102 protein-coding genes and 2 tRNA genes (2 of these 104 only partly in view) are annotated in these 115,343 nt (G+C 40.7%); 65 read left to right on the top strand and 39 right to left on the bottom strand.

All coding sequences use genetic code 11. The features are described from left to right. A protein-coding gene (arsB, locus tag BLS32_RS09115) for an ACR3 family arsenite efflux transporter (protein ID WP_091394355.1) crosses the window boundary here: on the top strand, positions 1 to 56 show its end. 1,021 nt of this gene lie to the left of the window's left edge; the window shows 56 of its 1,077 coding nt (coding positions 1,022-1,077); its start codon lies beyond the left edge, outside the window; the stop codon is at positions 54 to 56. Between the two features lie 153 nt (positions 57 to 209). On the opposite strand, the gene BLS32_RS09110 is transcribed toward arsB, so the two are convergent. Then, positions 210 to 896: a Crp/Fnr family transcriptional regulator gene (locus tag BLS32_RS09110; RefSeq protein WP_139171722.1), complete on the bottom strand. Its 687-nt coding sequence runs from the start codon at positions 894 to 896 to the stop codon at positions 210 to 212. A gap of 119 nt (positions 897 to 1,015) precedes the next feature. On the opposite strand from BLS32_RS09110, the gene BLS32_RS09105 reads away from it, so the two are divergent. The 5 genes from BLS32_RS09105 (at position 1,016) to BLS32_RS09085 (ending at position 8,106) form a co-directional block, all read left to right on the top strand. Then, positions 1,016 to 1,936 (top strand): universal stress protein, encoded by a 921-nt coding sequence (locus tag BLS32_RS09105; RefSeq protein WP_091394349.1) that lies wholly within the window; start codon positions 1,016 to 1,018, stop codon positions 1,934 to 1,936. Positions 1,937 to 2,005: 69 nt separating this feature from the next. Beyond that, complete coding sequence (locus tag BLS32_RS09100; protein WP_091394343.1) at positions 2,006 to 3,748, top strand: APC family permease; 1,743 nt, start codon at positions 2,006 to 2,008, stop codon at positions 3,746 to 3,748. Between the two features lie 53 nt (positions 3,749 to 3,801). Next, positions 3,802 to 4,953, top strand: a complete 1,152-nt coding sequence (gene nhaA, locus BLS32_RS09095; protein WP_091394337.1) for a Na+/H+ antiporter NhaA — start codon at positions 3,802 to 3,804, stop codon at positions 4,951 to 4,953. Continuing rightward, positions 4,946 to 6,271: a TIGR00341 family protein gene (locus BLS32_RS09090; protein WP_091394333.1), complete on the top strand. Its 1,326-nt coding sequence runs from the start codon at positions 4,946 to 4,948 to the stop codon at positions 6,269 to 6,271. The genes nhaA and BLS32_RS09090 overlap by 8 nt, the downstream gene beginning before the upstream one ends. A gap of 50 nt (positions 6,272 to 6,321) precedes the next feature. Continuing rightward, positions 6,322 to 8,106 carry a chloride channel protein gene (locus BLS32_RS09085; protein WP_091394330.1) on the top strand — a complete coding sequence of 595 codons (1,785 nt, stop codon included), beginning with the start codon at positions 6,322 to 6,324 and terminating at the stop codon, positions 8,104 to 8,106. A 999-nt stretch (positions 8,107 to 9,105) separates the two neighbouring features. Here the strand turns inward: BLS32_RS09085 and BLS32_RS09075 are convergent. The 3 genes from BLS32_RS09075 to BLS32_RS09065 all read right to left on the bottom strand — a co-directional run bounded on the left by BLS32_RS09075 (position 9,106) and on the right by BLS32_RS09065 (position 11,995). Beyond that, positions 9,106 to 9,963, bottom strand: a complete 858-nt coding sequence (locus tag BLS32_RS09075) for a DUF808 domain-containing protein (RefSeq protein ID WP_091394324.1) — start codon at positions 9,961 to 9,963, stop codon at positions 9,106 to 9,108. A 75-nt stretch (positions 9,964 to 10,038) separates the two neighbouring features. After that, positions 10,039 to 11,235 (bottom strand): hypothetical protein, encoded by a 1,197-nt coding sequence (locus tag BLS32_RS09070; RefSeq protein ID WP_091394322.1) that lies wholly within the window; start codon positions 11,233 to 11,235, stop codon positions 10,039 to 10,041. Further along, positions 11,219 to 11,995, bottom strand: coding sequence for a hypothetical protein (locus BLS32_RS09065; protein WP_139171721.1), 777 nt, complete (start codon positions 11,993 to 11,995; stop codon positions 11,219 to 11,221). Before BLS32_RS09065 ends, BLS32_RS09070 begins: the two co-directional genes overlap by 17 nt. Before the next feature lie 166 nt (positions 11,996 to 12,161). On the opposite strand from BLS32_RS09065, the gene BLS32_RS09060 reads away from it, so the two are divergent. From BLS32_RS09060 to BLS32_RS09045, 4 genes are all read left to right on the top strand, one after another. Beyond that, positions 12,162 to 13,073 carry an SDR family oxidoreductase gene (locus BLS32_RS09060; protein WP_091394317.1) on the top strand — a complete coding sequence of 304 codons (912 nt, stop codon included), beginning with the start codon at positions 12,162 to 12,164 and terminating at the stop codon, positions 13,071 to 13,073. A gap of 138 nt (positions 13,074 to 13,211) precedes the next feature. Further along, positions 13,212 to 14,126: a helix-turn-helix domain-containing protein gene (locus BLS32_RS09055; RefSeq protein ID WP_091394314.1), complete on the top strand. Its 915-nt coding sequence runs from the start codon at positions 13,212 to 13,214 to the stop codon at positions 14,124 to 14,126. A gap of 87 nt (positions 14,127 to 14,213) precedes the next feature. Next, positions 14,214 to 15,788, top strand: coding sequence for a Na+/H+ antiporter (locus BLS32_RS09050; RefSeq protein ID WP_091394312.1), 1,575 nt, complete (start codon positions 14,214 to 14,216; stop codon positions 15,786 to 15,788). An 83-nt stretch (positions 15,789 to 15,871) separates the two neighbouring features. Further along, the gene (locus BLS32_RS09045) at positions 15,872 to 16,300 is read left to right on the top strand and encodes a PepSY-like domain-containing protein (RefSeq protein WP_091394749.1); all 429 of its coding nucleotides are present in this window, start codon (positions 15,872 to 15,874) and stop codon (positions 16,298 to 16,300) included. Between the two features lie 59 nt (positions 16,301 to 16,359). Here the strand turns inward: BLS32_RS09045 and BLS32_RS09040 are convergent, their stop codons facing one another. The 3 genes from BLS32_RS09040 to BLS32_RS09030 are packed head-to-tail and all read right to left on the bottom strand — an operon-like array spanning position 16,360 to position 18,492. After that, positions 16,360 to 17,256 (bottom strand): aldo/keto reductase, encoded by an 897-nt coding sequence (locus BLS32_RS09040; RefSeq protein WP_091394309.1) that lies wholly within the window; start codon positions 17,254 to 17,256, stop codon positions 16,360 to 16,362. A 6-nt stretch (positions 17,257 to 17,262) separates the two neighbouring features. Beyond that, entirely contained in the window at positions 17,263 to 17,748 is a 486-nt protein-coding gene (locus BLS32_RS09035) for a hypothetical protein (RefSeq protein ID WP_139171720.1), read from the bottom strand. Positions 17,749 to 17,802: 54 nt separating this feature from the next. Further along, positions 17,803 to 18,492 (bottom strand): hypothetical protein, encoded by a 690-nt coding sequence (locus BLS32_RS09030; RefSeq protein ID WP_091394305.1) that lies wholly within the window; start codon positions 18,490 to 18,492, stop codon positions 17,803 to 17,805. Between the two features lie 140 nt (positions 18,493 to 18,632). Between BLS32_RS09030 and BLS32_RS09025 the strand changes: the two genes are divergently transcribed. The 3 genes from BLS32_RS09025 to BLS32_RS09015 all read left to right on the top strand — a co-directional run bounded on the left by BLS32_RS09025 (position 18,633) and on the right by BLS32_RS09015 (position 22,603). Continuing rightward, complete coding sequence (locus BLS32_RS09025; RefSeq protein ID WP_091394302.1) at positions 18,633 to 19,805, top strand: MFS transporter; 1,173 nt, start codon at positions 18,633 to 18,635, stop codon at positions 19,803 to 19,805. 92 nt (positions 19,806 to 19,897) lie between these two features. Next, positions 19,898 to 20,296, top strand: a complete 399-nt coding sequence (locus BLS32_RS09020; protein ID WP_091394299.1) for a hypothetical protein — start codon at positions 19,898 to 19,900, stop codon at positions 20,294 to 20,296. A gap of 168 nt (positions 20,297 to 20,464) precedes the next feature. Continuing rightward, the gene (locus BLS32_RS09015) at positions 20,465 to 22,603 is read left to right on the top strand and encodes a prolyl oligopeptidase family serine peptidase (RefSeq protein WP_091394297.1); all 2,139 of its coding nucleotides are present in this window, start codon (positions 20,465 to 20,467) and stop codon (positions 22,601 to 22,603) included. A gap of 235 nt (positions 22,604 to 22,838) precedes the next feature. Here BLS32_RS09015 and BLS32_RS09010 read toward each other — a convergent pair whose 3' ends face one another. Next, on the bottom strand, positions 22,839 to 24,260 hold the full coding sequence (locus tag BLS32_RS09010) for a sugar MFS transporter (protein WP_091394294.1): 1,422 nt from the start codon (positions 24,258 to 24,260) through the stop codon (positions 22,839 to 22,841). Positions 24,261 to 24,464: 204 nt separating this feature from the next. Between BLS32_RS09010 and BLS32_RS18750 the strand changes: the two genes are divergently transcribed. Beyond that, on the top strand, positions 24,465 to 24,590 hold the full coding sequence (locus tag BLS32_RS18750; protein ID WP_255314664.1) for a hypothetical protein: 126 nt from the start codon (positions 24,465 to 24,467) through the stop codon (positions 24,588 to 24,590). A gap of 95 nt (positions 24,591 to 24,685) precedes the next feature. Beyond that, positions 24,686 to 25,543: an SDR family oxidoreductase gene (locus BLS32_RS09005; RefSeq protein WP_091394291.1), complete on the top strand. Its 858-nt coding sequence runs from the start codon at positions 24,686 to 24,688 to the stop codon at positions 25,541 to 25,543. A 68-nt stretch (positions 25,544 to 25,611) separates the two neighbouring features. Here BLS32_RS09005 and BLS32_RS09000 read toward each other — a convergent pair whose 3' ends face one another. Then, entirely contained in the window at positions 25,612 to 27,576 is a 1,965-nt protein-coding gene (locus BLS32_RS09000; RefSeq protein ID WP_091394288.1) for a T9SS type A sorting domain-containing protein, read from the bottom strand. 187 nt (positions 27,577 to 27,763) lie between these two features. Here BLS32_RS09000 and BLS32_RS08995 point away from each other — a divergent pair, with 187 nt between their 5' ends. Together BLS32_RS08995 and BLS32_RS08990 are read left to right on the top strand one after the other, a co-directional pair. Continuing rightward, positions 27,764 to 28,204: a KTSC domain-containing protein gene (locus BLS32_RS08995; protein WP_091394286.1), complete on the top strand. Its 441-nt coding sequence runs from the start codon at positions 27,764 to 27,766 to the stop codon at positions 28,202 to 28,204. Between the two features lie 153 nt (positions 28,205 to 28,357). Further along, a complete protein-coding gene (locus BLS32_RS08990; protein WP_091394283.1) occupies positions 28,358 to 28,609 on the top strand; it encodes a hypothetical protein in 252 nt (83 codons plus the stop codon). Between the two features lie 53 nt (positions 28,610 to 28,662). Here the strand turns inward: BLS32_RS08990 and BLS32_RS08985 are convergent, their stop codons facing one another. Further along, positions 28,663 to 30,126 carry a MoxR family ATPase gene (locus BLS32_RS08985; RefSeq protein ID WP_091394282.1) on the bottom strand — a complete coding sequence of 488 codons (1,464 nt, stop codon included), beginning with the start codon at positions 30,124 to 30,126 and terminating at the stop codon, positions 28,663 to 28,665. A gap of 49 nt (positions 30,127 to 30,175) precedes the next feature. Continuing rightward, complete coding sequence (locus BLS32_RS08980; protein WP_091394279.1) at positions 30,176 to 31,294, bottom strand: vWA domain-containing protein; 1,119 nt, start codon at positions 31,292 to 31,294, stop codon at positions 30,176 to 30,178. A gap of 166 nt (positions 31,295 to 31,460) precedes the next feature. Here BLS32_RS08980 and BLS32_RS08975 point away from each other — a divergent pair, with 166 nt between their 5' ends. The 3 genes from BLS32_RS08975 (at position 31,461) to BLS32_RS08965 (ending at position 34,407) form a co-directional block, all read left to right on the top strand. Next, positions 31,461 to 32,873 carry an MBL fold metallo-hydrolase gene (locus BLS32_RS08975; RefSeq protein WP_091394276.1) on the top strand — a complete coding sequence of 471 codons (1,413 nt, stop codon included), beginning with the start codon at positions 31,461 to 31,463 and terminating at the stop codon, positions 32,871 to 32,873. Between the two features lie 120 nt (positions 32,874 to 32,993). Beyond that, positions 32,994 to 34,154 carry a TlpA disulfide reductase family protein gene (locus BLS32_RS08970; protein WP_091394275.1) on the top strand — a complete coding sequence of 387 codons (1,161 nt, stop codon included), beginning with the start codon at positions 32,994 to 32,996 and terminating at the stop codon, positions 34,152 to 34,154. Between the two features lie 172 nt (positions 34,155 to 34,326). Further along, a tRNA-Tyr gene (locus BLS32_RS08965) sits at positions 34,327 to 34,407 on the top strand. Positions 34,408 to 34,472: 65 nt separating this feature from the next. Here the strand turns inward: BLS32_RS08965 and BLS32_RS08960 are convergent. The 3 genes from BLS32_RS08960 to BLS32_RS08950 form a co-directional block, all read right to left on the bottom strand. Further along, entirely contained in the window at positions 34,473 to 36,071 is a 1,599-nt protein-coding gene (locus tag BLS32_RS08960; protein ID WP_091394272.1) for a Na+/H+ antiporter, read from the bottom strand. 107 nt (positions 36,072 to 36,178) lie between these two features. Then, positions 36,179 to 36,628, bottom strand: a complete 450-nt coding sequence (locus BLS32_RS08955) for an NUDIX hydrolase (RefSeq protein ID WP_091394270.1) — start codon at positions 36,626 to 36,628, stop codon at positions 36,179 to 36,181. A 13-nt stretch (positions 36,629 to 36,641) separates the two neighbouring features. Beyond that, positions 36,642 to 37,049, bottom strand: coding sequence for a response regulator (locus BLS32_RS08950; protein WP_091394267.1), 408 nt, complete (start codon positions 37,047 to 37,049; stop codon positions 36,642 to 36,644). 193 nt (positions 37,050 to 37,242) lie between these two features. Between BLS32_RS08950 and xth the strand changes: the two genes are divergently transcribed. After that, positions 37,243 to 38,019 carry an exodeoxyribonuclease III gene (gene xth / locus BLS32_RS08945; protein ID WP_091394265.1) on the top strand — a complete coding sequence of 259 codons (777 nt, stop codon included), beginning with the start codon at positions 37,243 to 37,245 and terminating at the stop codon, positions 38,017 to 38,019. Positions 38,020 to 38,079: 60 nt separating this feature from the next. Here the strand turns inward: xth and BLS32_RS08940 are convergent, their stop codons facing one another. Both BLS32_RS08940 and BLS32_RS08935 read right to left on the bottom strand, forming a co-directional pair. After that, positions 38,080 to 38,769, bottom strand: a complete 690-nt coding sequence (locus tag BLS32_RS08940) for an SIMPL domain-containing protein (protein WP_091394263.1) — start codon at positions 38,767 to 38,769, stop codon at positions 38,080 to 38,082. 64 nt (positions 38,770 to 38,833) lie between these two features. Continuing rightward, complete coding sequence (locus tag BLS32_RS08935) at positions 38,834 to 39,475, bottom strand: rhomboid family intramembrane serine protease (protein ID WP_091394261.1); 642 nt, start codon at positions 39,473 to 39,475, stop codon at positions 38,834 to 38,836. A 104-nt stretch (positions 39,476 to 39,579) separates the two neighbouring features. On the opposite strand from BLS32_RS08935, the gene BLS32_RS08930 reads away from it, so the two are divergent. Continuing rightward, positions 39,580 to 40,449, top strand: coding sequence for a lysophospholipid acyltransferase family protein (locus BLS32_RS08930; protein ID WP_091394258.1), 870 nt, complete (start codon positions 39,580 to 39,582; stop codon positions 40,447 to 40,449). On the opposite strand, the gene BLS32_RS08925 is transcribed toward BLS32_RS08930, so the two are convergent. Next, complete coding sequence (locus BLS32_RS08925) at positions 40,450 to 41,943, bottom strand: aminotransferase class V-fold PLP-dependent enzyme (RefSeq protein ID WP_091394255.1); 1,494 nt, start codon at positions 41,941 to 41,943, stop codon at positions 40,450 to 40,452. Between the two features lie 344 nt (positions 41,944 to 42,287). Between BLS32_RS08925 and BLS32_RS08915 the strand changes: the two genes are divergently transcribed. Then, the gene (locus BLS32_RS08915) at positions 42,288 to 44,201 is read left to right on the top strand and encodes an SPFH domain-containing protein (protein WP_091394249.1); all 1,914 of its coding nucleotides are present in this window, start codon (positions 42,288 to 42,290) and stop codon (positions 44,199 to 44,201) included. Between the two features lie 72 nt (positions 44,202 to 44,273). On the opposite strand, the gene glmM is transcribed toward BLS32_RS08915, so the two are convergent. Continuing rightward, positions 44,274 to 45,662 (bottom strand): phosphoglucosamine mutase, encoded by a 1,389-nt coding sequence (gene glmM, locus BLS32_RS08910; protein ID WP_091394245.1) that lies wholly within the window; start codon positions 45,660 to 45,662, stop codon positions 44,274 to 44,276. A gap of 159 nt (positions 45,663 to 45,821) precedes the next feature. Between glmM and BLS32_RS08905 the strand changes: the two genes are divergently transcribed. From BLS32_RS08905 to BLS32_RS08835, 15 genes are all read left to right on the top strand, one after another. Continuing rightward, complete coding sequence (locus BLS32_RS08905; protein ID WP_091394242.1) at positions 45,822 to 46,406, top strand: acyl carrier protein phosphodiesterase; 585 nt, start codon at positions 45,822 to 45,824, stop codon at positions 46,404 to 46,406. After that, complete coding sequence (gene ggt / locus BLS32_RS08900; protein ID WP_091394239.1) at positions 46,403 to 48,070, top strand: gamma-glutamyltransferase; 1,668 nt, start codon at positions 46,403 to 46,405, stop codon at positions 48,068 to 48,070. The genes BLS32_RS08905 and ggt overlap by 4 nt, the downstream gene beginning before the upstream one ends. Before the next feature lie 66 nt (positions 48,071 to 48,136). After that, on the top strand, positions 48,137 to 49,921 hold the full coding sequence (locus tag BLS32_RS08895) for a chloride channel protein (protein WP_091394236.1): 1,785 nt from the start codon (positions 48,137 to 48,139) through the stop codon (positions 49,919 to 49,921). Between the two features lie 16 nt (positions 49,922 to 49,937). Further along, on the top strand, positions 49,938 to 50,522 hold the full coding sequence (locus BLS32_RS08890) for a hypothetical protein (protein WP_091394233.1): 585 nt from the start codon (positions 49,938 to 49,940) through the stop codon (positions 50,520 to 50,522). A gap of 83 nt (positions 50,523 to 50,605) precedes the next feature. After that, positions 50,606 to 53,437, top strand: coding sequence for an excinuclease ABC subunit UvrA (gene uvrA, locus BLS32_RS08885; protein WP_091394230.1), 2,832 nt, complete (start codon positions 50,606 to 50,608; stop codon positions 53,435 to 53,437). Between the two features lie 80 nt (positions 53,438 to 53,517). Next, positions 53,518 to 55,011 carry a T9SS type A sorting domain-containing protein gene (locus tag BLS32_RS08880; protein WP_139171719.1) on the top strand — a complete coding sequence of 498 codons (1,494 nt, stop codon included), beginning with the start codon at positions 53,518 to 53,520 and terminating at the stop codon, positions 55,009 to 55,011. Positions 55,012 to 55,276: 265 nt separating this feature from the next. Continuing rightward, on the top strand, positions 55,277 to 56,002 hold the full coding sequence (locus tag BLS32_RS08875; protein ID WP_091394225.1) for an LOG family protein: 726 nt from the start codon (positions 55,277 to 55,279) through the stop codon (positions 56,000 to 56,002). A gap of 122 nt (positions 56,003 to 56,124) precedes the next feature. After that, positions 56,125 to 58,953 (top strand): gluzincin family metallopeptidase, encoded by a 2,829-nt coding sequence (locus tag BLS32_RS08870; protein WP_307725615.1) that lies wholly within the window; start codon positions 56,125 to 56,127, stop codon positions 58,951 to 58,953. A gap of 351 nt (positions 58,954 to 59,304) precedes the next feature. Then, entirely contained in the window at positions 59,305 to 61,704 is a 2,400-nt protein-coding gene (locus BLS32_RS08865; protein WP_091394222.1) for an alpha-ketoacid dehydrogenase subunit alpha/beta, read from the top strand. A gap of 118 nt (positions 61,705 to 61,822) precedes the next feature. Further along, entirely contained in the window at positions 61,823 to 61,981 is a 159-nt protein-coding gene (locus BLS32_RS18445) for a hypothetical protein (protein WP_174799814.1), read from the top strand. 96 nt (positions 61,982 to 62,077) lie between these two features. Further along, a complete protein-coding gene (locus BLS32_RS08855) occupies positions 62,078 to 62,761 on the top strand; it encodes a peptidoglycan DD-metalloendopeptidase family protein (protein ID WP_307725614.1) in 684 nt (227 codons plus the stop codon). Next, positions 62,758 to 63,222: a hypothetical protein gene (locus BLS32_RS08850; RefSeq protein WP_091394215.1), complete on the top strand. Its 465-nt coding sequence runs from the start codon at positions 62,758 to 62,760 to the stop codon at positions 63,220 to 63,222. Before BLS32_RS08855 ends, BLS32_RS08850 begins: the two co-directional genes overlap by 4 nt. Before the next feature lie 20 nt (positions 63,223 to 63,242). Next, positions 63,243 to 63,776, top strand: coding sequence for a hypothetical protein (locus BLS32_RS08845; RefSeq protein WP_091394213.1), 534 nt, complete (start codon positions 63,243 to 63,245; stop codon positions 63,774 to 63,776). A 3-nt stretch (positions 63,777 to 63,779) separates the two neighbouring features. Beyond that, complete coding sequence (locus BLS32_RS08840; RefSeq protein WP_091394210.1) at positions 63,780 to 64,259, top strand: nuclear transport factor 2 family protein; 480 nt, start codon at positions 63,780 to 63,782, stop codon at positions 64,257 to 64,259. Positions 64,260 to 64,319: 60 nt separating this feature from the next. Next, positions 64,320 to 66,575: an acyl-CoA dehydrogenase family protein gene (locus BLS32_RS08835; RefSeq protein WP_091394207.1), complete on the top strand. Its 2,256-nt coding sequence runs from the start codon at positions 64,320 to 64,322 to the stop codon at positions 66,573 to 66,575. On the opposite strand, the gene BLS32_RS08830 is transcribed toward BLS32_RS08835, so the two are convergent. From BLS32_RS08830 to menD, 10 genes are all read right to left on the bottom strand, one after another. Beyond that, entirely contained in the window at positions 66,570 to 67,604 is a 1,035-nt protein-coding gene (locus BLS32_RS08830; protein ID WP_091394204.1) for an o-succinylbenzoate synthase, read from the bottom strand. The two genes, BLS32_RS08835 and BLS32_RS08830, sit on opposite strands and share 6 nt — an antisense overlap. A gap of 5 nt (positions 67,605 to 67,609) precedes the next feature. Further along, complete coding sequence (locus tag BLS32_RS08825; protein WP_091394200.1) at positions 67,610 to 68,815, bottom strand: tetratricopeptide repeat protein; 1,206 nt, start codon at positions 68,813 to 68,815, stop codon at positions 67,610 to 67,612. A 110-nt stretch (positions 68,816 to 68,925) separates the two neighbouring features. Further along, complete coding sequence (locus BLS32_RS08820; RefSeq protein WP_091394197.1) at positions 68,926 to 69,603, bottom strand: metal-dependent hydrolase; 678 nt, start codon at positions 69,601 to 69,603, stop codon at positions 68,926 to 68,928. Positions 69,604 to 69,608: 5 nt separating this feature from the next. Continuing rightward, on the bottom strand, positions 69,609 to 70,556 hold the full coding sequence (locus BLS32_RS08815) for a 1,4-dihydroxy-2-naphthoate polyprenyltransferase (protein WP_091394194.1): 948 nt from the start codon (positions 70,554 to 70,556) through the stop codon (positions 69,609 to 69,611). Between the two features lie 155 nt (positions 70,557 to 70,711). Beyond that, the gene (locus BLS32_RS08810; protein ID WP_091394191.1) at positions 70,712 to 72,220 is read right to left on the bottom strand and encodes a PH domain-containing protein; all 1,509 of its coding nucleotides are present in this window, start codon (positions 72,218 to 72,220) and stop codon (positions 70,712 to 70,714) included. Further along, on the bottom strand, positions 72,220 to 72,735 hold the full coding sequence (locus tag BLS32_RS08805; RefSeq protein WP_091394188.1) for a PH domain-containing protein: 516 nt from the start codon (positions 72,733 to 72,735) through the stop codon (positions 72,220 to 72,222). Before BLS32_RS08805 ends, BLS32_RS08810 begins: the two co-directional genes overlap by 1 nt. 32 nt (positions 72,736 to 72,767) lie before the next feature. Continuing rightward, complete coding sequence (locus tag BLS32_RS08800) at positions 72,768 to 73,610, bottom strand: 1,4-dihydroxy-2-naphthoyl-CoA synthase (protein WP_174799813.1); 843 nt, start codon at positions 73,608 to 73,610, stop codon at positions 72,768 to 72,770. Between the two features lie 152 nt (positions 73,611 to 73,762). Beyond that, a complete protein-coding gene (gene ygiD / locus BLS32_RS08795; protein WP_091394737.1) occupies positions 73,763 to 74,605 on the bottom strand; it encodes a 4,5-DOPA-extradiol-dioxygenase in 843 nt (280 codons plus the stop codon). A 126-nt stretch (positions 74,606 to 74,731) separates the two neighbouring features. Beyond that, the gene (locus BLS32_RS08790; RefSeq protein ID WP_091394185.1) at positions 74,732 to 75,568 is read right to left on the bottom strand and encodes a CvfB family protein; all 837 of its coding nucleotides are present in this window, start codon (positions 75,566 to 75,568) and stop codon (positions 74,732 to 74,734) included. A 261-nt stretch (positions 75,569 to 75,829) separates the two neighbouring features. Beyond that, a complete protein-coding gene (menD, locus tag BLS32_RS08780) occupies positions 75,830 to 77,491 on the bottom strand; it encodes a 2-succinyl-5-enolpyruvyl-6-hydroxy-3-cyclohexene-1-carboxylic-acid synthase (RefSeq protein ID WP_091394179.1) in 1,662 nt (553 codons plus the stop codon). Between the two features lie 137 nt (positions 77,492 to 77,628). Here menD and BLS32_RS08775 point away from each other — a divergent pair, with 137 nt between their 5' ends. The 3 genes from BLS32_RS08775 to BLS32_RS08765 all read left to right on the top strand — a co-directional run bounded on the left by BLS32_RS08775 (position 77,629) and on the right by BLS32_RS08765 (position 82,731). Continuing rightward, positions 77,629 to 78,798: a thioredoxin family protein gene (locus BLS32_RS08775; protein WP_091394177.1), complete on the top strand. Its 1,170-nt coding sequence runs from the start codon at positions 77,629 to 77,631 to the stop codon at positions 78,796 to 78,798. Position 78,799: 1 nt separating this feature from the next. Beyond that, on the top strand, positions 78,800 to 79,297 hold the full coding sequence (locus tag BLS32_RS08770; protein ID WP_091394174.1) for a GNAT family N-acetyltransferase: 498 nt from the start codon (positions 78,800 to 78,802) through the stop codon (positions 79,295 to 79,297). A gap of 194 nt (positions 79,298 to 79,491) precedes the next feature. Continuing rightward, complete coding sequence (locus BLS32_RS08765; protein WP_091394172.1) at positions 79,492 to 82,731, top strand: reprolysin-like metallopeptidase; 3,240 nt, start codon at positions 79,492 to 79,494, stop codon at positions 82,729 to 82,731. Positions 82,732 to 82,839: 108 nt separating this feature from the next. Here BLS32_RS08765 and BLS32_RS08760 read toward each other — a convergent pair whose 3' ends face one another. Continuing rightward, the gene (locus tag BLS32_RS08760) at positions 82,840 to 83,142 is read right to left on the bottom strand and encodes a hypothetical protein (RefSeq protein ID WP_091394169.1); all 303 of its coding nucleotides are present in this window, start codon (positions 83,140 to 83,142) and stop codon (positions 82,840 to 82,842) included. 1 nt (position 83,143) lies between these two features. Next, complete coding sequence (locus BLS32_RS08755) at positions 83,144 to 83,734, bottom strand: glutathione peroxidase (protein WP_091394166.1); 591 nt, start codon at positions 83,732 to 83,734, stop codon at positions 83,144 to 83,146. Positions 83,735 to 84,126: 392 nt separating this feature from the next. Here BLS32_RS08755 and BLS32_RS08750 point away from each other — a divergent pair, with 392 nt between their 5' ends. Continuing rightward, complete coding sequence (locus BLS32_RS08750; protein WP_091394162.1) at positions 84,127 to 84,657, top strand: RNA polymerase sigma factor; 531 nt, start codon at positions 84,127 to 84,129, stop codon at positions 84,655 to 84,657. After that, entirely contained in the window at positions 84,657 to 85,442 is a 786-nt protein-coding gene (locus BLS32_RS08745) for an anti-sigma factor (RefSeq protein ID WP_091394160.1), read from the top strand. Before BLS32_RS08750 ends, BLS32_RS08745 begins: the two co-directional genes overlap by 1 nt. A 118-nt stretch (positions 85,443 to 85,560) precedes the next feature. On the opposite strand, the gene ccsA is transcribed toward BLS32_RS08745, so the two are convergent. Then, positions 85,561 to 88,713 carry a cytochrome c biogenesis protein CcsA gene (gene ccsA / locus BLS32_RS08740; RefSeq protein ID WP_091394733.1) on the bottom strand — a complete coding sequence of 1,051 codons (3,153 nt, stop codon included), beginning with the start codon at positions 88,711 to 88,713 and terminating at the stop codon, positions 85,561 to 85,563. Between the two features lie 164 nt (positions 88,714 to 88,877). Between ccsA and BLS32_RS08735 the strand changes: the two genes are divergently transcribed. From BLS32_RS08735 to BLS32_RS08685, 11 genes are all read left to right on the top strand, one after another. Beyond that, positions 88,878 to 89,771 (top strand): pirin family protein, encoded by an 894-nt coding sequence (locus tag BLS32_RS08735; protein WP_091394157.1) that lies wholly within the window; start codon positions 88,878 to 88,880, stop codon positions 89,769 to 89,771. Beyond that, complete coding sequence (locus BLS32_RS08730) at positions 89,768 to 90,163, top strand: OsmC family protein (protein WP_091394153.1); 396 nt, start codon at positions 89,768 to 89,770, stop codon at positions 90,161 to 90,163. The genes BLS32_RS08735 and BLS32_RS08730 overlap by 4 nt, the downstream gene beginning before the upstream one ends. A 1-nt stretch (position 90,164) precedes the next feature. Then, a complete protein-coding gene (locus BLS32_RS08725) occupies positions 90,165 to 91,202 on the top strand; it encodes a carboxypeptidase-like regulatory domain-containing protein (protein WP_091394148.1) in 1,038 nt (345 codons plus the stop codon). A gap of 29 nt (positions 91,203 to 91,231) precedes the next feature. Continuing rightward, the gene (locus tag BLS32_RS08720) at positions 91,232 to 91,978 is read left to right on the top strand and encodes a Rossmann-like and DUF2520 domain-containing protein (RefSeq protein WP_091394145.1); all 747 of its coding nucleotides are present in this window, start codon (positions 91,232 to 91,234) and stop codon (positions 91,976 to 91,978) included. Further along, the gene (locus BLS32_RS08715; RefSeq protein ID WP_091394143.1) at positions 91,962 to 92,489 is read left to right on the top strand and encodes a KdsC family phosphatase; all 528 of its coding nucleotides are present in this window, start codon (positions 91,962 to 91,964) and stop codon (positions 92,487 to 92,489) included. The genes BLS32_RS08720 and BLS32_RS08715 overlap by 17 nt, the downstream gene beginning before the upstream one ends. A gap of 92 nt (positions 92,490 to 92,581) precedes the next feature. Further along, a complete protein-coding gene (locus BLS32_RS08710) occupies positions 92,582 to 93,511 on the top strand; it encodes a geranylgeranylglycerol-phosphate geranylgeranyltransferase (RefSeq protein ID WP_091394139.1) in 930 nt (309 codons plus the stop codon). Beyond that, positions 93,504 to 94,076 (top strand): Maf-like protein, encoded by a 573-nt coding sequence (locus BLS32_RS08705; RefSeq protein ID WP_091394136.1) that lies wholly within the window; start codon positions 93,504 to 93,506, stop codon positions 94,074 to 94,076. The genes BLS32_RS08710 and BLS32_RS08705 overlap by 8 nt, the downstream gene beginning before the upstream one ends. A 4-nt stretch (positions 94,077 to 94,080) precedes the next feature. After that, on the top strand, positions 94,081 to 94,605 hold the full coding sequence (locus tag BLS32_RS08700; protein ID WP_091394133.1) for a mechanosensitive ion channel domain-containing protein: 525 nt from the start codon (positions 94,081 to 94,083) through the stop codon (positions 94,603 to 94,605). Between the two features lie 189 nt (positions 94,606 to 94,794). After that, entirely contained in the window at positions 94,795 to 95,184 is a 390-nt protein-coding gene (locus BLS32_RS08695) for a hypothetical protein (protein ID WP_139171718.1), read from the top strand. A gap of 129 nt (positions 95,185 to 95,313) precedes the next feature. Continuing rightward, entirely contained in the window at positions 95,314 to 97,815 is a 2,502-nt protein-coding gene (locus tag BLS32_RS08690; protein ID WP_139171717.1) for a PIG-L family deacetylase, read from the top strand. 113 nt (positions 97,816 to 97,928) lie between these two features. Next, the gene (locus BLS32_RS08685; RefSeq protein ID WP_091394129.1) at positions 97,929 to 99,620 is read left to right on the top strand and encodes a sodium:solute symporter family protein; all 1,692 of its coding nucleotides are present in this window, start codon (positions 97,929 to 97,931) and stop codon (positions 99,618 to 99,620) included. Positions 99,621 to 99,671: 51 nt separating this feature from the next. On the opposite strand, the gene BLS32_RS08680 is transcribed toward BLS32_RS08685, so the two are convergent. Further along, complete coding sequence (locus tag BLS32_RS08680; RefSeq protein WP_091394125.1) at positions 99,672 to 100,517, bottom strand: DUF2911 domain-containing protein; 846 nt, start codon at positions 100,515 to 100,517, stop codon at positions 99,672 to 99,674. A gap of 179 nt (positions 100,518 to 100,696) precedes the next feature. Here BLS32_RS08680 and BLS32_RS08675 point away from each other — a divergent pair, with 179 nt between their 5' ends. The 3 genes from BLS32_RS08675 to BLS32_RS08665 are packed head-to-tail and all read left to right on the top strand — an operon-like array spanning position 100,697 to position 103,133. Beyond that, positions 100,697 to 101,173, top strand: coding sequence for an SRPBCC family protein (locus BLS32_RS08675; RefSeq protein ID WP_091394730.1), 477 nt, complete (start codon positions 100,697 to 100,699; stop codon positions 101,171 to 101,173). Next, a complete protein-coding gene (locus tag BLS32_RS08670) occupies positions 101,170 to 101,838 on the top strand; it encodes an SDR family NAD(P)-dependent oxidoreductase (protein ID WP_091394122.1) in 669 nt (222 codons plus the stop codon). The genes BLS32_RS08675 and BLS32_RS08670 overlap by 4 nt, the downstream gene beginning before the upstream one ends. Positions 101,839 to 101,852: 14 nt before the next feature. Further along, positions 101,853 to 103,133: a cryptochrome/photolyase family protein gene (locus BLS32_RS08665; RefSeq protein WP_091394119.1), complete on the top strand. Its 1,281-nt coding sequence runs from the start codon at positions 101,853 to 101,855 to the stop codon at positions 103,131 to 103,133. Between the two features lie 14 nt (positions 103,134 to 103,147). On the opposite strand, the gene BLS32_RS08660 is transcribed toward BLS32_RS08665, so the two are convergent. Genes BLS32_RS08660 through BLS32_RS08645 form a run of 4 tightly spaced genes read right to left on the bottom strand, consistent with a single transcriptional unit; the run spans position 103,148 to position 105,863 of the window. Further along, complete coding sequence (locus BLS32_RS08660; protein WP_091394117.1) at positions 103,148 to 103,804, bottom strand: HAD family hydrolase; 657 nt, start codon at positions 103,802 to 103,804, stop codon at positions 103,148 to 103,150. Positions 103,805 to 103,841: 37 nt separating this feature from the next. Beyond that, positions 103,842 to 104,576: a tRNA threonylcarbamoyladenosine dehydratase gene (locus BLS32_RS08655; protein ID WP_091394114.1), complete on the bottom strand. Its 735-nt coding sequence runs from the start codon at positions 104,574 to 104,576 to the stop codon at positions 103,842 to 103,844. A 34-nt stretch (positions 104,577 to 104,610) separates the two neighbouring features. Continuing rightward, the gene (locus BLS32_RS08650; protein ID WP_091394111.1) at positions 104,611 to 105,261 is read right to left on the bottom strand and encodes a TatD family hydrolase; all 651 of its coding nucleotides are present in this window, start codon (positions 105,259 to 105,261) and stop codon (positions 104,611 to 104,613) included. Then, positions 105,261 to 105,863, bottom strand: coding sequence for a DUF1684 domain-containing protein (locus BLS32_RS08645; protein ID WP_091394109.1), 603 nt, complete (start codon positions 105,861 to 105,863; stop codon positions 105,261 to 105,263). The genes BLS32_RS08650 and BLS32_RS08645 overlap by 1 nt, the downstream gene beginning before the upstream one ends. A 99-nt stretch (positions 105,864 to 105,962) precedes the next feature. On the opposite strand from BLS32_RS08645, the gene BLS32_RS08640 reads away from it, so the two are divergent. Further along, entirely contained in the window at positions 105,963 to 107,180 is a 1,218-nt protein-coding gene (locus BLS32_RS08640) for an MDR family MFS transporter (protein WP_091394727.1), read from the top strand. A gap of 80 nt (positions 107,181 to 107,260) precedes the next feature. Here the strand turns inward: BLS32_RS08640 and BLS32_RS08635 are convergent, their stop codons facing one another. Beyond that, positions 107,261 to 107,806, bottom strand: a complete 546-nt coding sequence (locus BLS32_RS08635; RefSeq protein ID WP_245699372.1) for a hypothetical protein — start codon at positions 107,804 to 107,806, stop codon at positions 107,261 to 107,263. 386 nt (positions 107,807 to 108,192) lie between these two features. Between BLS32_RS08635 and BLS32_RS08630 the strand changes: the two genes are divergently transcribed. The 7 genes from BLS32_RS08630 to BLS32_RS08600 all read left to right on the top strand — a co-directional run bounded on the left by BLS32_RS08630 (position 108,193) and on the right by BLS32_RS08600 (position 112,968). Further along, positions 108,193 to 108,549 (top strand): BlaI/MecI/CopY family transcriptional regulator, encoded by a 357-nt coding sequence (locus BLS32_RS08630; protein WP_091394106.1) that lies wholly within the window; start codon positions 108,193 to 108,195, stop codon positions 108,547 to 108,549. A 4-nt stretch (positions 108,550 to 108,553) separates the two neighbouring features. Continuing rightward, on the top strand, positions 108,554 to 110,254 hold the full coding sequence (locus BLS32_RS08625) for a M56 family metallopeptidase (protein WP_091394104.1): 1,701 nt from the start codon (positions 108,554 to 108,556) through the stop codon (positions 110,252 to 110,254). A gap of 61 nt (positions 110,255 to 110,315) precedes the next feature. After that, on the top strand, positions 110,316 to 110,459 hold the full coding sequence (locus BLS32_RS08620) for an SsrA-binding protein (RefSeq protein ID WP_091394102.1): 144 nt from the start codon (positions 110,316 to 110,318) through the stop codon (positions 110,457 to 110,459). A gap of 83 nt (positions 110,460 to 110,542) precedes the next feature. After that, positions 110,543 to 110,616 (top strand) — tRNA-Arg (locus BLS32_RS08615). Positions 110,617 to 111,827: 1,211 nt separating this feature from the next. Next, a complete protein-coding gene (locus BLS32_RS08610; RefSeq protein WP_307725617.1) occupies positions 111,828 to 112,160 on the top strand; it encodes a response regulator in 333 nt (110 codons plus the stop codon). Beyond that, positions 112,112 to 112,279, top strand: a complete 168-nt coding sequence (locus BLS32_RS18850; RefSeq protein WP_091394721.1) for a helix-turn-helix transcriptional regulator — start codon at positions 112,112 to 112,114, stop codon at positions 112,277 to 112,279. The genes BLS32_RS08610 and BLS32_RS18850 overlap by 49 nt, the downstream gene beginning before the upstream one ends. 311 nt (positions 112,280 to 112,590) lie before the next feature. Continuing rightward, positions 112,591 to 112,968, top strand: a complete 378-nt coding sequence (locus BLS32_RS08600; RefSeq protein ID WP_139171716.1) for a VOC family protein — start codon at positions 112,591 to 112,593, stop codon at positions 112,966 to 112,968. 3 nt (positions 112,969 to 112,971) lie between these two features. Here the strand turns inward: BLS32_RS08600 and BLS32_RS08595 are convergent, their stop codons facing one another. Together BLS32_RS08595 and BLS32_RS08590 are read right to left on the bottom strand one after the other, a co-directional pair. After that, positions 112,972 to 113,877 (bottom strand): hypothetical protein, encoded by a 906-nt coding sequence (locus BLS32_RS08595; RefSeq protein WP_091394094.1) that lies wholly within the window; start codon positions 113,875 to 113,877, stop codon positions 112,972 to 112,974. A 10-nt stretch (positions 113,878 to 113,887) separates the two neighbouring features. Next, positions 113,888 to 115,343, bottom strand: partial view of a phospholipase D-like domain-containing protein gene (locus tag BLS32_RS08590; RefSeq protein WP_091394091.1) — the 3' portion only. It continues 1,337 nt past the right edge of the window; the window shows 1,456 of its 2,793 coding nt (coding positions 1,338-2,793); the start codon falls outside the window, past its right edge; its stop codon occupies positions 113,888 to 113,890.

Below are 115,343 nucleotides of genomic sequence, written 5' to 3'. Positions count from 1 at the left end.
TCAACTTGGCATTTTGGTTCAGGAAAAGATATTATAACAATCAAAACGCAGCGTAGTAGAACAAAAAAGCTCCGATAATATAACATTACGTTAGAGTTCTTGATAAGAAAGTTAGTGAAGATATGCAGAACTTAAGAGCGAAATTTGTTACCAATACATCATTAATGCGAGTCAGCGGTTAATAAAATATAATTTAAACTCTTGAGTTATTAAAACCTCTCAGCGATAATTTCCAACATCTGGACATCAATAACCTCAAACACTCTTCCTTCATTTCTTATAATCCCCTGCTCTGCAAAAAAGCTAAGTACGCGAACAACAGTTTCTTCAGTTGTTTCTGTATATCTTGCAATATCTGATTTGGTCATTGTGATTTCCGATATACCTTCACTAGTTTTATACTTTTCATCTAAAATCAAAAGGATTAATGCGATTTTTTCTTTAGCTGATTTGTGCGACAGCGAAGACATTAAGTTTATCCAAACATTAAATTCGTAACTCAGGATTTCTATAAGGTTAAAAGACAACTGCGAAGATTTCCTGACAATACTTTTAAATCCTGTTCCTTCATAAATTTCCAACTCACTGTCTTCTAAAAAGCTTGCGCTGACAGGATTCATTTCATTACTTAGTAAAGGTCTAAATCCAAAATATTCTCCGTCTGTGTAGATATAGAAAATTCGCACTTTACCGTCAGGATTCAATTGCTCGATCTTTACTTTACCTTTTTTCAGGAAATAAACTGCCTTTGGATTTGTGTTTTCTTCATAAAGAATTTCACCTTTTGAAAATAGGGCAACTGTTTTAATTTTCTTTAGATCGACTTCTGTTTTCTGACTAATGCCATCAAAAATATGATCGCTTTTAAAATGGTATTTTGATATTGTAAAACTCATGATTTCGGTATTAAGGTTGACAGCGGTCAACTTCGAGCAGAAAATAGGAAAGTATCTTTGCACTACTTCAAGTGCATCGCAAAATTGTCAACCGTTTTGCATCTACAAAAATAGTGATTATGGATTTTAAAATACAAAAGATATGCGTTCCGATGAATTTTACGGAAACAGCAAGCAACGCGCTGCGCATGGCTGTCAGAATTGCAGTTGCTAATAAAGCGCAATTGAATATCATCCACGTAATTAAACCTATGAAGCTGGAACAATTCGCGAACGTTCACCAAAAAGTCGTTGCTATGTTAAAAAGTGTGGTAACACGAACCATAAGTGACATGACTAAAGAAAGTTCCGATAAAATCGAAATCGTTACAATGACGATTAACTTCGAAGTAGAAATGGGAGATGTTGGTGCAATTATAAACGAATTTGAAAAGTCATCTAAAATAGACCTTACCATCATTGGAACCCATGGGGTAAGGAGCTTACAAGAAATGTGGAGTGGCACTACAGCGATGGAAATTTTGAAACATACGTCCTGCCCTGCATTAACAATCCCGTGTGAATTCAAAAATACTACAATCGATTCGGTTCTTTACCCAATCCGGAATACTGATGGTTACGCCACAAAGCTCGATTACCTCATTCCGTTTTCTATCAGAAGCAAATTGAAGCTTCACCTGGTAGCTATTTACAAAGTCAGTGATGTCGATGAAGTTTACGGCCTGACAAACAAATTAAAAGAAGTCAGGGACAATATTAATTCGGAAGATGTGACCGTATCTTACGAAATCATTGCCAGCGAATCAATATCCCGATCGATACTTGAAGCGGCCAAAAAAATGAAGGTGGATCTTATCGTGATGAACGCAACAATGGATAGGAAATGGTACGACCTTTTTACCAGTCACAGCTTTACCAACAGGATGATCAACGATTCAACAATTCCGATACTGTGCATCAAACCTGAACTATTAAAGCCACTAATGGAACGCGCCGATAAAACAAACAGAAAAAATGAGGTCTACATTCCAATCATGTAATATATAGTTGGTTTATAGCACTACGCATCGGCAAACATTGATTAACTTTATAAAAAAGCAATTTAAATAGTGACACAAACAATACACAAAAAACTTAATGAACTTCAGGCTACAGCGATTTGCGGAAACGATATCAGCTCTTCATGCTTATATGTCTCCGCGCTAACAATCGGATATGCCGGTCAGTACGCATGGATTTCACTATTGGTCGTTGCATTTGTGTTGTTCTTATTCCGGAAAATTTATGGTGAAGTTGTAGGCGCTTTGCCCCTAAATGGGGGCGCATATAATGTGCTGCTAAATACATCGAGCAAAAAAGTCGCTTCGTTTGCCGCAGTTTTAACCGTTCTTTCCTATATGGCAACAGCCGTGATTTCTGCCACGGAAGCGATGCATTACCTTCATACTATTTTTTCAGGCATTAATGTGATGATTGTCACGGTTATAGTACTGATCCTTTTTACTGCATTGGCGATTATTGGTATCGGCGAATCTGCTGTAGTTGCTGTTGTTATTTTTCTAATCCACCTGCTTTCACTTTCGTTGCTTGTGATCGTTTCCGTTATTTTCCTGTTTTCAAACGGGTTGGAAACGTTTCACATCAATTGGGAAATCCCGATAACTGGACATAGTTTAGTTTACGTTTTGTTTCTGGGCTTTTCTGCGGCGATGCTTGGAATCTCAGGTTTTGAAAGTTCAGCAAACTTTGTCGAGGAACAAAAGCAAGGCGTATTTCCAAAAACGCTTCGGAATATGTGGGCGATTGTCAGTTTTTTTAATCCTGCAATTGCAATATTATTGATTGCAATCATTCCTATTGCTGAATTGAATGGACACAGGGAATCGTTGTTATCATTTCTTGGGCACACTACAGGCGGTGAATGGCTCGCATTTCTTATTTCGATTGATGCAGTATTAGTGCTTTGCGGCGCAGTGCTGACTTCATTCGTTGGTGTTTCAGGACTTTTAAAACGGATGACATTAGACAGGATTTTACCCAATTATTTCCTCAAAGAAAATAAGCGCGGTTCAAATTACCGTATCATCATTACTTTCCTGATATTATGCATTTCCGTATTATTGGTTACACAAGGACATCTTGAATCCCTCGCGGGCGTGTATACATTCTCTTTTCTTGCCGTAATGGCGCTTTTTGGAATTGGAAATCTATTATTAAAATTCAAGCGGCGCAAATTACCAAGGCCTGAAAAAGCACGTGGCTTGGCTGTTGTTTTGGCAATAGGTTTTATAGTAGCTGCTTTTGCCGGCAATATCATACTCAATGAAGCGGCTTTTGAAACATTCATTAAATATCTTATTCCTGCAATAATGTTTGTCGTCATTATGCTCAGTCGGTCAGTTATTATTCAGTTAGGACTTGATGGGCTGGAATATTTTTATAAACCGATCAGGAAATTCGCGATTATTGGAAACAGATATCTGAAGAAAATGCACGATAAAATCCATGCCCAGGAATTTGTGTTCTACACCAAAGGCGATGACGTAGCAATTCTAAACAAAGTCATGCAGTATGTGCAAAATAATGAAACCACGAAAAAACTCAAAATCGTAAACGTCAAAAAAGAAACCGAATCGAATGAGGCTTTAAAGATCGATCTTGAAGTGCTCGACAGGGCTTATCCTGAAATCCATATCGAATTCATAGAAATCGATGGTGTCTTCGGGCCAGATTTAATAGACGAACTTTCCAATAAATGGAACATCCCTAAAAATTTTATGTTTATCGGTTCTCCGGGAGACCGGTTTTCGTACAAGGTGTCTGAATTGGGTGGTGTCCGACTCATCATGTGACAAATGATAAAATTACCTAATATAAACCAACACGATTAACCCTTAATATACGAATGAAGCTAACAAAACTCTTTAAAGATTTCTTCCAAAATGAAAAGACCGCTGGTATCATTTTGATTCTCTGCACATTGGTATCATTGACGCTTACCAATTGCGGAATGGAAAGTTATGCCCATTTCTGGCACAGTCCGTTGTCAGGGCAAACAATCGAATATTGGATCAATGACGGCTTAATGACAATTTTCTTTTTACTGATTGGCCTGGAACTGGAACGTGAAATCTACCTCGGTGAGCTTTCAAATATAAAAGATGCCATGCTACCCATTTTTGGCGCAATTGGCGGAATGCTAGTTCCCGCCGCCTTATTCCTAGTTTTTAATTTCGGATTGGAAACGCAGTCCGGAGCCGGGATACCAATGGCTACCGATATCGCTTTCGCATTAGCAATATTGGCATTGCTCGGCAATCGGGTTCCAACCGCTTTGAAAATATTCTTGACTGCCTTAGCCGTAATCGACGATTTGGGCGCGATTTTGGTCATTGCCTTTTTCTACACTAAAACAATCGCATTCACCAATCTTTTCATTTCACTAGGGATATTTGGCATACTTTTGATTTTTAACCGACTCAAAATCAGGAACCTGTTTCCGTATTTAATTGGTGGAATTGCTATGTGGTACTTCATGCTGCACTCTGGAGTACATGCAACAATCACCGGGGTTTTATTGGCCTTCGCCATTCCGTTCGGAAATGGTGACGAAAAATCAACCTCCTATATTTTACAACATTTCCTTCACAAACCAGTTTCGTTCATTATCCTGCCTTTATTTGCACTTGCCAACACAGCGATCCTATTGAGTTCCGATATTGGCGCAGTACTTACAGAACATTACAGTATTGGCATTGCGTTAGGGCTGATTGTTGGAAAGCCATTGGGAATTTTCCTGCTTACCTACTTGGCTGCAGCTTGCGGATTCTGCAAATTACCGGAAGATTTAACATGGAAATCGATTTTCGGTGTTGGCCTTTTGGGTGGAATCGGATTCACCATGTCCATATTTATAACATTGCTCGCGTTTGACGACCAAACGATCATCAGCAATGCCAAATTCATTATCCTGCTGTCTTCGCTCGTTGCAGCATTGGCAGGATTCATTTTCCTCAAATTCATACTCACCAAAGAAATCGTAGAAACAGATGAATAAGATACTCAACTTTATAAATCTCCATAAAGGCGAAGATGATCGTGCGAAAGTTCTGGAAAACGTCGTATCGAATATTTCCTTCCGCGGCTCTAATCTTTGGATTTTAGCTTGCGCTATTGTAGTTGCTTCGGTTGGCCTCAATGTAAATTCAACAGCGGTAATTATTGGCGCGATGCTTATTTCACCATTGATGGGTCCGATTGTCGGAGCTGGTTTTGGGTTGGGGATTTTTGATTTTGCACTGTTGCGGAAATCATTAAAAAACCTACTTATAGCGACGGTTGTAAGTTTGGTTGTGTCCACAATCTATTTCTATTTAAGTCCGTTTAAAGAAACCCAAACAGAATTACTGGCGAGAACTGCTCCAAACATATACGACATACTTATTGCTTTTTTCGGTGGATTGGTCGGAGTTATCGCTATCACTCGCGTCGAAAAAGGCAATCCGATTCCAGGAGTGGCGATTGCAACGGCTTTAATGCCGCCGCTATGTACGGCTGGTTACGGGTTGGCCATTGGAAATTTCAAATTTTTCCTTGGCGCACTATTTCTTTACACAATCAACTGTGTCTTTATCTGCATCGCAACGTTCATTATCGTTAAATATCTCAAATACACTCCCGTAAAACAAGTCGACTTAAAACGGCAAAAACAGGTAAAATATGCGATGACGTTCTTGATTATAGCATTAATGATTCCGAGCATCTATTTTGCTTTTAAACTTTACGAAGAAAAGAAGTACAATGAAAAAGTGAATAATTTCATCGAAAATGAATTCACCAATAAAGGCTTAACAATCCTTTATAAGAAAACCAGATATGTTACGCTACCGCACAAAATTGAATTGGCATTTCTCTCAAAAAAGTTTTCACCAAAAGAAGTAGCCGAACTCAATCAAAAGCTAAAATTCTATAAAATTGAAAATACCAAACTTCAGATCAGGCAGGATACTACTGATTTGAAAAGAGATATTCTTAACGAAATCGGTTCAGAAAAAGCGACACTAAATGAAAAGGACATTCTTATCGCAAAACTTAAAAAGGAAATTGCCAATGCCCGGATCGAAAATGCAAAGATTCTTCCAGAGATAAAAATACTTTTTCCCGAGATCAGCAATATCTCTATAGCGAAACATACATTTAACGAATCTACAGACAGTGCCAGGACAGTCCCAGTGATGGTATACCAGGTTCACAAGAAACTTCCAGTTTCCTCAAAACGCAAATTAGCCGCGTGGCTGAAAGAAAAACTTCAATCAAAGGAGCTTGAAATTTATGAAGAACAAATGCTCTTTGAAAATTCAAAAAAGAAAAAGTAGAAAAAATCTACCACAAGATCTTCAGGCCCAAATTTTCACAAACTTAAATAATGTTTAAAAAACAATTGCTCAGGCTAAAATCACTTTTGATTTGGGGCCAGGAAAAACTCACCAAAAAACAGTTCATATTTCTTGCCAGCGTACTAGTCGGAATTCTTTCAGCGACGGCGGTAATTCTGTTAAAGGCTTTTGCACATGCTGTATTTACCTTTGCGACTTACATCAATGCTACATTAAAGCTTAGCTTCATTAACAGCATTTTACCGGTGATCGGGATTGTGTTGACCGTATTCGTGATTAGAAGGCTTCTAGGCGGTTCTATCGAAAAGGGAACGTCACAAATTCTATACACAGTAGCAAAAAAGGCGAGCATCATTCCAAAAAAACAAATGTATGCACAAATCCTGACAAGCTCGCTGACTGTAGGGCTCGGTGGTTCCGCGGGTTTGGAGAGTCCGATAGTTGTGACGGGCGCGGCTTTCGGTTCAAACTTCGCGCAACAGTTTAAACTAAGCTATCAGGATCGAACATTACTCATTGGTTGTGGCGTAGCTGCAGGTATTGCCGCAGCATTTAATGCCCCGATTGCCGGTGTATTGTTCGCCATTGAAGTGCTGTTGGTCGACGTCAGTATTGCAGCTTTTACACCTATAATGATTGCCGCGGCTACCGGCGCGTTGGTATCTGCGGTAGTATTGAATGAAAATATATTACTGACGTTCAAGGGAAAACAAACTTTCGACTACCACAACATTCCGTTTTATATTTTATTAGGATTGTTTACAGGTTTTGTTGCAGTGTTTTATTACCGGAATTTTCAAAAAACAGAACATTATTTTGCCAAATTGAAATTCGGCCCTTATCAAAACGCAATTATAGGTGCGTCAATTTTAGGATTGATGATTTTTATTTTCCCTACACTTTTTGGAGAAGGATATGAAAGTATCAAAACTTTGGCAGATGTTGATCCGGGAAAATTACTCGATAACACACTTTTCAGCGATTTCAGAAACAATCATTGGATGTTGCTAATTTTTGTAGGTGCCACGCTGTTACTCAAAGCTTTTGCTACAGGCATTACGCTGGGCAGCGGCGGGAACGGTGGTAATTTCGCACCTTCTCTTTTTCTTGGCTCGTACACTGGCTTCTTCTTTTCAAAATTTCTGAACCTTACAGGATTGACCCATTTGCCCGTAAGTAATTTTACAATGGTGGGTATGGCGGGAATCCTGAGCGGACTTTTCCATGCGCCGCTAACAGCTATCTTTTTGATTGCGGAAATTACCGGAGGTTACGACCTGATGATTCCCCTAATGATTGTTGCTTCAATAAGCTTTGCAATTTCCAAAAGGTTTGAAAAACATTCTCTGGATGTAAAAGGCCTTGCACAAAAGGGGCATGTGTTTACGACGAACAAAGACACCAATATCCTCTGGACGATGGATACGGAGAAAATCATACAAACTGATTTCCTTACAGTTTCACCCAACGAGAACCTTGAAAGGCTTGTCGACTTGATTTCACATTCTAACCAAGTCATATTTGCAGCGGTCAATTCAAATAACGAAGTAGCAGGAATTGTTTATTTTAATGATGTAAGGGAAATAATATTTAACAGCCATAAAGTAAAATATACGGCAATAAGGGAAGTCATGGCTGAACCTGTTGTAATTGTGAACAATTTCGACAGTATGGAAATTGTGATGGCCAAATTCGAGAAAAGCAAGACAGCTTTCCTGCCAGTGGTGAAAGATGGAAAATATTTTGGCTTTATCTCAAAATCCGACGCGCTGGAAGCATACCGCAATAAATTGAAATCGATGGTGTTTGAATAGTATAGTATGTTGTTATTAAGAAAAAAATAGTACTTGGTAACGTCGATATCGAAAACCAATTCTCCCATTCTCATGTCTGGTTTCCTGCATATCACAAGGATTTTTATTCTTTAGTGCTTTCACAGACTTGTACGAAGCTTTGTTGTTGTACTTTTTAAGATAATTGAGATCGATACGCAGCCGCCGCTTGGGTTCAATACTGATCAAAAATTACTTCTTAAGCCTTACTCCTTTTATGTAAAATGTTTTATCATCGAAGATCTTTCCGCAGGTAAAATGCACGCATTGCTGTTCCGAAAATGAAAAAATAATGTAAAGGGACGCGAATGGTATGATATTGAATGGTATATCAAAAAAGGAGTAAAACTCGATTTTGTACACTTTTCTAATGCGAGCCAAGGATAGTGGCGACTGGAATAAGGAAACGCTTTCTGAAGCAGAATTCAGGCAACTTCTCTCAGAAAAAATCAATATGGTTACTTGGACTACATTAAAACAGACGCCGTCAGGTTTATCGAAAATCCCACAATACTTCATATTTGGTCCCCAAAGTATTTCCATGATTTAACCAAGCATTTAAAGATAAACGGCTGGTTTGATGGATTGTATTTTTATTATTATTATTTATTTTTAACAAACAAATCATATTTGCTAGCTAAGCAAGCGTAAAGAAACTAAAGGGTCGGTTAGTAAAGTTTGTACTACAACTAAATTCAATGAATAAACTTCACAGTAATTTAAGTAAGAGGCCTGTGAATATTGATTTTATTTCTCATATGTAATACAACCAAATAAATCATTCTAAATTTATTAGCAATTTATCTTTAAACTCAACCAAGAATGTTAAATTTTACCCCTCCGGAAAGATTATACGCAAAATAACAAATGATGTTTTTTCCTACGAAAATCTGGCGATTTTTGTACCCCATCTGTACCTCGATGGTTTTAAAGCACTATTAATAAAGGAAAGTTACTTTCTGCATTGGAAAGTAATATAAATTACCCTTTCCGCTTAAAAACTTTCCTAAAACCCAAAACAAACCCAACAACTAGCAATCCGGCAACCAATCCAAGCACAAATTCTTTAATTATGGATGGTAATGCCGGTAAAAAAGGATGCAAATATTTAATGTTGTGAACAAATATGCCACCTGCAACCAATATCAAAGCGATCGTACCTACAACAGACAAAAATTTAATCACTATCGGAAGCAGCTTTACAAGCAGATTGCCAAACTGCGCTAAAAAACCTTTGTTATTCGAACGCCTGATCAGGCTAAATCCCGCATCATCCATTCTAACGATTAGCGCCACAATGCCATAAACGCCAACAGTAGCCAAAAGCGCGACAATGCACACCGTAATGATTTGTATCGGCAGGGTTTTATCCAATACCGATCCCAATGCAATGATTACAATTTCTACAGACAATATAAAATCAGTCGTTACAGCCGATTTAATTTTGCTTTTCTCAGCATCGGCTTGATCATCTTCAGCTTCTTCAGCATGAACTGTCTCCGGTTTGTGGAAGAAATATTCCACAATTTTTTCGACACCTTCGTAGGCGAGGTAAAATCCGCCAAGAATCAGGATGAATTTTATGGCTATCGGAAAGAAAACATTCAGCAGCAAGGCAATCGGAATGATGATCAGTTTATTGAGTAAAGAGCCTTTCGTAATCGCCCAAAGCACAGGCAATTCTCTTGAAGATACAAATCCCGTCGCTTTCTCGGCATTGACAGCTAAATCATCACCTAATATTCCTGCCGTTTTTTGTGTTGCTATTTTACTTGTAGCCGCAACATCATCCATCAAAGAAGCGATGTCGTCTAAAATTGCAAAAAATCCTGATGCCATGTTTATTTTTTTTGATGCCTAGCAAAAATATACATAAAATCTGACAACATCCTTTCCAGCTTCTTATTTAAGATTTTACTTTTTCAACAATCGGATGACTTCCTGGCGGTTTTCAAAGTAAACGATGGCCAGGTATTGACCGGCAGCATAAGCATCCATGGCAATTCGACCGCTTTTATTTCCAACAGATTGAATGGCGATCGTCCGCCCCAGCACATCCGTAATTTTAATGGCCTTTACGACAGCATCCGCTTCAAAATTAAGATCGTGAACTACCGGATTCGGACCATAGCTGAAAATCGGTTTTACAAATTCGGCTGCAGCCAATGGATCAGAAACACAGGTCACCGTTGCATAAAAGCGCTCCTCTTCCCGATCGCTTTCCTCCGTAAAATATTGCAGGCACAAGGCACCTGTAGCATGTGTAGATGTCAATGCTGGCGGATTTTGTATGCTGCCCATAAAAGTACCAATAACAGGACTGTCAATATCCGGGCCGTCATAAACAACCACGCCTTCCGCAGCAGATGGCGTAGTCACATGTAAAAACTGGAGTGAAACCTTGTCTGTGGTATTTGCCGGATACAATGAAGTCTGGAAACTGTAGTTATCAAAGGCATTGAAACTGTTGTGATCGGTAATGGCTTCGCCGCAATACACGCCCGAAGTAAAGATATTCCCGCCATAAAGATAATCGCCGGCAATAGGATCATTACAAATCTGGCGCACTTCAAACACAATATTGCTTTTTGGTGGCAATCCTGTAATGATATACGGATTGGACGTGATTGTAATAAAGTTATTCGGTGGAATGCGGAATTGCCACGAAATAACATTAGGATTGTCGTCTACAATGGTCAGTTTTGCAGATGTCTGGCCGACTTTTGTAACCAAAAGCTTCGCGATTGAAGGCGAACAGTTTTCGCTGCAATTCGTACCCAGGCAAGTGCCGCTTTCTATTTTATTGATGATCAAAGCCGATGGCTGTGGTCCAAAACCAGCCGACAAAGCATCGGTACAATAGCTCATGATCGAGCCCATGCCTACTTCGGGAATAATGCGGTGCTCCGGATCATAACAGCCTGCGCCCTCACCTGTCGCGGCCCCGCAATCGTCTATTTGTGTCCAGTTGCCATTCCAAACACATTTGTGCGTATGCTGTGAACCCAGCAAATGGCCGCATTCGTGTGCGACGCTTTTGACTGTTGGCGAATAAATTGGAAAATCATTGATCTGGCTCAAATCTCCTGTTTCCTCATATGGCCCTTTCATTGGCAAATGCTGCGCTTACATTGTTGTGGATGGCCATCGCCCAGTCAATCGATTGGGTCATGTCTGAATTGTGGTTTACATAACTGTGGTATGGAAGTTCATAATACATCCGGACGCATTTGTCGGTGCTTTGCGGCGAATGGGCAGCAGGCTGTCTGTAAGAATTTGCAGGATGCATTCCAGTATCTGCCGTATGGCATTTCAACAATACATCAACAAGCAGTTTTTGTGTGCTGTAGATAATGTACTGGTCTATGTTGCTTGTAAGGACCAGCTTTCCGATGTTGATATCGCCATGAGCAGCACTCGAAACCACACCAATGACCTGATTTTTGAAAAAACTGAAAGCCACCAGCGACGCATTGTCACCGGCAATGATCCCGCGGTAAAATACGCCTTTTTGATAATCTGAATAATACCCTTTATCTGTTTGAATCTTATAATCGGCTGTCGTGATATTTGTTTGATACAAATCGACCGCAATCCATTCGTTATTAAAAGGAAAACGGATCCTGATGGTTTGCGGCTTTTGTGTTGCTATTGCAGCAAGGCCTGGCAAGGATAGTTTTGCAGAAGTATATTCGGGCAAAATGCCGTCATATTTTTTCAGGTCTGACGAAGTTTTCTCGAATAAACCATACTCCGGAAAAACATCCTTCATCTCGTGAAACCGTTGAACCATTGCTGCAATCGGTTTCAGAGGTGCGCCAAAACAAATACTGCTGATGCAAAACAAACAAAGGAGTAGTAATTTTCTCATATCCAAATATTTGCCTCCAATATATATAAAAAAATCGCGCAAAATATTTTTCGCACTTTTTATACTTTAATTTCCGGAATTCGTTATTTCGGCTAAAACAAAATGCAATCCGGCTAAATGCCTTTTCAATTTATTGCCCAACTTTGTACCAATAAAAAACACCATTATGAAAGTATTTGTTACAGGCGCAACGGGCTTTATAGGCTCGGCCATTGTTACCGAATTAATTGCCAACGGGCATCAGGTTTTAGGATTGACCCGTTCAGAATCTGGGGCCGCAGCGCTCCTCGCAGCAGGTGCCGAAGTGCATTTCGGTGATCTGGAAGACATTGACAGCCTACGCGAAGGCGCCGCAAAATCCGATGGAATCATCCACACAGCATTCAACCATGATTTTTCAAAATTCAAGGACAGTACGGAAAACGACCGCAAAATCATCGAAGCCCTCGGCAATGAATTGCTTGGTTCTAATCGTCCACTGATTGTTACTTCAGGTATTGGTATTATCCGTACCGAAGGCAAACTGATTACCGAAGATGACAGGGCCAAAAATTCAGCAAATCCTCGGGTTGCTACCGAAGAAGCCGTAGATGCAGTAGCTGCTAAAGGTGTTCGCGTCGCTGTAGTACGCCTTCCGCCATCGGTGCATGACAATGGCGACCATGGTTTTATTCCGATGCTGATTAATATTGCCAAGGAAAAAGGGATTTCTGCCTATAAAAATGAAGGAAACAACCGTTGGCCTGCGGTACACCGCCTTGATGCTGCGCGTCTTTTCAGACTTGCACTTGAAAAAAATGCCGAACCGGGAACGAGATTCCATGCCGTCGGCGACGAAGGTGTTTTGTTTCGCGATATTGCTGCTGTCGTTGGAAAGCGCCTCAATATTCCCGTGGAATCGAAAACTGCTGAAGATGCCGATGCTTATTTTGGCTGGTTTGCACACTTCGCCGCTATGGATTGTCCTGCTTCTTATGAGCAAACCCGGAAAATGCTAGGATGGACGGCACAACATCCTGATTTGCTTGCAGACATTGACCGGGAAGGTTATTTCGATACCATCTTCAAAAAGCAATAATGAAGAAAACATTCGGGAAGTATGAAATTGAGCGTAAAAACTTAATTTGCATGCTTCCGATTGGTTTAAAATTAACGTTTCCCAAAAACCCAACCTGTATATTATTTGCTATATTTAACAAGCAAGACTATTAAAGACATGCCGAACAAAATCCAAAAGGTCAAGACCATATCGCAATACCATCAGTTAAGGGGTTTGCCCAAGCCTGAGCATCCGCTAATCAGTCTCATTGATTATAGTACGATTACTGCAGCTCCTGAAAACAATGACATCAGTTATATATTCGATTTTTATTCTATATCGCTGAAGCGGAATTTCGACGCAAAAATAAAATACGGCCAGCAGGAATACGATTTTGATGAAGGCATTATGTTTTTCATGGCGCCCGGACAGGTGTTCAGCATCGAAGTGCAAAGACCATCATCCGGAAAACGTACCGGCTGGATGCTGCTCGTGCATCCCGATTTTTTATGGAATATGCCGTTGTCCAAAACTATAAAAGACTATCATTATTTTGATTACGCTGCAAATGAAGCCCTTTTTCTATCTGAAAAAGAAGAAATTACTATTGTAAATGTGATGCAGAACATCCACCAGGAATATTGTTCGAATATCGATGTTTACAGCCAGGATATTATCATTGCGCAGCTCGAACTCCTGCTTTCGTATGCACAGCGTTTTTACAACAGGCAATTCATCACGCGGAAAATCGCCACAAACAATACCCTGATCCGGCTTCAGGAATTGCTTAATGCATATTTTGACAACGTCATTCTTGAAAAAGGCTTGCCAACCGTACAATACATTGCTGATGCGCTGCACCTGTCGCCCGGTTATCTTGGAAGCCTGCTCAAAAATTTAACAGGCCAAACCACGCAGCAGCACATTCATGACAAGCTGATTGAAAAAGCAAAGGAAAAACTATCGGCAAGCGAGCTTTCGATCAGTGAGATCGCTTATGAGCTGGGTTTTGAGCACCATCAGTCCTTTAGCAAGTTCTTTAAGGCGAAAACACAGCATTCCCCGCTCGCATTCAGGCAATCGTTTAATTGATTGATTTTATTGAACTGGATTTACTGAACATAGAGGATTTTATTTTTAAAAAATACCAATACCTTTGTTGTCACAAACCGATAAACCATGTTAGAGAATTTTCCGTTTTTCCTGGCGCTTGTCGTTATTATCGTATTGCTGATTATGCTTGCAGACAAAGCCAAAATCGCCTATCCGGTATTATTGATCCTTGCCGGCCTGGGTATCGGTTTTATCCCTGGCGTTCCTATACTGCACATCGAACCCGAACTTATTTTCCTGATTTTCCTGCCGCCTCTATTATATGAAGCAGCCTGGACGATTTCGTGGAAAGAACTCTGGAAATGGCGCCGCGTCATCTGCAGTTTTGCTTTCGTCATCGTATTCCTGACCGCTTTATCTGTCGCATTTGTTGCCAATTATTTCATCCCTGGCTTTAGTCTGGCTTTGGGTTTTTTGCTCGGTGGCATCGTATCGCCGCCGGATGCCGTAAGCGCGGGCGCGATCATGAAATTTGTCAGGCTTCCACGCACGATTGCATCGATTCTCGAAGGCGAAAGCCTGCTGAATGATGCCGCTTCGTTAATTATTTTACGCTTTGCACTGATTGCTGTTGCGACCGGCCAGTTTGTATGGTATGCTGCTGCCGGAAGTTTTGCATGGATGGTCATTGGCGGCATTGCCATCGGATTGATCGTTGGCTGGCTTTTTATGAAACTGCACAAATACCTGCCTACAGATGCCAATATGGACATTATTCTTTCTATCGTCGCGCCATACATCATGTACATTGCTGCTGAGAAAGCACATAGTTCTGGTGTTTTGGCCGTTGTCAGCGGTGGCTTGTACCTTTCCAACAACAGGCATCTTTTCCTGAGCAGCACCTCGCGCGTTCGCGGATTTAACGTTTGGCAAAGCCTGTGTTTTATTTTAAACGGATTGGTGTTTATCATGATCGGGCTGGCGTTGCCGGAAATTACGTCGGGGCTCGGCGAAGTAAGTATCAGTGCGGCCATCGGGTACAGCATACTGGTTACCGCCGTTTTGATCATCGGACGCATATTGTCGTCCTATGGCGTGGTGGCTTTTACATTGATCGCCAAACATTTCATCACGGTTGCAGATGGCAGAAACCCCGGAATTAAGGGACCATTAATCATCGGATGGACTGGAATGCGTGGCGTCGTATCATTGGCTGCAGCCTTATCGATTCCGTTGCAGCTCGAAGACGGTTCCCCGTTTCCGCAGCGAAACCTCATCCTGTTTATTACATTTGTAGTCATATTGCTGACTTTACTATTGCAGGGATTGACACTTCCTTATCTCATTCGGATGCTGAATTTGTCTGATCGCGACCAGACCCGTTCCGAAGATGAAATCGACAATGAAATCAAACAGCAACTGGCGCAGCATGCCTTGACGCATTTAAAGACCAATTATCCCGAGGAACTGAAAAGGCAGCCAATTTTGCAGCAGATTGCAGACAAATGGGAAAATAGCAGCGCATTGCCCGAAAATGCAATCATTTCTGAAGAAACAAAAACCGTTTACAGGGCCATTTTAAACCGGCAAAGGCTGTGGCTGATCCAAAAGAATAAAGAAGAACAGGCTTTAGACGAAGAAATCATCCGCAGGCATTTGCACCGCATTGATATGGAGGAAGAAAAATGGCGTTTGATTTAGGCTTAAACTCTAAAGCTTTCCTAAAAAATTGCACCGCTATTTTAGTTGTATTAAATTTAATACACAAAACTAAAAGAATAGCTATGAAAACAAAAATCACATTTGTCGCTATATTGCTTGGATTTGCAGTATCGACAAACGCACAAAAGAAAATTGAATCTTCAGAATTGCCAAAGCCTGCCACGGCATTCCTTGAGAAATACTTTAAAAAAGAAGCGATCGACCTTGTAAAAAAAGATGCCGAACATGGCGAAAAGGGCTATGAGATCAATCTGAAAAACGGCACTGAAATCGAATTTTTCAAAGACGGCAAAATACGTGAAGTCGATGGTGGCGACAAACCCATTCCAACTGGGTACATCGCGGCATCAATTACAGATTACGTAACGAAGCATTATCCGAATGAAAAAATCACCCACATTGATTATGGCCACAAAGATATTGATGTGGATTTGACCAACAAGATTGACCTTGAATTCAACAAAGACGGATCTTTCTTTAAAGTAGATTAAAAAACAAAAAGCTGCCTTTACAATTGGGCGGTTTTTTCATTTTAAATGTGCATGCGATTTTACCGGTTTTCCCGATATGGCTTTGCAGGAAACAGTTGCTTTAAAACCTGAAGGTCATTTGGTGATAATGGCTGTGTTTGAGCAGCTTTCAATCCCAGATCCAATTGCGATTCAGTACGGATTCCTGCAACAGCACTCGTTACTGCCGGATTAGCCAATGCGTAACCGATTGCAGCTCTTTGCCTTTCGCATTCGTCTTTGAAAATCCCCGAAAATTTTTCAAGCATTTGGCTGATTTCATCCTGAGAATGTTCAAGGTAATCCTTTGCAGGTTTGTTTACCAATAAGCCGCCTGCAATCGTTCCGCGCGCCAAAACACCGATATTATTCTGGTTCAGCAATTCCAGGGTTGCTTCTTCAGGGCGGCGGTCAAGCAAACTGTATTGCGTCATTACTGCTGAAATTTCTGACCGGTTTACATATTCACGGATCACATTCGGGCGGATGGACGAAATTCCGTAAGCCCTGATTTTCCCCTGTTCTTTCAAGCGTTCAAAAGCTTCAATACATTCGTCAACCGGATCTTCAATCGTTCCGCCGTGCAACAAATACAGATCAATGCAATCGGTTTGCAATCTTTTGAGACTTTCATCCGCAGCTTTTAAAATATAGGATTTACGCGGGCACCATTCCCAGCCGCTGCCATCATCTTTCCAGCGGTTGCCTACTTTCGTCGAAATCAAAACGCCATTCCGGATGCCTTTCAATGCTTTTCCAAGCAGGATTTCATTTTCACCTTTGCCGTATAAATCGGCCGTATCAAAAAGATTGATACCTGAATCAGCGGCTTTTCTGATAATATTTTCAGCATTGACATCGGCGTTTTTAAGCGACATACATCCTAAACTGACCGAACTGACTTCTAAGCCTGAATTTCCTAGTGAATTGTATTGCATCGTATATTATTTTTTTGGTATGAAACCGCCGCTTTTCCACAACAGCGCTTCGTTTTTGAACGCATCTGAAAAATGAAGTTGTTTTGTTTCGGTATTCAATAAGGCAAAAGCCAGTACCTGAATGCCGCCTTTGTTGTACTTCTTCCCTATTTCATCGTCGGCAGTCACGCCATTGAGATAACCCAGGACGCGGAGTTTTTTTCCAACAGTTACATCTGAATTGCTGACCATTGAAGAAATCCATAACGTTTCGCCATTGTCCATTTTTCCCTGAAAATACGGTTTGTCATTATAACCGAACGCTATTTTTAACACTTCAACATCAAACGCCACCGTATCGCCGTCGTGCTTTTTGATTTCTTTTTTGATTTTGGTGAAAGCTTTTCCATCGAAATTCCTCGGACAGCTTTGCATCGGTTTTTGGCTGTAACCGATGGCAATGCCTGTAAAAAATAACAATCCAATAAAAAGGGCCAATTTCAATTTGTTCATTTTGCGGATTTTCATCTGATAAATTATTCCAAAGATAGCGTTTCGACTGTAATTTTAATGGTTTGATACGGCTTCCGCCAGCTGTTTCTCATTGACCAGAAATACATAGTTTAGCATACAGAAAGCTGCAATCGCCCCGAAAGTATGCCACAAAAAATGGGTACCCGATGAAAGCCAGTTCCAGCCGTCGGCAATCCTGAAAGTCAGTGCAGCAACGAATGCCAACAATCCAAAACCAACCCATTTGCCATTTGTGAAATTGGTCTTAACCAAAAATGCAATGACCGGAAGCAATACAATCGAAGCCATGACCGCATAATTGATGTTGATGAACAATTGCATGTTGTCGCTGTTTCTAAACATCGTCCTGGTAAAATACACAAATCCAAAATACAAGGCTACAATCCCGACGGCAAAATACCAGCGCGTCAGTTTTGCGATAAACCACACGCCTGCTGAAAGGCAAAGCAGCATGATCGGAAGCCAGTCCATCATGAGAAATATCCGCCATTGCCTGAATCCGTGATAAATGCTGCCGCCGATTCCGCCAATATATAAAAGCAGCAAAGCAAAAACGAGGAACTGATGCTGCCTTATTTTTCCATAAATTTTAAACGTCCAATACATTGCAATTGCAAGGAAAAAAAGTGCCGTAACGGCGTTCAGCGGTTCCGGGAAATATTGCTGCAGATTGGTTTCTGCGTATAACATGCCGCCATCCGGCGGATTCTGAATAAAATTCATAAACTGTTCTTAAGGTTCCTAAATTTAGTCCAAACAAAACAATTTCCGTAAAAAACAATGCTAAAAATCGAAAGGGAAACGATTTTAAGGACAAACGACTTTAAAGCTTTACCTTTGCGGCGCAACACAACATTTGATACATGCCACAACCTACACATTCGGTTTACAACCTCCAATTTGGGTTGGTTTGCCTGAGTTCGCTGCTTTTTTCGGCGAGTTTCAACATGCTGATCCCTGAGCTTCCGGCGTATCTCAGCAGCATGGGCGGCGCCGAATACAAAGGATTGATCATCGCTTTATTTACGCTAACCGCAGGGTTTTCACGTCCTTTTAGCGGAAGATTAACCGATACTTTAGGGCGCGTTCCGGTCATGGCTGCGGGTTCGATCGTATGCTTTGTGTGTGGATTTTTATATCCGGTTTTAGGCACCGTTGCCGGATTTTTATTCCTGCGCCTCATCCACGGATTTTCTACCGGATTCAAACCCACAGCAACGGCTGCTTATGTCGCAGATATCGTTCCGCAAGCGCGCTGGGGCGAAGCGCTGGGCTTTCACGGATTGTGTTTCAGCACCGGAATGGCCATCGGCCCGGCCATCGGCAGTACAATCACGCTTTATTATTCAATTGATATTTTGTTTTATGTATCATCGCTTTTCGCTTTGCTTTCGATCGTGATTTTGATGAACATGAAAGAAACAATTCCGGTAAAGCAAAAATTTAGCTGGGCGATTTTAAAGCTTTCGCGGAAAGACATTATCGCGGTAGAAGTGCTTCCTGCTGCAATTGTAACCTTTCTTTCTTATGTCGCTTATGGTGCAATATTAACCTTAATTCCCGATTGGAGCCAGCATCTAGGCATTGCCAATAAAGGCCTCTTCTTTATGGTCTTTACAATCGCCTCACTTCTTATCCGATTCATTGCAGGAAAAGCATCCGACCGTTACGGGCGCATCCGTGTGATCAAAACAGGATTGGTTTTGCTTGCGGTTTCCTTATTTATTATTGCTTTTGGCGAAAGTTTCAGCGGTTTGATCCTTGGCGCAATCACATACGGAATCGCCGTGGGCGTACTTTCTCCGGCACTCAACGCCTGGACGGTCGATATGAGTTTGCCAGACCACCGCGGAAAAGCCATGGCAACAATGTACATTGCACTTGAAGCCGGAATCGGGCTGGGCGCTTTATTTGCGGGCTGGTATTATCAGGATGTGATTTCCAAAATCCCGCTTGTGATGTATGCCTCGGCGGTGATTACCTTTGCTGCCTTAGGCTACATGCTGCTGCGGAGCAACATCCGCGAAAGCGTTTAAAAGCCAAAAGGTGCAAACAATTCTGAAATTGTTGTAAGTGTAAATCAGTTTGTTAGCGGTAATTTTATGATTCAACTTAAAATAAAATCACCATGAAAAATATAAGCTTTTTGCTGGTATGTTTGTTTGCGTATGCGACAAGCCAGGCACAGATCAATCCGACGGTAAATCCGGTTACGCCGAATCAAAGTACAATCAATCAGCCACTTCCTTCAACTACCGGAAATAAAAATACGTATGACGCGAACAGCAACAGCAATTACAACTCACAGCGCGACATCCGGAATGTAAAAGTGCAGCCTACAAATGCAGGAAATAATGCTGATATTCCTACGAATACCAATACTGAGGCAGCAGGTTCTGCAGCTACTCCGGGAACGGGAAGCAACCGCTCGGCAGGAAATATATCCTCTCCGAACACGCCGGTAAGTGATCCTACGAAAACCAACAGCACGGTTCCTGAAAACCGCAACAACAGTCCGAGACCGTAAAAATTTCTGTTTTCAAAGTACAAAGCCCGCAATTGATTTGTGGGCTTTGTCGTTTTAAAAATATACGAACGACATTTTAAACAGACAGACAACGCACTCATTTTTAGACACATTCACTTTTTTGGTTTATTTTTACAAGATTGTAATTCAAATCAAAAAGGCTTTTTTATGAAAAATATTTATCTCGTTTTTTTAAGCTTCGCTCCTTTTTTAGCTGCCGCGCAGAATGCACTTCCAAAAGCGGCTGTTGCAAATGTTACTGATACGTATTTCGGAACTACAGTAACCGATCCGTACCGATGGATGGAAAACGTAAAGGACGACGAAACTGCAAAATGGATCAAATCGCAATCGGATTATGCACACAAATACTTACAAAAACTTCCGTATAGAGCTGATTTCATCAATCGGTTTCAGGAGCTTGGCGATGCCGGAGATATGATTTACGGATTGAAGAAACGCGGCAATTCCTATTTTTACCTCAAGATTGGCCGTGGCGACGACAATGCAAAGGTGTATATGCGTGAAGGAAAATCCGGTACCGAAAAGTTGCTGATCGATCCTGAAAAGTTTGTAGAAAACGGGAAACAGGCTTCTATAAACAATTTTTCTGTTTCTCCTGACGGAAAATACATTTCGTTTTTAGTAGCGATTGGCGGTGGCGAATATGGAAATATCCGGGTTATCGAAACCGCAACCGGAAAGATAACGGATGATTTAATTACCGATACGCGCTGGGAATCCGGAACGTGGCTGCCCGACAGCAAGTCCTTTTCATACAACAAATTGCAGCAGCTTGCCGCAGATGCGCCTCCAACGGAAAGAATCAAAAAAATCACTGCTTATCTGCACGTTTTAGGAACGGCCCATTCAACAGATAAACCTTTATTTGGTTACAATACCAATCCCGACATTACCGTTGATCCCAGAATGATCGCATTTGCGAATTTCCCTGAAGGCCAAAAATATGCATTGGGAACGCTCAACGACGGCGTTTCCCAAAGTTCTGAGTTTTACGTCGTGCCGATGGCCGATTTATCAAAAGCTAAAATTCCGTGGAAGAAAATGATCAATTTTGACGACAACGTAAAAGATGTCGCCATCATGGGTGATTATTTATACCTGCTGACTTACAAAGATGCACCGCGTTTTAAGGTCGTAAGAGTCAAAATTTCAGATGGAAATCTCAAAAATCAGGAAATGGTTTTCGCGGCTTCGGATGCGGTAGTTGAAAATATCAATACCGCAAAGGACGGTCTGTATGTTGGTGTGCTCGATGACATTGGCAGGCGGATCTATAAAATCGATTATCAGAATTTAAAAAAGACGGAAGTGAAATCATCGTTTCCAGGTTCGATATTCATACGCGAAGCGATGCCTTTGAGAGACGGTGTTATCATGGGGCTGAATTCCTGGACCATGTCGAATGCCGTGCTCGAATATGACCCGAAAACAAATGCAGTCACCGATACCAAAATCTTAAAACAAATTCCGGTTGACATGTTGGGCATTGAAGTGACAAATGCCTTTGCCAAATCGTATGATGGAACCATGGTTCCGCTGGTTATTTTACGAAAAAAAGGCGTTTTGCTTGATGGAAAAAACCCATTGCTGATGAACGGCTATGGCGCTTATGGTGTTGAAAATACTTCTCCGTTTTTTGATACTTACGATCTGCCATGGCTTGAAAAAGGCGGGATTTCGGTCTTTGCTGGCATTCGTGGCGGAGGCGAATATGGTGAAGAATGGCACATGGGCGGATTTCAAAAAACCAAACCCAATACCTGGAAAGATTTTATCGCCTGCGCGGAATATCTGATCGCAAATAAATATACTTCGGCCGAGCATCTGGGCATTCAGGGCGGTAGTGCCGGCGGGATCCTGATCTCGAACAGCATCGCAGAGCGCCCGGATCTTTTTGCGGCGGCCATTGACAATGTTGGGATCAACAATGCACTGCGTTATGAGACCACTCCAAACGGGCCGAGCAACATTGGGGAATTTGGCAGTTTTACAACAGAAGAAGGTTTTCGGAATTTGCTTGCGATGGACGGATATTTAAAAATAAAGAACGGAACGAAATATCCGGCAGTGCTGTTGACGCACGGCATCAATGATCCGCGTGTGGAACCTTGGCTTTCGGCGAAAATGGCAGCGCGGCTTCAGGCGGCTTCGACCAGCGGGAAACCGGTTTTGCTTCGGATTGATTATGATGCGGGACACGGATTGGGATCTTCGCGCAAGCAGTTCATTGAAGAACGCTCGGAAACTTTAGCATTTTTGTGGCAACAGCTTGGCGGAAAATAATCTTGCATTAACGATTGGGTTTGTTCGGATGCGGATTTACCCCGGATGGAAGCGGAAATCCTTTTGAGAAAAAAACCTGTTGTTGCCGGCGGAAGAAAGCGACCAACGGAAGCTTACTAACGGCGATGCAACGACGGTTTTTTTGAAAAAGATTGCAGCGGACAGCCGGATCAGGTTCTAAAAAAACAATAAAAAAGCGGCACTAAATAAGGCCGCTCTTGATTTTTATAGCTGGTTAATGTCCGGAAACATTGGGTGCGTGTTCGACAAATTTGAGTTTTCGCGAGCAGTAAATTCCGAAATACAAAATATACAAATAGCAGAAAACCGGAACGATGAATGAGTGCTGCAATCCTATTGATGAATCGGCTACCGCACCCTGAATGAGCGGCATGACTGCGCCTCCTAAAATTGCCATAACCAATAAAGACGAGCCCTGGCTGGTGTATTTGCCAAGTCCGGCGATGCCGAGCGTGTAGATGTTTGAGAACATGATCGAGTTGAAAATCCCGATTCCGAGGATGCTGTACATTGCCATTTCACCTGTGTTGAACATTGCAGAAAGCAGCAACAGTACGTTTACGCATGCAAAGATCGCAAGCGTTCTTGCCGGTGCAGATTTTCCAATGAAGAACGCGACAAAATTCAATCCGATGAAGACTAGGAAGAAAGATGCTTGGTCGAAAGTCAGGTCGACGATGCTGAAAATCACTCCGAAAACAGCGATGGCTGTAAGCAGCATGTAGATTGCTTTTTTGCCTTGCCCGATGCTGTGGTTTAATGAAATGGCTCCGAGAAAGCGCCCGATCATTGCGCCGCCCCAATAAAGTGACAGGTAATTTTTGCTAATCGATTCGGGCAATCCGGCGATGCTGTCGAGGTGTAAAAAACTGATAATAAAACTTCCTACCGCCACTTCGCCTCCAACATAGCAGAAAATCCCGAGCACGCCGAGTTTCAATTGTGGAAATTTTAGTGCGCCAAGTCCTTTGCTTTCGACTTCTCCGGTTTCAAATGACGGCAGTTTGACGTTGTAAATTAAAACTGCGACCAATAATAAGATGGCTGCGAAAATCAAGTATGGAATGCGCGTGGCTTCAGCGGTGAATTTGCCATCCGCACCAGCAAAGAATTCGAAGATCAAATGGCCTCCGAGTACAGGCGCAATTGTGGTTCCGAACGCGTTGAAGGCTTGCGTCATGTTGAGTCGGCTTGACGCGGAATCTTCAGAACCCAGCAGCGAAACATAGGCATTGGCGGTAATCTGTAAAATCGTAAATCCCAATCCGAGAACGAATAATGCCCCCAGGAACAATCCGTAAACTGAAAAAGTTGCAGCGGGATAAAACAATACGCAGCCGGTTGCTGACAATATAATTCCGGCAAGAATCCCATTTTTATATCCAACTTTATTGATCGGATCACCTTTGTAATACGACACTGTGAAATAAGCCAGCGATCCCAGGAAATAAGCCCCGAAAAAGCAAAACTGCACGAGCATCGACTCAAAGAAAGTGAGTTGGAACAGTTGTTTTAGATATGGAATCAGGATATCGTTCATGCAAGTGATAAATCCCCACATGAAAAATAAAAGCGTGATGGTAATTAAGGGGATTGTGTAGTTTTTGCGTGTGCCGGTTTCCGGAGTATTGTTCATGTTGAATTTGTTTTAGCCTGCAAAATAAGCATTCTGTTGCGGAAAGATGGAGTGAAGTTTCTTAAATTTTGTAGATTCCCATAATTAAAGTTGTGACTTATTTGGTTTTTTTGAAATGTCGAGTGGATTTGGAATTAAAATGCCGATGTAACAAAAATCGGAATTTCATACCAATTTGATTATTAACCATTAATAATTAACAAGATGGAAAACTCACAAACACAGAAAATCGGGATGATTTCAAACGCTTTTGCGATTATAACCGGCATCATCGTCATCGGCTGTGCTGGATATACATTTGGCAAATGGGTTCAAAGCATCTTGCATTAACGATTTCCAAATCCTGCAAAAATTCAAAAAAAAATTATAATGCTTTTCGTGGCTGAAAAATCCAACTTTGTATAATCTGAAACTGTAAAATCAGCATTATGAAAACTAAGGAATTTCCACGCCAGAAACAGGATGAGCAACCTGGGAAAGAAACCGAAATGTTTCCGCAACCCGAGTTTATCCGCAACAATTATAAAGGAAGCGACAAACTCAAAGGCAAAATCGCATTAATCACAGGTGGCGACAGCGGCATTGGGCGAAGCGTTGCGATTCATTTTGCACGCGAAGGCGCTAATATTGCAATTGTTTATTATGACGAAAAAGAAGACGCGAAGGAAACCAAGCATTTCATTGAAAAAGAAGGCCGTGAATGTTTGCTGTTACACGGCGATCTGAAGAAGGAATCTTTTTGTAAAAAAGTAGTTGCAGATACAATTGCGAAATTCGGCGGGCTCAATATTTTAGTAAATAATGCAGCGATGCAATTCCCGAAAGACGATCTCAAAAATATTACAAGTGACCAACTGAAACTCACATTTGAAACTAATATTTACCCGTTTTTCTATACAACTCAGGAAGCTTTGAAAACTTTGAAAAAAGGCGATTGCATTATTAACACAGCTTCAATCACCGCTTATCAGGGCAGCCCGCACCTAGTGGATTATTCGAGTACGAAAGGTGCGATCGTTGCGTTTACGCGTTCCATCGCCACACAATTGGTCGAGAAAGGGATTCGTGTAAATGGCGTCGCGCCGGGACCAATCTGGACACCGCTCATACCGGCTAGCTTTGATGAAGAAGAAACTGCGAAATTTGGAACCGATACGCCGATGAAACGTGCAGGGCAGCCATCTGAAGTCGGCCCGGCTTATGTGTTTTTAGCTTCGGAAGACAGTTCGTACATGACCGGACAGATGATTCACGTGAATGGCGGTGATTATGTAAGCGCCTGAATTCAGTCCACCACAAATAAAAAAGCCTAAGAATAAGTTCCTGCGGCTTTTTATTTGTTTTCAGAATATTATCTGATGATGATCTTTCGGGTAACCGATTTATTGTCTGAAGTGATTTTGGCAAGATAAATTCCCGGTGCCAGATTCAGGTTAAAAGTTGTTTCACCAAAAAATTGCGATTCGAAAAGCGCTGCTCCGGCGATACTGTAAATTTCGATTTTGCTGTTTTGCTCCAATCCGGTAATTGTAATTTTATCAGACGCCGGATTTGGATAAATTCCTACCTGCAATCCTGTAAATGAATCTGTTGCCAAAGGTGCGTGCCATGGTGTTGTTGTCCTGTTGCCATACACATAATCGGCAAGATCCGGATAATCCACAAACGGATTCCTGTTTAATTGCCATCTGTAAATTACATTGTTGTGGTTCATTTCGAAATCATCGCTCGGGTCGCTGTGGTTCCATTCGAGCAATGTGGTGAGATCGCCCATTTGGTACAATGTCGTATCTGCCGGATTTCCCGCAACAACATTCAATAAATTGTAACGGCACGCCATGTAAAACAAAGCACGTGACACATCACCATGCCAACTGCCCTGCGTTCCTGCTGCCGGGCCATTGTAATCGAGCGGACCGTAATCTTTATTGCTGCGACGGGTGTTTTCCGGACCGTCTTCTGAACGGATGTGGTGGCCGTCGGCGTGGCCGGCAGTAATATCATCGGCAGATGTTGGCAGCCACACATTGATTCCGTCAGGAGTCGAACTGGTCGCATCTGCAAAACCGCCGCGCGATTGCGGATAAATGTGCTCGCGGTTCCACGAACCTACATTACTTGCTGTTGTTTGATATTTGTATTTGGCCCTGCCCTGTTCTACATACATCAGCCAGACTTCATTGCTGTTTAGCGGATTTTGGTCGGCTTCCTTGAGCATGTATTCTACATCTCCATAATTTTGTGCGTGTACGACTGCGGGATTGGCGATGATGTCGCGAATGGCAATCCTTAAATTTTCCCCGGTTTGCCCTTCCAAAGCATCATAATATCCTGGCGGAATTTGTTTTTCAACCAAACCGTAAGTCGGATTTAAAGGTGTTCCATATGGCCTTACGACAAAATCATTATCGATGACCCGGATTTCGATGTTGTCGTTCATTCTTCTGAAACCTGTCGGCAGTGTTCCAAAACGTACTTTTACGAGTTCGTCGCCTTCATCCGATGCATCGTCAACGCTGGCAATTGTAGTAGTGTAAGACGTTGATCCTGTTGGAATTGATACGTTTAGGTTTCCGGTGTAATCTGCGGCGTTGAATCCGCTTAGCGAAAATGTAAAATTAAGTGTGGATGTGACCGCGGTTTGCGTGGTGAAAGTAACATTGAAACTAGTGCCTTCATTAATCGTTGTGGCAGAAACGGCGATCGTGATTCCATTAAATATAAATCCGCTGCCGTCATTGTTTGCACCGGGCGTTGGTGTTTTTACTTCATAAGTTCCGTCGTTTTTGCGCTGGATGGATTGTGTTGTTCCCAATCCGTTTATGGCTTCATTGATTTGTGCCGAAACGCCTAAAACTGACATTAAAGTTGTCGCATCGGGATTGTTGTTTCCGTAAACGATGGCATCGACGAGATTTGTTGCAGTAACTGGAGTCTGATCGGGAAAATCGGTGGCGTTTCCAACATAGAGCGCAATTCCGTCCTGTCCGTTTTGCATGGTACTAACTTGTAAATATTTATCCGGAACCGGGGAAACCAGGTCATTTCCAATGACAATCAATCCGTTGACATCTGTCACATATCCGTCAAGGTCGAGTGCGAAATAGCTTTTGTTTCCAGTACTTGATGTTGGCGAACCGTTGTAAAGTACGATCACATAACCGTCGAGCGCAAAATTTGGCGTAGCCGATTTCAATTCGATAAATTCCTTGTCATCCGTTCCGGGCGTATCGGTGTCAATTTCATTGATTACAACCTGTCCGTAATTTGCCAGGCCGCACAAAAGCAGCAGCCATATAAATGTATTTTTAATCATATTTGATTTTTTGAGAAATACAAATGTAACTATTTAAGTGTAACGGCAATGTGACGAAAAGTTAAAGCCTTTTGCCAATATTTGATTCGGGATTTGAAAAGATAAAAATAAGTGTACCTTTGCAAAAAATTTCAGAAACGGATTTTGATGATGAAATTCGCTGATAACACCCATTTTATTACATTTTATGAAAAAGATTGTTGAATACCGCTCGCTGCTGAATGTTGAAAGAAGCGTTACGCTAAAAGAATTGAAGACCATTTACCGCAACTCGATGAAAGAATCACACCCTGATAAATTTCACGATGATGCAAACGGATTGGCCGATGCAGAAGAAAAAAGCAAGCAGATCATCGAAGCCTACCACTTTTTGGTGAGCATCAATGCAGAGACGATCGAACAAGGAAAACCTGAATTCCAGGCGACGATCGCCGAGGCGACAATTACGGATTATAAGTATGAAAACATCAGGCTGCTGGTCACTTTTTCGAACGGCAGCAGTTATGAATTCATTAGTGTTCCAAAAGCAACTTACGTTAAAATGGTCAATGCTGATTCTCCTGGAAGGTTTGCAAAAAGACATATTTTTAATGCTTTTCCTTACCGTAAAGTGAGCAACCAGGAATAAAAAATTTCAAAAAATTTCAAAAGTGCCTTTTTCGGGCACTTTTTTGTTTTATATTGCAGTAAGAAAAAACGTGCGGCAAATGCTGTTGATGCGAAAAACATCTTTGTCGTATTTGTTATTTATACCAAACCAATATTCATCTAACTAAATGCCATGGAAAATTCTTGTGACAGATACGTGCTTCAGGTAAAAAAAGCCAAAGAAACTGTTGGAGTTTTAGAAGCCGAACTGCATCAAATCAGACTTAAATTAAGAAATGCCCCTACAGACGCTGCGTTTTTAAGGGAATTGAAAAGGATTACTTTAGACATGACCATAACGCTCAACGAACTCGAACATTCCCAATCGATGCTCGACGATTGCAAAATGCAATTCATGAAAGAAGAAGAAAGATACAATGATTAACACTTGTATCAATCAAAAAAAAGGGTTTAGACATTATCTAAACCCTTTTTTTTTTACAATTTGCTGATGTAGCTGCCATATAAATCTTTAAACTGGTAGCCGTTTTCAAAACGGTCTTTGTTTAATTTATCATATTCTGACAATCCCCAAAGCAGGAATTCTTTCATGAAATAGCGGTCTTCGGCGGCGAGGTTTGGCTGGTATTTGTCGATCAAAATATCCAGAGCCGGAACTTCGTCGAGTTGTTCTTTATACTCTTCGTCAGAAAAATCATCATATAGCGCGAAGCCGTTCTCGGTAAAAAACCAATCTAAAACTTCACGGTACGGATTTACATCTTCTTGTTTTTCAAGCTTTTCTATTTTTGGGAAAAGTCCCGGAAAAAAAGTATGCACTGCACTTCCGATTAACGTTTGCGCAACAAAATCGGCACCTTCCTGTTCGCCCTCATAAACAAGCTCGACTTTTCCGGTGATTGCGGGAATGATTCCCATGAAATCGGACAATCGAACCGTTGTTTGGTCTGCTCCTGAAATTAAGGCACGTCTTTCCGCAGTACTCAACAAATTTTCATACGCAGTAATGCTCATTCTAGCACTGACGCCGCTTTTCGGGTCGATATATTCTGAATCTCGTGCTTCGACAGAAATCTGTTCCAATAAATCTTTGGCCAAAGCCGGAACATACACACTGTCGCTTTGCGATTTATCAAACTTCGATTCCTGCTCCGTAATTTTTCTTGCAGTTTCAATATCTGCCGGATAATGCGTCAAGATCTGCGATCCAATCCTGTCTTTTAATGGTGTTACGATGCTTCCGCGATTCGTGTAATCTTCAGGATTTGCGGTAAATACAAATTGCATGTCGAGTGGCAAACGCAGTTTAAATCCGCGGATCTGAATGTCGCCTTCCTGCAAAATATTAAACAATGCCACCTGGATTCTTGCCTGTAAATCGGGCAATTCGTTGATTACGAAAATGCAACGGTTTGCTCTTGGGATCATTCCGAAATGGATCACGCGGTCATCTGCATACGACAATTTTAGATTTGCTGCCTTGATTGGATCGACATCGCCAATCAAATCGGCCACCGTCACATCGGGCGTAGCGAGTTTTTCTGAAAAACGTTCGCTTCGGTGCAGCCATGTAATCGGAGTTTCGTCACCTTTTTCTGCGATTAAATCGGATGCAAAACGCGAAATCGGTTTTAACGGATCGTCGTTGATCTCAGATCCGGCAACCACAGGAATCCATTCGTCCAGTAAGTTGACCATCAATCTCGCGAGGCGTGTTTTTGCTTGTCCGCGCAAGCCTAATAAATTGATGTTGTGACGTGAAAGAATGGCGCGCTCCAACTCGGGAATCACGCTATTTTCATAACCGTGAACGCCTTCGAAAGTCTTGGTTCCCGACTTGATTTTCTCCTTTAAATTATCACGCAATTCGTCTTTAATACTTTTGCTGATGTAACCGGCTTTTTTGAGTTCGCCTAATGTATTTATATTTTGTGTTTTCATATTTTTATTTTGATTCTAATGTACTTTCTTTCGACTTTTGACTTTCGACTTATTTCACTCTTTTCTTCCGATTTGTTTCATAATCCTCAAAGATCATTTCGCCTAAGCCTTTCAGTCCGGTATAAAACGCTTTCCCCTGATTGGCTTCGGTAAAATGATTCACGAATTGCTGCAAATATGGATCCTGCGCGATCATAAACGTCGTAATCGGAATGTGTAGTTTTCTCGCCTGTTGCGCCTGGCTGTAACATTTGTCAACGATGTATTCGTCAAGGCCGTTGCTGTTCATATAATAGGAACCGTCAGGTTCGCGCACACAGCTCGGCTTTCCGTCGGTGATCATGAAAATCTGCTTGTTGGTGTTGCGTTTTCTTCTCAGAATATCCATCGCAAGCTGCAATCCGGCAACGGTATTGGTATGGTAAGGACCAACTTTTAAATACGGTAAATCTTTAATTGCAATTGGCCACGCATCATTTCCAAAAACCAGAATATCAAGCGTATCTTTTGGATAGCGTGTCGTGATCAATTCGGCCAAAGCCATTGCGACTTTTTTCGCTGGCGTAATGCGGTCTTCGCCGTATAAGATCATGCTGTGGCTGATATCGATCATCAAAACAGTGCTCATTTGTGCTTTGAATTGCGTTTCCTCGACGACCAGATCGTTTTCAGTCAGGCTGAATTCGCCAATGCCGTTGTTGATTTGTGCATTTCGGATGCTTTCGGTCAATGAAATCCGCTCGAGCGCATCGCCAAAACGAAATTCGCGGAGTTCGCCCGTATGTTCATCGCCTGTTCCCGTGTATTTGCTTTTGTGGTTTCCGGCACCGCTGCGTTTTAGATTCCCAAAAATCTGGTCGAGTGCCTGCTGGCGGATCGCGCGTTCGGTTTTTGAAGTGATCGTTGCGCCTGAAGTTCCGTCGTCTTTAAGCTCTTCGCGGATGTAGCCTTTCTTTTTTAAATCTTCGATAAAATCGTCAATCGTGTAATCTTTATCGGTAAGCTTGTATTCTTTGTCGAGTTCCCGCATCCAATCGATCGCTTCATCGAAATCGCCCGAAGTATGCGTGATCAATTCCTTAAAAATCCCGAAAAGTTTGTCAAAAGGCGATTGATACGGCGCTTTGTATTCGCCAAAATAAAACCCTTTTTTATTGTCGTTTTCCATAGGTTTTAAAATTAATACTAAATCACGCGTGACGCTTTGAAACGAGTACTAATTTTTAGTTAAATGTCGGTTTTTAGTTTACTGTCACAATAAAATCTCCAGATTGTGATTTTATTAACGGCACAATGGCAGATTCTTCTTATTTTTACAGTCAAATTTTTTGAATATGAAAATCGAGCAAATATATACCGGATGCATCGCCCAGGCGGCATATTATCTGGAAAGCAATGGTGAGGCAGCCATCTTTGACCCGCTAAGGGAAGTGCAACCTTATATTGACAAAGCCGAAAAAGACGGTGCAACAATCAAATACATTTTTGAAACGCATTTTCATGCAGATTTTGTTTCGGGACATTTGGATTTGGCGAAGAAAACCGGTGGGAAAATTGTTTACGGCCCAACGGCTAACCCTGAATTTGAAGCCGTTATTGCCGAAGACAATCAGGAATTTAAAGTTGGCAATTATACCATAAAAGCATTGCATACGCCTGGACATACATTAGAAAGCACTTGTTATTTGCTGATTGACGAAAATGGAAAACAGCGCGCAATCATTACCGGCGATACTTTATTTATTGGAGATGTTGGCCGTCCGGATTTGGCACAGGAACTCGTTGGAGAATTGACACAGGAAAAACTCGCTTCTTATTTATTTGAATCTTTGCGCAATAAGATTATGCCTTTGGCCGATGATCTGATTGTATATCCAAGCCACGGTGCCGGAAGCGCCTGCGGAAAAAACATGAGCAAGGAAACGACCGACACTTTGGGCAACCAGAAAAAAGCGAATTATGCATTGCGTTCTGATATGACACGCGAAGAATTTATTGAAGAATTGCTCGACGGATTGGGCGCGCCTCCAGCATATTTTCCACAAAATGTGATGATGAATATTCAGGGTTATGAAAGTCTGGATGATGTCATCGTAAAATCATTCAAACCATTAAATCCAGCTGAATTTGAGGCTTTGGCCAATGCTTCGGAAGCCATAGTTCTCGATGTCAGACATGAAAACGATTATGTAAAAAGCCACATTCCGAATTCGATTTTCATCGGAATACAGGGCAATTTCGCCCCTTGGGTGGGCGCTTTAATTATGGATGTGAAACAACCGTTGCTAATAGTTGCGCCTGAAGGCCGGGAAAAAGAAACGATCACGCGTTTGTCAAGAGTAGGTTTTGACAATTCACTTGGTTACTTAAATGGCGGAATGGCGGCGTGGGAAGCGGCAGGTTTTGAAACCGATTCAATGGATTCTGTTTCGCCTGAGCAATTTGCTTCAGATTATTCTGAAAATACGATTGTTGTCGATGCGAGAAAACCAGGCGAATTTGAAGCAGAACATGTGGAAGCGGCTATCAATCTGCCATTGGATACGATCAACAACCACATAAGCGAAATTCCTGACGCACCGTTTTATTTGCATTGTGCGGGCGGTTACCGTTCGGTGATCATGGGATCGATCCTAAAATCGCGTGGCATCCACAATTTTATCAATGTCGAAAAAGGCATCAGTGGAATTCGGAATACAACTGTTGGGATGACCCATTTTATATGTCCGTCAACACCCGAGGCATAGGCGAACTGAGCGCAGCTAATTATATAAATCCATCAACAATAACAAAAAATTAAGTTAGAAAAAAGACAATAGAGTATAATTTTAAATACTTTTGCACCACTTAAATTAAAAATTTAAAAAATGAAGAAAATTCTTGTGTTCGTTTCTGCAGTTGCTATTTTGGTTTCATGCAACAAAGCCGGAAAAAATGAATATATCGTTACCGGAAATGTAAAAGGTATCGATGGTAAAAATGTGTTCCTTGAAAAACAGGATGAAGCCGGCCAGCTTAAACAAGTTGACACCGTAAAAATCGAAAATGGTAAATTTACATTCAAAGGATCTGCTAAAGAACCAGAAATGTACCTGATTCAAGTTGCAGATACGCAGGGAAAAGTTCCTTTTATCCTTGAAAATGGCGACATTGACATGACCATCAACAAAGACAGCATCAACATTACGAAAGTGACCGGAACATACAATAACGATGAATTGTCGGCATATAAAGAAGAAGGAATGAAGATTCAGAAAAAGATGATGAAATTCCAGGAAACCAATATGGTGAAAATGCAGGCAGCCCAACAAAAACAGGATACTGTGACGATGAACGGCCTTCGAAAAGAATACATGAAAATCCAGGAAGATTTCATGAAGCAATCAGATGCTTATGTTGGAACGCACCCCAAAGCGTATATTTCTGCCTTGATCGTTGACGGCATGTTCAACCAGATGAATCCTGATGTGGAGAAAATCAAAAAACATTACGCAGGTTTGGACAAAACTGTAAAAGATACGAAAGTTGGAAAAGGAATCCAGACAAAATTGGACAAAATCGGAAAACCGGTTGCAGAAGTAGCAGCTCCGGCTGAAGGCGGTGTTCAAGTTGGAAGCGTGGCTCCTGACTTTTCAGCGAATACGCCCGACGGAAAAACAGTTTCATTAAAACAATCTTTAGGAAAAGTAACGATCGTTGATTTCTGGGCTTCCTGGTGCAAACCTTGCCGTGAGGAAAATCCAAACGTCGTGGCGTTATACAACGAATTGCATGCAAAAGGACTAAACATTGTAGGTGTTTCTTTAGATAAAGAAGCGGCTCCATGGAAAGAAGCGATTGCAAAAGACAAATTGGCCTGGAACCAGGTTTCAAACCTAAAATGGTGGAAAGAACCGATTGCTGCAACTTACGGCGTACAGACAATCCCTGCTACTTTTATCCTTGATGCAAGCGGAAAAATCGTTGCGAAAGATTTGAGAGGTGCTGAATTAAAAGCCAAAGTAAACGAGCTTTTGGCAGCGAAATAATCTCAATCACATACCAAATAAAGAAATCTCCGCTATGGGGATTTTTTTATTTTATTCAATTCCAAAGGTTTAAAATTAAAGCAAAAATTAAGTTGGTTTTTAGTTTGCAAACACCAAAACAGTTTTTATATTTGCAACCGCTGAACGAAACAGTGTTGCTGTTTCAATCTCTGGGGAGATACTCAAGCGGCCAACGAGGGCAGACTGTAAATCTGCTGTGTGAACTTCGCAGGTTCGAATCCTGCTCTCCCCACGAAAATTAAAAAGCCTGTTAATCTTGAGATTGACAGGCTTTAATTTTTTAAGATAATTGAAAGATTATCCATCATACATTTCCATGGCAAGCCGCGTTTCTTCAAGGTCAAGCTCTTTTTCGATCTTGCGGAAAATCTCTTCATTAACGTTTCCCGATTTGTGCATTTGTTCTAATTTGGCGCGTTCTACATTCAGCAGATCAATCTGGATTTTCGTGAAATCATTGAAAATTTCGATTCCCATGACGTTTCCGTTTCCAAAGAAATTGGCAGGAAGTTCTGTCTTCTGAAGCCGGTTGAACTTGACTTCGTATTTGCTTTTGATGTTGTGCAGCAAGTTGTCATTCAGCAGTGAAAAGTGGTCTTCGATATGCGTAATCGTTTGTGAGACGATCTGGTTTCGCACCATGTATTCTTCTGCAACGATCGAATACGGATCGATTTTTAATTTTCGGATGAGCCACGGAAGCGTCGAACCCTGAATGACCAGGGTCGATAGGATTACACAAAAAACCAGGTATATGATCAGGCTGCGGAACGGAAATTCCTCTCCGTTGTTGATTGTCAGCGGAAGCGCCAAAGCAGCAGCCATAGAAACCACGCCACGCATGCCCGACCAGCCGAAAATGATCATGTTGCGGTAATCAAATTCTTCCTGCCGGATTCTTTTGCTGATAAATCTCGGAAGCATGGATGCCGGTATGACCCATAAAAACCGGACGACAATCACGACTCCGCTAATCGCTATCGCCCAAATCGCAAGCGAAATTCCGGAATAATTGTCAATTCCCAAGACAATCTGCCGAAGCTGCAAACCAATCAGGATAAAAATCAATCCGTTTAAAATGTTGGTCAGTACACTCCAGATTGTTCCCGTCATGATGCGGCTTTCATGTGTGAAAATTTCGCCCGAGCGCGCCGAGAGAAAAAGCCCTGTCGACACCACTGCCAATACGCCTGAACATTCAAAATGTTCCGCAATCAGATACGATGCAAACGGAGTCAGTAAAGTGAGCGTTACTTCTATAATGTCGTCACAGACAAATTTTTTATGGATGAAACTCATGATATAACCCACGCCCAATCCGATAAGCACGCCTATAACCGACATCACGACAAAATTCAGCCCAGCCTGCCACAATACAAAATTCCCGGCGATAATTGCTGTTAATGCATATTTATAAGCAACCAATCCGCTGGCGTCGTTCACAAGGCTTTCCCCTTCCAAAATCGCAATTAGTCTCGGATGCAAGCCCAATCCTTTCGTAATCGAAGTGGCAGAAACGGCATCAGGCGGAGAAACGATTGCACCCAGCAAAAATGCCAAAGGCCACGATATCCCGCCAATTAAATAATGCGCGGCAACTGCCACAGCTACTGTTGTAAAGAAAACCAATCCGATCGCTGCGAGGCTGATCGGGCGAACCGTTTGCTTAAAATCGCTCCAGCTGGTATACCAGGCCGCATGGTATAGAAGCGGTGGCAGGAAAATAATGAAAACCACATCGGGATTTAAAGCAATCACAGGCAATCCCGGAATGATGCTGACTGCAACACCGCAAAGCACCAAAACAATCGGGATCGGAAAATTGTATCTTTTGCTTAAAAGGCTTAGGAATGCGACGCCAAACAACAGCATGACAATGACAGTAATGTTTTCCATGGGAGAATTTATAAATAACGGATACACTCTTTAACCCGATTTCGATAACCGGACAAGAATGCTAATATAATATTTATAAAGATAAGATGTGTTTGGAAATGCGCTTGTCAGATCAACCGCAACAGCTGCAAAATGAAACTTCCTTGCGCCACGTTGATTTTTGCTAAGGCGATTTCTTCAGCAAACCAGCCGGCTTTATCGACTTCGGGGAATTTTTTAAGCAAACCGGATTTCGGAGGCCATTCGGTTTCAAATTCGTTGCTAATAATATTTTCGGGATTCATATTACCTTCCAATGCCCATGCGTAAATCACTTTCCCTGATTTGAGTTTCACAGGTTCCAATGAAATGAAATTCCCGATTAACAATGTGCCTGTTTCTTCCTCAAATTCCCTGACTGCAGCAGCCAGCGGATTTTCATCTGTAAATTCACCCTTCGGAATAGACCACGTTCCCAAATCTTTATTTTTCCAGAATGGGCCTCCGGGATGAACCAGCAAAAATTCAGGGAAACCGGCAATTTTCCGATACAGCAATATGCCAGCACTTTTTTTCATTTGCAGATGTTGATCAGGCGAAAGCCTGGAAATTTTCCCAATCGATATCAAGGACCCGTTCCACCGACGATTTGTAATCGGCCATCGAAGACGGTTTTTTCATCAGATAATTGGCACCAGCATCAAGATATTGGCGCACCAGCGATTTCGAATTGTAGCCCGAAATCATCACAACCGGAATGTCTTTGAACTGATCATCTTTTTTAATGATCTGCAAAATTTCCTCACCGTTAAAAACCGGCATCCGGATGTCCAGGAAAATAATATCGGGGCGGACTGATTTGCTGTTCAAAGACCGCAGCAATTCCTTGCCATTGATGTAAATGGAAACTTCATGGCCCAAACTTTCTACGACTTCCTTAAAGAAATATAGGTCATCTAAGTCGTCGTCGAGGTAGAATATTTTTTTGGGCAGTTCCATAAGCGCATTTTTTTACACAATATACCAATAACCTGTTGGGCAGATTTTATATTATAAACGCCTGACGTTACAATATTCCAATAATGAATTCTAAATTTAAGCGATAATCTGTTAATAATCAAATGATTTTTCTGAAAATCTACATCAGACGCAAAAAATCGTACCTTTAAGCAACAACCTTAAACCATCAGAAATGAAAATTGCAACTTATAATGTCAATGGTGTAAATGGCCGGCTTCCCATATTGCTGCGCTGGCTTGAAATGGCAAAACCCGACATTGTTTGCCTGCAGGAATTAAAGGCACCGCAGGAAAAATTTCCGATTGGAGCCATCAATAATGCAGGTTATAAGGCCGTCTGGCACGGACAAAAAAAATGGAACGGCGTGGCAATTCTTTCGCGAAATGCTGAAATTGAAGAAATCGGGCGCGCACTTCCAGGCGAAGAGGAAGATGTGCAAAGCCGTTATCTCGAAGCAATGGTGGGTGGGATTTTGATTTGCTGTTTGTATCTTCCGAATGGAAATCCGGCACCAGGGCCAAAATTTGATTATAAACTGCGTTGGTTTGACCGGTTGACCAAACGTGCTTCTACGCTTTTAGAATTCAACATTCCTGTAATTTTAATGGGCGATTTCAATGTGATGCCCACCGAACTCGACGTCTATAAACCTGAAAAGTGGGTCAATGACGCTTTATTTCGCCCGGAAGTGCGCACCGCTTTTCACACACTCGTTGCACAAGGCTGGACCGATGCGATCCGGACACTTTATAAAGACGAACGCATTTACACCTTTTTTGATTATTTTCGGAATGCTTACGAGCGAAATGCCGGATTGCGGATCGATCACTTTCTGCTAAGTCCGCAACTTGAAAAAAGATTGGTTTCGGGCGGCGTCGATCGTGAAGTGCGCGGTTGGGAAAAGACGAGCGATCATGCACCGGTTTGGATTGAAATATCTGAAAAGTAAAAATCTGAAAATAAAAAAAGCCCGAAGTCACATTCAGGCTTTTTAAAAATATATTTTTTGTTATTCTAGGATAAAACTCACCGAAACATTTGCAGTAATATTGATTTCTCCAATAGCAAGTGTTTCTCTTGGTGCGCCGCCAGCTGCCGCTTTGTCAGCCATTGCATACATCATAGGGCGTGGATAATCAACTTGTGTGTTGTCGTTGATCGTGAATGCTTTTCCAGCTTTTTGTCCAAGAACTGAAACATAATCTTCGGCTTTTGCCTTGGCATCTTTCATTGCAAGTTTCCTGGCTTCTGACTGAAGCGTTTCTAGTTTGGATGACCTGAATTCAACGGTATTAATCTGATTGATCCCGGAATCTACCAAACCTTCCATGACGCCGTCGTATAAATTCAAATCTTTCATCAGGATTTCAATGGTTTGTGTCGCCACATAATTGTATTTTTTTTTATCGTAATCGTATTGCGGATTCAGCGACACGCGTTTGGTTTGCACATCTTCTTTCGGCAATTTTGATTTTTTGATGAACTGGATGACTTTTTCCACGGCAATGTCGTTTTGTTTTTTGACATCGGTTGCGTTGTTTCCTTTGGTTTCCACCGATACTGAAATGAAAGCCTGATCAGGCGTTACTTTTACTTTTCCTTCGCCATTGACCGAAATCAGCGGCATTGGTTTTACAAATTCCTGCGCTTGTGACATCGTTGCCAGCGCGGTAAACAGGATGATGAATGTTTTTTTCATGAGATCGTTTTTTATTGATTATTGGTATAAATGATTTGCGCGCTGCCTTTCAAATGTTGTGCCATTATAGCTTGCCGAGGCGCTCCATGGCGAAAAGAATTACGATCGGGATGGCCAGAAGAATGACCATCAGCGTGTTATCTGTCAGCAAAGCGGGATCTTTTAATAATGTAATCACATAACCGCCAATCGCGCCACCAAAATGTGCCGTGTGCCCGATGTTGTCGTTCTTGGCCTTCATTCCGTAAATTGAATACAACAAATATCCGATGCCAAAAACATAGGCCGGAATTGGGATCGGGATAAAAAACAAATACAAACTCATATCCGGCTGCAGTAAAATCGCAGAGTATAAAATTCCGGTAACAGCTCCCGAAGCGCCAATTGCACGGTAACTGTAATCGTTTTTGTGCATGACCAACGTGAGCAAACTTCCAAAAGTCAAGCTGGCGATGTAAATCAGCAGGAAGGAAATATCACCTAAATATCCAATCACAACAGGCGCAAAAAAATACAATGTCAGCATGTTAAAAAATAAATGCCCAAGGTCTGCATGCAAAAATGCCGAAGAAAACATCCTGATTTGTTCGCCTGCGCGGATGCTTCCGATATGAAATTCATATTTTCTAAAAAAAGCAACGTCATTGAACCCTTTAAAACTGATGATGATATTTATTGCAATGATGACAATCAGTATAATATTCATGGATAAATTTTATAAGTCGTAAAAATAACCATTGTTTCTTTAGCTTTTGTTAAATTGGATATTCAAAAGTCAATTAAACGTATATTTGCCAAAAATAATCCCGAATGCAATTTTTACTTTTCCTTATTGTATATCCGCTGCTTTGGTGCATTTCAATTCTTCCATTCCGACTGTTGTATTTGCTTTCTGATGCTGTTTATGTACTTGTATATTATGTAGTTGGATACAGAAAATCGACTGTAAGGCAAAATCTAAAAATGGCTTTCCCTGAAAAAACCACAGTAGAACGATTGCGTATCGAAAAAGATTCTTACCATCATTTGTGCGATATGTTCCTTGAAATGATCAAAACACTCACCATTTCTGATAAAGAAATCAGCAAAAGATTTACGTTCAGCAATCTTGAAGTTTATACCGATCTGGAGAAAAAAGGAAAAAGCATTGCATTGATGCTCGCGCATTATGCAAGTTACGAATGGGTCATTTCGATGAACCATCATATCAAATTCAAAGGATTTGCCATTTACAAGCGCATTGCAAACCCACATTTCGACAAGCTTGTACGCGATATCCGCTCTAAATTCAAAGCGACACTGATCACGACGAAAGAAACGATTCCGGTCATTCAGGAAAACCAGCACAATCACGTGCTCGGCGTTTATGGATTTGCAAGCGACCAATCCCCGAAAGCCGCGAAAGCGCACCATTGGACGACTTTCATGGGCATTAAAACACCCGTGCATACAGGTGCCGAAATGCTAGCGAAAAGGTTCGACATGAATGTGATTTTCCTGCGGGTCAAAAAAGTAAAACGAGGCTATTATGAGGCTGGTTTTGAATTGCTTGCAGAAAATTCGACAGCAGTTCCGGATTATGAAATTACCGATCATTTCCTACGATTGGTAGAAGCGCAGATCCATGAATTCCCTGCCTATTATTTGTGGACGCACAAGCGTTGGAAACATACGGCTTAACTACAGGTCAAACCATTTCTTGACCAAAACCTTCTCAGATTCCAGGGCATTTTTATGCAGAAATTCATTTGTGCTTTTGTTGTAATTGTAGTCTTTTGCCCAAACGGTATGGTTTTCTGCCAATGATTTAATGCTTTCGCAGACGAATTTTATCTCCTCATTTGTCGTCGTAGGATGGATTGACATCCTGATCCAGCCCGGTTTCTGCATCAAATCGCCCAGCGTAATTTTCTCGGTAAGCGAATGCGACAATTCCTGGTCGACATGCAATAGATAATGACCGTAAGTCCCGGCACAACTGCATCCGCCGCGCGTTTGGATGCCAAATTTGTCATTCAGCAATTTCACACCAAGGTTAAAATGCAGCTCATTGATGTAAAACGAAATAACACCAAGCCTGTTTTTATGCTGGCCTGCGAGAATATTGATATTTCGAACCGATTCCAATTCGCCAAACACATAATCTACGATTTCTCGTTCCCGCTCCAGAATATTTTCAATGCCCATTTTTTCCTTCAGCTGAACAGCCAATGCAGTTTTGATTACCTGCAGAAATCCCGGAGTTCCGCCGTCTTCGCGGTCTTCAATATTGTCGACATATTTATGTTCGCCCCACGGATTTGTCCAGCTCACAGTTCCGCCACCAGGATGATCGGGAACCATATTTTTATATAATTTCTTATTGAAGATCAAAACGCCCGAAGTTCCTGGGCCGCCAAGGAATTTATGCGGGGACAGAAAAATTGCATCGAGGTAACTTTCAGGATCTTCCGGATGCATGTCGATCTTAACATACGGCCCGGAACACGCAAAATCTACAAAGCAAACGCCATTATGCTCGTGCATCAGTTTAGCGACTTCGTGATATGGCGTTTTGATTCCGGTGACATTGGAACAAGACGTGATAGAAGCGATCTTGAGCGTGCGGTCTTTGTATTTATCCAGCAATTGTTTGAAATTATCGAGACAGAATAATCCTTTTTCACAAGCTGGAACGACCTCCACATCGGCAATGGTTTCAAGCCAGGAAGTCTGGTTTGAATGGTGTTCCATGTGTGAAATGAAAACAATCGGCTTTTTTTCAGCAGGAATATTGGTGAATGGCTTTAAGTTTTCGGGAACTTTCAAACCTAAAATCCTTTGGAATTTATTGATTACACCCGTCATCCCGGTGCCATCGGTAATTAAAATATCATCAGAATTTGCATGCACATGATGTTTGATTATATGCCGCGCTTCATGATATGCCATCGTCATTGCCGTTCCTGAAACCGTGGTTTCGGTATGCGTATTGGCGACGAACGGCCCAAATTCATTCATTAGTTTTTCTTCAATCGGACGGTACAAGCGGCCACTCGCCGTCCAATCGGTATAGACGATTTTTTTTCTGCCGAAAGGCGAATCAAACTCCTGCCCGATTCCGATGATATGGTTTCGGAATTGCTGGAAATACTGCTCTAGTTCGGTTTTCAAAAACGGTGCTGTTGTAATCATCTGAATAAAATTGGAAATGCCAAAGATACCATTTTTTGGAAAATGCTGTATTTATTATCATCCAAATCAACTCTGTGATTATTACTAATTTGCATTGCGAACCCAAAAACCTCAAAGTTCACAATTCTTATGATCAGAACTATATCGTTTTCAAAAATGTTAATGCCAAAAATGCAAATCATACTTTGTTTTCTCTAATATCATTTTACCTAAAGCCGCTTTGACACCTTAAAATGCATCAATTTTATGACATTGCAACACTAAAATGATTTTTCGTTAAATGTTAAAAAAACGAAATAACTGTTAAAATTTCGATGTAATTTTGTAGTCTAAATTTTATTAAAATGACAACAATATTATCGTTTTGGTGGGTATTTCTTTTAGTGCTTTGTATTTTGATGTACAAATTTGTATTGCGTGTTTTCTTTGGAATGGTCATGGTCCCGGAAGACAAAATCGGAATGGTAACCAAGAAATTCGTCCTTTTCGGAGAAGGAAAATCCCTGCCCGATAGCAGGATTATCGCTACTAAAGGAGAAGCCGGCTTTCAGGCAAAAACTTTAGCGCCGGGATTGTATTGGGCGATGTGGATCTGGCAATACAGCGTAGATATGACGGCTTTTACCATTATTCCCGAAGGAAAAATCGGGTTGGTGCTCAGTAAAGACGGAAAAGAAACGCCAACAGGCCGCATTCTCGCCCGAAGAGTAGAAAGCGACAATTATCAGGACGCAACTGCATTCTTGGACAATGGCGGACAGAAAGGACGTCAAAGCGCATTCATCACAACAGGTTCTTACCGTATCAATACGTTTCTGTTTGAAATCGTAGTCGTAGAACAAATCAAGATCTACGAAAACATGCTCGGAATTGTAACAGCTTTGGATGGTGAGCCAATTCCGAACGGGCAAATCGCCGGAAAATCACTCGAAGGCCACAACAATTTCCAGGATTTCGACCAGTTTTTAGAACGCGGAGGCAATCGCGGACTCCAGCCACAAGTGATGCTCGCCGGAACATATTACATCAATACCTGGGGAATCCAGATCGAGCAAAATCCGATGACCGATGTGCCGATTGGTTATGTTGGTGTTGTGATTTCATACATTGGTGAAGACGGCCAGGACGTTACCGGAGAAACTTTCAAACACGGAAACATTGTTTCAAAAGGCCAGCGAGGTGTTTGGTCGGAGCCATTCGGACCCGGAAAATATGCGCTCAATAAATATACGACCAAACTCGAATCTGTACCAACGACGAATTTAGTTTTAAACTGGGCGAACGCAAGAAGCGAATCACACGACCTCGACAAAAATCTTTCTACGATTACCGTACGCTCCAAAGATGGCTTCCCGTTTAATCTGGACGTTGCTCAGATCATCCATGTTCCCGCCAATGAAGCCCCAAAAGTAATTGCGCGTTTTGGAAGCATGACCAATCTTGTATCGCAGGTTTTAGAACCAACAATTGGGAATTATTTCAGGAATTCAGCACAGGACAGTGATGTCATTTCGTTTTTAAGTACACGGAAAGAAAGACAGGAATCGGCCAAAAACCATATTAAAGCCGTTCTGGATGAATACAATGTAAATGCTGTCGATACTTTGATAGGAGACATTGTTCCGCCAGAATCGCTGATGAAAACATTAACCGACAGGAAAATTGCCGAAGAAGAGCAAAAAACCTATCAAACCCAACGTATGGCGCAGGAACAAAGGCAAGGTGTCGAAAAAGAAACCGCTATTGCAGATATGCAGAAAGAAATCGTCCGCGCCTCACAAAGTGTCGAAATCGCCCAACGCACTGCCGATGCCACGGTAAAAAAAGCCGAAGGTGATGCGAGCAGTTTAAAGCTCAATGTAAACGCTGAAGCGGAAGCGACAAAAATGCGTGCCAATGCTGAGGCCGAAGCCACTAAAGCGCGTGCCGGAGCACAAGCCGAAGCGACAAAACTCACCGCAAGCGCAGAAGCAGAAAGGATTTCAAAAACCGGTCTTGCCGAAGCCGAGAAAATTATGGCCGTTGGTAAATCGACTGCAGAAGCGTATCAATTGCAGGTTTCAGCGATGGGCGGCGATAATTTTACTAAATACAAAATCACCGAAGAAATCGGCAGGGGAAATATCAAAGTGATCCCGGATGTCCTGATTACCGGAAGCAACGGTACCGACGGCTCCATGAGCGGGCTGCTCGGACTGAAGCTTATGGAAATGATGGATGCCAATGGCGCTAAAGAAAATCCCAAAAGAGGAAAATAATTTCTCTCAATCAAACAAAAAACCGGCCAATAAGCCGGTTTTTTTATTTCAACAAACTGCAAATTATCAATATTAAATATTCGCAATCACTTTAATCTCGTCAATAATTCTCAAAGCCAATTCATCTGCAGCCTTTTGTGTCGAGGCTTCCGTATAAATCCTGATGATCGGTTCCGTATTTGATTTTCTTAAATGCACCCAATTTTCAGCGAAGTCGATTTTTACGCCATCAATGGTTTGAATGTCTTCATTTTTATATTTTTCGGTCATCGCTTCTAAAATCGCATCGACATCGATTTGCGGCGTGAGTTCAATTTTATTTTTGCTCATGAAATATTCCGAATACGTTTTGCGCAATTCTGAAACCTTCATTTTTTTGTTGGCCAGATGCGTTAAGAATAAGGCAACGCCAACTAAACTGTCGCGTCCGTAATGCAATTCCGGATAAATAATTCCGCCATTTCCTTCGCCTCCAATAACGGCATTGTTCTTTTTCATCAGTTCGACCACATTCACCTCACCTACTGCGCTGGCTTCGTAAGTACCGTTGTGCAGGTTGGTCACATCGCGCAACGCCCGTGAAGACGACATATTGGAAACGGTATTTCCCGGTGTTTTGCTCAACACATAATCGGCAACAGCTACTAAAGTATATTCTTCGCCAAACATTTCGCCGTCTTCGCTGATGAATGCCAAACGGTCTACATCGGGATCGACCACGATTCCAAGATCAGCTTTCTCCTTTACTACAAGTTCCGAAATATCAGTCAAATGTTCTTTCAAAGGTTCGGGATTGTGCGGAAAATGTCCGTTTGGCTCGCAGTACAATTTCACGACTTCAACGCCCAAACAATCCAGTAAATCCGGGATAATGATGCCGCCAGAAGAATTTACGCCGTCAACAACGACTTTAAATTTCGCTGCTTTGATTGCTTCCACATCAACTAAAGGCAAGCTTAAAACCTCCTGTATGTGAATGTCCATATAAGTGTCGTTTTTAACGATTTTACCCAGCGAATCCACATCTGAGAAATCAAAAGCTTCATTTTCGGCAATGTCAAGGATCTTTGCACCTTCGTCACCACTTAAAAACTCGCCTTTTTCATTCAGCAATTTAAGTGCGTTCCATTGCTTCGGATTGTGCGAAGCGGTTAAAATGATTCCGCCATCAGCTTTTTCCAATGGAACGGCAACTTCAACTGTTGGCGTTGTCGACAAACCCAAATCGATCACATCAATGCCCAATCCGATCAAAGTATTCACTACAAGATTGTGGATCATTGGCCCCGAAATCCTCGCATCACGCCCGATTATAACGGTTAGTTTTTCTTTATTAGAATAATTTTTCAGCCATGTTCCATAAGCCGAAGCAAATTTTACGGCATCAACCGGAGTTAAATTGTCGCCGGTTTTCCCGCCAATAGTTCCGCGGATTCCTGAAATGGATTTTATTAAAGTCATCTGTATGTACGATTTAATTATTGGTTAGGCAGCAAAGATAAAAAAGTTGTTGAGTAGCAAAGTGGCAAAGTAGCAAAGTTTTTTGTGCAGACGGAAAAAAGTAACTGTGAATCCACTTTGAAACTTTGTATCTTTGAAACTATGCAACTCTAAAAACGTATGAATTTCCTAGCGCATATTTACCTTTCAAACGACAATGATTTCATCAAAATCGGGAATTTCATGGCCGATGGAATCCGTGGAAAACACTACGAGCATTTGCCTGCCGACATACAGAAAGGCATTATTTTGCACCGCGCGATCGATACTTTTACCGATTCTCATCCCATTTTTCGCCAAAGCACCAAAAGATTGCATGACCGTTACCATCATTATGCGGGCGTGATCGTAGATGTGATTTACGACCATTTCCTTGCGAAGAACTGGAGTAAATATTCAGATGAAAACCTGGCGGATTTCGTAGAACATTTTTATCAGATTTTACGCGACAATACGCAACATCTCAATGAAAAAACCATCGGAATGATGCCGTATATGATCAAATACAATTGGCTTTTGAGCTACCAATATGTCGATGGCATTGCGCGGATTTTGTACCAAATGGACCAGCGCACCAAAAACAATTCAAAAATGCAGTTTTCGATTGAAGAACTCAAGGAATTTTACACCTATTTTGAAAACGAATTCACTATTTTCTTCGAAGATTTAAGGGCTTTCGCCAAAGAAAAACTGGAGACTTTATGACAAAAACAATCCTTTCACTCCTATTTATTACTACAATTTCGATGGCACAAACCGGACTCGTCACTCAAAAAGCCATGGTTGTTTCGGCGCGTGAAGAAGCATCAAAAATCGGTTCAGATATCATGTTGCACGGCGGAAATGCTTTCGATGCGATGGTGGCCACCGAACTCGCATTGGCTGTAGCCTATCCGTATGCCGGAAATCTCGGCGGCGGCGGATTTATGGTGTATCGAAAAGCAAATGGCAAAACCGGATCGCTCGATTACCGCGAAAAAGCGCCATTGGCCGCGACCAAAAATATGTACCTCGATGAAAACGGAAACGTGATTCCGGGAAAAAGTACCGAAAGCGCTTTTGCTGTCGGAATTCCGGGAACGATCGCAGGAATGTTTGAAGTTCACAAAAAATTCGGTTCCTTACCGATCGCAATCCTTTTAAAACCGGTTATTGCATTGGCTGAAAAAGGCGTTGTTGTAACTGAAAATCAATGGAAACAAATCAATGATCACAAAGCGGCAATTGTCCGCTTGAGTGGCGATCAGACTTTATTTGCAAAAGATTACAAAGTTGGCGACATCATTAAATATCCAGCGCTGGCCGAAACCCTAAAACGCATTTCCAAAAATGGCCGCGATGAATTTTACAAAGGCGAAACGGCGAAAAAACTGGTTGCTTATCTGCAGCAAAAAGGCGGAATTATTACTTTAAAAGATTTGTCAAAATATCAGGCCATCTGGCGCAAGCCCATTACTTTTAAATATCGCAATTTACAGATCGTTTCAATGGCGCCTCCCAGCAGCGGCGGGATTTGCCTGGCGCAGATTTTAAAAATGATCGAACCTTTTGAGGTTGCAAAACTCGGACACAATTCGCCAAAATACATTCAATTATTAACCGAAGCCGAACGCCGTTCGTATGCCGATCGGAATTTTTATCTCGGCGATCCCGATTTTGTCAAAATTCCGCAAACGCAATTGCTCGATCCGGAATACCTGAAACAGCGCATGTCGGATTTTACATTCGAAAAAGCAACTAAATCAGCCGACATTGCTAAAGGAAAAATCACTTTTTCTGAAAGCAATGAAACCACGCATTATTCGATTGTAGATTCAAAAGGAAATGCAGTAGCTGCAACGACCACTTTAAACGGCGCTTTCGGGTCGAAATTGTATTGCGACGAACTTGGATTTTTTCTAAACAACGAAATGGACGATTTCAGTTCAAAACCCGGAACCACAAATTCTTATGGTTTGGTTGGTGCTGAAGCGAATGCCATCGCGCCGCAAAAACGGATGCTGAGCTCAATGACGCCGACAATTGTTGAGAAAAATGGTAAATTATTAATGGTTTTAGGAACTCCGGGCGGTTCAACAATCATTACTTCGGTTTTGCAAACGATTTTAAATGTAACCGAATTCAACATGACAATGCAGAACGCCGTCGATGCCCCGCGTTTTCACCACCAATGGCTGCCTGACGACATTTCATTCGAACCCAAACGTTTTCCTGAAGAAACGACCGAAACTTTAATCCAGAAAGGCTACAAGATTAATGAAAAGAACTGGCCGATCATTGGAAAAGTTGATGCGATCCTGGTTTTGCCCGAAGGAAGACGCGAAGCCGGAGCTGACCATCGCGGCGATGACAAAGCTTGCGGATTTTAATGTTTTTAGTTGACAAAGCCGTTTCAAAACCCTAATTTTGCGGCACTTCACAATGAACTAAGATAGATGCTCAGGAAAACACTTCGCAATTTTGAAAAATGGCTGCTTTGGGGCCAGAATAAACTCACGAACAAACAGTTTATTTTCCTCTCAGCGGTATTGGTAGGAATTTCTTCCGCTTTTGCAGTAATTGTGCTAAAGACTTTTGCGCATTCGGTTTTTCGGTTTGCGACTTATATTAATGGCATTTTGAAACTCAGTTTCATCAATTCGGTGTTGCCAATCGTTGGGATTGTCCTGACCGTTTTTGTTGTAAAAAGAATCCTTGGCGGAACGATTGAAAAAGGAACTTCCCAGATTTTATACGCCGTAGCAAAAAAAGCCAGCATCATTCCGAAAAAGCAAATGTATGCCCAGATCATAACGAGTTCGTTAACCGTAGGGCTTGGAGGTTCTGCCGGATTAGAAAGCCCGATCGTTATTACCGGAGCGGCTTTCGGATCCAATTATGCACAGCAATACAGATTAAGCTATAAAGACCGTACTTTATTAATTGGCTGTGGTGTCGCAGCCGGAATTGCGGCAGCGTTCAACGCGCCGATTGCCGGGGTTTTGTTTGCGATTGAAGTTTTACTGGTCGATGTCAGCATTGCTGCTTTTACACCGATTATGATTGCAGCGGCAACTGGTGCTTTGGTTTCGGCAATTGTATTGGATGAAACTGTTTTGTTGTCGTTTAAGCAGCAAACGACTTTTGATTTCCACAATATCCCATTTTATATTTTACTGGGCGTTTTTACAGGATTGATCTCGATTTTTTATTCGCGTAATTTCCAAAAAACCGAGCATTTTTTCGCCCGGTTGAAACTTTCCCCTTATAAAAAAGCGATTTTCGGTGCTTCCTTTTTAGCGTTGATCATTTTTATTTTTCCGACGCTTTTTGGCGAAGGTTATGAAAGCATTAAGACATTGTCTGAAAGCGATCCGGGAAAATTACTTGAAAATACGTTGTTTAAAGATTTTCGTGACAACAACTGGATTTTGCTGATTTTTGTCGGTGCAACGATGATGCTCAAAGCATTTGCAACCGGAATTACGCTTGGCAGCGGAGGAAATGGCGGGAACTTTGCGCCTTCCCTGTTTTTAGGTTCGTATGCCGGATTTTTCTTTTCAAAACTGCTGAATTTAACCGGCTTGACGAAACTTCCGGTAAGCAATTTCACGATGGTCGGCATGGCTGGGATTTTGAGCGGATTGTTTCATGCGCCTTTGACGGCAATCTTTCTTATCGCTGAAATTACCGGCGGTTACGGACTGATGATCCCGCTGATGATGGTCGCCTCCATCAGTTTTGCCATATCGAAACGGTTTGAGAAACATTCGCTTGACGTAAAAGGATTGATCAAAAAAGGACATGTTTTTACCAGTAATAAAGACACGAATATCCTAAACGTGCTTGAAACCGAAAAGATCATCCAAACCGATTATTTAACGATCACGCCTGATGAAAATCTAGAAAAACTCGTCGATCTCATCTCACATTCAAACCAGGTGATTTTTGCAGTGGTAAATAAAGAAAAAGAATTGCTCGGAATTGTTTATTTCAATGACATCCGCGAAATCATTTTCAGTAATTTCAAGGTAAAATACACCCCGGTTCACGAAGTGATGACGCAGCCGGTTGAGATTGTTTCCTCGACTGACAGCATGGAAACGGTCATGAACAAATTTGAACGCGCCAAAATCGCTTTTCTTCCGGTAGTTAAACAAGGAAAATATTACGGGTTTATTTCAAAAGCAAGTGCGCTTGAGGCGTATCGTGACAAATTGAAATCGATGACTTTCGAATAAGACCTAAACTTTAAATATGTACAAAAAATTACTTGCCATCATTTTATTGGCTGCTACATTTACAATGAAAGCCCAGGAAACTGTTTCTGAATACACACAAGCCAGTGTTGAAAAATCGGTATTTAGCGTTCAAACCGGACTTGTTGGTGTTTGGGCGAATAATGAACTTAAGCTTTCAAACCAATTTGCCTTGCAGACAGAAATTGGCTTAGAACTATTGTCCTTTGAATATGCATATACCGATGAAACCAAATACGGCGCGGCACCCAGCGTTTCAGTAGAACCAAAATGGTATTACAATTTGGAAAAAAGAGTTCGAAAGGGCAGAAATATTAAAGGAAACAGTGGAAATGCATTTTCTGTGAGGATTAATTATATTTCGCCAAATGCCTTTCTGATTTCAGATATTGACAATTATAAAGGTGTCGATCAGATCAATATTATTCCGAAATGGAGCATCCGCCGGGTTTACGGAAAACATTTTATATTCGAAACCGGCTTTGGTTTGGGTCCGGTTATTCCTGTTGGAAAATATTCAAAATACGCTAATTCTGATGATGTTTATGTCGATCTTCACGCCAGAATTGGATACTGTTTTTAACAAAATCTTACTTAACTGCCTGATGGAAAGAACCACTGAATATGCTAACTTTGCATCCGACTTATTCGGAATTGCTAAAAAATATGCCTGAAACAGAAAACAATATAGAAGTATTGGGCGCTCGCGTCCACAATCTCAAAAACATAGATATTTCGATTCCGAGGGAAAAACTGGTGGTCATTACCGGGCTTTCTGGCTCTGGGAAATCGTCATTGGCATTTGATACGATTTATGCCGAAGGCCAGCGCCGTTATGTAGAAACTTTTTCTGCGTATGCGCGGCAATTCCTTGGCGGATTGGAACGACCTGACGTTGACAAAATCGACGGATTGTCTCCGGTCATCGCGATCGAACAGAAAACAACGAGTAAAAGTCCGCGCTCGACCGTTGGGACTATTACCGAAATTTACGATTTCCTGCGTTTGCTTTACGCCCGCGCCGCCGATGCTTACAGTTACAACACCGGCGAAAAAATGGTCAGTTACAGCGACGACCAGATCAAGCAACTCATAATCGAGAATTTCATTGGCAAACGCATCAACATTCTTGCACCGGTCATTCGTGCCCGAAAAGGACATTATGGCGAATTGTTCCAGCACATTGCCAAACAGGGATTTTTGCGCGTTCGCGTCAATGGTGAACTTAAGGAAATTACGGCCGGAATGAAGCTTGATCGTTACAAAACGCACGATATCGAAATTGTGATCGACCGAATGTTGGTCGAAGACACGCCCGAAAATGACACGCGTTTGTCCGACAGCATCAAAACCGCAATGTACCATGGCGAAGATATTCTAATGGTTTTGGATCAGGATACGAATGAAGTACGGTTTTTTAGCCGGAATTTAATGTGCCCGTCAACCGGGATTTCTTATCAGAATCCGGAGCCGAATTTGTTTTCGTTCAATTCGCCGAAAGGTGCGTGCGAACATTGCAACGGACTCGGAACGGTCAACGAGATCAATCTTAAAAAGATCATTCCAAATCCGAAATTATCGATCAAACACGGCGGTTTTGCGCCTTTGGGCGAATATAAAAATTCGTGGATTTTCAAGCAACTCGAAATTATCGGGGAAAAATTCGGATTTAAGATTACCGATCCGGTTGAGAAAATTTCTGAAGAAGCCATGGATGTAATTTTGAACGGCGGCAAGGAAAAATTTGCAGTCGAATCGAAAACGCTTGGCGTCACTAAGGAATACAAAATTGAGTTTGAAGGCATTTCTGCATTCATCAAAAACCAGTTCAACGACAGCGAATCGACTACGATCAAACGCTGGGCGAAGGAATTTATGGATGAGATCGAATGTCCGGTTTGCGAAGGCTCGCGGCTCAAAAAAGAATCCTTGTATTTCCGGATCGACAATATGAATATCGCCGATTTATCGGGAATGGATATTTCAGATCTGACGGTTTGGTTTGACAAATTAGACAAACATTTATCGGACAAACAAAAGTTAATTGCGACAGAAATCATCAAGGAAATCCGCGACCGATTGCACTTTTTAGTCAATGTTGGGCTCGAATATTTATCGATCAGCAGAAGTTCAAAATCGCTCTCGGGTGGTGAAGCGCAACGCATCAGGCTGGCGACGCAAATTGGTTCGCAGCTTGTTGGCGTACTGTATATTTTGGACGAACCAAGTATCGGTTTGCACCAGCGCGACAATGAAAAACTGATCAAATCGCTCGAGCAATTGCGCGACATCGGGAATTCGATCATTGTCGTCGAACACGACAAAGACATGATTGAACGTGCCGATTATGTGATTGACATTGGCCCGCGAGCCGGGAAATTCGGAGGCGAGATCATCAGCATCGGAACACCGGCCGAAACCTTGAAACACCATACTTTGACCGCGCAGTACATGAACGGCGAACTCAAGATCGAAGTACCAAAGAAACGACGCGAAGGCAACGGAAAAGTCATGAAACTAACCGGCGCAACCGGAAATAATTTAAAAAATGTCTCGATCGAATTGCCGCTAGGAAAACTGATTTGCGTGACCGGCGTTTCAGGAAGCGGAAAATCGACGTTGATTAATGAAACGTTGTATCCGATCCTGAACGAATTTTATTTCAACGGCGTCAAGAAACCGAAACCATATAAGAAAATTGAAGGTTTGGAACATATTGATAAAGTCATCGATATCGACCAAAGCCCGATTGGGAGAACGCCAAGATCAAATCCGGCAACGTATACCGAAGTTTTTTCGGAGATCCGGAATTTGTTTACAATGACTTCTGAAAGCATGATTCGCGGGTATAAAGCCGGAAGATTCAGTTTTAATGTCAAAGGCGGACGCTGTGAAACCTGTGAAGGTTCTGGGGTTCGCACGATTGAAATGAATTTCCTTCCGGATGTTTATGTCGAATGTGAAACCTGCCAGGGCAAACGTTTCAATCGCGAAACTTTGGAAATCCGTTTTAAAGGCAAATCGATTTCAGATGTTTTGGATATGACGGTTGATGAAGCGGTTCCGTTTTTCGAGAACATTCCGAAAATCCACAGAAAGATCAAGACGATCCAGGATGTTGGTCTTGGATATATTACGCTCGGGCAGCAAAGCACAACGCTTTCAGGAGGCGAAGCGCAACGGATTAAACTTGCGACCGAATTGTCGAAAAAAGACACCGGAAATACGTTTTACATTATGGACGAACCGACAACAGGTTTGCATTTTGAAGACATCCGCGTGTTGATGGAAGTCATCAACAAACTCGTCGATAAAGGCAATACGATCCTGATCATTGAACATAATATGGACGTGATTAAACTTGCTGATTACATTATCGACATTGGCCCAGAAGGCGGAAAAGGCGGCGGAAGCGTTGTTGCGAAAGGAACTCCGGAAGAAGTGGCGAAAAATAAAAAAAGTTATACTGCTGCATTTTTGAAAAAAGAACTGTTATAAGCGGTAAATAATCATGCATATAGGAAACTACATCGTTTTTGATTAATTTGGCGCAGAAAAATTCACTCAATAACAAAAAAATGAAAAAATTTTACACGTTTGCGTTACTACTAGTATTGGTTTTTGCAACACCTGTCCGTGCACAGGTCATTGAATTGACCTTTGGTTTGGACATCGACAATTATGACGAAGCGCGAAAGATCTATTTCCAACCAGACGGGAATGTCATCATTGGTGGTACAACGGAATTATCCTCAGGAGCAATCGGTTTCAAAAAAATGGCCGTAGCAAGGTTTAGCGCCGACGGATTGCTCGATACGTCGTTTGGCACAAATGGGGTTACTCAAATGTATCCCAATTCTACAAATTATGCGGTTACTGATATTGCAAATGATCCCTCAGGAAATTTGCTGGTACTTGGAAACTATTTTAACCATTGCATCGTGCGCATGACTGCCAATGGAATTGTCGATACCGGTTTTGGCAGCAACGGAATTTTATATTATGATGACTTCGGTTCCTCGGCAACAGCACAGAAACTGATCCCGCAAGCCGATGGAAAACTTCTTGTTTTTGGTTCCGGACAACCCGCCGGATCTTTAAAAACGGTCGTATTCGTTAAAAGACTTAACCCCAACGGCTCTATAGACGCAGGTTTTGGTACCAATGGCATGACAACCATCGATGCTGGATTTCTAAACAATAATGGAATGGGCTGTTTTCTTCAAAATGACGGAAAAATAATCGTAGCTGGAAATTATCAATATACTGAGGACGGTATTGCGAAAAAGAAACTGTTTTTAAGCAGGTTGACTTCATCCGGATCACTTGACCCTTTGTATGGCGTTGGTGGATTCCGTTTTCCAACCGACTTGGTGCATTCACTTCAATTTATCGACATGAGTTCAGACAATATTATTAGGGTGATTGGAAAACATTCAGAATTTTCGGGATCTGCTAATGATATGGTTTTTACAAAATTTGACAGCGCCGGAAATATTATTTCTGATGAGACCGTCATTTTCGGTTCTCCCGGTAGTGGTGCAGCTACGGCAATACAAGCCGATGGGAAAATGGTTTTTGCCGGAAGTTACATTAATGCGGTCGAAGGAAATGGGGTAAATTGCTATTTTAGAAGGCTTAATGCTGATGGCAGTAATGATTTGAGCTTTGGAAACAACGGCTATTTTACCGTTTCTTTTTCTAGTGGAAATGAAAACATCAACACCATGAAACTGGGACCGAACAATAAAATTTACTTTGCGGGATATGCGCGTGGTGCCAGTTTCAACTGGCTGATGGGACGATTGAATCCAGCGGCTACTACTCTGGAAACGGAAGCATTTGAATTTGATAAAATGACGATTCATCCAAATCCTGTAGGTGATCAATTGCAAATTGACACAAACAAACTTTTGCGTGAAAGCAAAATTTATGATTTTCAAGGCAGGCTTATTCAGACTTCAAATGGCTTGAAGACTATTGATGTATCGGGATTGCCTTGGGGAATATATCTCTTGTCAATAAAAGCAATGGACAATGCAACCATGAATGTAAAGTTTGTAAAAAGATAAACGGCTAGAGATAGGAGTAATCATTATAATGTGTTGAAACTTTAAAAAAAAGTTTGTCTTCGCGCGCTTTGTTTTGAAAAATGGAACGCAGATCACGCGGATAAACGCGGATTTCTTTATGGAATCGAAATCCCTAGCCCTGATTGCAATGGAAATCCTTTTTTGTAGCAAGGCGGAAAAAAAGATTGCAATGGAAAGCAGGAAATTGCTCCTAAAAAAATACACAAAACTGAATAATTATTAATTATTCATTATTAATTAAGATATGAGATTACAGGATTTTGACAATGACGAAGACAAAGTCATTCAGGACAAATTGAAGCAGAAACCGTGGAATGAGATTCGTACCAATGACAGTTGGGCAATTTTCAAGATCATGTCGGAATTTGTGAATGGTTATGAGAATATGGGAAGAATCGGGCCTTGTGTTTCGATTTTCGGATCGGCGCGCACGAAACCAGACGATCATTTTTATTTATTGGCCGAAAAAATCGCTTTTAAGATCAGTAAAGCCGGCTATGGCGTGATTACCGGCGGTGGTCCCGGAATTATGGAAGCCGGGAATAAAGGCGCGCATTTTGGCGGTGGAACATCTGTTGGACTAAACATTGAACTGCCGTTTGAACAGCATTTTAATCCGTATATCGATCATGATAAGAATTTAAATTTTGATTATTTCTTTGTCAGAAAGGTCATGTTTGTCAAATATTCGCAGGGATTTGTAGTCATGCCTGGCGGATTTGGGACTTTAGACGAAATGTTTGAAGCGATTACGCTGATCCAGACAAAGAAAATTGCGAAGTTTCCGATCATTTTAGTTGGCACCCAATTCTGGTCGGGATTGCTGGACTGGGTTAAAACAACGCTGATCGAAAATAAATACATCAATCCGGACGACTTAAACCTCATAAAAATCGTAGATACAGAAGAGGAAGTTGTTGATGTTCTGGATAAATTCTACAAGAAGTATGATTTGAGCCCGAATTTTTAATCAAAAAGCTGTTTCACGACAGCTTTTTTTTGTGGTTTATAAAGATTGTCTTAATTTGGAAGCTTCAGAATACTATCAAACATACATTATCGTTATGTTTACTAAAAATTGAAAAAGAATCATTGAAGTCATTTAAAAAAATTGCTGCTTTCGGCCTGGTGTTTTTGTGCGGATTGGTGGTGCAGGCGCAGCATGATTCAAAGCTCGATGTGACGCTGAACGCGGATGACAATACGCTGAAAGTATACCAGGAATTGACGTTTTTCAACCAATCGAACGATACGATCTCGACGGTTGTACTGAACGATTGGAACCATGCGTATTCAGAGAAAAATTCATTGCTCGGCAAGCGTTTTTCAGATGAATTCGTGCGGAGTTTTCATTTGGCCAGTGAAAAACAGCGCGGGAATACGAATGCAATTTCCATTTCCGACGGGCAAAATCCATTAATATGGAACCGCATAGAAAACCAAAATGACCTGATTGAAGTGTCGCTTCCAAACAAATTGCTTCCCAAACAAAAAATCCTTTTAAAATTTGATTATATCGTAAAAGTCCCTAGTGATTATTTCACCAAATACGGCTACGATTCAAAAGGCAACCTGAACCTTAAAAACTGGTTCCTCGCTCCTGCCCGATATGAAAACCACCAATTCATTAAATACAGCAATGCCAATTTAGATGACATTGTGAATGGCATTTCAGATTATAAACTGACGGTAAATCTGCCTGCGGGGATGTTTGTCAATTCTGATCTTGACCTGGTTTCTAAAGACACGAATATGGGCGCGTCGACTTATGTCTTTTCTGGAAAAAACCGCAATGATTTTAGTTTATTCGTCACACATAAAGACGAATTTTACAGCTTTAAAAACAGTTCTGTTGATGTGATGACCGATTTGAAAGGCAATAAATTAGACGACATCCAACGCGCGATTGTCATCGACCGGATCGTAAATTTTGTGCATCGGAACATTGGAGATTATCCATACGAAAAGATCACGATTTCCCAAACTGACTATGACCGGAACCCGTTTTATGGACTCAATCAGCTGCCGGCATTTATCAGTCCGTTTACAAACGAATTCATGTTTGAACTGAAATTCCTCAAGACCTACACGAACAATTTCATCAAAAACAGCCTACACATCGACGGACGCAAAGACAACTGGATTTATGACGCAATCCAGATGTATGTGATGATGAAATACATGGACGAGCAGCATCCCGACAGCAAGATGATGGGAAGTCTGGCGAAGTGGAAAATCCTCAAAAGCTACAACATCATCAACCTGCAGTTCAACGAGCAGTACAGTTATTATTACATGCTGATGGCGCGAAAAAACCTCGACCAGCCGCTGGGCGATTCGAAGGAAACACTAATCCGGTTTAATGAAAAGATTGCCTCAAAATACCGCGCCGGCTTGAGTTTAAAATATCTCGACAATTATTTGGAAAAAGATATTGTTCCAAAAACGGTTAAGGAATTTTATGCTTCAAATGCCAATAAAGAAACGTCGCGCGCCGATTTTGAAAACTTATTAAAGACAAATTCCGGCAAAAACATCGACTGGTTTTTTAATACGGTGATTGATTCGCGTGACATCGTGGATTATAAATTTGGAGATGTTACAAAAACGCCTGAAAGTATTACATTTCAGATTAAAAACAAAACAGGTACAACCGTTCCGATTCCGGTTTATGGACTCAAAGACAAGCAAATCGTTTTTAAAGACTGGTTTGAAAACGTTAAAACCGACAGCACTTTTACCGTGGAGAGAAAAGACGCTGATAAAATTGTACTAAATTACAAAAATGAAGTTCCGGAATACAATTTGCGCAACAACTGGCGCTCGTTAAAAGTATTTTTCGGCAACGACCGTCCGTATAAATTTGCGTTTATGAAAGATCTTGAAGATCCGAATTACAACCAGATTTTATATGTGCCTACGGTAAATTACAACTTATATGACGGACTTTCGCCCGGAATCCGCCTGCACAACAAAACGCTTTTGGACAAGCCATTTAATTTTGACGTGAATCCGATTTATTCCCCGAAAACACAATCGCTGACCGGAAATTTTTCATTCGGCATCAATCAATACAACCGCGACAGCGAACTCTACAACATTCGTTATGGCATGAGCGGTTCGTATTTTCATTATGCGCCCGATGCAACTTATTTGAAATTTAATCCGTCGGTGTCGTTTTTATTCCGTGAAAAGGATTTTCGGGACAATACAAAAAGCGGCATTACATTGAGATACAACATTGTAAACAAAGAAAATTCCCATTTTGTGATCGATACAACGACGCGAAACTATTCAGTTTTCAGCGCGCGCTATTTCCATTCTAAAACAGAAATCACAAACCATTTGAATTACAATACCGATTTGCAGTTTTCGGGGGAATTCGGGAAAGTTTCGGGTGAAATTCAGTACCGAAAATTGTTCGACAACAACCGCCAGGTCAACCTGCGCCTTTTTGCCGGAAGCTTTATTTTCAACAAAACCACCGATTCTGATTATTTTAATTTTGGCGTTTCAAACCCGAATGACTATTTGTTTGAATATAATTTCTTTGGAAGATCAGAAACGACAGGCTTATTCAGCCAACAGATCATTTTGGCAGAAGGCGCATTCAAATCGAAGCTCATCCCGAAAAACGTGAATCAATATATCGTAACCGCAAACGCAAGTTTTAACATCTGGAACTGGATTGAAGTGTATGGCGATCTAGGTTTGGTCAAAAATCATGGATCAGATGAAAAATTCATTTATGACAGCGGCATCAGGTTAAATCTCGTAACCGATTATTTCGAATTGTATTTTCCAGTGTATTCCAATAACGGCTGGGAGATAGCGCAGAATCGCTACAATGAAAAAATCCGGTTTATCGTGACTTTCAGTCCGAAAACTTTATTGAACCTTTTTACAAGGAAATGGTTTTAGTGCGTTAAAATTTTAATTTTGTGAGCTTTTTGCGAACAGTTGTCACGCGGATTTACGCAGATGACGCGGATTTTTTTTGAGACTTGTGTTAGAGGATGTACTGTAAAAAAAATCCGCGTCATCTGCGTAAATCCGCGTTTAATCATATAATATTTAATTTTATTTTTCAGAATTTACTCCTTCAATAGTTGATTATTTCCCACATAAAACACAAATTAGCTGCGTATCGTTCAAATTAAATCGGCTAAAGCCAAAATTATTTATCAAATCCTAATTATATATTTTTTTGCGGAATGATAGAAATCACATCTTTTTACTTAAATTTGTTTTTTCCAAAGCCAGACCTTATTTATGACACAAGCAGAAACTACTACGGCGCTCACTTTCGAGGATTTCAAAAAAGAAGTACTGAACGATTATAAAATTGCGATCACCAGCCGCGAATGCAGCCTGCTCGGGCGTCGCGAAGTATTGACCGGAAAAGCCAAATTCGGGATTTTCGGCGACGGTAAAGAAGTGCCACAACTGGCGATGGCAAAAGCATTCCGCAACGGCGATTTCCGTTCAGGCTATTACCGCGACCAGACTTTTATGATGGCCATCGGTGAAATGACCGTCCAGCAGTTTTTTGCAGGTTTGTATGGCCATACCGATATTGAACACGATCCGATGTCGGCCGGAAGGCAAATGGGCGGACACTTCGCCACGCACAGCTTAAATGAAGACGGTTCTTGGAAAGATTTGACGAAACAAAAAAATTCAAGTGCTGATATTTCCCCGACTGCCGGTCAAATGCCGCGTTTATTGGGATTGGCGCAAGCCTCAAAAATATACAGGAATGTTCCCGGAATTGATACCGATAAATTTTCGGTAAACGGAAATGAAGTCGCTTGGGGAACCATTGGAAATGCAAGTACATCTGAAGGCTTGTTCTTTGAAACCATCAATGCTGCAGGCGTTTTACAGGTGCCGATGGTGATGAGCGTCTGGGATGACGAATACGGAATTTCAGTCCACGCCAAGCACCAGACCACAAAAGAAAGCATTTCGGAGATCTTAAAAGGGTTCCAACGCGACGATAAAAAAGGCTTTGAAATTTTAAAAGTCAAAGGCTGGGATTATGCCGAATTGGTCAGCACTTACGAAAAAGCGTCGGAGATCGCACGTGAAGAACACGTTCCAGTTTTGATCCACGTGATCGAATTGACGCAGCCGCAAGGGCATTCAACTTCCGGTTCACACGAGCGTTACAAAAATGCCGAAAGACTGGAATGGGAAGGTGATTTTGATTGCGTGAAGCAAATGAAATCTTGGATGATCACTTACAATATTGCTACAGCTGAAGATATTGAATCTATTGACAATGAAGCAAGAAAAGAAGTGCTTGAAGGTAAAAAAGCAGCTTGGAATGCATTTGTTGAACCGATTAAAAACGAACAGAAAGAATTGACCGATTTGCTTGAAAACATTGCAGATTCAAGCATCAATAAGATTTTTATCCAAAAATACAGCAACGATCTGGCTTCAATAAAAGAACCGATCCGCAAAGATTTATTGGTTACAGCCAGAAAAATATTGCGCATGATCGTGAAAGAAAGCGGCCGTGAAAAACTAGCCAAATGGATTTCGGATTATACGAACAAAATCCAGCCTAAATTTAGCGGAAATTTATTTTCTGAATCGGATGAAAACGTATTTTCTGTAAAAGAAGTGCTGCCAACTTACGACGAATCTGCCGAAGATGTGGATGCAAGATTGGTTATTCGCGACAATTTCGATGCGATTTTCAATAAATATCCTGAAGCCCTGATTTTTGGCGAAGATGCCGGAAACATTGGCGACGTAAACCAGGGACTTGAAGGCATGCAGGAAAAATATGGTGAATTGCGTGTGGCCGATGTAGGCATCCGTGAAGCAACCATTCTCGGACAGGGAATCGGAATGGCATTGCGCGGCCTTCGCCCGATTGCTGAAATCCAGTATTTGGATTATTTGCTTTATGCGATCCAGATCATGAGCGACGATCTGGCAACTTTACAATACAGAACCAGAGGAAAACAAAAAGCGCCGCTAATCATCAGAACCCGCGGCCACAGGCTTGAAGGCATCTGGCATTCGGGATCGCCAATGGGAATGGTGATCAATGCCGTCCGCGGAATCCACGTTTTGGTTCCGAGAAATATGACAAAAGCCGCTGGTTTTTACAATACTTTATTGACTACTGACGAACCCGCCCTAGTTGTTGAATGCTTAAACGGTTACCGCTTAAAAGAAAAAATGCCGACAAACCTGGGCGAATTCAAAACACCAATCGGGATTGTAGAAACGATAAAAAAAGGAAGCGACATCACGATCGTTTCTTATGGATCAACGCTGCGCCTGGCAGAACAAGCGGCAAAAGAGCTTTTAGAAATCGGGATTGACTCTGAAATCATTGACATTCAGTCGCTATTGCCTTTCGACATCAGTCATGATATTTTAAAAAGTGTCATGAGAACAAACCGTTTGCTGGTGGTTGATGAAGATGTTCCGGGCGGCGCATCGGCATTTATTTTACAGCAAATCATTGACGAGCAAAATGCGTATGATTATTTGGATAGCAAACCGCAAACATTGACTGCGAAAGCGCACCGCCCGGCTTATGGAACTGATGGTGATTACTTTTCAAAACCTTCGACAGAAGACATTTACGAAAAAGTATATCAGATGATGAGCGAAGCCAATCCGGCGAAATTCCCGGCTTTGTACTAGAAAAATCAATTTTAATACGATAACCCTTGCAACCTGTAAGGGTTATTTTTTTGCTATCTGACAATAGTCTATTTTTAAATGAGTAACTTTAGGAATATTGATCTTCAAAATTAAAATCATGAAAAAAATAATCTTATTTGGTACAGTTCTATTGCTCTTTGGATTATCAGCCTGTAAAAATGACGTCCCGGTTGCTCCGGTTGCACCTGCTTCTCCTGCCCCGCCGCCGCCAAAACCTGATGTCCCAGCTCCCAAACCAGTTCCTGAAAAAATATGAAGACTCTATAAATTGTCATTTTATAAATTGAGGTTAAAGTATTTCCGAATCTGGATTGATTGGGTAATTTTTAATTAATTTAGGCAGCAAACAAAAATGATGGATGCGCTAAACAATTTATTCCGGTCATTTCCAGCGGTCAAAGTCATTGACAGCGGTATTGCCGACCAAAAATACGTGCATTTGGATTTGGCGAAAAATACGGGATTTCAGAATTTTAAAAATGCTTCCGAATTTGAATCTGCGATTGAAAAATACCTTTCCGAAAATGATGCTGATGTCGCTTTTGGCGGATACAATGAAGTCCGCAATTTATACAGCCGAAGCGCACTTTTCAAAAATCAGAATGATGAAGAACGCAACATTCACATCGCAATGGACTTATGGATTAAAGCCGAAACGCCAGTTTTAGCTGCTCTTGACGGAAAAATCCACAGCTTCAAAAACAACATCGGACTTGGAAATTACGGTCCGACAGTTATTTTAGAACATCATTTTGAAGGCTTCACTTTTTATACGCTTTACGGACATTTATCAATTGAAAGCCTGGAAAATCTTGAAATTGATGCTGTTTTTCATCAAGGCGATGCCATCGGATATTTAGGCGATGCTACTGAAAACGGTGACTATGCGCCTCATTTGCATTTTCAGATGATTAAAAATCTAGATGGAAATTTTGGCGATTATCCTGGTGTTTGCGGCAAAAGCAAACTGGAATATTACCTTGAAAACTGCCCTGATCCGAATCTTCTTTTAAAAATTAACAACACAACACCATGAAAAAAATAATCTTTATTTGCTGCCTTGTCGTCATGATTGGCTGTAAGTCCAAAAAACCAAAAGCAAATGTGCCCGAAGAAATTAAAACCACTAAAGTAGAAACTTCAGAAATCAACACGGTGCAAAAATTCAAAGCTTACGATTTGGGCAAACGCGTATTGATGACTTGCAACACATCCAAATTCAAACCATTTAATTCGAGTGAAGCAACACAAACCGTAATCCAAAATACAACGCAGGACAAACTCACAAAAACCTGCCTGAAATTCCGCCTCAAATATGGCGATTTTAAGGATTTACAATTTGTTGAAGTACAACAAAACAAAGCAGATAAAACAAACATTTACCGCTTTAAAGCGCTTTATGAAAAGAAAATTGCCAATAAAGAATTGCGCGTAACCATGACCGAAGACAATTTGGTTTCCTCCATAAAATCGTTGGATTGGATCGATAAATTTTAAACTTAAAATTCTAAAAATAAATGAACTTAACCCAATTCATTTGCATAATCACATTAATTTCTTCATTTGATATTTCGGCACAGGAAAACATGGTTTTAAAAGATGGAAAGCAAATTATGGCAACGAAATCATGGACATTTCTTTGTGAAAATTATGCTTTAACCGGAAAGTCGGACATCCAATTTGCGAAAACTCAAAGCGGCGGGATTTTAAAAATTTCCGTTGATACCGTTGATCCCGATTTTTTCATCGGCGGAACCACTTATATTTATTTATCAGATTTTACTGCCATTGCCTGTACAGATAAAAATCTGCGCGCAAATTCGGAAAATGGAACTGCCGCCTATTATTATCTGACAATCCCGGAAATGAACCGTTTAAAGAAGCTCGAAATTCAATCCATCAGATTCAACATACGCGGAAAAAGCAATACTTTTAGCAGCCAGACCGGAAATTTTACTGCCTTGAATAAGAAATCTTTTTTCGGTACTTTTGGAAAAGAAGAAAAAAATAGTTTTGAAACTGCCAAAGAAATTGCTTTACTTTATAAATAAAAAATGAATCCGAACCAACAGCTTATCGAAGAGTTTTATGCCGGTTTTGCCAGCGGTCACGCAGGTACGATGGCGAGTTGCTACCATGAAAACATCCGGTTTCAGGATCCGGCGTTTGGCGTTTTGCAAGGAAAAGACGTTTCGGATATGTGGCACATGCTGATCGAAAAAAGCAAGGGCAACCTTAAAATCGAATTTTCCGATGTGAAAGCTGAAGGAAATTCAGGTGCTGCAAAATGGATCGCGACTTACCATTTCAGCAAAACGAATCGCGAAGTGGTCAATAAAATCCAATCTACTTTTGAATTTAAAGACGGATTGATCATCAGGCACACCGATCATTTTGACATTTGGAAATGGAGCAGCCAGGCGCTTGGCCTTCCCGGAATGCTATTTGGCTGGACCGGATTTCTCCAGAAAAAAATCAGGCAGCAAGCTATACAATCGCTACGCATTTACCAGCAAAAGCTGGCAAAGAATTAAATTAACAAACATTTTAAAGGCTTTTAGACGCAATTGCTTAATTTTAAGAAAAAGCAATTTATGGACAATCCGAAAATCAATTTTTTCCTTCCCTTACTCTATCTCGCCTGGTCTGATGACTTACTGACCCAAAAAGAATTTACCGTTTTGCAGGCTTTTATCCATACGCAAAACTGGCTTTCGGAGGCTGAAAAAATCGATTTGCTTTCCAAAATAGATATTGCTTCACCGCCTTCGCGGATGGAACTTTCACAATGGAAATCGGCAATCGATCAAAAAGTTTTACGGGAACACAAATCAATTTTCGATATTTCTTCCGCTTTTTATAAAAATGATTCTGGAGATTTCGAACTGCAATTCCTAAAACTTGAAAACGATCTAGGAATTCTCGGCGCTGAAGCTTTCGGTATTTTCAGACCCAAAACAGACACTTTTACTTCAAAATACCAGACAGAAGTGCGCTTTGACGTTCAAAAATTAACCGCAATCCTCGACGGACAACAAGCTCCAATCATCAACAAAGTCAAAGCAATCATCAGCCGACAGGAATTTCAATACGAAACTTCAACCGACATTGACGTTTACAGGGGAAAAGTTTACGATTGGTGCAAAATCCTTGCCGATGAAAATCTCGGAAATATGGCTTATCCAAAAAAATATGGCGGCGGAGAAAACATTGCCGATTATTTTGCGGTCATGGAAACGCTGAGTTACCACGATTTGAGTTTGGTCATAAAATTCGGCGTGCAATTCGGGCTTTGGGGCATGAGTATTTTCTCGCTCGGAACAGAGAAACATTATGCAAAATACCTTAAAGACGTTGGCTCACTACAGCTTCCCGGCTGTTTTGCGATGACTGAAACGCATCACGGCTCCAATGTAAAAGGACTTGAAACAACGGCGACTTACAACCATTCCAACCAAACCTTTACGATTCACACACCAAATCCGGATGCGCAAAAAGAATATATTGGAAATGCCGCAATGCATGGCCAAATGGCAACCGTTTTCGCAAAACTCATCATTGATGGTACAGATTATGGTGTAAACGCATTTATCGTTCCGCTGCGCGATGAAAACATGAAAACTTTGAGAGGCATCACCATTGGCGATTGCGGACAAAAAACAGGCTTAAACGGCGTTGACAATGGTACAATCCGATTTGACAACGTTTCGATTCCGAAAGAAAATATGCTCGACCGTTTTGCTTCAGTAAATGACAACGGCGAATTTGAAAGCCTGATTCCGAGTGACAACCGAAGATTTTTTACGATGCTCGGCACCTTGGTTGGCGGCCGGATTGGAATTCCGAGATCGGCATTGGCTGCAGCCAAATCAGGATTGACAATTGCGATTAGATATGCAGATCAGAGAAGGCAATTTGGTCCTGAAGGCGGATCTGAAGTGCCTATTTTAAATTACAGAATGCACCAGCGCAGGCTGCTTCCATTATTGGCAAAATCGTTTGCCGTTCACTTTGGTCTACAATATCTTACGCAACGTTATATCAACAAAAAAGACAATGAAGCGCAGGAAATTGAAGCGCTTGCTGCAGGAATGAAATCGTATGCGACCTGGCACGTGCGCGACACTTTACAGGAATGCCGTGAAGCTTGTGGTGGAAAAGGATATTTATCAGAAAACCGCATTGGATCACTAAAAAATGACACTGAAATTTATACAACTTTTGAAGGCGACAATACCGTTTTAATGCAATTGGTTGCTAAGAACAGGCTGTCGGAATTCAGGAAGCAATTTGGAGAGATGAATGCACTTGGAATCATCAATTATGTATTTGAAAGCGCAAAGACTTCAATTTCAGAAAAAAACCCGATTGCCACGCGAAGAACCGATGAGATTCATTTGCTGAGCAGCGAATTTCACCACGAAGCTTTTGTTTACAGGGAAAAAACAATTTTGGCTTCGGCAGCTAAAAGGCTGAAATCGCTAATTGACAGCGGACTTGATTCTTATGATTCCTTTAATGTCGCGCAACATCAGATGCTTGATGTCGCCCAGGCTTATCTGGAACGCGTGGTTTTGGAGCAATTCCAACTCGAAGTTAAAAATACTGACGATTTGCAATGTAAAGCCGTTTTAGAAAAACTACACAACCTTTATGCGCTGACACAAATAGAAAAAAACAAAGGCTGGTTTTTGGAAGACGGTTACATGGAAGCTCCGAAAACTAAGGCAATCCGAAAACTCGTGAGCCAATTATGTTGGGATTTGCGGCCTGACGCTGTCGCTTTGACCGATGCATTTGCAATTCCTGAAAGTTGCCTTGCAGCCCCGATTGCAGTACGCCAATTATAAATCAAAAATCCAATTTTCATTTGGATCATACCATAATTCGCCATTTTTAACGTGCAGCGGACAAGTGAAATTGTTCGTATATAAAGATCCGGTTCCCAATCCTTGCGGCATCTTAATTTGTTGTAGAAATGTCCATTGTGCGATAGCATTTAATCCGACATTGCTTTCGAGCGCCGAAGTAATCCACCAGCCAATATTGTATTTTTCTGCTAATGAAATCCATTCTTTGGTTCCACGAAATCCGCCAATGAAACTTGGTTTAAAAATGAGGTATTTGGGGTTGATTTTTTGAAGCAATTGTTCTTTTTTTTCAGACGAAAACACGCCAATCAACTCTTCGTCCAAAGCAATTGGAATTGGACTGGTTTTACACAGTTCTGACATCCTGTCATGCTGATTTTTCTGAATAGGCTGCTCAATGCTATGAAGTTCAAATCCAGATAATTGTTTTAATTTATTTAAAGCATTTTCTGAATTAAAAGCTCCATTTGCATCGACACGTATTTCAATTTGTTCCGCGGTAAAATGTTGTCTGATAAAGTGTAGTAAACTAAGTTCTTTATCAAAATCTATCGCTCCGATCTTGAGTTTGATACAGTGAAAACCCTGAGCGATTTTATCTTCAATTTGCTCCTTCATAAAAACTTCATTCCCCATCCAGACGAGCCCGTTTATCGGGATAGATTTTTGTCCTTTTGTAAATTCTGACGGAAACAATTCAAACGGATTATCACTTTTCAGCGAACGGAAAGCCATTTCAATTCCGAATTGGATTGAAGGAAATTCTATTAAAGATTCCCACAATTTATCTTCGCCCAAATGAATATTTTCACAAGCCCATTTTAATTTTTCTTCATAATCCGGTCGGTCATCTGCGCTTAGTCCCCGAAGTATGCCGCATTCGCCTATTCCTTTTTTGCCATTTTGGTCGAGAATGATGAACCAGGTTTCTTTTTCGGTCATCACGCCGCGTGATGTTTCCGAAGGCCGTTTAAACTGCAGTGAATATTTATAATAAGTGGCTTTCATTGCAATCAATCTAGGATTCTGAGAATTTTTTTGAAGTCTTTATCTGGAAAGCCACGTTTTTTAAATTCGGCGAAGTCTTTTTCGGTTTGCTGTTTCCAGCTTAAGTTGCTCAAAACATTTTGAAATTTGTATTTTTTGTGGATTTCTTTCGCCTCATCAACACGGTCTGTAAACAGGTAAATATGCGCCAGGTTCAATTGAAAACTAAGTTCGGAATTGTCGAGTGTAAAACCTTTATTAAAGGTGTTTTCGGCTTTTGCAAATTGTTTTGACAGCAAGTAATAATTTCCCAATGTATCGTAATCTAAGGAAACCGCATAGCCTTTATCAAAAATTTCGTGCTGTAGCAGCTGAATGGCCTGTTCTGTTTTTCCAGCAATAAAATATTTGTTTGCCTCATCACGGATTGGATCTAGGAAAATGTATGTTTCGCCAGATTTTTTGAGGCATTGCACGGTGAAACTTTCGATCTCTGATGATTTTTCCACTGCGAGCAATTGCGAAAATTCCCGATAAGTGTACTTATCTACTATTGCATTGAGAAAGCAGTTGCAGAACTGGTCTTTTTTTCTGACCTTTTTAATCACTTTCAGGCTGTTGCAGATTTTAAGAATATCATTTTTACTGTCGGGATTCCAGCCGCGACCGAGTTTGTTGTTGACCCAAGGCACAATTTCGAGTACGATTTTCTGTTTCATGACCCAGTTCTGGCTTTCAAACCCGAACCAGATGCTTTCTGAATTGGATTGAAGACATGAAGATTTCCCTACAGTCAGTCGTTTTGCATCTTTGTTCAGTGGAGTTTCCTGGAAAAAGCAAGCCTTATCGGTTTTGCCAGATGTGAAATAGGCTGTAGCCAATGAAGCGGCGTTGAAAATTGCATACTTGCATTTGTCGTCGCCCGAAGCTTTTGACAACAGGAAAACGGCACCAGCCGAGCCTTGGCTGATTCCGGTTGGATCCGGGATTGCTTTGAGCAGCGAAACCAGGCTGTTTGCCATTTGCTGGTTTTCATCCAATAAGGTAATTCTGTAAACGACTTCTGTGGTTCCTACCGGCAGATCTTCCGATTTGACGGCAACGCGATTTCCGGCGCCGAGAATGATTTCTTTGGAAGTAGCGCGCTCTTTGTCCCAATAGCCATCGGGCTGGGCAATTGCCGATTGGAAAAGCACTGTTGAAAGTAAGGCGAAATAGATTTTTACTGTCATTTTAATTTTGGATGAAACTGCCCTAGCCCGGATGGAAGCGGCATCCTTTTGCGGCGAGCGCAGCAGAGCCTTAAAAGATATAGCGGACAGCCGGATTGGCTCCTGAAAAATTACAAATCGATGGAAGTTCCGATTTCAAGCAGCATTAAATCTTTTCCTGCATCGAAAAACTTCTTTTTGGCGTCGCTGTGGTCGATTTTGATGTATCCAAAAGTATCGAAATGATAGCCCAGCACTTTGTCGCACTGTACAAAATCAGAAGCGATGATCGCATCTTCAACGTCCATCGTGAAATTATTTCCGATTGGCAAAATCGCTAAATCCAGTTTGGTGCGCAGCGGAATGAGTTTCATATCGTAAGTCAGTGCCGTATCGCCAGCGATGTAAATATTTTTGTGTTCGCCTTCGATGACAAATCCACCCGGATTTCCGCCGTAAGTGCCGTCGGGAAAGACGCTTGAATGAATGGCGTTGACATATTTCACAGTTCCGAAATCGAATTTCCAGCTTCCACCGTGGTTCATAGGGTGCGAATTGAAACCTTTTCTAGCATAATAGCTCGCTACTTCTGCGTTTGAAACAATTGTTGCTCCGGTACGGCTCGCAATCGCTTCTGCATCGAGAATGTGGTCGCCGTGCGCATGCGTCAATAAAACATAATCGGCTTTGAGTTCGTCGATTTTGATGTGTGAAGCGAGTTCATTTGCGGTAATGTACGGATCGATAAGTATGTGCTTGCCGCTGACTTCAATTCCGAGTGAAGCATGTCCGTAAAATGTAATTTTCATAGCATTTATTTAAAGTGGTTGATTGTTGCGTTGACGATTTGCACGATAATGTCTGAAAAGAAGAAAATCAGCGACAAGGAAAGCAGAACAGACAGCAAAAATGTACTGATTGCTAGTTTTTTAAGTTCGGGGTCTAAAGCGCGCGGCTCGGTATTTTTTGAAACCCTGATCAAGTGGGCGATCATTGGAATGTAGGCCAATAAGAATATGTACTGGTCGAAATTGAAATCTTTGATGATGGCAAAAATCAATACCAAAACCATGGCTGTGATGACCAGGAAATAATGATACTTTTTAGCTTTTGCTCCTCCAATTTTGACCACGATGGTATTTTTTCCTGCTTTTTTATCAGATGCTTCGTCGCGCATGTTGTTTAGGTTTAAGACACCAACGCTTAAAAATCCGATTGAGGTTGCAGGAAGTAACAAGATGTAATCCATTTCTTTAGCGAACATAAAATAAATGCCAAGTGTGCTGACCAATCCGAAAAATATAAATACGAACAAATCGCCGTAACCTCTGTAGCCGTAAGCGGTATTTCCAACGGTATAACGAATTGCCGATGCGATGGCTAAAAATCCAAGCACTAAAAATGTCAGCGAATACAGCAAATACGATTCTTTAAATGAGCAATAAATCAATAAAATCGCCGAAATCATCGTTAAGACAGAAGTCAGGATCATTGCATTTTTCATTTGCTTTGGCGTAATCACGCCGCTTTGAATGGCGCGTTTTGGACCAATCCGGTCTTCATTGTCAGTTCCTTTAACGCCGTCGCCGTAATCATTTGCAAAGTTTGACAAAATCTGCAATCCTAGAGTCGTTGTCAGTGCAAAAAGCACGATTTTCCAGTTGAACATTGACTGGGACATCGCATAAAAACTTCCTAAAATTATTCCAGATACCGAAAGTGGTAAGGTGCGTACGCGTGCGGCTTCAATCCAGTGCTTCATAATTAATTGATAATTGATAATTGACAATGGAAAATGCAATTGATAATGGACAACTGATAATCGATAATGCCAATTTTATGGTTAAGTGTTGCGTTAATTTTATTTTTAATCGTGACGGTTCATTATCAATTATCCATTGCTAATTGTCCATTAAATTACATCCAATTGCTGTCTGAAGTTTCCATTTCATACAGCCATAAATTGGCGTAATTCCTGATTTTTTCAAAATTCCCGAGTTGGAAACCTACATTTCCCCCGGCGGTGTGCAAGGTGATCGATCCGATATTGAGGCTTTTATGCCAGAACAATTGTGATGTTGTAATGGCCTGAATCCTGTGCGGCTCAATGATTTCATTCGATATATCCCAGGCGCCGCTTTGCTTTATAATAAAGCGATCATTGATAAAAAGCCTGTTGTTCCTGAACGAAAAATACTGGATGATTCCCATGAAAACCACATAAACCGCAACGCCATAATGGTATTCGAGCAAATTTGGAGCACCATTCAGGGCAACCAAATAAAACAAAACTAAAGGTAATACTATTGTGAGGAAAACTGCAAATCCAAGCTTGCGAAAATTGGGTTTAAGCATGAATCCTTTTCCAGGCATTTCGCCAAACAGCAGTTTTAGGATCGCGATGTGTTCGTTTTTGTTGCAGCCGGGAATTTCGATCGCTTGCTTGCGGGCTTCTTTTTCGCCGCTGGTTGCTTGTTTGATCTTGAGTTCGAGAATGTCGAATTTCTTTTGGAAATAGTTTTGGGTTACTGATATGATCTGGACTTTTTCAGGCTTGATGATCGTACTTTTCGTAGCAAACAATCCGAAAGACAACAATAAAGAACCGCTTTGTTTCGTAATCTGGTAGTTGAAAAATTTGACGATTGTCCGAAAAATATTAATGATTAAAATCGCAGCCAGAAGCAGCACGATCAAAATTCCAACAAATCGCATCACAAAACCTTTGTCGAAATAATTTATAAACTGGTCTTCATTGATTATTCCGTGGTTTGAAAACCGGATAATATAATCGTAAGTGGTCACGAAAAATGCGAGTAAAAGCCCGAGGCTGCGGATGTAATTGGATGTAATTCCGACTTTTAGCAAGCTTAAGAAACTAATTGAGATGAATGGCTGTTCTGAAATTGCATTTTGAACATCGAAACTCTCTGATGCGACCGTTTCATTTTCAGAAACTTTACGGATGTTATCCAGTAACACCGATTTTAAATTAAGCGCCAGCTCATGGGAAACAGCCTTGATTGAAACTTCTTTATCATTTGTTCCGGCAGTATCCACGTCAAGCGCGTGAACACCAATGATTCGCTGCAAAAGCGATTGTTTAATGTTGACCTGTTGGATTTTATGGAGTTGGATCGTTGTACGGGTTTTATTGAAAACGCCTTCGGTGACTACAAATTCGCTGTTTTCATTGTCTATAAAAAAAGTAAAATTCCGGTATTTTAAATATGCAATGATTCCGATTGTAATAAAAATTATGGGAATACTGAGGAAAATATACAAGCGATTCGCATCATCAAATTTAAAAATCCCAATAACGATCAACGGCCACAGAGCGCGTCCATATTCCTGGATCGTATCAAAAAACATAATTAGGACACCGATAGATGATTGTCGTTGTGGCTGGCTGAAATCGACTTTCATTACAGTTGTTTTTGGATTTTTCCCATCAGCAATTGTTTGATATTCTTTGCCTGGATTTTCTCGATTCCGGGAATTTCAATATCGCTCGAACTTCCGCCGGCAGTGAAAATTTCGATTTTGGCCAACCCTAAATATCTCGAAATAAATCCTTCATGTAGCGCAACGTGTTGTACTCTGTTATAAGGAATTACGATTGTATTTGTTGCGATAATTCCGCTTCTGAACAGTACATCATGGTTTCTAAATGCAAATCCCTTTTTACGGAAGGCAATCCGTGAAAATATCAAAACCAATAGCATTAAAACTGCGGCTGCAACAATCAGGTTCCATTGGTACAGAATTAATTCGTCGTTGAAAACCAAGCCAAACCCCAGTGCCGTTGCCAAAATCAGAAACAGAACAAACAAATGAATTAAAGTCAGTTTCCAATAATTCGGATGCAAAGGCGTAAATGGCACTTCTTCAAATCTTGGAAGCTGCGTCGTATCGATCGTTTCGTTTGTGAAATTTTCCATTTGGGTGTTTGATTATAAGCTATTTCAGAAAATTACGGAATCCATTTGTTTTCACCGAAATTCGGTTTTCTCTTTTCAAGAAACGCATTCCGACCTTCTTTAGCTTCGTCAGTCATGTAAGCCAATCGCGTCGCTTCACCGGCAAAAACCTGCTGACCAACCATTCCGTCATCTGTTAAATTCATGGCAAATTTGAGCATTTTGATGGATGTTGGCGATTTCTCTAAAATTTCCTGTGCCCATTCAAAAGCCGTATCTTCAAGTTCGTCATGCGGAATTACGGCATTGACCATTCCCATTTCGAAAGCGTCCTGAGCTGAATAATTTCTGCCGAGGAAAAAAATCTCGCGGGCTTTTTTTTGCCCAACCATTTTTGCCAGATATGCTGATCCGTAACCACCGTCAAAACTTGTGACATCGGCATCGGTTTGTTTAAAAATCGCGTGTTCTTTGCTTGCTAATGTTAAATCACAAACGACATGTAAGCTATGCCCTCCACCAACTGCCCAGCCGGGAACGACTGCAATGACAACCTTTGGCATAAAACGGATCAATCTTTGAACTTCGAGAATGTTCAACCGGTGCATGCCATCTTCACCTACATAACCCTGATGGCCTCTCACCTTTTGGTCGCCGCCGCTGCAAAAAGAATATACGCCATCTTTAGACGACGGGCCTTCTGCGGAAAGCAAAACAACGCCTATGGAAGTATCTTCCTGTGCATCGTAAAAAGCCTGGTACAATTCGGCTGTGGTTTTTGGACGGAAAGCGTTGCGGACATTCGGGCGGTTGAATGCGATCCGGGCCACACCATCGCATTTTTTATAGGTAATGTCTTCGAATTCTCTGACTGTTTTCCAGTTGATCTCGCTCATATTTGCTGGTAATTTTAGGGTAAAAATAATACATTTTGCCCAGTTTTAAAGCATAATTTCATCTTTAAAATAAACGTGTTTTTAAACTCCGAATTCTTTAGCGGATCGGGATTGCCCTGTATTGTTTAAGGAATTTTGAATGTAATCTTCTTCTATTTATATTTTCCCCATTGCACTGAAGTCATCGTCAACGAACCGCCAACCGCTTTATCATTGAAAAAACTTGCATCGTCTTTTGAATCCTGCAATGCCATCGCATACAACAATGGGTAATAATGATCCGGCGTTGGAACTGCCAGTTTTGCTGCTGCGTTTAATTTTTCATAATTGATCAAAGCATTGAAATCATTGTTTCCGATTTTTTCCTTGAAAACCGAATTCATTTCAAGCGCCCAGTCAAAACCATATTCAGGTTCCTGCAATTTTTCCCAGGCCACCATGCGTAGATTGTGCACCATATTCCCGCTTCCGATAATCAAAACACCTTTTTTTCGAAGCGATTTCAATTGTTTGGCAAGCTCGTAATGGTATTGCGGCGGTTTGCTGTAATCAATGCTGAGCTGCAACACCGGAATATCGGCATTTGGATACATGTGTCGAACAACCGTCCAGGTTCCGTGGTCTAAACCCCAATCGTGGTCAAGCCCGACGTTTGTTGACGTAATTAATTTTGATGTCGCTTCAGCCAATTCCGGATTTCCCGGCGCCGGATATTGCACATCGAACAACGCTTGCGGAAATCCGCCAAAATCATGGATGGTTTTCGGGTTTGGCATCGCCGTAATATGCGTTCCATTGGTCAGCCAATGTGCTGAAATGACTAAAACTGCTTTTGGTTTTGGGATTTCTTTTCCGAATTTTGTCCACGTTCGGGAAAATTCATTGTCTTCAATTCCGTTCATCGGCGAACCATGCCCGATAAATAAAACCGGGTGCGTATGATCTTCTTCGCTGAGCGATTGTGACCAGTTGTAAAAAGGCTGTAGTGATGCCATCGTCATTCCTCCTATTAGTGTTTTTATAAAATCCTTGCGTTTCAAGTTATTAATATTTGTATATACAAATGTAGGCGGATATTTGTCTTAAGAAATGAAGTTTTATAAAAATTAACTTCTGGTAAATTAAAGCAGGTAAATTCCGTCGTCCTTAATATCGATGCGTTTTTCCTTGTATAAAGCACCAATGGCTTTTTTAAAGGTTTTTTTGCTCATTTTTAAAACAGTTTTGATGTCTTCGGGATGGCTGTTGTCATTTAACCGAAGAAAACCGCGGCTGGCGCGAAGTTCATCTAGGATTTTTTCAGCATTTGGTTCGACATTTTCATAACCTAATATCTGCAGCGACACATCGATCTTATTGTCGGGACGGATGTTTTTGATGTAGCCGCGCATTCTGTCACCGGTTCTGATGCTGTCATCATAAACCTCATCTTTATACAACAAGCCTTTGTGCTGCTCGTTGATAATAACGTTGATGCCGACTTCCGTAATGTGCGAAACGATCAAATCAACTTCTTCAAATTTATTGACTGTCAGATTTTCGTTGCTCAGGAATTGGTTGGTTTTACTCGACGCGACCAAGCGGTTCGTCTTTTCATCCATATACAAATACACGAGGTAACGCTTGCCTTTTTCCATCGGGCGCGCCTGTTCTTTAAACGGAACGAGGATATCTTTTTCCATTCCCCAATCCATAAAAGCGCCAATCTGATTGGTATAATTCACGCGAAGCAACGCAAATTCATTTAGTAAAATATAAGGTTCCAATGTTGTTGCGACTGGTCTTTCTTCGTGATCCAGATATACAAAAACGGCCATCTCATCGCCTATTTTAAAATCCTGCGGCACATATTTATTGGGTAAAAGTATGTCTTCGGCTTCGTTTCCGTTTCCTAAAAACAAGCCCACTTTGGTGTCGCGTAAAATTGTCAGCGTATTGTATTGTCCTATCTTAATCATATTCTGAGTTTCAAAGTGGCAAAGGTACAAAGTTGGATGCCGTTTCGAAGAATTATCAAAAGAAATCGTGCAACGGAATGTTTCAATGATGAAATTTTATCCAAAAATGGTTTAGTAATTTTAAAAAATCAAATTTCAGAAATCATGGCAACCAAGAAAAAAACCAAAGATGATCCGTGCTGGAAAGGCTTCGAGCGCATTGGAAGCAAAGAAAAAAACGGCAAGAAAGTTCCAAATTTTGTCCCCGAAAAGAAAAAATGATTAAACCAATGCTGCAAAATATTGGTTCAAAATGCCATTGTTTTCAAGCATCGGTGTAAAAATTTCGAGAATTACAGGCTTTTCATTTTGGGCATACATTATTTCGAGTCCGTTTTTTAGAGTCGGATTGTCATTCGCGGTAACATACTCAAATCCGTACATTTTTGCCAGATGCTCAGCCGTCAGATGATGCGCCGTTTCAAAATACGTATTGAAAACTTTATTTTCCTCATGGCCGGGCAAAATCCTGAAAATCCCGCCGCCGCCATTATTCACCAATATAATTTTAAAATTTTTCGGAATGTAATTGTTCCAAAGCGCATTGCTGTCGTATAAAAATCCGATGTCGCCGGTAATTAAAACCGTTGGCTTTTGCGATGCCAATGCAGCTCCGATTGCTGTGGACGTACTTCCATCAATGCCACTCGTACCGCGATTGCAATACACCGAAACGGATTGATCAATATCAAAAAGCTGCGCATAACGGATCGCCGCGCTGTTGCTGATCTGAAGCATCGAATCTTTTTGCAATGATGGGATAATCTGTTCAAATGCCTTAAAATCTGAAAACGGAATCTTATCCAGATATTCCCCATGCTTTTCGGCACGCAATTTTTCAATTTGCTGCGCCTTCGCCGCATAATCGCTTTTTACGATTTTTGTAAAAGGAAAAATCTGCTGGAAAAACGTGTTCGGATCGGCCTCAAAATAATACGTCAGTGCGTTAAAAGTATTGTAAGCCCGCAACGAATCAATATGCCAATGGTGATCTGGTTTGTATGTCCTTAAAAAAGCTTTCACGCGTTTTGAAACAATCATTCCGCCGAAAGTAATCAGGATTTCAGGTTTAAAAGCTTCAAAATCTTCTTCATTGAATGGTGTAATGATCGTATCGATATTGTTTAAAAACGACGGATGATGCAGGTTTGAAGTCGTTTCTGTCATGACTACAATCGATGGATCGGCAGCGAGTTTTTCGATAATTTCAGCCGCAATCGAATGTGGTTCGTTGACGCCAACAAGGATCATTTTTTTCTTCGCAGCATTCCAGATATTCGTAGATGCAAGAACATTTTCAACCGAAACGGTCTTATGCGTTTTTTCAAATTTCGAAATCGACGGATCAACCGATAACTTGTTAACTGTCTGATACAACGGCTCTTCAAATGGCGCGTTTATATGCGTCGGACCTTTTAAAGCTACAGCTTTATTGATCGCTTCATTGATTTTTAAATCGTTTTCTTCTGAAACTTCTTCCGATAAATTGGCGTTGTATAAAGAGTGGTTTTCGAATACATTTCGCTGGCGGATCGTTTGGCCGTCGCCAATGTCGATTTTGTCGGTTGGTCTGTCTGCAGAAATCACGATCAGCGGAATCTGGCTGTAAAATGCTTCGGCCACAGCCGGATAATAATTCAGCAACGCCGATCCTGAGGTACAAACTACTGCCACAGGTTTGTTCAGCTGCTGCGCCATTCCGAGTGCGAAAAAAGCCGCACAACGCTCGTCTGCAATGCTGTAACACTGAAATTCCGGATGGTTTGCAAACCCGATCGTTAACGGCGCATTCCTCGATCCCGGAGAAATTACAATATGGGTCACGCCTTTTGCGAGACAAATTTGCAGTATACTTTGAGCCAGCGGGATTTTCGGGTAAATCATAACGGATTGCGGATTTTTTGCCCTGCAAAGATGCTGAAAAATTTAGTTAACAACACCCTAAAACTGCTTAAATTGCTCCACTGCATAAACAAAAACACGGTATATTTGTGGCTGCCAATCTTTTGAATTTTGTTCGAATGAAACTAAAATCTGTCTTCTTATTATTGCTTTTTATTTCCAATTTGTCATTTTCGCAGCAATCGCTTTTTAGCGACGGCGGATTTGAAACTGCCATCCAAAAGTCCAAAAAGGAAAAAAAACCAGTGCTCTTATTTTTATATGCAACCTGGTGCAGCCATTGCAAAAAAATGAAAAAGGAAGTTTTTACAAATCCCGAAGTTTCCGGTTTCATTACTGAAAATTTCGTCGCTGTTGCTGTTGATGCCGAAAAACCCGAAGGCATCGAACTGAAAAAAAAATATCCGATAGATGCATTTCCGGCTTTCTTCTTTATCGATTCTGACGGAGCAGTCTTATACGGATTGCTGCGTGAATGTACTGCCGCAGATCTTATTTCAGAAGCAAAGACCGCATTAATACCGGAAAAGCAGATCCCATACCTCGAAAAGCAATTCAACGCCGATTATAAAAATGCCGACAATTGCTATGCTTACATTACGACATTAAAGAAAGCGCATTTGGACGTTTCTGTCCCGACAAAAAAATACCTCAGCACCCAATCAAACGAACAACTCATTACCGAAACCAACTGGCGGATTATTGCCAATGGCGTTTCGGATATTGAATCGCGAGAATTTCAATATGTGCTGAAAAACCAGCCAGCATTTGCGAAGGTTTCTTCGCCGGTTCGGGTTGAAAAGAAAATCGTGAATATTGTATCGGAATTGTTGCGCCCGTTTACCGAAAACCTTGATACGATCGGCTATTTTAAAAACCGCCCGATTGCGAAAAGTGTTGGGCTTCGAAAAACAGATTCACTGATCTTTACTTACGATCTTTTGCTTTCAGAACGTACGAAAAACTGGAAATCATATGGAAAATCAGCCATCGAATCGTCGCAGACCTACTATTGGAACAATCCTGAAAAACTCAAGGAAACAGCTTCAAACTTCCAGAAAAATATCGCCGATTCCGAAAGCCTCAAATATGCAGTAAAACTTTCCGAACGTGCGATAGAAATTAAGCCTTCAGCCGATGGTTATTTGCTAACTGCGCGATTGTACCAGAAAATGAACGACTTAAAAAAGTGTCGGGAATTCGCCGAAAAAAGCCGTAATTTCTCCAATTCGCTTGGCTTTAGTACCAAAGAAGCAAATGATCTTTTAACCGAAATCCAAATCAAATAAGATGTCAGTAAAAATCCGTCCTGCAACCGAAAATGATATTGAAAGCATCCTTGAAATTGTAAATTTTGCTATTTTGCATACGACTGCAAATTACAATTATGAACCGCAATCTTTTGAAGTCCAAATGGAATGGTTCCACCAAAAACAAGCACATGATTTTCCTGTAATCGTTGCCGAACTTGAAAATCAGGTTGTGGGTTTTGGCGCTTATGGCACTTTTCGGGAGAAAATCGGGTACCAGTTTACGGTCGAGCATTCGGTTTATGTTTCGGATGTTTTCATTGGAAAAGGCATCGGAAAACAGTTGCTGGCCGAATTGATTGCTATTGCTAAAAAGCAAAATCTCCGCACCATGATCGGTGCCATTGACGCTGAAAATTCCGACAGCATTGCTTTTCATGAAAAATTCGGGTTTACAAAATGCGGCGTGATCAAAGATGCTGCTTTCAAATTTGACCGTTGGCTCAATTTGCAATTGATGCAGTTGATTTTGAACTAGTTGCTACTCGTTTTATAAAATCAATTTTTCTTTTTTACAATTATTATATCCGCACGAATTTTCCTTAAAAAATAAATTGTATTTATAGTTTAGCCGTGTATTTTATCGATTTGTTAATATCTTTTTTTAAACCTTAAAAAAATCACAAAAAAGCGATTAATTTTATCGTCCTATTCTAAACTAATTCAAAATTTATGAAAATCAATTTACTCTCCGTTGCGTTATTGTCGATAACGAGCTTCGCTTTCGCGCAACAAAAACAGGACATGTGGAAACATGCGTCTGACAAAAATGTGGTTTTGCTTGACAGCAGAATGCAGCTTCCTGAGAAAAACCTTTTCAATCTTGATGTGGCATCACTACAGTCAAAAATTGCACATTCGCCCAAAAGAAATGCAGCTTCAAAAAATGCTGTAATCATTTCACTTCCAAATGCCGAGGGTCAGCTTGAGCGTTTCAGCGTTTACGAAAATTCAATCATGGATCCGGCTTTGGCAGCAAAATATCCCGAAATTCAATCTTATATCGGAATTGGGATTGACCGCCCGACAGCAACGGTTTACTTTAGCCTTTCGCCACTCGGATTGAAAGCCATGACTTTGGATGCTGATAAGCCTGCAGTGTTTATAGAGCCGTATTCCAAAGACTTAAAAACGTATTCCATTTATAAAAAAGACGACAAAACAGCTTCATTTTCAAAGTTTGAATGCCGTGTTGCCGATGACATCAAAGCAGTAGCGACGGCACCAAATGCACGCCCAAATGCTGATGATGCGACTTTGCGGACTTTTCGCCTCGCGATGTCGGTTACTGGCGAATATACAGCCTATTTTGGCGGAACAAAAGCATTGGCGCTGGCTGCGATCAATAATTCGATCACACGTGTCAATGGTGTTTTTGAGAAAGATTTCGCGGTGCGTATGGTTTTGATTGCCAATACGGATGCGGTGATTTACACCAGTGCTTCTTCAGATCCCTATTCAAATGCAGACATTGGTGTTGGCGATGCCAATACCGAAGGAACCTGGAACCAGGAACTGCAAACAACTTTAACGAACAACATTGGAAATTCGGCTTATGATATCGGGCATTTATTCGGAGCCAGCGGCGGCGGCGGAAATGCCGGCTGCATTGGTTGCGTTTGCACCAATCCGACAACATCCGTTCCTTACGGAAAAGGAAGCGGATTTACTTCACCTGGCGATGCCGTTCCGTCAGGAGATAATTTCGATATTGATTATGTGGCTCATGAAATGGGACACCAATTTGGGGCAAACCATACGTTTACTTTTAGTACTGAAACCGGAACCGGTGCACAAATGGAGCCGGGATCGGGATCAACGATCATGGGTTACGCCGGAATTACCGCTAAAGATGTGCAGCCGCATTCTGATGCCTATTTTCACGCGATCAGCATCCAGCAGATCACAAATAATATCAAGACAAAAACCTGCCAGACGAATACCGCTACCGGAAATTCGATCCCGACTGCGAATGCAGGTTTGGATTATACCGTTCCGAAAAGCACCCCGTTTATGCTGACAGGATTAGGAACAGATGGCAATGGTGATGTACTTTCCTACAATTGGGAACAGATGAATACCGGAACTTCATCCACGACAACGCCAACAGCCAGCAAAACATCAGGGCCGAATTTCAGGTCCTATAATTCTTCAACAACTCCAACCAGATATTTTCCTAAAATGTCATCGGTATTGACCGGCGCAACAACAACAGCAGGCACAGAACTGACTGTTGAGGCTTTGCCTTCTGTTGCCCGGACGTTAAATTTTAGATTGACCGTGCGCGACAACCGCGCAGGCGGATCTGGAAATAACAGTGACGATATGGTCGTTACCGTAAATGCAACTGCCGGGCCGTTTACCGTAAGCAGCCCGAATACGGCTGTTTCTTACGTTGGCGGAAGCACGCAAACCGTAACCTGGGCTGTTGCCGGAACAACTGCAAACGGCGTGAATTGTGCAAATGTTGACATTTTATTATCATCGGATGCCGGAAATACCTGGACGACTTTACTGGCTGCAACGCCAAATGACGGAACACAGGTCGTTACGGTTCCGAATACGCCAGGAACGACAAACAGGATCATGGTTAAAGGAACCAATCACATTTTCTTTGATGTTTCGAATACGAATTTTATGATTACGGCCGGTTCTTCTGATACGGTTGCTCCTGTCGCGCCAACATTGGCTGCAGCCGGAACCACACAAACATCAACGAATTTATCATGGCTTGGCGCAACAGATAACGTAGCCGTAACCGGATATGATGTTTACAGAGGCACGACTTTATTAGGATCGACAACTGCTACAACTTATGCCGTGACCGGATTGACTGCTTCAACGACGTATTCGTTTACCGTAAAAGCGAAAGATGCCGCCGGAAATATTTCTGTGGCAAGCAACGCAGTAAGCGTAATGACTTTGGCCCCAGCTGCCGATACAATTGCTCCTACCGCGCCAACATTGGGTGCAGCCGGAACGACACAAACAGCAACCAACTTATCCTGGTCTGGTGCAACAGACAATGTGGCCGTAACCGGATATGATGTGTATCAGGGTGCTACTTTACTAGGATCGACAGCATCGACAACTTATGCCGTAACCGGGTTGACCGCTGCGACAACTTATTCATTTACCGTAAAAGCGAAAGATGCGGCCGGAAATATATCGGTAGCAAGCAATGCCGTAAGCGTAACAACTTTGTCGGGTGCATTGACGTATTGCACTTCGCAGGGAAATAATACGGCTGACGAACGCATTGGAAAAGTTGTTTTTGGAACGATGAGCAATTCTTCGACAGGAACTGCGGGTTATGAGAATTTTACGGCACTTTCAACAAGTGTAAACAAAGGTTCGGCTTATACGATCACGATCACGCCAACATGGACGGGAACGGTTTACAGTGAAGGCTATGCGGTTTTTATAGATTACAACCAGGATGGCGATTTCTCGGATAGCGGTGAAATGGTTTGGACGAAAGCGGCTTCTAAAACGACTCCGGTTTCGGGAACATTTACTATTCCGGCGACCGCAACAGCTGGAACGACAAGAATGCGCGTTTCTTTGAAATACAATGGCATTCCGACGGCTTGTGAAGCGTTTTCTTATGGGCAGGTAGAAGATTATACGATCAATATTGCATCGACTGCGAAATTTGAAACTCCACAAACTGCGGCTGCTTCAATGATTGATTTTAGCTTGTATCCGAATCCGGTGAAAGGAAATACACTGAACATCGCGAATCTTTCAGCCGATTCTAATTTCAGGATCGTAAACATGATGGGCCAGGAAATCAGCAAAGGAAAAGTGGAGAATGAAAGTGTAAATGTAGCTTCGTTGGCAGCGGGAACTTACTTGATTGAGGTTTCAAATGCAAATGGATTTGCTGTAAAACGTTTCATCAAACAGTAAACAGCTTTGAGAGATTAGTCCCGAAACTTCGGGAAAGATTTTAAATTCATACATTAGTAAAAGAAAAAGGATTTGCGTTGCTGCAAATCCTTTTTTTATTTTTAAAAATTATTTAATGATATTGAAAGTAATCAGCATTGTTGTGACAAACAGGAAAACCAAACCGGAGAGAAACACAAAATCTGCGATTCTTTCATAAACCGCGCTGGGTTCGTTCTTGCTTCGCATCGACAGATACGATAAAATGCTGCTTGTCAAAAACATTATGATCGCTACTGCGGTGAATTCATCGATGATCGATCCATCTCTAAAATTGTTTAATCTTAACGAGGTCAGCACCACAAAACACAATCCGAGTAACGTAGATGAAGCCGTAAGAATATGCGGAAAATTGTTATTGTTCTCAGCCATTTTATGCTTTGATCCAGTTCACGATTTCAGGATCTGTCGGCAATGTTTTTGGAGAAATCACTCTTTCAAGTTCGCCTTTTTCATTCAGCAAATATTTCTGGAAATTCCATTCGACTTCAGAATCCTGCAAGCCGTTTTTGCTTTTTTGGGTCAGGAATTGGTAAATTTCGTTCTGATCGTCTCCTTTGACAGATATTTTAGACATCATTGGAAAAGTCACGCCGTAATTTTTCTGGCAGAATGCACCGATTTCAGCATTGGTTCCCGGTTCCTGTGATGCAAAATTATTGGCTGGAAAGCCTATGATTACAAAATTCTGGTCTTTGTACTTTTCGTACAATGTTTCGAGTTGTTCGTATTGCGGCGTTAATCCGCATTTTGAAGCCGTGTTTACAATCAATACTTTTTTTCCTTTTAAAGTGGAAAAATCGAATGCATTTCCGGATAAATCTTCTGCTTTGAACTGGTAAATTGATGGTTTCATTGTTGTTGATTTTGTGGTTGCCGCTGCTTTGGTTGCTTTGCCCTGCGCCTGATTCTGGCAACTGAACAAAAGCAATGCGCCACAGGCAACGAATACAAATTTTCTCATGGTTATTTTTTTATAAAATTAGCTAAAATTGGCTGGCATTCGCTATGGCGTTGCTGCGAAAGTTTTGTTAAAACAAAAAAGAAGCCCAGAAGCTTAAAGCTCCGGGCTCCCCTGACAACAGTGATGTCCTCTAACCAAAACCTACTGCCGCCAAATCCGGGTATTCCCAACTTTATTCTGGGGAAATCATTTGGAGAATACCGGAAACAAAAAGTTTAAGTGCTTAAAAACTTTTGTCTATGAAATTACGTAACTTCATGCAGTTTGGTTTACATTTAAACGATCCAATGTTACAGCTTTCACAATCAAACATTTAAAAAGATGTTTTTTATTCAAAGTGCTTTACATTATTATAAAAAATGTATAGATTTGTTTAAAAAGTATTCAAAAAAATGACACAAGAAGAACTACTGCCATTAATACAAACTAAAGACGACCGGGCATTTTCACACGTGTATGACATGTATTCGAAAAGCTTGTTCGCTGTAATTAACAACCTGGTAAAAGACCGTGAAGAAGCGGAAGACGTGCTTCAGGAAGTATTTGTTAAAATCTGGAAAAACATCGATTCATACAATGAAAGCAAAGGGCGCTTTTATACCTGGATTATCAATATTGCAAGAAATACGTCGATTGACAAACTGCGTTCGAAAGGATATAACAACAGCCAGAAAAACCTGTCTTCGGATAATTTCGTACATCTGCTAGACGACAGCAATAAGTTGATCCACAAGATTGACACCATTGGAATAAGGGAATTTGTCAACAAACTCAAACCCAAATGCATACAAATTATCGATCTGTTGTTTTTTAAAGGCTATACCCAACAGGAAGCTTCGGATGAATTGCAGATTCCGCTTGGAACCGTTAAAACACAAAACAGGAATTGTATTAACGACCTCAGAAAATTTTTACACGTATAATGGATACTCAAGACTATATCAATTCAGGGATACTCGAACTTTATGTTTACGGTTTGCTAAATGAAACCGAAAACAGCGAAGTGGCGAAAATGGCTAAGGAACATCGCGAAGTTGAGTCCGAAATCATTTCTATTGAAAAATCGATCCTCAATTTATCTACGAGCTTCTCCCCTTTTTTATCGGCCGATAACTTTGCGAAAATCAAAGCGAAACTGGAGCTAAAACATTCGAAAGTAGTTCAGATGCAACCAAAATCTAACATCTTAATGTATGTGGGTTGGGCGGCAGCGGTATTGCTCCTGATTGGTTTTGGATACCAATATAACAGATTAAGCCAAACCAGCCAGCAGGTTGTTTCTGCTGAAAATGAAAAATCAAAATTGCAGGAAGCTTTAGTGACCTCGGAAATAAGAAACAAGCAAACAGAAGACGCTTTAGCGGTTATCCGTGATACAAAAAATACGGTTGTAAACCTTGGCGGACAAGCCGTTTCCCCGCGATCATTTGCAAAAGTTTACTACAACAAGCAATCGGCTACCGTTTATGTTGATGCAGCCGGATTACCAGAACCGCCGGAAGGAAAAGTGTATCAGGTGTGGGCTTTGAAGCTGAATCCGCTTACGCCAACAAGCATCGGATTATTAGAAAATTTTACGGCTAATAATTATAAAATGTTTGCTGTTGACAACGCAACCGGAGCAGAAGGTTTCGGAATTACGCTTGAGCCAGCCGGCGGAAGCAAATCACCAACCATGGAGCAATTGTATACTTTAGGAAAAGTTTAAATTTTATTTTCATAAAACAAAAAGGTTCAGCTTTACAGTTGAACCTTTTTGTTTTAAAACCATTAAGGGTTTAAGAAACGTTAAGAACTTACTAACCTTAATTCCTTAATGGTTAATTTTATTTTTTGAATACTTTCTTGTATCTCCAGTAGGAAACTACTGCTAAAACAGCCACAATCGCAACCGAATAATATACAAATGTTGGCGTCACTACTTTATCTCCACTCGCATAAGAATGCAATCCGGTCAGGTAAAAATTCACTCCGAAATACGTCATCATAATCGAATAAAAAGCAATGATGCTCATCAGATTGAAAATCCATTTTCCGCGCAAAGCCGGAACAAAACGTGCATGAATTACAAACGCATAAATCATGATCGAGATCAACGCCCAAGTTTCTTTAGGATCCCAGCCCCAATACCTACCCCAACTTTCATTTGCCCATTGCCCACCAAGAAAATTTCCAATCGTAAGCATTACAAGCCCGATCGTAAGCGCCATTTCGTTAATGTAGGTGATTTCTTTGATATTTAAATCCATTTTGGTTTTGTTCTTTTCATTCGAGAACAATATCAAAATTAAAGATACCACACCAAGCACCATTCCGAGTGTTAACGGACCGTAACTCCCAACGATTACCGCAACGTGAATCATCAGCCAATACGAATTTAATACAGGCTGCAAATTTGCAATCGACGGATCCATCCAGTTCCAATGCGCGATCATCAGGATCATCGAAGCGACAAAAGTTCCCGAAGCAACTGTCAGTTTTGATTTTCGGTCGAAAGCCAATGTGAAAAACATCGTCGCCCAGGCTACATAAATCATCGATTCATAAGCGTCACTCCACGGCGCATGTCCGGAAATGTACCAGCGCGCGATCAATCCGGCAGTATGCAAGGCAAATAAAATCCCGATTAAAATATGGAAAGCGTTAATGACAATCCTGATCGCTTTCTTTTCAAAGAAAATATTTACGATGGTGAAGATCAACATCAAAACGCCTGAAAGCATGTACAAATAGTACAGTTTCTTGAAAATGTCGTATTTGTTGTACGTGATTTCCGAGTTGATTTTGTCTTCCGACGGACGCACGGCACTACCGAATTTCTTCTGGTAATTTTCCATGCTCTGCAGGTAAAAATCGGCATTGGTATAATTTTTACTCACCGAAGCACTGTCGAGCGAAGCCATATATAACGGCAAAATATTTTTTGTAAAAGTAGAGTCGATGCCTTTCATTCCTGATGAATGCAACTCTAAATACGAAATCCATTTGTTGTTTTTATCATCGGGAACCGGGAAGATTTTGAGAATGCTTCCGCTTAACGCCGAATTCAGCAAATTCACTTTTCGGTCAGTTTCGATGAAGTCTGTTTCAAATGCGTCCGGAACTGCATCTTTATAAGCTTTTTCAAGATAAGAAGACAATTTATAATTGCCGTTGTTGTCAAAAAATGCAATAAATGGCGCATATTTTTGCTTGCTGTCAATTCCGATAATCTTACGGATGCTGTCATTTCCTGGCTTTATATAAATCAGCGGCACTTCAAACCAAATCCGCGGAAATTGTGTCATTGAAAGAAAAACCTGATCCGAATTCATGTCTTTATATTTGTCGTTTTTGCTGACTTTCCGAAGCAATTCAGACGAAAAAGTATTCACAGGTTTCATTCGTCCACCTTCATCCTGAGTGATTAGCCTACCGAATTTCGCGGCATGCGCTTCAGTCACTTTGTATTTATTGATCAAAGAATCGATTTGCTCCTGGCTTGGCAGATGTGCTTTTTGCGGCGTGTGCTCGTGCTGTTGTGCAAATCCGTTAAAGCTTAAAAAGAGGATTAAGATCGAGAGCAATTTGGCTTTTTTATTTTTCACAACTTCCAGTTTTCGTTTGATGTCGGCAAATCGCGTATGCTTGTCAAAAAGAATTGCCATCATCGCAAAAAACAACATGAAATATCCCGAATACGTAATGCAGGTTCCCAAAAAATCATGGTTTACAGAAAGTACGGTTCCCTTTTCATCGGGATCAAATGACGCCTGAAAAAAGCGAAAACCTTTGTGATCCAAAACATTGTTCATAAATATCCGTGCATTAAATTTCTTATCGGGATCCAAAACAGTCACTTTGCTTTCAAACGCAGCATAGCTTTTTTCGGTTCCCGGATATTTGGTCGCGATAAAATCATTCAGCTGGATTTTAAACGGCAAAGTGTAGACTTTACTTCCAAAATTGATCGTAAAATCAAGGTTTCCGATCTTAACCATAACCGGCTCGCCTTGTTTTCCTTTTGAACCTAAAACGGTAATTTCACGCTCCTGTCCTTGCGATTTTACTGTTAGCGTCAGCGCATCATCGTGCTGTTTTGCATGTAAATCACTGCTTGATTTGTAAGCTTTTTCTCCTTTGATTGCAGGCTCAGGAAAGACAAACTGCGATCCGCCAACGTTATACAGAGAGCGCATCATCAACGGCTGCAACGAATCTTTAATTACAGTTCCCTGCATTTTGTCGGCCATTCTCATAAACTGCCCGTCAAATGGGGTTTTGATCGTGTATGCGCCGCCGGTTGTGTTGATGTTGACTGCGCCGGCCGTGTATTTATTCAGTACGAAAAGTGTGTTGTGGATGTTTTGGATTTCGCCTGATTTCAGGTAATGTTCGTGGCGCATTCCGCCTCCAGATTCTACCATTTTAAGGTAAGTCGTGCCGTTTTCTTTTGGGACAACCGTTTCAGTGGCTCCGAAAACATAGTTTTTATAAGAGACTTCAAATTTTGTATCGGCAAACTTCTCCGACATCGTAAAATTATTGTTCGTCGCCGGGGAAAGCAGCAATGGATCTTCGTAAATCCTGCGCCTCATCTGCCCTTTGTAATCGCCATCAACGGCAACATTTAAAAAAGTTTTATCTGAAAAAACCTGGTTTTCTGCAGCGCCTTCGCGGATGGGCATCATGCCTTCATAACTGATGTAACGGGTTACAAATGCTCCGATGAGGATAAAAATAAACGCTAAGTGCAGTAGTAAACTCGCCCATTTTTCTCTTTTGTGCAATTGGTAACGCTTGATATTTCCGAAAAAGTTGATCAGGAAAAACAGCATAATCGCTTCAAACCATTTGGTGTTATAAATCCAGATTCTTGCCGTATCGGTGTTGTATTCGTTTTCAATAAAGGTTCCGGCGGCCATCGCTGTAGCGAAAGTGAGAAACAAAACGGCCATCAATCGGGTGGAAAAAAGGAACGAGAATAATTTTTTATCCATTATAAAAGGATTGTAGTTTAAAAGTGCGACAAAAATACTTAAAAATGTTGATTGCCGCGGACGGATTTTTGTTAATTTAAGCCAAAATTGATCGCAGTTTCTGAATGAAATCGAAACCAAATTCCCTGATTTTTTTCGTACTTTTAAATCCCAAAAAACTTTCCATGTCAAATATCAAACTGATTATCGAAGAACGCCCGAACATTGTCGGGAATTTTATGGTTGGCCGGTTGTTGCCGTTTAAAGACAAACGCATGGTTGGGCCATTTGCATTCATCGACCACATGGGCCCGATTGCGCTGCATGATTATGAAAATTTTGACGTACCGCCGCATCCGCACATTGGATTATCGACATTGACTTATTTATTCGAAGGCAGCATTATGCACAAAGACAGCCTCGGCAGCGAAGTCGAGATCAAGCCCGGAGAAGTCAATTGGATGACGGCTGGAAATGGCATAGTCCATTCAGAAAGAACACCTGAATATTTGCGGCATTCTGAAAAATCATTGCACGGTTTACAAATTTGGGTTGCTTTGCCGAAAAATCTGGAACAAATGCCTCCGAATTTTTACCACGCTTCCGATCACGAAATTCCGCATTGGATCGAAAACGGGGTAGCTTTTAAACTCATCGCCGGGCAAGCTTTCGGAAGAAAATCGCCAGTTCCCGTTTACAGTCCGCTGTATTTGCTCGAATTAAAATCGGATAAAAAACAAACCATTTCAATTGGTAATGATTTATTTGGAGAAAGTGCTTTATATATTTTAGAAGGCTCGGTTGAAAGTGAAGGAAATGTATATGAACCGAAGCAAATTTTAATTGCGAATGACACGAAATTATGTGCATTCACCATGCATGAAAATACGACGGTTTACATTTTCGGTGGTGATGCTTTTGCAGAACCAAGAACGATTTACTGGAATTTTGTCGCGTCAACGCCTGAATTGATTGAAGATGCAAAAAAGCGCTGGCTGGAACAAACCTTTGAAAAAGTTCCTGGCGAAACCGAATTTGTCCCACTTCCGCCACAAACCAACCTAAACCTCAAAAAATGATCAGAGTCACCGCTGCAACCGGCAAAAGCCATTATAAAACCGACATCAAAACCGAAACAAATTCGATTATTTCAGACGAGCCAACATCAATAGGCGGACAGGATTTAGGATTTACCCCAAGCCAGCTTCTCGCTTCTTCGCTCGCTTCCTGCACCGGAATTACACTCAGAATGTATGCCGACCGCAAAAATTGGAACCTCGAAGAAACGATGATCGACGTCACATTCGACAACAAACCGGAAACAAAAGAACACAAAATGGTAATGAACATCCGGGTTTTTGGAACATTAGATGAAACCCAGAAAAACCGTTTGCTCGAGATTGCGCACAATTGCCCGATCCATAAACTTCTGGAAAAAGCAATTCACATTTCGGTAGTTTTAAAAGACTGATATGAGATATTATTTTTATACTTTTTTATTGGTTGTATGCAGTTTAAAAATGCATTCGCAAACGCTGAGCGGAATCGTGTTCGATGAAAATAAAGAAACCATAGCAGGTGCGTCGGTGTATCTTGACGGCACTTCGATTGGTACGATTACGGATGACCAGGGAAAATATGAACTGCATGCGGCGAATAAAATCAATACTACACTCGTGATTGGTTTTATCGGATATGAATCAAAAATCATTGCAAATCCTTTTGAAAATCCGAATCAAAAAATTTACCTGGTTCCGAAAGAAACGCATTTAAAAGAAGTTACCGTTATTGCCGACGGTTTTAGCAGAGCTGATAAACTGAAGATTTTTCGCGAAGAATTCCTGGGGAAAACGAAAGCCGGAAGATCGTGCAAAATTCTTAATGAAACTGATATTTCTTTCTCTTACGACACAAAAACCAACCAACTTGCTGCTTTTTCATCGGTTCCAATTCAAATTCAAAACAATTACCTGGGCTATGAAATCGCATTTTCTTTGGTAGATTTTTATGTGAATTTTAATCTGAAAAGCATTAAAAGTGCCGATGTTTACAGCAGTTATCTGGCGGGAACTACCTTTTACAAAGACAATATCAAGAAAAAGAAAGCTTATTTAGAAAAAAGAAAAAAAACGTATTACGGTTCGCAGATGCATTTTTTCAGAAATCTTTCCAAAAATATTTGGGACAAAAAAAGTTTTCAGTTGTTTGAAGGCAGCTATCTGGCCAATCCGAACGATCATTTTCAAATTCAGAAAAATGCAGGAATCTACACGATAACAATAAAAGATTCGACAAAGAAAAAACCAAAATCATTGAGCGACGACGGTTCTTTTTACAAATCTTTCAATTTGCTTTACGACAAATCTGAACAATCAAACGTGGTTTTCAAAAGCAATACTTTTCACGTAGATGAATATGGAAACAATGAAGATTTTGATGTCGTTTTGTTTGGCGGCGAGCTCGGAAAAAAACGCGCCGGTGATATGCTTCCGATGAACTTTACAGAATAAAAAGCTGATTTTTTTACTAATTTAGCCGCATGATAAAAATTGCCATTATCGGTTCGGGAAATGTCGCGCAGCATTTAATTTCGGCTTTTACTGAAAGTGATCGGACGGAAGTTGTCCAGGTATTTTCGCGCAGCAATTTTGAATCAGATACGATTCCGGTAGTTCATAATTTGAACGAATTGGCTGCAGCCGATCTTTATATTATTGCCGTTTCAGATGATGCGATTGCCGAAGTTTCGTCGCAGTTGCCTTTTGAAAACCGATTGGTCGCGCATACTTCGGGTAGTGTTTCTATAGATGCATTGAATGCAAAAAATAGTAAAGCTGTCTTTTATCCGTTGCAGACTTTTTCAAAAAACAAGGCAACCGATTTTAAAGTGATCCCGATTTGCATTGAAACGGAATCAGGATCCGATTTTGACTTGGTTCAAAAAACGGCAAAAAGCATTTCTGAAAAAGTATTTTCCATTTCCTCTGAACAACGGAAATCCATTCATGTCTCGGCAGTTTTCGTCAATAATTTCGTGAATCATTTGTATAAAATCGGGAACGACATCTGCAACGAACACGGCCTTCCGTTCGAAATCTTACAGCCTTTGATCCGCGAAACATCTGAAAAAATCATGACGCTTTCACCAAAAGACGCGCAAACCGGCCCGGCAAAACGCAACGACCTCCAAACCATAAACGCTCATCTGGACTTTTTATCTGATGAAAACCAGCGCAATATTTATAAAATCCTAACCCAATCCATACAAAATGGCAAAAACTTATAAGGAAATCATGAACGGCATCAAAGGGTTTATTTTTGATGTTGACGGCGTTTTAACCGACAGTTCGGTACACATTACACCAACAGGCGAAATGCTCAGAATCATGAACATCCGGGACGGTTATGCGATGAAAGCGGCTGTGGAAAGCGGGTATCATGTGTGCATTATTTCTGGCGGAAGTAATGAAGGCGTTCGAATCAGGCTCAGAAATCTTGGGATTACCGACATTCATTTGGCCACGCCAGACAAAGTAAAAACATTCAAAGAATACATCGAATTGTACCACATAAACGCCGAAGAAGTGCTGTATATGGGCGACGACATTCCCGATTATCACGTGATGAAACTCGTTGGTTTGCCCACATGCCCGCAGGATGCAAGCCCGGAAATCAAGGAAATCTCCAAATACATTTCGCATAAAAATGGCGGACGCGGCGCGGTTCGCGATGTCATAGAACAAGTCATGCGCGTGCAGGGAAAATGGATGCAGCATTTTGACGGAAAACACGATTGATTTAAAATTGAGAATTAGATTTTAGTCCCGAAACTTCGGGAGAACTGTCGGACAGAACCGTTCGACTTTTGACATTCGACTTTTGACTTACTATGAAACACTTTTTCAAGCTCATTCGCTACCAAAATTTATTAATGCTCGCACTGATGCAGCTTATTTTGCGTTACGGATTTTTGATCTGGCAGAAAATTCCGCTGGCACTGAACGATTTTCAATACATTTTATTGGTATTTTCGACGGTTTTGATCGCTGCGGCAGGTTATGTGATCAACAACATTTTCGACCAGGAAACTGACGGTGAAAACAAGCCGAAACATGTTATTGTCGGCAAGTATATTTCAGAAGCTATGGCATATAATATTTATGTCGGACTCAATATTTCTGGTGTTGCCATTGGATTTTATCTGGCGAACGTCATTGAAAAACCAGGCTTTGCAGCGATTTTCATCTTCATTGCAGCGACTTTATATTTATACGCGACAAGCTTAAAACAAATGCTGGTTGTTGGAAATGTGATCATCGCCTTACTGCTTGCTGTCAGCGTTTTGATCGTTCCTGTTTTTGACATGTTTCCGATGATCTATAATGGAAACCGCGAAGTGATGGCAACGGTTTTTTCGGTAATTTCCGACTATGCGGTGTTTGCTTTTATCCTCAACCTGATCCGCGAAATGGTCAAAGACCTTGAAGATGTTGATGGCGATTACAATCAGGGCATGAACACTTTGCCGATAGCTTTAGGGCGAAAGCGGACATCAAAACTAATTTTCGGATTGAGCATTGTTCCGGTTTTACTGGTTTTGTATTATACGAACAAATATTTTTTTTCGAACAATTTACTGCTGATCACGATTTATATTTTGCTGTTTGTTGCTGCTCCGCTGATCTATTTTACAGTCAAAATGTGGGACGCAAAATCGGTAAAAGATTTCAGGCATCTGAGCTTGGTTTTAAAACTTGTGATCCTGTTTGGCGTATTTTCAATCGCTTTGCTTACCTATAATATATTGCATCATGCTTAAATCAAACTACAAAATCATATTGGCTTCGGGTTCGCCAAGACGGCAGCAATTTTTCAAAGACATGGATCTCGATTTTGAGATTCGCTTGAAAGATGTGGAAGAAATTTATCCATCGGAATTGAAATCTTCTGAAATCACTGATTTTTTAGCCGAACTGAAAGCCAACGCTTTTGAAAGCGAATTGTCTGAAAATGAATTGTTAATTACGAGCGATACCATTGTTTGGCACAACGAACGCGCACTCGGAAAACCGAAAGATTATGACGATGCTTTCCAGATTTTAAAATCGTTGTCCAATTCAATGCATGAAGTCATTACGTCTGTATGTTTTAAAACATTGAGCACTTCGCACACTTTTAATGAAGTTACAAAAGTGACTTTTTGTGAATTGCCGGATGAATCCATCAAATATTACCTCGACCATTACAAACCGTTTGATAAAGCCGGCGCTTATGGCATCCAGGAATGGATTGGTTTAATTGGCATTACAAAAATCGAAGGTTCTTATACAAATGTTGTCGGATTGCCGACGCAAAAAGTGTATGATTACCTGAACAAACTTTAATATTATGATCCAGGAATTTTACATTGAAATCTTCGCCACGATTATACTGATCTGTATTACGATTTTGTTGCGGTTCACGTCTACGCGGCTCATTAAGCACTATGCAAAATCGAGCGAAATCCTGGAACACCGCACCAATTTGGTTGCCAAATACAATAGCATTTTCATTTCGATCTTATTCATCATTGCCGTATTTATCATTTGGGGCGTTCAGACGAAAGACATTTTCCTGACGATTTCTTCAGTGATTACAGTTGTTGGCGTCGCATTATTTGCACAATGGTCGATTTTGAGTAATATTACTTCGGGTATTATTTTGCTGTTTACGTTTCCGTTTAAAATTGGTGATACGATCAAAATCCACGATAAAGATTTCCCGATCGAAGCTGAAATCGAAGACATTCGCGCTTTTCATACGCTGCTGCGGACAAAAGAAGGCGAACTCATTACTTTTCCAAACAATCTTTTATTGCAAAAAGGAATTTCAATCATTACGGTTCCGTTTGAAGAAAAAGAATTTACAGATTAAATCATGATGTAATTTCGATGGTATCCGAATTTTGATTAGATCAAATTTGAAAGATTTTTCTGTAATAAAAATACAAATATTGCATTTAATCGATTTTTTAATGCTTTTTATCGGATATTTAAAAAATTTATTCTTACGTTTGTGATGTTCAAATACCGAATGCTAAAACATTTGGATAAAACACACAAAATGAAAAAAATTATACTTTCAACAGCCATACTTTTTTTATTTGCATTGAATGCCAATGCGCAGGCCGACCGTAAAAAAGCCGACAAAGCACCGCCGCTAATCGACCCAATAACGCAATGCAGCCTTCGTTACTACTATTATCCAAATATCGAAGCTTATTTTGACACCAAAAAGAGCATCTATTATTACCAGGAAGATGGCGAATGGAAAAATGCAGACGAAATTCCGAGTGGTTACAGAGGCTATTCGATGAACAACAAAGTCAGCGTTTACATTACAGATTATGACGATGACGATGTGATCCAATTCCAAAAAAAACATAAAAAAGAATATCCATATTCGCCAAATGGCCGATTTATGAGAAAAATGACCACGGCTTCTGCCGATTAATACCAAACCAAAACCATTGAACTAAAAAGCCGGATCGTCCCTAAGATTCGGCTTTTTTATTGTTAAAGAATTTCTAAAAAAAAGCCTGCCCATTCTATTTTAGTATATTTGGAAACTCAATTTCCGATTATGTTCAAACCCCTGATTTCATTTGTTTTCGCACTGGTTATTTGTCAGCATGCTTTCGCGCAGCAGCCGCCAAAACCAACATCGGCAGAAATTTTTAATAAAATCCAAAAGCTCAATTTCCTAGGTTCTGTTTTATATATTGCAGCACATCCTGATGATGAGAACACACGGCTGATCTCATATATGGCGAATGAGAAAAAAGCCCGCACCGGCTATTTATCGTTAACGCGGGGCGACGGCGGACAAAATTTAATCGGGCCGGAATTGCGCGAATTGCTCGGCGTCATCAGAACTCAGGAATTGCTTGAAGCCCGAAAAATAGATGGTGGTGAACAGTTTTTTTCACGTGCGAATGACTTCGGATATTCTAAAGTTCCGGATGAAACCCTTGAAATATGGAATAAGGATGAAGTTTTGGCAGATGTAGTTTATATGATCAGAAAATTCCAGCCAGACGTGATTATCAACCGATTTGATGCGCGTTCGCCGGGGACAACACACGGACATCACACTTCTTCAGCAATGTTAAGCCTCGAAGCTTTTGACAAATCCAACGATCCGAAAATCTATCCAAACCAATTAAATTTAGTTCAAACCTGGCAGCCAAAACGCGTATTTTTCAATACATCATGGTGGTTTTACGGTTCAAAAGAAAAGTTTGACAAAGCCGACAAATCGAATATGTACAGCATCGAAACCGGCGTTTTTTATAATAGCTTGGGAAAATCCAATCAGGAAATTGCCGCTTTAAGCCGCAGCCGACACCAATCGCAAGGTTTTGGAAGTACAGGTGCGCGTGGTGAAGACAACGAATATCTTGAATTTTTAAAAGGCGATACGCCAAAAGATAAATCGAATATTTTTGAAGGCATTGACACGTCATGGAACCGCGTCAAAGGCGGAAAATCCATCGGCGAACTGCTTTCAAAAATTGAAAAGAATTACGATTTCAAAAATCCGTCAGCGAGCATTTCCGATTTGGTCAAAGCATATGCAATGATCCAGTCATTGGATGAAAACCATTGGAAACCCATCAAATCCGAAGAAATTAAAAATACCATAGCAGCCTGCGCCGGATTGTATCTTGAAGCGGTCGCCGATCATCAGGAAACCACGCCCGGAAGTATTGTCAAAATCAAATTGGAAGCGATTAACAGAAGTATTGTTGCGATGCAATTGGCCAGCCTTAAAACGTTTCCCGAATCCATTACGACTTTTCAGGCAACAGATTTAAAAAACAACGCCGACCAGAATTTTGACATCGAAATCAAATTGCCAGCCGATTTTAATTATACGCAGCCGTATTGGTTAAAGGAAAAAGGAACTGTTGGCATGTACCGCGTTGACGACCAGAAAAACATCGGCATTCCGGATATCATTCGCGAAGTCAAAGTCACTTTTAATGTCATGATTAACGGAACGAATATTCCGTTTGAACGAAATGTGATCTACAAATACAACGATGATGTAAAAGGTGAAGTCTATCGCCCATTCGATATTGTGCCAGATGTGACGACTTCCCTACTCGATAAAGTCGTGATTTTTAATGACAATAAAACGCGGACTGTTGGCGTAAAAATTACCGCCGGAAAAGACAATATCAATGGCAATTTAGAATTGGATTTGCCGGAGAACTGGAAAGTTTCCCCAAAATCTGCAGCCTTTTCATTAACAAAAAAAGGCGAAGAAAAAGCGGTATATTTTGAAATTACCGCGCCAGCATCTGCCGATGAAATCACCGCAAAAAGCATAGCAACAGTTGACGGAAATCGCTTTGATAAAGAACTGATCGCAATCAAATACGACCACATTTCAAAACAGGAAGTTTTAAAACCGGCCGAAGCGCGTTTCATTAAGCTCGACATCAAAACCGCAAATGAAAAAATCGCATACATCATGGGAGTCGGTGATGAAGTTCCGAAGAGTTTGCGCCAAATGGGTTATGATGTCGCAATCTTAAAACCAGAAGAAATCACGAAAGATCGCCTTAAAGATTTTAACGTGGTAATGACAGGTATCCGCGCTTACAATACGGTAAATGCGCTGGCATTTGTCCAGAATATCCTATTCGAATTTGTAAAAGAAGGCCACAATATGATCGTACAATACAACACGGCCGGGGATTTGGTAACCAATGACCTTGCGCCGTTTCAGCTCAAACTTTCACGCGACCGTGTCACGGATGAAAATGCAACAGTCACTTTTTTAGAACCTAAAAATCCGGTTTTAAATTTCCCGAATATTATTACTTCTAAAGATTTTCAAGGCTGGAAACAGGAACAGGGATTGTATTATCCGAGCGAATGGGACAAAGCATTTACGCCGATAATTTCATCAGCAGATAAAAACGAAAGCGCTAAAAAAAGCGCGATCCTTGTCGCGAAATACGGAAAAGGAAACTATATTTATACCGGACTAAGCTTTTTCAGGGAATTGCCTGAAGGTGTTTCGGGTGCATTTCGCCTGATGGCCAACTTAATCTCTGTTCCAACCGATAAGTAAACCTATGAAAGCCGATAAATCGACAGTCTGGAAAAAAAGCTACACCTGGGTTCTGGTCGCTAACGCGATCTACATCATGGTTTTTTGTCTAATCATGGAAATGTTCTCATAATATGCAGCAAATCGACTGGATCGTACTTTCGGCAACCTTATTATTCATCGTCGTTTATGGCGTTTGGAAAACAAAAGGAAGCAAAAACGTTGAGGATTACATTCTTGGAAATAATGAAACGCCATGGTGGACAGTCGGGCTTTCGGTTATGGCGACACAAGCCAGTGCAATCACATTTTTATCGACGCCGGGACAGGCTTATCACGACGGAATGGGTTTCGTGCAGTTTTATTTCGGATTGCCGATCGCAATGGTCGTCATCTGCTACACATTCATCCCGATTTACCACAAGTTAAAAGTTTTTACGGCGTATGAATATCTCGAACAGCGCTTCGATTTAAAAACACGTTCGCTCGCTGCGGGTTTGTTTTTGTTTCAACGCGGATTGGGAACGGGTTTGACGATTTATGCACCGGCAATTATTTTATCGGCATTGCTCGGTTGGAATTTGACCTTAATGAATATTGCCATTGGCGTTTTGGTGATTATTTACACGTTTGCAGGCGGAACCAAAGCCGTAAACGTCACCCAAAAACAGCAAATGTTCGTGATCATGACCGGAATGTTTGTGACGTTTTTCCTGATTTTACATTTGCTTCCGAACGATATGACGTTTAGCAATGCGATGCATATTGCCGGTGCAAACCATAAAATGGATGTGGTCGATTTTTCATTCGACCCTGAAACACGTTATACGTTTTGGAGCGGGATTACGGGCGGGTTTTTTCTCGCACTTTCGTATTTTGGAACCGATCAATCGCAGGTTGGCCGTTATTTATCCGGAAAATCGGTCAAGGAAAGCCAGATGGGTTTGATCATGAACGGATTTTTAAAAGTGCCGATGCAGTTTTTTATCTTGCTGATCGGTGTGATGGTTTTTGTATTTTTCCAATTCAATCCGGTGCCGCTAAATTTCAATCCGAACAATAAAGTGGCCGTGGAGCATTCGAAATATAAAAACGAATACCACATTCTGGAACAAAAACTCGACAAATTATCTGAAGAAAAAAAAGAGATCAACCTGATTTACATTGACCACTTAAACCAGAATTACGACAATCCGATTTTACGGAAAGAACTCGTAGCATTATCCAGCAAAGAGAATGATTTGCGTGATGAAGCGCGCGAACTGATTTCAAAAGCCGATAATAAAGCGGAAACCAATGATAAAGATTATGTCTTTATACATTTCATTTTAAATTATTTACCAAAAGGTTTGATCGGACTTTTGCTAGCTGTAATTCTTTCCGCGGCCATGTCATCAACAGCTTCAGGAATCAATGCATTGGCTTCTACAACAGCCATCGACATCTACAAACGCAATATTAAAGGTGAAAAATCGGACAAGCATTTTGTAAATGCCACGAAATTTTTCACTTTGATCTGGGGAATTATTGCAATCCTTTTTGCGTGTGTCGGGACATTATTCGAAAATTTAATCCAGCTCGTCAACATCATCGGATCGATTTTTTACGGAACGGTTCTCGGGATTTTCCTTGTCGGATTTTACATCAAATACGTCAAAGCCAAAGCAATTTTTTGGGGCGCTGTCATGAGTCAATTGACGATTTTCTACATTTATTATCTTGATGTCGTAAGCTTTTTATGGCTGAATTTCATTGGTGCAATGTTAACGATTTTCCTATCTGTGACACTTCAAATCGTGATGAAAAACGATCGAATAAAAGCATAAAAAATCCCGCTTTCAACATAAGAGCGGGATTTTTTTTAAACAGATTTCAGGTTATTTCTTACTCCATTCTGCAATGCTGTCGTTATTCATTTTCACATAATCATTGTTTTTTGCAGCGGTTGCAGCAGCCAATGAAGCTTTCGCTGATTCAATTGCGCCTTTTTTATCTCCAGTTTTTGCCTGGATCAAAGATTTCAACCTATTGAACCAGAACGGTTTTTCTTTGTTCAATTCCAATGCTTTGTTTACGTAAGCCAATGCTTTGGTCAGATCTCCGTTTGACTGGTAGTAATATTGCGCCGATGAAAAATAATCGTTTGCGGTTGGCCCGGCCAAAGCTTTTTCAATGCTTGCCATGGCTGTTTTTTCTGTCGGAACTTCAAATTTCAAAGCAACCAAAGTCTTTTCCCATGAAATTTCAAGGAAGCCGAAATTGTTGTCCAAACCGTTAATTCCGATCGTTAAGCTTTCTACGCTTCTGTTCAGCATTTCTGCTTTAGCTGTCGCTTTCAAAGCCACTTTTGTATCGTCCCATTTTTCCGGCGTGCCCCAATTGTCTGAATCAGAATAGAAAATAATCTCCCAGTTGTCGGCTTTTGGTGTTGTGTATAACGCATACTTCCCTTTTTTCAAAGACTTTCCGTCGATCACGACATCTTCGCTGAATGAAATCGTTGTGTTTGCATTTGCACCAGTTCTCCACAGCTTTCCAAACGGAACCAGATCGCCAAAAATCGTTCTGCCTTTCATCCCCGGACGTGAATAATCTACTTCAACATCGGTTAAACCAACTACTTGCTTAACGCTTGCTGCCGGACTTGGAGCAGGCGTTTTTACTTGTGCTTCAACCGAAAACGAAGCTGCGATCACGGCCAGTACGAAAAATATTTTTTTCATGTGTAATAAATTAAGGTTATCCGCCAAAATTACAAATTCAAATTGAAAGAAATTAGAAAATGTGGCAATTAGAAAATGAGAAAGGAACGGAACAGTCAAATGCATATTCTCAACATTATTTTGTTTATTGTTTATCAATTTTCATTAAACAATTTATACCTTTACAAAAAGTGATTTCCATGAAATTATACACCAAAAAAAGCATTCAGAAACTACCGATTTCATTGCAGCAGGCTTGGGATTTTATTTCCGATCCTAAAAACCTCGAAGTCATTACGCCAAAAGAAATGGGCTTTCACACGATTTCAGGCGATGAACGAAAAATGTTCTCCGGACAGATCATCCATTATACGATTACGCCGCTTTTCGGACTCAAAATGCAATGGGTAACTGAAATCACACATGTGGAAGACAAGGAATTTTTCGTAGATGAACAGCGTTTCGGGCCTTACAATTTCTGGCACCACAAACACTTTTTGAAGGAAATTCCCGGTGGCGTTGAAATGGAAGATATTGTGCATTATAAAGTCCCAATGGGAATTTTAGGGCAATTGGCGCATCCGTTTTTGGTGAAGCCGGAACTGGATAAGATTTTCGAATACCGCACAAAAAAACTGACCGAACTTTTTGGTGAATTTAATCCGCAACAGCGATGAAAAACATCTTATTGATTGGCGGTTCATACGGAATTGGCTTGGCTTTAGCCAAGGAATTGCTATACGCAAATAACGTTTTCATTGCGTCGCGGACTTCCGAGAATTTATCCGGTTTGAAAGTCAATCACATTGTTTTTGATGCTGCCAATGATACCCTGGATGTCACAAAATTACCTGAAAACATTGACGGTTTTGTCTACTTGCCGGGAAGCATCAACCTTCGGCCGTTTAAAGGAATAAAACCCGAAACTTTTGCTGAAGATCTGCAAGTCAATTTTATCAATATGGTGAAAGTTTTACAGACCATTTTGCCACAGCTTTCTGCTTCCAAACAGGCCAGTATTTTACTTTTCAGCAGCGTCGCAGTGCAAACTGGAATGCCATTTCATACGAGTGTTGCAGCGGCAAAAGGTGCAGTTGAAGGTTTTGCAAAAGCACTGGCAGCAGAATATGCGCCGAAATTTCGTGTCAATGTCATTGCACCGTCGTTGACCAATACGCCGTTAGCAGACAAATTCTTAAACAACGAAAGCAAACAGGAAAAATCTTCAGAGCGCCATCCATTAAAGCGTTTTGGCGAGGCAGAGGACATTGCACAAATGGCCGCTTTTTTATTATCTGATAAAAGTTCATGGATTTCAGGGCTTGTCTACACTTTTAGTTAATTAATTTATTTTCTATGACGATTTTCTGGTTCAGGCGCGATTTAAGATTGGAAGACAATGCAGGTTTATTCAAAGCTTTGCAGGATTCTGAAGTTTTGCCGGTATTTATTTTCGATAAAAACATTCTTTCTGAACTGCCGAAAGACGATGCGCGCGTCACTTTCATTTCCGATTTATTGGTACAAATCAATACACAATTGCACAAATACAAAAAGTCGCTTGCCGTTTTTCATGGCGAACCCGAAACTGTTTTTGAGAAACTCATAAAGGAAAACGAAATCACTGCGGTTTATACGAATCACGATTATGAACCTTATGCGAAAAAACGCGATTCCGACATTGAGAAATTCCTGAAATCGAAAAATATAGAATTCAAAACTTTCAAAGATCAGGTCATTTTTGAGGGAAGTGAAGTCGTGAAGGACGATGAAAAACCTTATGTCGTTTATACGCCGTATTCCAGAAAATGGAAAGAAAAATTTTCGAAGTCAAAGCTTGTGCATTTCAAATCAGAAGATTTACTCAAAAATATTACAGCACATCATTATCCTTTTTTAGAATTATCGGACATCCATTTTGAAAGATCAAAAACTAAAATTCAAGAATTCGACATTTCAAAAACATTAATTGAACACTACGAAGCCACGCGCAATTTCCCGGATTTAAGAACCTCAAGATTGGGTGTGCATCTGCGTTTTGGATCAGTCAGCATTCGCACAATCGTAGCAAAAGCCTATCAGGAAAACAACGAAACATTCTTAAACGAATTGGTCTGGCGTGAATTCTTCATGCAGATCTTATGGCATTTTCCAGAAACCGTAACCAAAAGTTTCCGCCCGAAATACGACAACATCAAATGGCGCAACAACGAAAAAGAATTCAAAGCATGGTGTGAAGGGAAAACAGGCTATCCGATGGTCGATGCCGGAATGCGCGAACTCAACGAAACCGGGTTCATGCACAACCGCGTTAGAATGGTCACTTCAAGTTTTTTGTGCAAACATTTACTGATCGACTGGCGTTGGGGCGAAGCTTATTTTGCTTTGAAACTGCTCGATTACGAACAATCATCTAACATCGGAAACTGGCAATGGAATGCCGGAAGCGGCGTGGATGCTGCGCCCTATTTCAGGATTTTTAATCCAACAGAACAGGTCAAAAAGTTCGATAAAGATTTGAAATACATCCGGAAATGGGTTCCCGAATTGGAAGAATTATCCTATCCGGAACCGATTGTAGATCACAAAGAAGCGCGCGAAAGATGCCTGAAAATTTTTAAGGAAGCAGTTGGCTGAAGTTCGTCCTGAAACTATTTCAAATTCTTTATCTTCTCAAAATTCAATTCACTAAATTCCCGAATGACCACATCAGCTTCAGATAAATCCTGCATTTTCGAATGAACGCTGTCATAGCCAATGCAGAAAATCCCTGCGGCTTTTGCGGCTTTCACTCCATTTGAGCTGTCTTCAATTACGATGCAGTTATCTTTTGGCGCTTTTGATAATGCTGCCGCATGAAGAAAAATCTCAGGATCGGGTTTTGATTTTGGAAAATCTTCTCCGCTGACGACATCGGTAAAATATTGGTACAAATTGAAACGCTTAAAAACGCGGTCGATCGTTTGTTTTGAAGATGACGAGGCCACAATCAGCTGCATGCCTTTTGAATACAAATCTTTAATTAAATCTTCTACGCCGTCAATTAAAAATAAATCAGGTTTGTGGTCGAAAGCATCATTAAAAATGGCGCGCTTCTGATTAATTAAAGTCTGAATATCTGCATCAAGATGAAATTTTTCTTTCAAACTCTGGTAGACATTTTTCGTCGATTTGCCTAAAAGCGTCGCATATACAGCATCCGAAACATCGATTCCGAGGTTTTTAAAATGCTGGTGAAAAGCATAGGAATGCACGGGTTCGGTATCGACGATCACGCCATCCATATCGAAAATTACGGTTTTTATCATTTAATAGATGCTGATTTGCGAGTAGCTGGGTTTCTGTTTATTCCTGAATGGTTTCTTCCTTTTTCAGAATATGTCGAATGACAGTTTCTGCGGCATACAATCCAAAAAGCCCCGGCATGTAACTATTTGTTCCATAAAAAGATTTTTTGAAATTCTTCCCATCGGTTTTTTTAAGGCTGTTTTCATCCTGGATTTCTGATGAAAAAACCACTTTTACGCCTTTGTCTATCTTGACTTCTTTGAGCCTTTTTTTGATCGTTTTGGCAAGAAAGCAATTTTCGGTGTTGCTGATGTCTGCAACTTTTACTTTTGCCGCTTCCATCTTTCCGCCTGCGCCCATGCTGCTGATGATCTTGATCTTTTTGCGTTTGGCCGCGATGATCAGATTCAGTTTTGGCGTGACGCTGTCGATGCAATCCATGACAAAATCATATTCATCGGAGACAATTTCGAAAGCGCGTTCGGGTGATAAAAATTCGCGGATTTTCGTAAGGTGCAATTCCGGATTGATGTCCATCAAACGGTTTCCAACGATATCAATTTTGGGTTCGCCAACGGTCGAATGCAATGCCGGCAATTGCCTATTGATGTTAGTAATATCGACTACATCGCCATCGACAATCGTGATTTTACCGACTCCGGCGCGCGCGATGAATTCGGCTGCAAAGGAACCCACGCCACCGACGCCGACGATCAATATATTCGAATTTTTTAATTTTTCAAGTCCTTCTTTTTTGAAGAGCAGCTCTGCCCTTTCTGTCCATTCTGCCATTGCAATTATAGATTTTTGATTTAAGGTTTCGGATTTACTCCGACTCAAATACGGTTTTAAAATTTAATTTTATTTGTTGCTGCAAATCGGAAATCTGCAGGCTTTTATATTTTGCTGCCAATGCATAAAGGTCAGCGATATTTTCTTCAATGGTATCGGTTTCGAGAAAAAACCGGTCATTTGGAACGCTTTTAAAAACCGATTCAAGTTCGGGATTTCTCAATAAATATTTCCCAAAGGAAAGATAAAATCCGTTGTCGAGCAGCTGTTTTGCCGTGTGCTCATTTTTTGAAAATCCGTGAATAATCATTGGAATGGAAATATTGAGGCGTTTTTTTGTTTCAATCACTTCCTGAAAGGCCGCAACACAGTGAATGATTGCGGGTTTTTGATGTTTTTCGGCTAAAGCCAATTGTGATTCAAAAACTTGAGCCTGCAAATCCATCGGCTTTTCGATTCGTTTGTCGAGTCCGCATTCCCCAATTGCAAGACAGTTTTTTTGCTGTAATTTGCTTTCGATGATTTTCAAATCGTCGTCAATTCGGTTTTCATCGATGTACCAGGGATGAATTCCGATTGAAAAATTCGGAATGGACTCTGTAAATTCATTCGGATATTGGTTTACAATTTCCAGAATTTTTTCATCTGATGAAAAACGGTGTGTATGGATATTGATGAAATCCATCAGTCGTGAAACTTTTTAACACCGGCATTGATCTCGATATTCAGGTCATTTTCCAATGGAACAATCGGGCACGAATATTTATGATTGTACGCGCAATACGGATTGTAAGCCGTATTGAAATCAATCGCCACTTGATTTCCTTTCGGGATTTTCATGTCGATGTAACGTCCGCCGATATAGGTTTCTTTGCCTGAAGTCAGGTCGGAAAACGGCAGGAAAAGATAATCTTCAAATCCTTTTTTCTTCAGAAGCTCAATGTTCTGATACACATTTAGACGAAATAATTTTCCTTCAAGCGTGAAAGTCAGTTCCCCAAATTTTACATAAACCGGCGTTCTGTCTGTTGACGTTTTCATTTTAAACGGCTTTTCGGATTCGGTTCTTTTGAAATCGGCCACTACGAAATATTTAGCATTTGACGAAAAAAAATCGAGTGTTTTAAAATCTTTACGATTTTCTTCGGTCAATGGACTTTTATCTTTGGAAGCGAATTCAGTATTGAGTTCATCCTGAAACCTTTTGACTTTCGATTCTTCAAATTTTTCCTGGCCAAAGCCAACGATACCTACAAACAGCAATGCCAGCAAAAAGCGATTTTTCATTTTAAAAGATTTGTGCAAAAATACGGAAATGAAAATTTAAATCGCGCCATTTATCATTGCGGAGTTTGTAAATTTGGGGCACAAAAATTTAAGATTTCCATGCTAAAATCGGGTTTCGAGCGCTACATCAATAACTTCCGCGGCTTTTCTCGTGAGGTTTGGATCCTTGCAACCATTACTTTTATCAACCGCGCCGGAACGATGGTTTTGCCGTTTCTTTCAAAATATTTAAAGGAAGATCTAGGATTTTCGTATGGGGAAGTCGGTTGGGTCATGGTTTGTTTCGGTCTCGGATCAATGCTTGGATCGTGGCTTGGCGGAAAATTGTCTGATAAGATCGGGTTTTATAAAATCATGATTTTCAGCTTGTTTACCAGCGGATTGTTGTTTCTCGGATTGCAGTTTATTACTTCTTTTTGGGGATTGTGCATCGCGATGTTCGTCATAATGGCTGTTGCAGATATGTTTCGTCCGGCGATGTTCGTGTCGCTTGGCGCGTATGCTAAGCCTGAAAATAGAACGCGTGCTTTTACATTGGTTCGGCTCGCTGTAAACCTCGGATTCGCTGCCGGCCCGGCATTGGGCGGATTGATCATTATGGGAATTGGGTATCAGGGCTTGTTTTGGGCAGATGGAAGTTCGTGTATCATCGCCATTTTGATTTTCGCTTTATTGGTGAAAGAAAAGAAAAATCCGGTTCATGTTGACGGCCATTTTACCCAAGACACCAAAGTCGATTCGGTTTTTAAAGACCGGATTTTCTGGGTTTTCCTGTTTGTGAGTTTTGCGACGGCAATGATCTTTTTCCAGATTTTCTCGACGCTGCCGTTGTATCATCATGAAATGTACGGACTGACCGAATTTCAGACCGGACTGTTGATGACACTGAATGGCTTGCTGATCTTTTTCCTTGAAATGCCTATAGTGAGTATTTTTGACCGCAATAAAACCAACAAATTAAAGATCATGCTCTGGGGCTCGCTAATGATGACTTTTAGTTTTGCCGTATTGCTTTTTAAGGGTTGGGCAGGCGTTTTAGTCATCAGTATTATGTTTATGACTTTTGGCGAAATGTTCCTGTTTCCGTTTTCTAATTCGTTTGCTTTAAGCCGTGCACCGCGCGGGCATGAAGGCCGATACATGGCTTTATTTACGATGAGTTTCAGTTTAGCTCACATTATGAGTTCAAAAACCGGGATGGAAATGACAAGCCATTTTGGCTATCAGACGAACTGGATTTTTATGGGAAGCCTGGGAATTGTTGCTGCAGTTTGCTGTGTTTGGCTGATGAAAATGGTGCGGGAAGAAAACGTATAGGTCGAATGATGAACAACGAATGTCAAACGGATACTGATTGTGCACAGAATTTTCATTCGCCATTTGACATTTGTCATTCGTCAATTGACTTCAGCCTTAATTTCCTGAAGCGATTTTTCGGTTTGGATGAGTTTTGTGATAACTTCTTTCTTTAATGTTTCCCTGTCTTTTTGCGGATAATATTGCGTCCAGGAATGGTTGTCGAGCAGGTTTCTGATTTGCTTGATGCGTTTGGTCGTTTCGGAAGCGGTTCTTAAAATGGCTGCCGGACTTTTACTTTCGTTTGATTTGTGGTTGAATATGACGCTGTCGTTTTCAAAATCTACTTCTATAACATATAATTTTTCAGTGTCGTTGTCGGGATGGAATTGTTCCCACTTTGCGAAGCCGAGTTTCGTTCTTTCAGTACCTGAATTTCCCGATGGCTGAAGCCGCCATTTGCAATTTGCTGCGCGTCCCCAATGATTTGACAATCTGTAAACGCCGGTTTCAGTAAAGAAATAGCTGCTTCCCGATTTGCTTTTGTAGTTGGGTTTTTGGTTTTGAATCTCACTTAAACCAACTTGTTTGAAAATACAAAATGTGTATCTATGAAAATTTTTGCTGTTGTATTTTTTTTCGCTCATGCCCTATTTTATTAGACTGTAACAAATTTACAAAAAAGAAGTCTCTGCTTTTAACTTAAATTTTAGTTAAATAACTATTTATATAGTTGTATAACTAAAAAAATAGTTTAAATTTGAATTGTTGTTTTAAATTTCTTCTGCGTCGAAATGACAATTGAACGTATTTCTCCGCGTTAGATTTGAAATTAAAAGGAATTTGATATTAAGAGGAGAAAGTCTAGCAGACTTTCGGTTCTTGCCAGTGGCTGTCCGGATTTTTTCTCCGCGTTAGGGATTGAAGTGGAAATCCTTTTTTAATGTAACGCAGTGAAATTTAAAAAGATTGAAACGAAAATCCCGGCCGCAGGCAACGCCCTAATAAAATTTAAATTTAAGAATTATATATCATGCAAAAATTAACTAATAAAGAAGAAGAAATCATGCACGTTTTGTGGAAGCTGGAGAAAGCTTTTGTGAAGGAAGTGATGGCTGAAATGGCTGATGATGCGCATTACAACACGCTTTCGACGATCATTAGAAATCTAGAAGAAAAGGGTTTTGTGTCGCATCATGCGTTTGGGAATACGCATCAATATTTTCCGGTTGTGAGCAAGGAAGATTACAGGAAACGGTTTATGAATACGGCGATTGACACGTATTTCAACAGTTCTTATAAAAATATGGTATCGCATTTTGCGAAGGAAGAAAAGATTTCAGCGGCGGAATTGCGAGAGATTTTGGCTATGATTGAATCTAAAAAATAACGTTATGGAAACGATTTTCATTTACCTGCTGAAGTCGTCCGCATTGATTGCGACATTCCTGACGGCGTATTATTTCCTGCTTCGGAAAGAAACCTTTTTTAAAAGTAACCGGTGGTTTTTACTTCTTGGATTAGTTACATCGGTAATGTTGCCATGGGTTACTTTTAAGAAAGTGGTTTGGATTGAAGCTGCGCCGAAAGTGGATTGGGTGCATGTTCCGGTTTCTAAAATGGCTGTACAGCCGGAAACTTTTGAGATCAACTGGTTATTGGTTTTTGGAGGCATTTATGCAGTTGGAATTCTGATTTTCCTGTTTCGTTTTGCATTGGATTTTGGAAATCTGACGAAAGTCCTGCGCCATAAAAAAGTACTGCAGCAAGCCGATTTTAAGTTTGTGGATGTCAATGAAAACGTGTCGCCTTTCTCCTATTTTAATTATATCGTTTACAATTCATCACTGTATAGCGAAGCCGAACTGGCGAATATTTTAGAACATGAAAAAGTGCATTGCGAGCAAAATCATACCGCTGATGTTTTGATTGCGCGACTATTTTGCATCGTGTTTTGGTTCAATCCGTTTGTGTGGCTGTACAAAAAAGCCATTCTGCAGAACCTGGAATTCATCGCCGACAGTGAAGCCATTAAAAACACTTCCGACAAAACTGCCTATCAGTTTACCTTATTAAAAGTTACGACGCATGAAAACTGCGTGGAGATTACCAATCATTTTTTTCAATCATTAATCAAAAAACGAATCGTTATGTTAAACAAAAATCAATCGAAAAAGTGGAACTCGTGGAAATATTTCCTGATTGTTCCAGCGCTGGCAGCTTTTATGTTTTATTTTCAGGTGAAAGTTATCGCCCAGGAAAAACAAGTGCAAATTGCAAGAAATCCAGTTTCGGATGAAAGCCTGACCGTTGTCGTAGACAAAAACACTACGGATGAAGAATTAAAAGCCGAAACCAAACGCGCTAAAGAAATTGGAATTAATTTAAAGTTCTCTAAAATCAAACGAAATTTAAGCGGTGAGATTGTTGCGATCAAAGCGGAATACAAAGATAAAAAATCAGATAAAAAAGGCGTGTACCAATTGAGCGGTGATGAACCGATCAAGCCTTTGCGTTTCTTTAAAAATGACAATGGCGCGATTGGATTTGGAAATCCAGGCGGCATTCATATTTTTAAAAACAGGGATGCTGTGGCTGTAGCCGATGTAGAAGCACCGGAACCGCCTGACGCTCCTGACATGGAAGCGCCCGAAGCTCCGGAAGAACCCGATTTTAATGAGCATAGTGTTACTGTGAATTCCGGAAAAAACGGTAAAATCGTAATTTCGGTAAACGGTGAAGATATTGATATTGATAGGGATGCTGTTTTGGCCGATGTAGATAAGGCTTTCGCAGGGCTTGATGATATCGACATCCGGATTGATTCGAAAGAACTCAATAAAATTACACGTGATGCTTTAAGACAAGCCAGGGACGAAATGAGAAAAGCACGCCCGGAAATTCTAAAAGCAAGAATGGAGCTCAGGAAATCGCGTCCGGAGATTGAAAGGGCGCAACGTGAAATAGAATTGTCAAAACCAGAGCTGGAACAGGCAAAAAGAGAAATCGAACAGGCTCGCGAAGAAATAAAACAGGCAAAGGTTGAAATTGAACAGCAACGCGCTGAAATAGAAAAATCGAAATCTAAAAAATAAAAGCTGAAAGGCTGTCAGAAATGGCGGCCTTTTTTTATATTTACTTTTAAATGAATTTGTTATGTTTAAGATTTTAGCCAAACTCAATAAATGGTTGTTGCCAAGCTTTACAAAACAGCAGCTCGATTTGTCTAAAGCCAGCAAATGGCAGATGGCACTTATTGGCTGGAAATATTATGTAACCTCAAGGGCTTTAGAAGAATAGGTTTTTGATTGTATTTTTTTACATTTTTATTTCATTTTGAATTTGCAAATTTCACATTTATACTTATATTTGCACCCGCATTAGGCCTCGTGGCGCAACTGAATAGCGCACTTGATTACGGCTCAAGAGGTTACTGGTTTGAATCCAGTCGAGGTCACAACTAATGAAAGCACATGACTTTCTTTGATACTACAACCCCAGTCTTTCTGGGGTTTTTTGTTTTTATAAAGTATCAAAAAATAGCTTCTGATATCTTTTTTGTTACCCTTATACTTACCCCCTTTTAATTTGAAAAGATTTCAATTACAAATAACTGTTCAATTCGATGCATTTTGACAAAGCAGTTTAGACAAATTCCAACATGAAAAAAAGAGTTTGATTTGTTAAAAAGATGTACAGATTCTCAATATTTGTTAATTTGGTTAATAACTTTCTTTTTAAACACGCATTTCGTCGAATACACACGAACTATTCTTTATATATTAGCCATCCAATAAAATGAAGACGTATGGGGAGAATTGTCAAAAACTGTTGGAGAAAAAGGCGAAAAAGTAGTCGATTTTTTCTTCAAAGATCTACTCTGATATAACTCGGCAATATCAAATGAAACAATATCGTGTATAAAAGGAGTAAAACACAAATCAAAAGGTGCTAAGGGAAATAAAACGACGCATGGGATCGACGCGCATTGATTAGTATCAAAAGTCGGCTCGAACATCAACTACTCGATGTTATTATTATATCTTCTAAGTATACCGGAGATGAGTATACGAAAAATCCAAAGGCAAAATTTAAAGAACATTTTGAAGATTTGGCGCTTACGCTTGAATGCTTTAAAAATTCAAAACTTTATTCAGAAACCAACTTTAAATTCGGCGGGGTAAACGATTTTATCGTTCCCTGATTATAACGAATTGAATCATAAAAGTTCAAACGAAGGTGAATTAGCCAAATTCCCAAAATACGTGTTAAACCAAAACCTTATCCTGCGTAAATATCCGTCGGATTTTAGAAATAGCTAAGTCAGTTTGACGATAACACGCCACGCTAATTTCCTAAATATAATCGTGGAAGATGATGTATTGGATTCAAATCTGATGATGTTACCGGAATTGGTCTAAAGAATATTGCTGACCGTTTAAAGTCATTGAATGGCACTTTAAATATTGAATCAATTATTGGTAACGGAAGTTTTATTATAGTCGATATCCCCACATAAGCAATGATAACAATCGGAATAGTCGATGATCATAAATGTTTTTAGACGGGTTAATCTCCGTGCTGTCAAACGAGCCCGGCTTTGAAATAGCCTTCGCGAAAAACACAGCAAAAGACGCAATTTTAAAATTAAAGGTAAATTAACCCGACATTATTATTACCGACATTTCGATGCCTCAAATGAACGGTCTCGAACTTATAAAAATTCTTAATAAAGATTTTCCAGAGGTCAAAATTCTGGTTGTAAGCATGTTCAACAACATGCAATCGATAAAGGACATCGATGGTTTCCTGTTGAAAGAAACAGACAAACAGCATCTGATTTATGCGATTATAGGAATTGTGTTGAGGAACGAAAAACATTTTAATGGCATTTCCACAGACCGCAGTTTACTTGAGTTCAGTAAATCGATTTTGAGTAAAGGGAAAAAGAAATCATCGGGCTTGTTGCAAAGGAATCTACAACTGATGAGATTGCCATAAAATTAAATATCAGCAAAAACACCATTGAAACACACCGGAAAAATATTTTTTTAAAACTTCAAGTTAAAAACATTGCTGGGTTAATTTATAAGGCTGTTTACCTCGGTGTAATTAAATAATAGCCCAAGCTAGCGACCTTAAAACATATTGAAAATAAATTTTCTTACCTTTCTTACATTTATTTTAAGCATAACACGTAAGATTGCTTTATTAAAAGTATTTATCAAATAGTTGCATCCTTCTAAAGAATTCAGCCGGTTGAACTGTGATGTGTGTGAATAACTTCAAATAAATTAGCATAACACCGTTGACAAGCTGTCTCAACTCTGTTTGTTAGATTCAAACAATTATTATTGTCTTAAAATAATATTTATTTGATATGGATTTCTCTTAAGAAAATTCATTAAATTTAAGACTTAAAATCAATTAAATGAGTAAGTTATTTTCCGGCGCCATTGCTTCAATTTATGTATCATCTATGGATGATGCGATCGGATTTTATGTAAACACACTCCAACTGAAACTAATTAACCGGATCGATAATGAATGGGCGGAAATTGATGTTGGTAATGGGTTTATTATTGGATTGCATCCAGCGAACCCTGTAACAAACACTGCTCCCGGTATGACGGGTTCAATAAATATTGAGCTTCAAATTAATAAAGATTTGTCACTTGATGATGTAGTGGCAAATCTTAAAAATAAAGGTGTATTGTTTAAAGATGAAATTCAGAATTACGAACACGTAAGGCTCGTTTCCTTATATGATTACGATAAAAATGTAATAATAATTGGCCAAAACATTTAGGCATCAAAGCCATTCTAATAAAGACGAAAAATTTTTTCCGGATTTTCCAAAATTCCCATAGTTACTGACTGCTTTTAGCTCGAAATTATATGTTTCAAACGGATGAGCCCGATCGAGAAGATGTACGTTCGCACCCAACGCGTGTGGCATTGCAAGATCCATCTCCCAGATATCACCGCAAAATACGGTGCTTTTTAATTTTTGAAGATTGTTATTAAAAACTTTACATATCGCTTCAAAATAGGCGCCCCGTCTTATATATATAGGCCTAGTTACGCTTTCGTGATTGCCCCAAGCAACCGGTGCCAAACAATTAAATAAAATTCGATTATCTTTTGCTACCGTTTCGTTATCCCATGCTAACTCACAAATTTTAAACTTCGCAGCATCACTTTGCACATTTATTTTTTTTGGAACCCCTGCTACGCCTTCGAACAATTCCTGTAAACGGCCATTTATCATTTTAGTGCCCGAATTCGAAACAAAATGAATATCTATACCATTTTCAATTAACCTATTGATGGTCTCGTAAACATCATCTCGCCAAGGTGCAGGATTGGCAGCATAAGCCCTGGCATTAATATCAGCAGGTATGCTAACGTAAATTTCCTTTTTTCGGAGTAGAAATTTCGCGGATTCATCCGCAAGTATATAAGGATCGGCTGCAGCCGGAGCGGATGGACAACCTGCCAGCATCCAGCCTGCTGATGGCGAATGTTCGCGTATCTGTTGTTGCGCCGCCTGCCATTCATCGCTAGTTATCGAGACATCAGCGTAATTAACTTGAAGAAAATCTATTAGGTTTTGAAAATAATCATTCAGGTAGGCCTGATAAATAACCTGTATTTGGGTGCAGGTTCCGTCAAAATCAAGCACAACATCGCTAATTTTTGTTAAATTGGTGTTCATTTATTTGCATTTAAGAAGGGTCTAACAGATCACTCATTTTTACTTTTTTAAATCCCAGTGGCGCTGGTTCTCCAGGCACAGCAACTATGACACCGGCGGCTTCAGCTCGTACAAATTGCTTACTTAGCACTTCCCAATCAAATTTAAAAATTTGGGTGTAATAGGCTACTACCTCCTTATCCTTTAATAATAGACTTGCATCGCGATTAAACAATGCGCCCGCATTTGTAAGATTATGACTGCCAAACATTACCGCGCAATTGTCGGGATTTTCCGGATCAACTATAATCGCTTTCGTATGACAACCCGTTTGAACTTTAATATTATCTGTGTTGATACCAAAATCTTTAATTCGCTCTAAAAGGCGTTCTAACGAAATAGCATTTGCGCTACCAAATTCCCGTCCATCGCGAAAAATAATTTTTACTTCAACCCCCTGATCTTGTTTCTTCTTTAGTACGGCAAAAAAACGCTCAAAAGCTTCATTATTGCTATCTAATAAATTAAACGATTGATTTTCAACATAAATTACAGCTTTTGCATTATCTATCATTTTAGTGACGAAATCCATAAAAATCCTCGTACCTCGGTCATCCCAATCAGGAGTAAGAAATGGTTGAATTTCTAACTCCCGGTTTATAATTACTAGCGGCGAAAAGTATTTAGCTACAGCAGGGCTTTCAATTCCCGGTAAAAAGTCTTCATCTGGTATAAATATTTCAACATCAGCCATTTCTGGCGCTTCATCAGCGGGTACCCGCTGTGCCTCTTGAAAATCCCAATTTATGAAATCCTCAAATAAGCCAGCAAGCTTTTCATTTTTAATAATCGCATGCCATTCTCTATTATGCTCACGCAAAGGTGTCATTAATGTTGAATGTTCGACAGCCGGATTTATATCGGCCTGATTAGAATCTTTCCAATTACCGCTACTAAGCCAAAACTCTTTTCTATCTCGCGTTGCTACTTTTATATGATAAGCGCTGGGTACAATCTTACCTGCACCAACAGATGCCCAAACATGTTTAAATTTATTTCCAAGTCTTAATTGCATGTCCGCTACCGCCGCCTTGGTTCCCTTTTTCTGAGTTACCATAGTAAGCGTCCGACCATTAACATTAATTGCTTTAAAAATGGCATTGCTGATATGGTTTACCTCCCACTCGTACATAGTCGCAGTAAGTTTTTGCTCCACTCGTTCTAGGAATGCCTTTAAATTAGGGAAGCCAGAATCTGGGCTAACATGGAAAATAGCACTCATCACTTCTTTTACCGGATTCAACTTTAAAAATGGTGGTTCTCTATATACTCCGGCTCCTGAAGCAACTCGTGGCGCCTCAATCTGGATTCCGAGATTTTGTAATTGATCTATTAAGGGAGCAGTGCGCACATCTACACCAACGCCATAAAATTGTGCCGGAATGGGCGCTTGGCCGGACTTAAGCACATCCTCAATTCCTTTCTTT

This window comes from Flavobacterium noncentrifugens, from assembly GCF_900100375.1.
GTDB lineage: Bacteria > Bacteroidota > Bacteroidia > Flavobacteriales > Flavobacteriaceae > Flavobacterium > Flavobacterium noncentrifugens.
Note: the sequence above shows the minus strand (reverse complement) of the source record. Positions and strands in the feature narration are given on the sequence as shown.

Coding starts and splice junctions, on each gene's coding strand:
- BLS32_RS09110 (WP_139171722.1), bottom strand. CDS start 896: ATGAGTTTTACAATATCAAAATACCATTTTAAAAGCGATCATATTTTT.
- BLS32_RS09105 (WP_091394349.1), top strand. CDS start 1,016: ATGGATTTTAAAATACAAAAGATATGCGTTCCGATGAATTTTACGGAA.
- nhaA (WP_091394337.1), top strand. CDS start 3,802: ATGAAGCTAACAAAACTCTTTAAAGATTTCTTCCAAAATGAAAAGACC.
- BLS32_RS09090 (WP_091394333.1), top strand. CDS start 4,946: ATGAATAAGATACTCAACTTTATAAATCTCCATAAAGGCGAAGATGAT.
- BLS32_RS09085 (WP_091394330.1), top strand. CDS start 6,322: ATGTTTAAAAAACAATTGCTCAGGCTAAAATCACTTTTGATTTGGGGC.
- BLS32_RS09075 (WP_091394324.1), bottom strand. CDS start 9,963: ATGGCATCAGGATTTTTTGCAATTTTAGACGACATCGCTTCTTTGATG.
- BLS32_RS09070 (WP_091394322.1), bottom strand. CDS start 11,235: ATGAAAGGGCCATATGAGGAAACAGGAGATTTGAGCCAGATCAATGAT.
- BLS32_RS09065 (WP_139171721.1), bottom strand. CDS start 11,995: ATGAGAAAATTACTACTCCTTTGTTTGTTTTGCATCAGCAGTATTTGT.
- BLS32_RS09060 (WP_091394317.1), top strand. CDS start 12,162: ATGAAAGTATTTGTTACAGGCGCAACGGGCTTTATAGGCTCGGCCATT.
- BLS32_RS09055 (WP_091394314.1), top strand. CDS start 13,212: ATGCCGAACAAAATCCAAAAGGTCAAGACCATATCGCAATACCATCAG.
- BLS32_RS09050 (WP_091394312.1), top strand. CDS start 14,214: ATGTTAGAGAATTTTCCGTTTTTCCTGGCGCTTGTCGTTATTATCGTA.
- BLS32_RS09045 (WP_091394749.1), top strand. CDS start 15,872: ATGAAAACAAAAATCACATTTGTCGCTATATTGCTTGGATTTGCAGTA.
- BLS32_RS09040 (WP_091394309.1), bottom strand. CDS start 17,256: ATGCAATACAATTCACTAGGAAATTCAGGCTTAGAAGTCAGTTCGGTC.
- BLS32_RS09035 (WP_139171720.1), bottom strand. CDS start 17,748: ATGAACAAATTGAAATTGGCCCTTTTTATTGGATTGTTATTTTTTACA.
- BLS32_RS09030 (WP_091394305.1), bottom strand. CDS start 18,492: ATGAATTTTATTCAGAATCCGCCGGATGGCGGCATGTTATACGCAGAA.
- BLS32_RS09025 (WP_091394302.1), top strand. CDS start 18,633: ATGCCACAACCTACACATTCGGTTTACAACCTCCAATTTGGGTTGGTT.
- BLS32_RS09020 (WP_091394299.1), top strand. CDS start 19,898: ATGAAAAATATAAGCTTTTTGCTGGTATGTTTGTTTGCGTATGCGACA.
- BLS32_RS09015 (WP_091394297.1), top strand. CDS start 20,465: ATGAAAAATATTTATCTCGTTTTTTTAAGCTTCGCTCCTTTTTTAGCT.
- BLS32_RS09010 (WP_091394294.1), bottom strand. CDS start 24,260: ATGAACAATACTCCGGAAACCGGCACACGCAAAAACTACACAATCCCC.
- BLS32_RS18750 (WP_255314664.1), top strand. CDS start 24,465: ATGGAAAACTCACAAACACAGAAAATCGGGATGATTTCAAACGCTTTT.
- BLS32_RS09000 (WP_091394288.1), bottom strand. CDS start 27,576: ATGATTAAAAATACATTTATATGGCTGCTGCTTTTGTGCGGCCTGGCA.
- BLS32_RS08995 (WP_091394286.1), top strand. CDS start 27,764: ATGAAAAAGATTGTTGAATACCGCTCGCTGCTGAATGTTGAAAGAAGC.
- BLS32_RS08990 (WP_091394283.1), top strand. CDS start 28,358: ATGGAAAATTCTTGTGACAGATACGTGCTTCAGGTAAAAAAAGCCAAA.
- BLS32_RS08985 (WP_091394282.1), bottom strand. CDS start 30,126: ATGAAAACACAAAATATAAATACATTAGGCGAACTCAAAAAAGCCGGT.
- BLS32_RS08980 (WP_091394279.1), bottom strand. CDS start 31,294: ATGGAAAACGACAATAAAAAAGGGTTTTATTTTGGCGAATACAAAGCG.
- BLS32_RS08975 (WP_091394276.1), top strand. CDS start 31,461: ATGAAAATCGAGCAAATATATACCGGATGCATCGCCCAGGCGGCATAT.
- BLS32_RS08970 (WP_091394275.1), top strand. CDS start 32,994: ATGAAGAAAATTCTTGTGTTCGTTTCTGCAGTTGCTATTTTGGTTTCA.
- BLS32_RS08960 (WP_091394272.1), bottom strand. CDS start 36,071: ATGGAAAACATTACTGTCATTGTCATGCTGTTGTTTGGCGTCGCATTC.
- BLS32_RS08955 (WP_091394270.1), bottom strand. CDS start 36,628: ATGAAAAAAAGTGCTGGCATATTGCTGTATCGGAAAATTGCCGGTTTC.
- BLS32_RS08950 (WP_091394267.1), bottom strand. CDS start 37,049: ATGGAACTGCCCAAAAAAATATTCTACCTCGACGACGACTTAGATGAC.
- xth (WP_091394265.1), top strand. CDS start 37,243: ATGAAAATTGCAACTTATAATGTCAATGGTGTAAATGGCCGGCTTCCC.
- BLS32_RS08940 (WP_091394263.1), bottom strand. CDS start 38,769: ATGAAAAAAACATTCATCATCCTGTTTACCGCGCTGGCAACGATGTCA.
- BLS32_RS08935 (WP_091394261.1), bottom strand. CDS start 39,475: ATGAATATTATACTGATTGTCATCATTGCAATAAATATCATCATCAGT.
- BLS32_RS08930 (WP_091394258.1), top strand. CDS start 39,580: ATGCAATTTTTACTTTTCCTTATTGTATATCCGCTGCTTTGGTGCATT.
- BLS32_RS08925 (WP_091394255.1), bottom strand. CDS start 41,943: ATGATTACAACAGCACCGTTTTTGAAAACCGAACTAGAGCAGTATTTC.
- BLS32_RS08915 (WP_091394249.1), top strand. CDS start 42,288: ATGACAACAATATTATCGTTTTGGTGGGTATTTCTTTTAGTGCTTTGT.
- glmM (WP_091394245.1), bottom strand. CDS start 45,662: ATGACTTTAATAAAATCCATTTCAGGAATCCGCGGAACTATTGGCGGG.
- BLS32_RS08905 (WP_091394242.1), top strand. CDS start 45,822: ATGAATTTCCTAGCGCATATTTACCTTTCAAACGACAATGATTTCATC.
- ggt (WP_091394239.1), top strand. CDS start 46,403: ATGACAAAAACAATCCTTTCACTCCTATTTATTACTACAATTTCGATG.
- BLS32_RS08895 (WP_091394236.1), top strand. CDS start 48,137: ATGCTCAGGAAAACACTTCGCAATTTTGAAAAATGGCTGCTTTGGGGC.
- BLS32_RS08890 (WP_091394233.1), top strand. CDS start 49,938: ATGTACAAAAAATTACTTGCCATCATTTTATTGGCTGCTACATTTACA.
- uvrA (WP_091394230.1), top strand. CDS start 50,606: ATGCCTGAAACAGAAAACAATATAGAAGTATTGGGCGCTCGCGTCCAC.
- BLS32_RS08880 (WP_139171719.1), top strand. CDS start 53,518: ATGAAAAAATTTTACACGTTTGCGTTACTACTAGTATTGGTTTTTGCA.
- BLS32_RS08875 (WP_091394225.1), top strand. CDS start 55,277: ATGAGATTACAGGATTTTGACAATGACGAAGACAAAGTCATTCAGGAC.
- BLS32_RS08865 (WP_091394222.1), top strand. CDS start 59,305: ATGACACAAGCAGAAACTACTACGGCGCTCACTTTCGAGGATTTCAAA.
- BLS32_RS18445 (WP_174799814.1), top strand. CDS start 61,823: ATGAAAAAAATAATCTTATTTGGTACAGTTCTATTGCTCTTTGGATTA.
- BLS32_RS08855 (WP_307725614.1), top strand. CDS start 62,078: ATGATGGATGCGCTAAACAATTTATTCCGGTCATTTCCAGCGGTCAAA.
- BLS32_RS08850 (WP_091394215.1), top strand. CDS start 62,758: ATGAAAAAAATAATCTTTATTTGCTGCCTTGTCGTCATGATTGGCTGT.
- BLS32_RS08845 (WP_091394213.1), top strand. CDS start 63,243: ATGAACTTAACCCAATTCATTTGCATAATCACATTAATTTCTTCATTT.
- BLS32_RS08840 (WP_091394210.1), top strand. CDS start 63,780: ATGAATCCGAACCAACAGCTTATCGAAGAGTTTTATGCCGGTTTTGCC.
- BLS32_RS08835 (WP_091394207.1), top strand. CDS start 64,320: ATGGACAATCCGAAAATCAATTTTTTCCTTCCCTTACTCTATCTCGCC.
- BLS32_RS08830 (WP_091394204.1), bottom strand. CDS start 67,604: ATGAAAGCCACTTATTATAAATATTCACTGCAGTTTAAACGGCCTTCG.
- BLS32_RS08825 (WP_091394200.1), bottom strand. CDS start 68,815: ATGACAGTAAAAATCTATTTCGCCTTACTTTCAACAGTGCTTTTCCAA.
- BLS32_RS08820 (WP_091394197.1), bottom strand. CDS start 69,603: ATGAAAATTACATTTTACGGACATGCTTCACTCGGAATTGAAGTCAGC.
- BLS32_RS08815 (WP_091394194.1), bottom strand. CDS start 70,556: ATGAAGCACTGGATTGAAGCCGCACGCGTACGCACCTTACCACTTTCG.
- BLS32_RS08810 (WP_091394191.1), bottom strand. CDS start 72,220: ATGAAAGTCGATTTCAGCCAGCCACAACGACAATCATCTATCGGTGTC.
- BLS32_RS08805 (WP_091394188.1), bottom strand. CDS start 72,735: ATGGAAAATTTCACAAACGAAACGATCGATACGACGCAGCTTCCAAGA.
- BLS32_RS08800 (WP_174799813.1), bottom strand. CDS start 73,610: ATGAGCGAGATCAACTGGAAAACAGTCAGAGAATTCGAAGACATTACC.
- ygiD (WP_091394737.1), bottom strand. CDS start 74,605: ATGGCATCACTACAGCCTTTTTACAACTGGTCACAATCGCTCAGCGAA.
- BLS32_RS08790 (WP_091394185.1), bottom strand. CDS start 75,568: ATGATTAAGATAGGACAATACAATACGCTGACAATTTTACGCGACACC.
- menD (WP_091394179.1), bottom strand. CDS start 77,491: ATGATTTACCCGAAAATCCCGCTGGCTCAAAGTATACTGCAAATTTGT.
- BLS32_RS08775 (WP_091394177.1), top strand. CDS start 77,629: ATGAAACTAAAATCTGTCTTCTTATTATTGCTTTTTATTTCCAATTTG.
- BLS32_RS08770 (WP_091394174.1), top strand. CDS start 78,800: ATGTCAGTAAAAATCCGTCCTGCAACCGAAAATGATATTGAAAGCATC.
- BLS32_RS08765 (WP_091394172.1), top strand. CDS start 79,492: ATGAAAATCAATTTACTCTCCGTTGCGTTATTGTCGATAACGAGCTTC.
- BLS32_RS08760 (WP_091394169.1), bottom strand. CDS start 83,142: ATGGCTGAGAACAATAACAATTTTCCGCATATTCTTACGGCTTCATCT.
- BLS32_RS08755 (WP_091394166.1), bottom strand. CDS start 83,734: ATGAGAAAATTTGTATTCGTTGCCTGTGGCGCATTGCTTTTGTTCAGT.
- BLS32_RS08750 (WP_091394162.1), top strand. CDS start 84,127: ATGACACAAGAAGAACTACTGCCATTAATACAAACTAAAGACGACCGG.
- BLS32_RS08745 (WP_091394160.1), top strand. CDS start 84,657: ATGGATACTCAAGACTATATCAATTCAGGGATACTCGAACTTTATGTT.
- ccsA (WP_091394733.1), bottom strand. CDS start 88,713: ATGGATAAAAAATTATTCTCGTTCCTTTTTTCCACCCGATTGATGGCC.
- BLS32_RS08735 (WP_091394157.1), top strand. CDS start 88,878: ATGTCAAATATCAAACTGATTATCGAAGAACGCCCGAACATTGTCGGG.
- BLS32_RS08730 (WP_091394153.1), top strand. CDS start 89,768: ATGATCAGAGTCACCGCTGCAACCGGCAAAAGCCATTATAAAACCGAC.
- BLS32_RS08725 (WP_091394148.1), top strand. CDS start 90,165: ATGAGATATTATTTTTATACTTTTTTATTGGTTGTATGCAGTTTAAAA.
- BLS32_RS08720 (WP_091394145.1), top strand. CDS start 91,232: ATGATAAAAATTGCCATTATCGGTTCGGGAAATGTCGCGCAGCATTTA.
- BLS32_RS08715 (WP_091394143.1), top strand. CDS start 91,962: ATGGCAAAAACTTATAAGGAAATCATGAACGGCATCAAAGGGTTTATT.
- BLS32_RS08710 (WP_091394139.1), top strand. CDS start 92,582: ATGAAACACTTTTTCAAGCTCATTCGCTACCAAAATTTATTAATGCTC.
- BLS32_RS08705 (WP_091394136.1), top strand. CDS start 93,504: ATGCTTAAATCAAACTACAAAATCATATTGGCTTCGGGTTCGCCAAGA.
- BLS32_RS08700 (WP_091394133.1), top strand. CDS start 94,081: ATGATCCAGGAATTTTACATTGAAATCTTCGCCACGATTATACTGATC.
- BLS32_RS08695 (WP_139171718.1), top strand. CDS start 94,795: ATGAAAAAAATTATACTTTCAACAGCCATACTTTTTTTATTTGCATTG.
- BLS32_RS08690 (WP_139171717.1), top strand. CDS start 95,314: ATGTTCAAACCCCTGATTTCATTTGTTTTCGCACTGGTTATTTGTCAG.
- BLS32_RS08685 (WP_091394129.1), top strand. CDS start 97,929: ATGCAGCAAATCGACTGGATCGTACTTTCGGCAACCTTATTATTCATC.
- BLS32_RS08680 (WP_091394125.1), bottom strand. CDS start 100,517: ATGAAAAAAATATTTTTCGTACTGGCCGTGATCGCAGCTTCGTTTTCG.
- BLS32_RS08675 (WP_091394730.1), top strand. CDS start 100,697: ATGAAATTATACACCAAAAAAAGCATTCAGAAACTACCGATTTCATTG.
- BLS32_RS08670 (WP_091394122.1), top strand. CDS start 101,170: ATGAAAAACATCTTATTGATTGGCGGTTCATACGGAATTGGCTTGGCT.
- BLS32_RS08665 (WP_091394119.1), top strand. CDS start 101,853: ATGACGATTTTCTGGTTCAGGCGCGATTTAAGATTGGAAGACAATGCA.
- BLS32_RS08660 (WP_091394117.1), bottom strand. CDS start 103,804: ATGATAAAAACCGTAATTTTCGATATGGATGGCGTGATCGTCGATACC.
- BLS32_RS08655 (WP_091394114.1), bottom strand. CDS start 104,576: ATGGCAGAATGGACAGAAAGGGCAGAGCTGCTCTTCAAAAAAGAAGGA.
- BLS32_RS08650 (WP_091394111.1), bottom strand. CDS start 105,261: ATGGATTTCATCAATATCCATACACACCGTTTTTCATCAGATGAAAAA.
- BLS32_RS08645 (WP_091394109.1), bottom strand. CDS start 105,863: ATGAAAAATCGCTTTTTGCTGGCATTGCTGTTTGTAGGTATCGTTGGC.
- BLS32_RS08640 (WP_091394727.1), top strand. CDS start 105,963: ATGCTAAAATCGGGTTTCGAGCGCTACATCAATAACTTCCGCGGCTTT.
- BLS32_RS08635 (WP_245699372.1), bottom strand. CDS start 107,806: ATGAGCGAAAAAAAATACAACAGCAAAAATTTTCATAGATACACATTT.
- BLS32_RS08630 (WP_091394106.1), top strand. CDS start 108,193: ATGCAAAAATTAACTAATAAAGAAGAAGAAATCATGCACGTTTTGTGG.
- BLS32_RS08625 (WP_091394104.1), top strand. CDS start 108,554: ATGGAAACGATTTTCATTTACCTGCTGAAGTCGTCCGCATTGATTGCG.
- BLS32_RS08620 (WP_091394102.1), top strand. CDS start 110,316: ATGTTTAAGATTTTAGCCAAACTCAATAAATGGTTGTTGCCAAGCTTT.
- BLS32_RS08600 (WP_139171716.1), top strand. CDS start 112,591: ATGAGTAAGTTATTTTCCGGCGCCATTGCTTCAATTTATGTATCATCT.
- BLS32_RS08595 (WP_091394094.1), bottom strand. CDS start 113,877: ATGAACACCAATTTAACAAAAATTAGCGATGTTGTGCTTGATTTTGAC.